This window comes from Microbacterium sp. NPDC058342 (genome assembly GCF_042723935.1).
Taxonomy (GTDB): Bacteria; Actinomycetota; Actinomycetes; order Actinomycetales; family Microbacteriaceae; genus Microbacterium.
The window spans coordinates 988,785-1,099,360 of record NZ_JBHXID010000001.1 but is presented as its reverse complement, the minus strand read 5'-3'; the positions used below and the strand labels follow the sequence as shown (position 1 = coordinate 1,099,360).

General features: G+C 69.5%; 117 protein-coding genes, 1 tRNA gene and 1 riboswitch (2 of these 119 cut by a window edge). Of the genes, 59 read left to right on the top strand and 59 right to left on the bottom strand.

The window, feature by feature from the left end; translation table 11 throughout:
* The 4 genes from ACFWHT_RS05000 to ACFWHT_RS04985 form a co-directional block, all read left to right on the top strand.
* A protein-coding gene (locus tag ACFWHT_RS05000) for an aminopeptidase P family protein (RefSeq protein ID WP_378826024.1) crosses the window boundary here: on the top strand, window positions 1-35 show its end. The gene continues 1,384 nt to the left of window position 1, outside the view; only the last 35 of its 1,419 coding nucleotides appear in the window; the start codon falls outside the window, past its left edge; its stop codon occupies window positions 33-35.
* The gene (locus ACFWHT_RS04995) at window positions 35-193 is read left to right on the top strand and encodes a hypothetical protein (protein WP_378826021.1); all 159 of its coding nucleotides are present in this window, start codon (window positions 35-37) and stop codon (window positions 191-193) included. The genes ACFWHT_RS05000 and ACFWHT_RS04995 overlap by 1 nt, the downstream gene beginning before the upstream one ends.
* Before the next feature lie 105 nt (window positions 194-298).
* Window positions 299-466 (top strand): hypothetical protein, encoded by a 168-nt coding sequence (locus ACFWHT_RS04990; RefSeq protein WP_378826019.1) that lies wholly within the window; start codon window positions 299-301, stop codon window positions 464-466.
* A gap of 9 nt (window positions 467-475) precedes the next feature.
* Window positions 476-1,363, top strand: coding sequence for an alpha/beta fold hydrolase (locus ACFWHT_RS04985; protein ID WP_378826018.1), 888 nt, complete (start codon window positions 476-478; stop codon window positions 1,361-1,363).
* Here the strand turns inward: ACFWHT_RS04985 and ACFWHT_RS04980 are convergent.
* From ACFWHT_RS04980 to ACFWHT_RS04960, 5 genes are read right to left on the bottom strand one after another with little or no spacing between them, the layout of a single operon-like run.
* A complete protein-coding gene (locus ACFWHT_RS04980) occupies window positions 1,347-1,964 on the bottom strand; it encodes an HAD-IA family hydrolase (RefSeq protein ID WP_378826015.1) in 618 nt (205 codons plus the stop codon). The genes ACFWHT_RS04985 and ACFWHT_RS04980 overlap by 17 nt on opposite strands.
* 51 nt (window positions 1,965-2,015) lie before the next feature.
* On the bottom strand, window positions 2,016-2,408 hold the full coding sequence (locus tag ACFWHT_RS04975) for a glyoxalase (RefSeq protein WP_378826013.1): 393 nt from the start codon (window positions 2,406-2,408) through the stop codon (window positions 2,016-2,018).
* 2 nt (window positions 2,409-2,410) lie between these two features.
* Window positions 2,411-3,076: an alpha/beta family hydrolase gene (locus tag ACFWHT_RS04970; protein ID WP_378826012.1), complete on the bottom strand. Its 666-nt coding sequence runs from the start codon at window positions 3,074-3,076 to the stop codon at window positions 2,411-2,413.
* On the bottom strand, window positions 3,073-3,480 hold the full coding sequence (locus tag ACFWHT_RS04965) for a hypothetical protein (protein WP_378826010.1): 408 nt from the start codon (window positions 3,478-3,480) through the stop codon (window positions 3,073-3,075). Before ACFWHT_RS04965 ends, ACFWHT_RS04970 begins: the two co-directional genes overlap by 4 nt.
* Window positions 3,477-4,205, bottom strand: coding sequence for a general stress protein (locus ACFWHT_RS04960; protein ID WP_378826008.1), 729 nt, complete (start codon window positions 4,203-4,205; stop codon window positions 3,477-3,479). Before ACFWHT_RS04960 ends, ACFWHT_RS04965 begins: the two co-directional genes overlap by 4 nt.
* A gap of 78 nt (window positions 4,206-4,283) precedes the next feature.
* On the opposite strand from ACFWHT_RS04960, the gene ACFWHT_RS04955 reads away from it, so the two are divergent.
* From ACFWHT_RS04955 to ACFWHT_RS04945, 3 genes are read left to right on the top strand one after another with little or no spacing between them, the layout of a single operon-like run.
* The gene (locus ACFWHT_RS04955; RefSeq protein ID WP_378826006.1) at window positions 4,284-5,546 is read left to right on the top strand and encodes a magnesium transporter; all 1,263 of its coding nucleotides are present in this window, start codon (window positions 4,284-4,286) and stop codon (window positions 5,544-5,546) included.
* Window positions 5,546-6,061 (top strand): DUF1003 domain-containing protein, encoded by a 516-nt coding sequence (locus ACFWHT_RS04950; RefSeq protein WP_378827905.1) that lies wholly within the window; start codon window positions 5,546-5,548, stop codon window positions 6,059-6,061. The genes ACFWHT_RS04955 and ACFWHT_RS04950 overlap by 1 nt, the downstream gene beginning before the upstream one ends.
* The gene (locus tag ACFWHT_RS04945) at window positions 6,058-7,200 is read left to right on the top strand and encodes an Mrp/NBP35 family ATP-binding protein (RefSeq protein WP_378826004.1); all 1,143 of its coding nucleotides are present in this window, start codon (window positions 6,058-6,060) and stop codon (window positions 7,198-7,200) included. Before ACFWHT_RS04950 ends, ACFWHT_RS04945 begins: the two co-directional genes overlap by 4 nt.
* A gap of 29 nt (window positions 7,201-7,229) precedes the next feature.
* Here ACFWHT_RS04945 and ACFWHT_RS04940 read toward each other — a convergent pair whose 3' ends face one another.
* Window positions 7,230-7,619: a twin-arginine translocase TatA/TatE family subunit gene (locus ACFWHT_RS04940; RefSeq protein ID WP_378826001.1), complete on the bottom strand. Its 390-nt coding sequence runs from the start codon at window positions 7,617-7,619 to the stop codon at window positions 7,230-7,232.
* 87 nt (window positions 7,620-7,706) lie between these two features.
* On the opposite strand from ACFWHT_RS04940, the gene ACFWHT_RS04935 reads away from it, so the two are divergent.
* Window positions 7,707-8,339, top strand: a complete 633-nt coding sequence (locus ACFWHT_RS04935) for an O-methyltransferase (protein WP_378825999.1) — start codon at window positions 7,707-7,709, stop codon at window positions 8,337-8,339.
* Window positions 8,340-8,413: 74 nt separating this feature from the next.
* On the opposite strand, the gene ACFWHT_RS04930 is transcribed toward ACFWHT_RS04935, so the two are convergent.
* From ACFWHT_RS04930 to dapE, 3 genes are all read right to left on the bottom strand, one after another.
* A complete protein-coding gene (locus ACFWHT_RS04930) occupies window positions 8,414-8,587 on the bottom strand; it encodes a DUF3117 domain-containing protein (protein WP_243224785.1) in 174 nt (57 codons plus the stop codon).
* Between the two features lie 108 nt (window positions 8,588-8,695).
* Window positions 8,696-9,910, bottom strand: a complete 1,215-nt coding sequence (locus ACFWHT_RS04925) for a hypothetical protein (protein ID WP_378825997.1) — start codon at window positions 9,908-9,910, stop codon at window positions 8,696-8,698.
* Complete coding sequence (gene dapE / locus ACFWHT_RS04920; protein WP_378825995.1) at window positions 9,892-10,965, bottom strand: succinyl-diaminopimelate desuccinylase; 1,074 nt, start codon at window positions 10,963-10,965, stop codon at window positions 9,892-9,894. Before dapE ends, ACFWHT_RS04925 begins: the two co-directional genes overlap by 19 nt.
* Window positions 10,966-11,031: 66 nt before the next feature.
* Between dapE and dapD the strand changes: the two genes are divergently transcribed.
* A complete protein-coding gene (gene dapD / locus ACFWHT_RS04915; protein WP_378825993.1) occupies window positions 11,032-11,985 on the top strand; it encodes a 2,3,4,5-tetrahydropyridine-2,6-dicarboxylate N-succinyltransferase in 954 nt (317 codons plus the stop codon).
* Window positions 11,986-12,183: 198 nt separating this feature from the next.
* On the top strand, window positions 12,184-13,662 hold the full coding sequence (locus ACFWHT_RS04910; RefSeq protein WP_378825991.1) for a DEAD/DEAH box helicase: 1,479 nt from the start codon (window positions 12,184-12,186) through the stop codon (window positions 13,660-13,662).
* A gap of 96 nt (window positions 13,663-13,758) precedes the next feature.
* On the opposite strand, the gene ACFWHT_RS04905 is transcribed toward ACFWHT_RS04910, so the two are convergent.
* The 6 genes from ACFWHT_RS04905 to ACFWHT_RS04880 all read right to left on the bottom strand — a co-directional run bounded on the left by ACFWHT_RS04905 (window position 13,759) and on the right by ACFWHT_RS04880 (window position 18,205).
* Window positions 13,759-15,048 carry a citrate synthase gene (locus ACFWHT_RS04905; protein ID WP_378825989.1) on the bottom strand — a complete coding sequence of 430 codons (1,290 nt, stop codon included), beginning with the start codon at window positions 15,046-15,048 and terminating at the stop codon, window positions 13,759-13,761.
* 184 nt (window positions 15,049-15,232) lie between these two features.
* Window positions 15,233-16,345, bottom strand: coding sequence for a succinyldiaminopimelate transaminase (dapC, locus tag ACFWHT_RS04900; RefSeq protein ID WP_378825987.1), 1,113 nt, complete (start codon window positions 16,343-16,345; stop codon window positions 15,233-15,235).
* A complete protein-coding gene (gene fdxA, locus ACFWHT_RS04895; RefSeq protein ID WP_378825985.1) occupies window positions 16,346-16,666 on the bottom strand; it encodes a ferredoxin in 321 nt (106 codons plus the stop codon).
* A 9-nt stretch (window positions 16,667-16,675) separates the two neighbouring features.
* Window positions 16,676-17,083: a histidinol dehydrogenase gene (locus ACFWHT_RS04890; RefSeq protein ID WP_378825983.1), complete on the bottom strand. Its 408-nt coding sequence runs from the start codon at window positions 17,081-17,083 to the stop codon at window positions 16,676-16,678.
* 43 nt (window positions 17,084-17,126) lie between these two features.
* Window positions 17,127-17,441, bottom strand: a complete 315-nt coding sequence (locus ACFWHT_RS04885; RefSeq protein ID WP_378825981.1) for an AzlD domain-containing protein — start codon at window positions 17,439-17,441, stop codon at window positions 17,127-17,129.
* Complete coding sequence (locus tag ACFWHT_RS04880) at window positions 17,438-18,205, bottom strand: AzlC family ABC transporter permease (protein WP_378825979.1); 768 nt, start codon at window positions 18,203-18,205, stop codon at window positions 17,438-17,440. Before ACFWHT_RS04880 ends, ACFWHT_RS04885 begins: the two co-directional genes overlap by 4 nt.
* Window positions 18,206-18,271: 66 nt before the next feature.
* Here ACFWHT_RS04880 and ACFWHT_RS04875 point away from each other — a divergent pair, with 66 nt between their 5' ends.
* The gene (locus tag ACFWHT_RS04875; RefSeq protein WP_378825977.1) at window positions 18,272-18,817 is read left to right on the top strand and encodes a helix-turn-helix domain-containing protein; all 546 of its coding nucleotides are present in this window, start codon (window positions 18,272-18,274) and stop codon (window positions 18,815-18,817) included.
* Between the two features lie 6 nt (window positions 18,818-18,823).
* Here the strand turns inward: ACFWHT_RS04875 and ACFWHT_RS04870 are convergent, their stop codons facing one another.
* Window positions 18,824-19,672: a phospholipase gene (locus tag ACFWHT_RS04870; protein WP_378825975.1), complete on the bottom strand. Its 849-nt coding sequence runs from the start codon at window positions 19,670-19,672 to the stop codon at window positions 18,824-18,826.
* A gap of 259 nt (window positions 19,673-19,931) precedes the next feature.
* Window positions 19,932-21,845, bottom strand: a complete 1,914-nt coding sequence (gene typA / locus ACFWHT_RS04865; protein ID WP_378825973.1) for a translational GTPase TypA — start codon at window positions 21,843-21,845, stop codon at window positions 19,932-19,934.
* Window positions 21,846-21,979: 134 nt separating this feature from the next.
* Between typA and ACFWHT_RS04860 the strand changes: the two genes are divergently transcribed.
* Complete coding sequence (locus tag ACFWHT_RS04860; RefSeq protein WP_378825971.1) at window positions 21,980-22,768, top strand: CPBP family intramembrane glutamic endopeptidase; 789 nt, start codon at window positions 21,980-21,982, stop codon at window positions 22,766-22,768.
* A gap of 50 nt (window positions 22,769-22,818) precedes the next feature.
* Here ACFWHT_RS04860 and ACFWHT_RS04855 read toward each other — a convergent pair whose 3' ends face one another.
* From ACFWHT_RS04855 to gcvT, 8 genes are all read right to left on the bottom strand, one after another.
* Entirely contained in the window at window positions 22,819-23,340 is a 522-nt protein-coding gene (locus ACFWHT_RS04855) for a PH domain-containing protein (protein WP_378825969.1), read from the bottom strand.
* Window positions 23,337-24,995, bottom strand: coding sequence for a dipeptide ABC transporter ATP-binding protein (locus ACFWHT_RS04850; RefSeq protein WP_378825967.1), 1,659 nt, complete (start codon window positions 24,993-24,995; stop codon window positions 23,337-23,339). The genes ACFWHT_RS04855 and ACFWHT_RS04850 overlap by 4 nt, the downstream gene beginning before the upstream one ends.
* 20 nt (window positions 24,996-25,015) lie before the next feature.
* Window positions 25,016-25,948: an ABC transporter permease gene (locus ACFWHT_RS04845; protein ID WP_378825965.1), complete on the bottom strand. Its 933-nt coding sequence runs from the start codon at window positions 25,946-25,948 to the stop codon at window positions 25,016-25,018.
* Window positions 25,938-26,867 (bottom strand): ABC transporter permease, encoded by a 930-nt coding sequence (locus tag ACFWHT_RS04840; RefSeq protein WP_378825963.1) that lies wholly within the window; start codon window positions 26,865-26,867, stop codon window positions 25,938-25,940. Before ACFWHT_RS04840 ends, ACFWHT_RS04845 begins: the two co-directional genes overlap by 11 nt.
* An 87-nt stretch (window positions 26,868-26,954) precedes the next feature.
* Complete coding sequence (locus tag ACFWHT_RS04835) at window positions 26,955-28,583, bottom strand: ABC transporter substrate-binding protein (RefSeq protein ID WP_378825960.1); 1,629 nt, start codon at window positions 28,581-28,583, stop codon at window positions 26,955-26,957.
* A 179-nt stretch (window positions 28,584-28,762) separates the two neighbouring features.
* Window positions 28,763-31,585, bottom strand: coding sequence for an aminomethyl-transferring glycine dehydrogenase (gene gcvP / locus ACFWHT_RS04830; protein WP_378827903.1), 2,823 nt, complete (start codon window positions 31,583-31,585; stop codon window positions 28,763-28,765).
* 56 nt (window positions 31,586-31,641) lie between these two features.
* On the bottom strand, window positions 31,642-32,019 hold the full coding sequence (gcvH, locus tag ACFWHT_RS04825; protein WP_378825958.1) for a glycine cleavage system protein GcvH: 378 nt from the start codon (window positions 32,017-32,019) through the stop codon (window positions 31,642-31,644).
* A complete protein-coding gene (gcvT, locus tag ACFWHT_RS04820; protein WP_378825956.1) occupies window positions 32,016-33,122 on the bottom strand; it encodes a glycine cleavage system aminomethyltransferase GcvT in 1,107 nt (368 codons plus the stop codon). The genes gcvH and gcvT overlap by 4 nt, the downstream gene beginning before the upstream one ends.
* A gap of 150 nt (window positions 33,123-33,272) precedes the next feature.
* Window positions 33,273-33,366: riboswitch (glycine riboswitch) on the bottom strand.
* A 64-nt stretch (window positions 33,367-33,430) separates the two neighbouring features.
* On the opposite strand from gcvT, the gene ACFWHT_RS04815 reads away from it, so the two are divergent.
* The 7 genes from ACFWHT_RS04815 (at window position 33,431) to ACFWHT_RS04785 (ending at window position 40,969) form a co-directional block, all read left to right on the top strand.
* Window positions 33,431-34,096, top strand: a complete 666-nt coding sequence (locus ACFWHT_RS04815) for an NUDIX domain-containing protein (protein ID WP_378825954.1) — start codon at window positions 33,431-33,433, stop codon at window positions 34,094-34,096.
* Between the two features lie 268 nt (window positions 34,097-34,364).
* Window positions 34,365-35,666, top strand: coding sequence for a quinolinate synthase NadA (nadA, locus tag ACFWHT_RS04810; protein ID WP_378825952.1), 1,302 nt, complete (start codon window positions 34,365-34,367; stop codon window positions 35,664-35,666).
* Entirely contained in the window at window positions 35,663-37,198 is a 1,536-nt protein-coding gene (gene nadB, locus ACFWHT_RS04805) for an L-aspartate oxidase (RefSeq protein WP_378825950.1), read from the top strand. Before nadA ends, nadB begins: the two co-directional genes overlap by 4 nt.
* The gene (gene nadC / locus ACFWHT_RS04800) at window positions 37,195-38,046 is read left to right on the top strand and encodes a carboxylating nicotinate-nucleotide diphosphorylase (RefSeq protein ID WP_378825948.1); all 852 of its coding nucleotides are present in this window, start codon (window positions 37,195-37,197) and stop codon (window positions 38,044-38,046) included. Before nadB ends, nadC begins: the two co-directional genes overlap by 4 nt.
* Before the next feature lie 5 nt (window positions 38,047-38,051).
* On the top strand, window positions 38,052-39,191 hold the full coding sequence (locus ACFWHT_RS04795) for a cysteine desulfurase family protein (protein ID WP_378825946.1): 1,140 nt from the start codon (window positions 38,052-38,054) through the stop codon (window positions 39,189-39,191).
* Between the two features lie 60 nt (window positions 39,192-39,251).
* A complete protein-coding gene (locus ACFWHT_RS04790; protein WP_378825944.1) occupies window positions 39,252-40,190 on the top strand; it encodes a glycosyltransferase family 2 protein in 939 nt (312 codons plus the stop codon).
* A gap of 5 nt (window positions 40,191-40,195) precedes the next feature.
* Entirely contained in the window at window positions 40,196-40,969 is a 774-nt protein-coding gene (locus ACFWHT_RS04785; protein WP_378827901.1) for an SDR family NAD(P)-dependent oxidoreductase, read from the top strand.
* On the opposite strand, the gene ACFWHT_RS04780 is transcribed toward ACFWHT_RS04785, so the two are convergent.
* Window positions 40,966-42,846: an ABC transporter ATP-binding protein gene (locus tag ACFWHT_RS04780; RefSeq protein ID WP_378825942.1), complete on the bottom strand. Its 1,881-nt coding sequence runs from the start codon at window positions 42,844-42,846 to the stop codon at window positions 40,966-40,968. The genes ACFWHT_RS04785 and ACFWHT_RS04780 overlap by 4 nt on opposite strands.
* 130 nt (window positions 42,847-42,976) lie before the next feature.
* Between ACFWHT_RS04780 and ACFWHT_RS04775 the strand changes: the two genes are divergently transcribed.
* Both ACFWHT_RS04775 and ACFWHT_RS04770 read left to right on the top strand, forming a co-directional pair.
* Window positions 42,977-44,449 carry an MDR family MFS transporter gene (locus ACFWHT_RS04775; protein ID WP_378825939.1) on the top strand — a complete coding sequence of 491 codons (1,473 nt, stop codon included), beginning with the start codon at window positions 42,977-42,979 and terminating at the stop codon, window positions 44,447-44,449.
* Between the two features lie 222 nt (window positions 44,450-44,671).
* Window positions 44,672-45,769, top strand: a complete 1,098-nt coding sequence (locus ACFWHT_RS04770; RefSeq protein WP_378825937.1) for a 3-deoxy-7-phosphoheptulonate synthase — start codon at window positions 44,672-44,674, stop codon at window positions 45,767-45,769.
* Window positions 45,770-45,811: 42 nt separating this feature from the next.
* On the opposite strand, the gene ACFWHT_RS04765 is transcribed toward ACFWHT_RS04770, so the two are convergent.
* Window positions 45,812-45,964, bottom strand: a complete 153-nt coding sequence (locus ACFWHT_RS04765; protein ID WP_378825935.1) for a hypothetical protein — start codon at window positions 45,962-45,964, stop codon at window positions 45,812-45,814.
* 86 nt (window positions 45,965-46,050) lie between these two features.
* On the opposite strand from ACFWHT_RS04765, the gene ACFWHT_RS04760 reads away from it, so the two are divergent.
* The 3 genes from ACFWHT_RS04760 to ACFWHT_RS04750 all read left to right on the top strand — a co-directional run bounded on the left by ACFWHT_RS04760 (window position 46,051) and on the right by ACFWHT_RS04750 (window position 47,603).
* On the top strand, window positions 46,051-46,524 hold the full coding sequence (locus ACFWHT_RS04760; protein ID WP_378825934.1) for a DUF6328 family protein: 474 nt from the start codon (window positions 46,051-46,053) through the stop codon (window positions 46,522-46,524).
* A gap of 122 nt (window positions 46,525-46,646) precedes the next feature.
* Window positions 46,647-46,937 carry a Fe-S cluster assembly protein HesB gene (locus ACFWHT_RS04755; protein WP_378825932.1) on the top strand — a complete coding sequence of 97 codons (291 nt, stop codon included), beginning with the start codon at window positions 46,647-46,649 and terminating at the stop codon, window positions 46,935-46,937.
* 90 nt (window positions 46,938-47,027) lie between these two features.
* A complete protein-coding gene (locus tag ACFWHT_RS04750) occupies window positions 47,028-47,603 on the top strand; it encodes a 1-acyl-sn-glycerol-3-phosphate acyltransferase (RefSeq protein ID WP_378825929.1) in 576 nt (191 codons plus the stop codon).
* Between the two features lie 43 nt (window positions 47,604-47,646).
* Here ACFWHT_RS04750 and ACFWHT_RS04745 read toward each other — a convergent pair whose 3' ends face one another.
* Together ACFWHT_RS04745 and ACFWHT_RS04740 are read right to left on the bottom strand one after the other, a co-directional pair.
* Entirely contained in the window at window positions 47,647-48,186 is a 540-nt protein-coding gene (locus tag ACFWHT_RS04745) for an alpha/beta fold hydrolase (RefSeq protein ID WP_378825927.1), read from the bottom strand.
* A 131-nt stretch (window positions 48,187-48,317) separates the two neighbouring features.
* The gene (locus ACFWHT_RS04740) at window positions 48,318-48,869 is read right to left on the bottom strand and encodes a Dps family protein (protein ID WP_378825925.1); all 552 of its coding nucleotides are present in this window, start codon (window positions 48,867-48,869) and stop codon (window positions 48,318-48,320) included.
* 122 nt (window positions 48,870-48,991) lie between these two features.
* Between ACFWHT_RS04740 and ACFWHT_RS04735 the strand changes: the two genes are divergently transcribed.
* Window positions 48,992-49,735, top strand: a complete 744-nt coding sequence (locus tag ACFWHT_RS04735) for a 3-keto-5-aminohexanoate cleavage protein (RefSeq protein WP_378825923.1) — start codon at window positions 48,992-48,994, stop codon at window positions 49,733-49,735.
* 30 nt (window positions 49,736-49,765) lie between these two features.
* Here ACFWHT_RS04735 and ACFWHT_RS04730 read toward each other — a convergent pair whose 3' ends face one another.
* Window positions 49,766-50,257 (bottom strand): peptide-methionine (S)-S-oxide reductase, encoded by a 492-nt coding sequence (locus tag ACFWHT_RS04730; protein ID WP_378825921.1) that lies wholly within the window; start codon window positions 50,255-50,257, stop codon window positions 49,766-49,768.
* A 33-nt stretch (window positions 50,258-50,290) separates the two neighbouring features.
* Window positions 50,291-50,992, bottom strand: coding sequence for a TetR/AcrR family transcriptional regulator (locus ACFWHT_RS04725; protein ID WP_378825919.1), 702 nt, complete (start codon window positions 50,990-50,992; stop codon window positions 50,291-50,293).
* A gap of 57 nt (window positions 50,993-51,049) precedes the next feature.
* On the opposite strand from ACFWHT_RS04725, the gene ACFWHT_RS04720 reads away from it, so the two are divergent.
* Window positions 51,050-51,910: an NAD(P)H-binding protein gene (locus ACFWHT_RS04720; protein WP_378825917.1), complete on the top strand. Its 861-nt coding sequence runs from the start codon at window positions 51,050-51,052 to the stop codon at window positions 51,908-51,910.
* Window positions 51,911-51,938: 28 nt separating this feature from the next.
* Here the strand turns inward: ACFWHT_RS04720 and ACFWHT_RS04715 are convergent, their stop codons facing one another.
* Window positions 51,939-52,511, bottom strand: a complete 573-nt coding sequence (locus ACFWHT_RS04715; protein ID WP_378825915.1) for a TetR/AcrR family transcriptional regulator — start codon at window positions 52,509-52,511, stop codon at window positions 51,939-51,941.
* An 86-nt stretch (window positions 52,512-52,597) separates the two neighbouring features.
* Between ACFWHT_RS04715 and ACFWHT_RS04710 the strand changes: the two genes are divergently transcribed.
* Window positions 52,598-53,665 (top strand): hypothetical protein, encoded by a 1,068-nt coding sequence (locus ACFWHT_RS04710; protein WP_378825914.1) that lies wholly within the window; start codon window positions 52,598-52,600, stop codon window positions 53,663-53,665.
* A 90-nt stretch (window positions 53,666-53,755) separates the two neighbouring features.
* Here the strand turns inward: ACFWHT_RS04710 and ACFWHT_RS04705 are convergent, their stop codons facing one another.
* Together ACFWHT_RS04705 and ACFWHT_RS04700 are read right to left on the bottom strand one after the other, a co-directional pair.
* The gene (locus tag ACFWHT_RS04705) at window positions 53,756-54,274 is read right to left on the bottom strand and encodes a hypothetical protein (RefSeq protein WP_378825912.1); all 519 of its coding nucleotides are present in this window, start codon (window positions 54,272-54,274) and stop codon (window positions 53,756-53,758) included.
* Between the two features lie 164 nt (window positions 54,275-54,438).
* Window positions 54,439-55,239 (bottom strand): ABC transporter ATP-binding protein, encoded by an 801-nt coding sequence (locus ACFWHT_RS04700; RefSeq protein WP_378825910.1) that lies wholly within the window; start codon window positions 55,237-55,239, stop codon window positions 54,439-54,441.
* A gap of 98 nt (window positions 55,240-55,337) precedes the next feature.
* Between ACFWHT_RS04700 and ACFWHT_RS04695 the strand changes: the two genes are divergently transcribed.
* From ACFWHT_RS04695 to ACFWHT_RS04675, 5 genes are all read left to right on the top strand, one after another.
* Window positions 55,338-56,105, top strand: coding sequence for a FadR/GntR family transcriptional regulator (locus tag ACFWHT_RS04695; RefSeq protein ID WP_378827899.1), 768 nt, complete (start codon window positions 55,338-55,340; stop codon window positions 56,103-56,105).
* A 374-nt stretch (window positions 56,106-56,479) separates the two neighbouring features.
* Complete coding sequence (locus ACFWHT_RS04690; protein WP_378825908.1) at window positions 56,480-56,977, top strand: TetR/AcrR family transcriptional regulator; 498 nt, start codon at window positions 56,480-56,482, stop codon at window positions 56,975-56,977.
* The gene (locus tag ACFWHT_RS04685) at window positions 56,974-57,957 is read left to right on the top strand and encodes a DMT family transporter (RefSeq protein ID WP_378825907.1); all 984 of its coding nucleotides are present in this window, start codon (window positions 56,974-56,976) and stop codon (window positions 57,955-57,957) included. The genes ACFWHT_RS04690 and ACFWHT_RS04685 overlap by 4 nt, the downstream gene beginning before the upstream one ends.
* A 125-nt stretch (window positions 57,958-58,082) precedes the next feature.
* Window positions 58,083-59,030 (top strand): proline racemase family protein, encoded by a 948-nt coding sequence (locus tag ACFWHT_RS04680; protein ID WP_378825904.1) that lies wholly within the window; start codon window positions 58,083-58,085, stop codon window positions 59,028-59,030.
* Window positions 59,027-59,962 (top strand): ornithine cyclodeaminase family protein, encoded by a 936-nt coding sequence (locus ACFWHT_RS04675; protein ID WP_378825903.1) that lies wholly within the window; start codon window positions 59,027-59,029, stop codon window positions 59,960-59,962. The genes ACFWHT_RS04680 and ACFWHT_RS04675 overlap by 4 nt, the downstream gene beginning before the upstream one ends.
* Before the next feature lie 151 nt (window positions 59,963-60,113).
* Here the strand turns inward: ACFWHT_RS04675 and ychF are convergent, their stop codons facing one another.
* Window positions 60,114-61,187 carry a redox-regulated ATPase YchF gene (ychF, locus tag ACFWHT_RS04670; RefSeq protein ID WP_378825902.1) on the bottom strand — a complete coding sequence of 358 codons (1,074 nt, stop codon included), beginning with the start codon at window positions 61,185-61,187 and terminating at the stop codon, window positions 60,114-60,116.
* A 144-nt stretch (window positions 61,188-61,331) separates the two neighbouring features.
* Between ychF and ACFWHT_RS04665 the strand changes: the two genes are divergently transcribed.
* From ACFWHT_RS04665 to ACFWHT_RS04645, 5 genes are all read left to right on the top strand, one after another.
* Window positions 61,332-61,865: a hypothetical protein gene (locus ACFWHT_RS04665; RefSeq protein WP_378825900.1), complete on the top strand. Its 534-nt coding sequence runs from the start codon at window positions 61,332-61,334 to the stop codon at window positions 61,863-61,865.
* Window positions 61,862-62,164 carry a hypothetical protein gene (locus ACFWHT_RS04660; RefSeq protein WP_378825898.1) on the top strand — a complete coding sequence of 101 codons (303 nt, stop codon included), beginning with the start codon at window positions 61,862-61,864 and terminating at the stop codon, window positions 62,162-62,164. The genes ACFWHT_RS04665 and ACFWHT_RS04660 overlap by 4 nt, the downstream gene beginning before the upstream one ends.
* Window positions 62,161-63,945 (top strand): alpha/beta hydrolase, encoded by a 1,785-nt coding sequence (locus ACFWHT_RS04655; protein ID WP_378825896.1) that lies wholly within the window; start codon window positions 62,161-62,163, stop codon window positions 63,943-63,945. Before ACFWHT_RS04660 ends, ACFWHT_RS04655 begins: the two co-directional genes overlap by 4 nt.
* Window positions 63,946-64,010: 65 nt before the next feature.
* Window positions 64,011-64,496: a hypothetical protein gene (locus ACFWHT_RS04650; RefSeq protein WP_378825894.1), complete on the top strand. Its 486-nt coding sequence runs from the start codon at window positions 64,011-64,013 to the stop codon at window positions 64,494-64,496.
* A gap of 70 nt (window positions 64,497-64,566) precedes the next feature.
* Complete coding sequence (locus ACFWHT_RS04645) at window positions 64,567-65,160, top strand: 3'-5' exonuclease (RefSeq protein ID WP_378825891.1); 594 nt, start codon at window positions 64,567-64,569, stop codon at window positions 65,158-65,160.
* Between the two features lie 24 nt (window positions 65,161-65,184).
* On the opposite strand, the gene ACFWHT_RS04640 is transcribed toward ACFWHT_RS04645, so the two are convergent.
* A complete protein-coding gene (locus tag ACFWHT_RS04640) occupies window positions 65,185-65,460 on the bottom strand; it encodes a hypothetical protein (protein ID WP_378825890.1) in 276 nt (91 codons plus the stop codon).
* Window positions 65,461-65,583: 123 nt separating this feature from the next.
* Entirely contained in the window at window positions 65,584-66,570 is a 987-nt protein-coding gene (gene glpX / locus ACFWHT_RS04635) for a class II fructose-bisphosphatase (RefSeq protein ID WP_378825889.1), read from the bottom strand.
* A 183-nt stretch (window positions 66,571-66,753) separates the two neighbouring features.
* Here glpX and fbaA point away from each other — a divergent pair, with 183 nt between their 5' ends.
* Entirely contained in the window at window positions 66,754-67,782 is a 1,029-nt protein-coding gene (fbaA, locus tag ACFWHT_RS04630; RefSeq protein WP_378825887.1) for a class II fructose-bisphosphate aldolase, read from the top strand.
* Between the two features lie 96 nt (window positions 67,783-67,878).
* Here the strand turns inward: fbaA and ACFWHT_RS04625 are convergent, their stop codons facing one another.
* The 3 genes from ACFWHT_RS04625 to ACFWHT_RS04615 are packed head-to-tail and all read right to left on the bottom strand — an operon-like array spanning window position 67,879 to window position 70,733.
* Window positions 67,879-69,138: a hypothetical protein gene (locus ACFWHT_RS04625; RefSeq protein ID WP_378825886.1), complete on the bottom strand. Its 1,260-nt coding sequence runs from the start codon at window positions 69,136-69,138 to the stop codon at window positions 67,879-67,881.
* Window positions 69,139-69,147: 9 nt separating this feature from the next.
* Complete coding sequence (locus ACFWHT_RS04620; RefSeq protein ID WP_378825883.1) at window positions 69,148-69,669, bottom strand: DUF6264 family protein; 522 nt, start codon at window positions 69,667-69,669, stop codon at window positions 69,148-69,150.
* Window positions 69,670-69,716: 47 nt separating this feature from the next.
* Window positions 69,717-70,733 carry a 4-hydroxy-3-methylbut-2-enyl diphosphate reductase gene (locus ACFWHT_RS04615; protein ID WP_378827897.1) on the bottom strand — a complete coding sequence of 339 codons (1,017 nt, stop codon included), beginning with the start codon at window positions 70,731-70,733 and terminating at the stop codon, window positions 69,717-69,719.
* A 147-nt stretch (window positions 70,734-70,880) separates the two neighbouring features.
* On the opposite strand from ACFWHT_RS04615, the gene xseA reads away from it, so the two are divergent.
* From xseA to ACFWHT_RS04585, 6 genes are all read left to right on the top strand, one after another.
* Window positions 70,881-72,158: an exodeoxyribonuclease VII large subunit gene (xseA, locus tag ACFWHT_RS04610; RefSeq protein WP_378825882.1), complete on the top strand. Its 1,278-nt coding sequence runs from the start codon at window positions 70,881-70,883 to the stop codon at window positions 72,156-72,158.
* 49 nt (window positions 72,159-72,207) lie between these two features.
* Window positions 72,208-72,438 (top strand): exodeoxyribonuclease VII small subunit, encoded by a 231-nt coding sequence (locus tag ACFWHT_RS04605; protein ID WP_378825880.1) that lies wholly within the window; start codon window positions 72,208-72,210, stop codon window positions 72,436-72,438.
* Complete coding sequence (locus ACFWHT_RS04600) at window positions 72,435-73,076, top strand: DUF4245 family protein (RefSeq protein WP_378825877.1); 642 nt, start codon at window positions 72,435-72,437, stop codon at window positions 73,074-73,076. The genes ACFWHT_RS04605 and ACFWHT_RS04600 overlap by 4 nt, the downstream gene beginning before the upstream one ends.
* Window positions 73,073-73,744, top strand: a complete 672-nt coding sequence (locus ACFWHT_RS04595; protein WP_378825875.1) for a carbonic anhydrase — start codon at window positions 73,073-73,075, stop codon at window positions 73,742-73,744. The genes ACFWHT_RS04600 and ACFWHT_RS04595 overlap by 4 nt, the downstream gene beginning before the upstream one ends.
* Window positions 73,741-75,156, top strand: a complete 1,416-nt coding sequence (locus ACFWHT_RS04590; RefSeq protein WP_378825873.1) for a class II fumarate hydratase — start codon at window positions 73,741-73,743, stop codon at window positions 75,154-75,156. The genes ACFWHT_RS04595 and ACFWHT_RS04590 overlap by 4 nt, the downstream gene beginning before the upstream one ends.
* A gap of 227 nt (window positions 75,157-75,383) precedes the next feature.
* Window positions 75,384-77,687: a PhoX family protein gene (locus tag ACFWHT_RS04585; RefSeq protein WP_378827895.1), complete on the top strand. Its 2,304-nt coding sequence runs from the start codon at window positions 75,384-75,386 to the stop codon at window positions 77,685-77,687.
* Between the two features lie 58 nt (window positions 77,688-77,745).
* Here ACFWHT_RS04585 and ACFWHT_RS04580 read toward each other — a convergent pair whose 3' ends face one another.
* Complete coding sequence (locus ACFWHT_RS04580) at window positions 77,746-79,110, bottom strand: PhoH family protein (protein ID WP_378825871.1); 1,365 nt, start codon at window positions 79,108-79,110, stop codon at window positions 77,746-77,748.
* 204 nt (window positions 79,111-79,314) lie between these two features.
* Window positions 79,315-80,097, bottom strand: a complete 783-nt coding sequence (locus ACFWHT_RS04575; RefSeq protein ID WP_378825869.1) for an isoprenyl transferase — start codon at window positions 80,095-80,097, stop codon at window positions 79,315-79,317.
* 91 nt (window positions 80,098-80,188) lie between these two features.
* Here ACFWHT_RS04575 and ACFWHT_RS04570 point away from each other — a divergent pair, with 91 nt between their 5' ends.
* The gene (locus ACFWHT_RS04570) at window positions 80,189-80,923 is read left to right on the top strand and encodes a hemolysin III family protein (RefSeq protein WP_378825867.1); all 735 of its coding nucleotides are present in this window, start codon (window positions 80,189-80,191) and stop codon (window positions 80,921-80,923) included.
* A 73-nt stretch (window positions 80,924-80,996) separates the two neighbouring features.
* Complete coding sequence (locus ACFWHT_RS04565) at window positions 80,997-81,470, top strand: S-ribosylhomocysteine lyase (protein ID WP_378825865.1); 474 nt, start codon at window positions 80,997-80,999, stop codon at window positions 81,468-81,470.
* Between the two features lie 24 nt (window positions 81,471-81,494).
* On the opposite strand, the gene ACFWHT_RS04560 is transcribed toward ACFWHT_RS04565, so the two are convergent.
* Window positions 81,495-81,728 carry a hypothetical protein gene (locus ACFWHT_RS04560; protein WP_378825862.1) on the bottom strand — a complete coding sequence of 78 codons (234 nt, stop codon included), beginning with the start codon at window positions 81,726-81,728 and terminating at the stop codon, window positions 81,495-81,497.
* Window positions 81,729-81,802: 74 nt separating this feature from the next.
* Here ACFWHT_RS04560 and ACFWHT_RS04555 point away from each other — a divergent pair, with 74 nt between their 5' ends.
* Both ACFWHT_RS04555 and greA read left to right on the top strand, forming a co-directional pair.
* Window positions 81,803-82,189 carry a DUF4307 domain-containing protein gene (locus ACFWHT_RS04555; RefSeq protein ID WP_378825861.1) on the top strand — a complete coding sequence of 129 codons (387 nt, stop codon included), beginning with the start codon at window positions 81,803-81,805 and terminating at the stop codon, window positions 82,187-82,189.
* Window positions 82,190-82,309: 120 nt separating this feature from the next.
* Entirely contained in the window at window positions 82,310-82,798 is a 489-nt protein-coding gene (gene greA, locus ACFWHT_RS04550) for a transcription elongation factor GreA (RefSeq protein ID WP_378825859.1), read from the top strand.
* 85 nt (window positions 82,799-82,883) lie between these two features.
* Here greA and ilvA read toward each other — a convergent pair whose 3' ends face one another.
* The gene (gene ilvA / locus ACFWHT_RS04545) at window positions 82,884-84,113 is read right to left on the bottom strand and encodes a threonine ammonia-lyase (RefSeq protein WP_378825857.1); all 1,230 of its coding nucleotides are present in this window, start codon (window positions 84,111-84,113) and stop codon (window positions 82,884-82,886) included.
* Complete coding sequence (locus ACFWHT_RS04540) at window positions 84,110-85,306, bottom strand: AI-2E family transporter (RefSeq protein WP_378825855.1); 1,197 nt, start codon at window positions 85,304-85,306, stop codon at window positions 84,110-84,112. The genes ilvA and ACFWHT_RS04540 overlap by 4 nt, the downstream gene beginning before the upstream one ends.
* A 70-nt stretch (window positions 85,307-85,376) precedes the next feature.
* Here ACFWHT_RS04540 and ACFWHT_RS04535 point away from each other — a divergent pair, with 70 nt between their 5' ends.
* Window positions 85,377-86,633 (top strand): winged helix-turn-helix domain-containing protein, encoded by a 1,257-nt coding sequence (locus ACFWHT_RS04535; protein ID WP_378825852.1) that lies wholly within the window; start codon window positions 85,377-85,379, stop codon window positions 86,631-86,633.
* Window positions 86,634-86,691: 58 nt separating this feature from the next.
* Here ACFWHT_RS04535 and ACFWHT_RS04530 read toward each other — a convergent pair whose 3' ends face one another.
* From ACFWHT_RS04530 to ACFWHT_RS04520, 3 genes are all read right to left on the bottom strand, one after another.
* Window positions 86,692-87,258 (bottom strand): LemA family protein, encoded by a 567-nt coding sequence (locus ACFWHT_RS04530; RefSeq protein WP_378825850.1) that lies wholly within the window; start codon window positions 87,256-87,258, stop codon window positions 86,692-86,694.
* Window positions 87,259-87,330: 72 nt separating this feature from the next.
* Complete coding sequence (locus ACFWHT_RS04525; protein WP_378825848.1) at window positions 87,331-88,644, bottom strand: D-arabinono-1,4-lactone oxidase; 1,314 nt, start codon at window positions 88,642-88,644, stop codon at window positions 87,331-87,333.
* Entirely contained in the window at window positions 88,641-89,900 is a 1,260-nt protein-coding gene (locus ACFWHT_RS04520; RefSeq protein WP_378825846.1) for an alanine racemase, read from the bottom strand. Before ACFWHT_RS04520 ends, ACFWHT_RS04525 begins: the two co-directional genes overlap by 4 nt.
* An 87-nt stretch (window positions 89,901-89,987) precedes the next feature.
* Here ACFWHT_RS04520 and ACFWHT_RS04515 point away from each other — a divergent pair.
* The 4 genes from ACFWHT_RS04515 to ACFWHT_RS04500 all read left to right on the top strand — a co-directional run bounded on the left by ACFWHT_RS04515 (window position 89,988) and on the right by ACFWHT_RS04500 (window position 94,119).
* Window positions 89,988-90,060, top strand: a tRNA-Leu gene (locus ACFWHT_RS04515).
* 144 nt (window positions 90,061-90,204) lie between these two features.
* Window positions 90,205-91,095, top strand: coding sequence for an alpha/beta fold hydrolase (locus ACFWHT_RS04510; protein ID WP_378825844.1), 891 nt, complete (start codon window positions 90,205-90,207; stop codon window positions 91,093-91,095).
* Complete coding sequence (locus tag ACFWHT_RS04505) at window positions 91,092-92,225, top strand: M20 family metallopeptidase (protein ID WP_378825842.1); 1,134 nt, start codon at window positions 91,092-91,094, stop codon at window positions 92,223-92,225. Before ACFWHT_RS04510 ends, ACFWHT_RS04505 begins: the two co-directional genes overlap by 4 nt.
* Window positions 92,226-92,241: 16 nt before the next feature.
* Window positions 92,242-94,119, top strand: coding sequence for a prolyl oligopeptidase family serine peptidase (locus tag ACFWHT_RS04500; protein WP_378825841.1), 1,878 nt, complete (start codon window positions 92,242-92,244; stop codon window positions 94,117-94,119).
* 11 nt (window positions 94,120-94,130) lie between these two features.
* On the opposite strand, the gene ACFWHT_RS04495 is transcribed toward ACFWHT_RS04500, so the two are convergent.
* A complete protein-coding gene (locus ACFWHT_RS04495; protein WP_378825838.1) occupies window positions 94,131-94,874 on the bottom strand; it encodes a TetR/AcrR family transcriptional regulator in 744 nt (247 codons plus the stop codon).
* A 199-nt stretch (window positions 94,875-95,073) separates the two neighbouring features.
* Between ACFWHT_RS04495 and ACFWHT_RS04490 the strand changes: the two genes are divergently transcribed.
* Genes ACFWHT_RS04490 through ACFWHT_RS04465 form a run of 6 tightly spaced genes read left to right on the top strand, consistent with a single transcriptional unit; the run spans window position 95,074 to window position 101,810 of the window.
* Complete coding sequence (locus tag ACFWHT_RS04490; RefSeq protein WP_378825836.1) at window positions 95,074-96,768, top strand: ABC transporter substrate-binding protein; 1,695 nt, start codon at window positions 95,074-95,076, stop codon at window positions 96,766-96,768.
* A 34-nt stretch (window positions 96,769-96,802) separates the two neighbouring features.
* Window positions 96,803-97,771, top strand: a complete 969-nt coding sequence (locus ACFWHT_RS04485; RefSeq protein WP_378825835.1) for an ABC transporter permease — start codon at window positions 96,803-96,805, stop codon at window positions 97,769-97,771.
* Window positions 97,768-98,658 carry an ABC transporter permease gene (locus tag ACFWHT_RS04480; protein WP_378825833.1) on the top strand — a complete coding sequence of 297 codons (891 nt, stop codon included), beginning with the start codon at window positions 97,768-97,770 and terminating at the stop codon, window positions 98,656-98,658. The genes ACFWHT_RS04485 and ACFWHT_RS04480 overlap by 4 nt, the downstream gene beginning before the upstream one ends.
* Before the next feature lie 13 nt (window positions 98,659-98,671).
* A complete protein-coding gene (locus ACFWHT_RS04475) occupies window positions 98,672-99,688 on the top strand; it encodes an ABC transporter ATP-binding protein (protein ID WP_378825831.1) in 1,017 nt (338 codons plus the stop codon).
* On the top strand, window positions 99,685-100,704 hold the full coding sequence (locus tag ACFWHT_RS04470) for an ABC transporter ATP-binding protein (protein ID WP_378825829.1): 1,020 nt from the start codon (window positions 99,685-99,687) through the stop codon (window positions 100,702-100,704). The genes ACFWHT_RS04475 and ACFWHT_RS04470 overlap by 4 nt, the downstream gene beginning before the upstream one ends.
* Window positions 100,704-101,810, top strand: a complete 1,107-nt coding sequence (locus ACFWHT_RS04465; RefSeq protein WP_378825828.1) for a tartrate dehydrogenase — start codon at window positions 100,704-100,706, stop codon at window positions 101,808-101,810. The genes ACFWHT_RS04470 and ACFWHT_RS04465 overlap by 1 nt, the downstream gene beginning before the upstream one ends.
* 58 nt (window positions 101,811-101,868) lie before the next feature.
* On the opposite strand, the gene ACFWHT_RS04460 is transcribed toward ACFWHT_RS04465, so the two are convergent.
* From ACFWHT_RS04460 to ACFWHT_RS04415, 10 genes are all read right to left on the bottom strand, one after another.
* On the bottom strand, window positions 101,869-103,464 hold the full coding sequence (locus tag ACFWHT_RS04460; protein WP_378825826.1) for an NAD(P)/FAD-dependent oxidoreductase: 1,596 nt from the start codon (window positions 103,462-103,464) through the stop codon (window positions 101,869-101,871).
* A gap of 20 nt (window positions 103,465-103,484) precedes the next feature.
* Window positions 103,485-104,831, bottom strand: a complete 1,347-nt coding sequence (locus tag ACFWHT_RS04455) for a S8 family serine peptidase (RefSeq protein ID WP_378825824.1) — start codon at window positions 104,829-104,831, stop codon at window positions 103,485-103,487.
* Window positions 104,828-105,364: a DUF501 domain-containing protein gene (locus ACFWHT_RS04450; RefSeq protein ID WP_378825822.1), complete on the bottom strand. Its 537-nt coding sequence runs from the start codon at window positions 105,362-105,364 to the stop codon at window positions 104,828-104,830. Before ACFWHT_RS04450 ends, ACFWHT_RS04455 begins: the two co-directional genes overlap by 4 nt.
* A gap of 58 nt (window positions 105,365-105,422) precedes the next feature.
* On the bottom strand, window positions 105,423-105,851 hold the full coding sequence (locus tag ACFWHT_RS04445) for a septum formation initiator family protein (protein ID WP_378825820.1): 429 nt from the start codon (window positions 105,849-105,851) through the stop codon (window positions 105,423-105,425).
* 163 nt (window positions 105,852-106,014) lie between these two features.
* Window positions 106,015-107,295 carry a phosphopyruvate hydratase gene (eno, locus tag ACFWHT_RS04440; protein WP_378825818.1) on the bottom strand — a complete coding sequence of 427 codons (1,281 nt, stop codon included), beginning with the start codon at window positions 107,293-107,295 and terminating at the stop codon, window positions 106,015-106,017.
* 130 nt (window positions 107,296-107,425) lie between these two features.
* Window positions 107,426-108,085: an O-methyltransferase gene (locus ACFWHT_RS04435; RefSeq protein WP_378825816.1), complete on the bottom strand. Its 660-nt coding sequence runs from the start codon at window positions 108,083-108,085 to the stop codon at window positions 107,426-107,428.
* Window positions 108,086-108,202: 117 nt separating this feature from the next.
* Window positions 108,203-109,147 carry a CPBP family intramembrane glutamic endopeptidase gene (locus tag ACFWHT_RS04430; RefSeq protein WP_378825814.1) on the bottom strand — a complete coding sequence of 315 codons (945 nt, stop codon included), beginning with the start codon at window positions 109,145-109,147 and terminating at the stop codon, window positions 108,203-108,205.
* A gap of 30 nt (window positions 109,148-109,177) precedes the next feature.
* Window positions 109,178-110,203: a DUF1648 domain-containing protein gene (locus ACFWHT_RS04425; protein WP_378825813.1), complete on the bottom strand. Its 1,026-nt coding sequence runs from the start codon at window positions 110,201-110,203 to the stop codon at window positions 109,178-109,180.
* Window positions 110,200-110,550 (bottom strand): GntR family transcriptional regulator, encoded by a 351-nt coding sequence (locus ACFWHT_RS04420; protein ID WP_378825811.1) that lies wholly within the window; start codon window positions 110,548-110,550, stop codon window positions 110,200-110,202. The genes ACFWHT_RS04425 and ACFWHT_RS04420 overlap by 4 nt, the downstream gene beginning before the upstream one ends.
* Before the next feature lie 25 nt (window positions 110,551-110,575).
* A protein-coding gene (locus ACFWHT_RS04415) for a helix-turn-helix domain-containing protein (protein ID WP_378825808.1) crosses the window boundary here: on the bottom strand, window position 110,576 shows a 1-nt sliver of it. Its footprint extends 827 nt past the window's final position; only 1 of the gene's 828 nt is visible here; its start codon lies off the right edge, out of view; the stop codon is cut by the window's right edge — 1 of its three bases falls inside, at window position 110,576.

Below are 110,576 nucleotides of genomic sequence, written 5' to 3'. Positions count from 1 at the left end.
ACGTCGAGGCGTGGATCGCACGGGTGAAGGGCTGATGATGAATCTGTTCATGGGCGGGCACCTACTGATCCTGCTGCTCGTGTACCTGGTCGTCATCGCCGTCGTGGGTGCCGCCGTGTACTTCGTGGTGCGGCTGGCCGTCCTGCACGCGCTGAAGTCGCACACCCGGTGGGTCGATCAGGGCAAGCCGTAGGTGTGACGTCGCGGACGCGCGTCCTCCGGCCCCGCCGACCCGTCGCTGGATCTCGTCTGCGCATGGCATCTGCTCGGCGAGAGCCCGCGTCGGCACCTGCGCGCGATGCTCGACGCGTCGGAGGAGGAGTGGCTCCGCGGAGCCGCCTGGGCATTGCAGCAGGCCATGGGACTCGTCTGGTATTACGAGGTCTCGAATCCCGCGATGGCGCAGCTCGGTCGCAGCACGGTGCGTCGTGTGCTGAGCGATCGGGATGTCACCGCGTCCGCATAGGATGCCGGGATGGATTCCCTTCTCGATGTCAACGGCACTCGGCTGTTCGTGGATCAGCGCGGGCCGGACGACGGGCATCCGCTGCTGTTCATCCACGGCGGGCCGGGCAACCCGAGCTGGGACTTCATGGCGTCCGTCGGCGATCGGTTCGCCGAGCGCGGCATCCGGATCATCGGCGTCGACCAGCGCGGGGTGCTGCGCTCCGACCCCGTGCCCTCCGAGGCACCGCTGACGATCCGGCTGCTGATCGATGACGTCGAGGAGATCCGGCGTCAGCTGGGCATCGACCGCTGGACGGTCATCGGACACTCGGCCGGAGGTGCCTACGCGTTGGACTATGCGCTCGCCCATCCCGAGCGCATCGACGCCCTGATCCTGGACTGCCCCGCTCTTGACACGGACGCGACCGACCGCCACCGTCTTCCGCGCGCGGCCGCGATGCTCGATGAGGCCGGTGAGACGGAGGCCGCGGCAGCCTGTCGGCGCTTCGCGACGCTGGGGCGCCGGATCACGGCGGATGACCGCACCTGGGAGTCCATGCAGCCCCTCGGTGCGCGCTACCTCGATCTGTTCCTCTACGACGGGCAGACGCGCGCACGGTACGAGCAGGTGGTCGGTTCCGCTCCCGCGGGCCTCGACTGGTCGCGGGGCGTCTCGCATCTGCGCCTGCTGGGTGAGCTGTATTGCGATCGCCGACCCGAGCTCTCCGCACTGACGGTGCCGTCGATGATCGTCCGCGGCGAAGCGGACATGGTCGCGCCGCCGGTCGTGCTGGAGGACTATCGCGCCGCGACGGGCGGGGAGGTCGTCAGCATTCCGCAGGCCGGGCACTTCGCCTTCGTCGAGCAGCCGGATGCCTACGTCGACCAGGTGCTGCGATTCATGAGCGCACGCTGACCGGTTCCTCCCCCATCGTGACGCCCCGTTCCCCCAGCGCCGCCCTCAGGCCTGAGGCGCTGCGGAAGTGGTGAGCGTGCATCCCCAACGCCGCAGCTGCGGCGACGTTGGTCGCCGAGTCATCGGTGAAAAACGCGTCGCCGGGTTCGCATCGGAGCGCGTCCAGCACGTGAAAGAACGCGCGCGCGTCCGGTTTGGCGAAGCCGATCTCCGCCGTGTTGATGATCGGTTCGAACAGCGCGGTGAGTCCGAGCCGGGTCGTCTCCGCCGAGATCGTGTCAGTGCCGTTGGTGAGGATCGCCGGCCGGATGCCCGCGCCCGAGAGCTGCCTCGCGAGTGCGAGTACCTCGGCATCGAGCCTGACCGGTTGCATACCCCATTCGACCGCCGCGGCAGGGTCGCCGAGCGCTTCGCCGATGCTGGCGATCCAGTCAGCCCGGCTGAGGCGGCCCGTCGTGAGTGGTTCGATCCGCGTTTTCGCGAAGGCGACGCTGGCGATCGTTCCCGACGCAACGCCGCGTCGCCTTTCGATGTCCGCCGTCGTCTCGGGGTCGAAGTGACGGATCACTCCGTCGAGGTCGAAGATGACAGCACGGATCATCCGCTCATCTGTCAGAGCATCGCGGCAGGCCAGAACAGCGGACAGCCGGCATCAGTGCTCGTCGGCGACGACCTCGACCTTGAACCCGCGGGCGTCCTCGAGCCATCCGGCACAGTGATCGGGTCCACCCGCATACGGGTACCGCTCCGAGTACAGCGGCGACCAGCCCTGTTCGGCGGCCCCGTGCATCAGCGAATCGAGCGCCGCCCGGTCACCGACGCGAAAGGCGATGTGATTCACTCCCGGTCGACGCCTGTCGTGAGCCGGCGCCGACAGATTCGGCGACGTCGTCAAGGTCAGATAGGTCCCGCCGGCAGCCCACGACGCGCCGCCCGGCCACGACTGCACCTGCTCGAAGCCGACCTCCGTCAGCAGCCACCGCCACGACGTTCCGAGCAGTCGCGCATCGGCGAGCCAGATCTCCACATGGTGCAGCCCGGGCATCGTCACCGGCCTCCGGTCCGCTCGAGAAAATCGATGACGACGGGCACGAGCGACGCTCCCACCTCATCCGCGGGCAGGCGGCGCCCCTTCACCTCGAAGGAGTGCCCGCCGCCCTCGAACCATGCGATGCGTGCATCGCGGCACGACGCCACCGCCTCCTCCAGCTGCGACACCGGTTGAACGAAGGGATCGTTCGATCCCTCCACGAACAGCTGCGGCGGGCGCACCGAAGGCAGGTGCTCCACTCGCGGTCTGTCCGGGCGGCCCGGCGGATGCAACGGATAGCCCAGGTACACGAGACCGTGCACCTCGAGCCCCTCGGCGACCGCCATCGACGCCATCCGCCCGCCGTACGACTTGCCGCACGCCCACACCGGCTCCCCCGGCGCCTCCGCGCGAACCCGCTCCACGACCGCCTCCCAGGTCAGGATCGCCTGACCCGCCGGTCCCGGCATCCGCCTGCCCGCCTCGGCATAGGGAAAATTGAACCGCACGGTCGTGAATCCGGCATCCGTCAGCGCATCCGCGAAGCCGACCAGGAACGGATGGTCCATCCCGGCGCCCGCACCGTGCGCGATCGCGACCGCACCGCGGGATTCACCGGCCGGTCGCTGCCACGCGGCCGTCACCGTCACGACACCCGAGGGCAGGTGCACCTCCACACTCATGACGTCCTGCCCAGGAAGCCAAATCGCACCGCCTCGCCGCGACGGGCGCGCAGGGTGCCGAGGATCACCACGACCAGGTGCACCACGCAGACGAGCACGTACAGCGTGATCGGAATGCCCTGCGGGAAGAAGCCCGTGGCCTCGACCGGCGGCGCGGCGAGCCGCAGCAGCCCCCAGACGAGCTGGATCAGGAGCAGACTCGTCGACGTGATCAGGAAGATCAGACCCCAGCGGCGCGCAGCCGCAGCGTTGGTCTTCGCCAGCGGCCCCTGACGCGACAGCGTGCCGTAGGCCGCCACCATCGCACCGCCCGCGGCGAGAGGCCCCAGCAGCGGGACGGGGAGCAGGATCAGCAGCCCCAGCGCCCAGGCGGAGACGCCCGTGGCCGGGCGGGGTCGCGTCATCGCGCGGGCTGTCCGCCGTCGGCAGTCCCGTCGGCGCCGCCTGCGACATCGCTCGCGTCGGCGGGACCGATCGGCGCCGCCGGCTCAGCAGTGCCGTCGGGAGCACCGTCGGGAACCGCCGCGTCCGGGCCCTCCGGCGTCGCACCCGTGACCGGCTTCGCCTGCGGCGCCGCGTCGCCACCCTCCGCCCCCGGTGCGGGGATCCGCTCCCCGTACCGCGGCGGCTCGCTCAGATCGACGGTCGGACGAGGCGCCTCCTGTCGCTCCGAGCCCAGAACCTGGCGCGCCTTCGGCAGTGATCCCGCCTGCACGCGCACCTCATAGTGGTCGGCCAGCATCTGCGTCATGCTCGCGAAGTCGCGGCGACGGCGCACGATCGAGTAGGTCACCAGGCTCATGATCATGCCCAGCGCGACACCGATCAGGATGAAGCCGAGAAAGAGCGAGATGGGCGCATCCGGGCTGCCGAAGAGCATGACCGCCGACAGGACGAGCCCGATCAGGACGCCGTTGATCGCACCCGAACGCGCGGCGGCGGCGTATCCGAGCCGCCCGGTGACCCGTTCGACGGTTCGCACTCCCTGACCGACGATGGCGATGTCGCGCGCGGGCACCTCCCCCGCGATCAATGTCGACACGGTCTTCTGCGCGATCTCGTAGTCGCGCGTCGACGCGACCATCTCGCCGAGGTCTGCGCCGGTCACCGGACGATTCAGCATGCTCATCGTCCTATTCTTCCATCCGGGCGCTGTGCAGGTCATCCGATCGGGGATCAGCACCGATGCGCGACTACGCTGGAGGGCGTGAGCACACAACGGGTATTCGCCGCGCGCCTGGCCGGGTGCGCCGTCTTCGACCCCGTGGGCGACCGGCTCGGCAAGGTCCGGGACGTCGTCATCGTGTACCGAAAAACGGCCCCGCCGCGGGTGATCGGCCTCGTCGTCGAGATCCCCGGTCGCCGCCACGTGTTCCTCTCCATCGGCCGCGTCACCTCCATCCGTTCCGGGCAGGTGATCAGCACCGGCCTCATCAACGTGCGGCGCTTCCAGCCGCGCCCCGGCGAGGTGCGCGTGCTGGCGGAGTACCTCGGTCGGCGCGTGCGCCTGACCGACGGCAGCGGCACCGCCGTCGTCGAGGATGTCGCGATCGAGCAGGACCGCCACGGCGAGTGGGCGATCGCCCAGCTCTTCCTGCGCAAGGCCAAGACCAGTGCGTCGCCCTTCGCGAAGGGTCCCACCACGTTCGCCGCCTGGAACGAGGTCACCGAGCAGCAGCAGCCCGGCGAGGCGCAGTCGGCCGAGCAGCTGGTGGCCACCTATTCCGAGCTGCACGCCGCCGACCTCGCCACCACCCTGCTCGACCTGCCCGAGCAGCGCATGATCGAGGTGGCCGAGGAACTGCCCGACGAGCGGCTCGCCGACGCCCTCGAGGAGATGCCCGAGGAGGAGCAGGTCGGCATCCTCGACCGGCTGGGCGATGAGCGCGCCGCCGACGTGCTCGACGAGATGGAGCCCGACGACGCCGCCGACCTGCTCGCCCAGCTCCCTCCGGAGCGGCTCGAGCAGCTCCTCGCGCTCATGGAGCCCGAGGAGGCAGAGGACGTGCGCACGCTGCTGCGGTACGGACCCGACACGGCCGGCGGGCTGATGACCACCGAGCCGATCATCCTCTCGGCCGACGCGACGGTCGCAGAGGCCCTCGCCCTGATCCGCCGCCACGAGCTGCACCCCGCACTGGCGGCGGCGGTGTTCGTCACGCTGCCTCCGTTCGAGACCCCGACCGGACGGCTGCTCGGAGTGGTCCACTTCCAGCGGATGCTGCGCTACCCGCCGCACGAGAGGCTCGGCGCGATCCTCGACGACAACCTGGAGCCGGTGGCGGTCACGGCATCCGCGGCCGAGGTCGCCCGCATGCTCGCCAGCTACGACCTGGTCTCCCTTCCGGTGATCGATGCGGCGCACCGCCTGGTGGGGGCGATCAGCGTCGACGACGTGCTCGACTACCTCCTTCCCGGCGACTGGCGCACCCACGACGCCGATGACGCCGCGACGAGCGGAGCGCGATGATGGCACGCTCGTCCCGCCTCGACACCCCCCTGAGCCGCGCCGCAGCCGCGCGCTCCTCGGCGCCGTCGCGCGACCGCTTCGGTCGCTTCACGGAGTGGGTCGCCCGCGCCATGGGCACCCCGGCGTTCCTCGTCATCCTCACGCTGTTCTGCGCGGCGTGGATCGTCTGGAACACGGCCATGCCCGAAGGCCTGCGATTCGACGACGCCACGCTCGGGTTCACGGCGCTCACGCTGATGCTCTCTCTGCAGGCCTCCTATGCCGCTCCCCTGATCCTGCTCGCGCAGAACCGGCAGGACGACCGCGACCGGGTGCAGATCGAGCAGGACCGGCAGCGCAGCGAGCGCAATCTCGCCGACACCGAGTATCTGGCGCGGGAGATCGTGGCATTGCGGCTCGCGCTCGAGGAGCGCGGCTCGCAGACCGTCACGCGAGACGTGCTGCGTCAGGAGCTGCGCACGCTCCTCGCCGAGCTCGAGAAGGAGTCAGCCGCGCCCGACGAGACCGCACCGTGAGCGGCGTCGCCGATCAGGTGCGAGCGGCCGTCGCAGCCGTGACCGACCCCGAGCTGCGCCGGCCCATCGGCGACCTGGACATGGTGCGCGACATCACCGTCGACGGCAGCACGGCGCGGGTGTCGATCGTGCTGACGATCGTCGGATGCCCGGCCGCGCAGCGCATCGAGCAGGACGTCAGGGACGCCGCCGCATCCGTGCCCGGAATCTCGCAGGTCGCGGTCGAGGTGGGCGTGATGACCCCGGATGAACGGCGCGCGCTCACCGAGAGGCTGCGCGAGGGGCGCCCCGCCCGGCAGATGCCCTTCGGGGCGGATTCGCTCACCCGCGTCGTCCTGGTCTCCAGCGGCAAGGGCGGCGTCGGCAAGTCCACGGTCACCGCGAACCTCGCCGTCGCCCTGGCCGGGCAGGGACTGAGGGTGGGGCTGGTGGATGCCGACGTGCACGGCTTCTCGATCCCCGGCCTGCTCGGCATCCCCGCGGGCACGCAGCCGACCCGCATCGACGATCTGATGCTGCCTCCCGTCGCGCATGACGTGAAGACCGTCTCGATCGGCATGTTCCTGCAGGAGGGCGAGTCGGTCGTCGCCTGGCGCGGGCCGATGCTGCACCGCACGGTTCAGCAGTTCCTCACCGACGTCTTCTTCGGCGACCTCGACGTGCTGCTCATCGACATGCCGCCCGGCACCGGCGACATCGCGATCTCCATCGGGCAGATCCTGCCGCATGCGGAGGTGCTCGTGGTCACGACGCCGCAGCACGCCGCATCAGAGGTCGCGATTCGCAGCGGCCTGGTCGCCCGACGCACCGGGCAGACGGTGATCGGCGTGGTGGAGAACATGGCGCCGTACACCCTGCCCGACGGCACCGTGATCGACCTGTTCGGCTCGGGCGGCGGTGCCGAGGTCGCCCGCGCGCTCAGCGCCCCGGGCCCGCACGGCTCGGACGTGTCCGAGGTGCCGCTGCTGGCGTCCATTCCGCTCAGCCCGGCGCTGCGCCAGGGTGGCGACGCGGGTCGGCCCATCGTCATCGATCGGCCCGACGACGCCGCCGCGGAGGCCATCATCGAGCTCGCGGGCGCGCTCGCTCATCGCGGGCGGCGCCTGGCCGGGCGGGCCTTGCCGATGCGGCTCGCCTGAGCCGCATCCGCTCCGTGCCGGGTGCCGCCTCAGGTCGCGTCGGCGTCGAACGGCGGTGGAGTGGCACGCGAGAACGCCGTACGCGTGAACGGCGTGCGCGCGGGCGCGACGGGATCCGTGACGACCGCGCTCGGGGAGACGGCGGCCGGCGCCTCGAAGGCCGGTTCTTCGAACAGCGCATCGCGGATGATCCGGCGCGGGTCGTACTGCCGGGGATCCAGCTTGCGCCAGTCCACCTCGTCGATCTCCGGCCCGAGCTCGTCCTTCATCTTGCTCTTCGTGTCGCGCAGGTACTCCCCGGCGCGACGCACGAACCTCGCGAACGACTCGGCCGCCTTCGGCAGCCGCTCCGGACCGATGATGAGCACAGCGACAAGACCGATCAGCAGCAGCTTGTCGAAGGTCAGCCCCAGTTCCATCCCCCCAGGCTACCCGCCGCGCCTCCCCTTGTGATCCACCGACCGCGCTTACGCTGTCAGTGACCGAAGTTTTCAGGAGAGGCAGCCATGAGCGAGCACGACGCGAACGCCCGATTCGCCCGCGAGACCATCGCGGAGCCCGCCGCCATCGCCCGCGCACGCACCCACGCTCACGAGCTCGGCGCCACGCCGATCAGTCCCGGCGTCGGGGCGCAGTGCGCCGTGCTCGCGGCCACCTCCGCCGCGCGGTCGATCGTCGAGATCGGCACCGGAGCGGGAGTCTCCGGGCTGTGGCTGCTTCGCGGAGCACCTCAGGCGGTGCTGACCACGATCGACAACGAGCCGGAGCACCTCGCCGCCGCACGCCAGGCGTTCGCGGATGCCAAGGTTCCCCCGGCGAAGGCGCGCTTCATCACGGGACGCGCAGCGGATGTCCTTCCCCGTATGAACGAGGGCGCCTACGACATCGTCCTCATCGACGCCGATCCCGAGAACGTGATCGAGTACGTCGAGCACGGCCTGCGCCTGGTGCGCCCGGGCGGGCTGGTGCTCGTTCCGCGCGTCCTCGCGGGCGGAAAGGTCGCCGATCCCGTCCAGCGCGACGCCGTGACCTCCGCCTTCCGCTCGCTCGTGCAGGAGACCCAGGAGTCGGCCGCCGTGCTCGCGGCCCTCTCGACCACCGGCGAGGGACTGCTCCAGCTCTCCCGGCTCACGACCTGATCACGTCGGTCCCCGAGCCGTGCACGAAAGAAGGGCGATGGATCACTCCATCGCCCTTCTGCGGTTCTCGTGGATCAGGCGGCGTCCACGACGGCGGCGAGCACGTCGTGAAGCTCCTTCGCCTCGGCGTCGTTCACGGAGACGACCAGACGTCCGCCTCCCTCGAGCGGAACCCGCACGATGATGAGTCGCCCCTCCTTCACGGCCTCCATCGGTCCGTCGCCGGTCCTCGGCTTCATCGCTGCCATCGTGGCACCCTTTCCCTCGGTGGTATGCGTCGAGTTTATCGGGTGCACCCGCTCGTAGCCCATCACACGTCATGAACGACTTCCGTCGGGTCCGGCGGTGGGGGCACGCTACGGCACCTGCCAGAACGTCTGCGCCAGCCCGTACATGCACAGGATCCAGATCCATTGCGCGAGCAGGCACAGCCCCAGCATCCCCCAGCGGTACAGGCGCGAGCGCGGAACCGCGAGCGCGCCCCACAGCGGTGTCAGCGGCAGCAGCAGCCGCAGCGTGCTCGACTGCGGGAAGAACACCGCGAGCAGGTAGAGGAGGTAGCTTGCGCTCCACAGCCGGATCTCGGGCCCCAGCCTGCGCACGTGGGGCGAGCGCAGCAGCAGTGCCGCCGCACCCGCGACGAGCACGATCAGCAGCAGCCAGCCCGACCAGGAGGGAAGTCCGGCCTGGCCCATCCAGAACTCCGCGCCCCGCACGAACCCTTCGAACGGGACGAACTGCGCACTGGGGTCGGTGAGCCAGTTCCTCCGCCAGGCGAGCTCGGTGCTCAGGTATGCCGACGGGTTCCCGGTGACGACGGCGGCGATCGCCTGCCAGGCGAATCCGATCACGGTGGCGAACGCGCCGAGTGCGACGATGTGCACGATGTGGCGCGCCGGCAGCGGTTCCGCACGGCGCCGCATCCACCGCAGAATGCCGTGCAGACCCAGGAAGAGCGCGAAGGCCAGGATGCCGGGGCGCGTGAACCCCATCACGGGCAGCACGAGGTACAGCGGCGCGTAGCGGCGTCTGAGCACCAGATCCAGCGCGATCAGCAGCAGCAGCACGAACAGCGCCTCGGCGTAACCGACCTGGAACAGTGCGGCGAGCGGCCCGCAGGCGAAGAACGTCACCGCCCACATCGCCGCCGATGAGCCGATCCGGTCCCTCAGCAGCCGGTGCAGCACCAGGCAGCCGAAGAAGCCGGCGACGAGCGACACCAGCAGCGCTCCCGCCCCCCACTCGCCCAGGCCCGCCCCTTTCGCCAGGAACGCGTAGACGGGCATGAACGCCCAGGAGTTCTCGGCGACCTCGCCGGATTCGGTGAGCGGCAGCTGCGACGGGTAGCCGTTCTCTGCGACCCACCAGTACCACTGGGCGTCCCAGCCGAGCACGAGCTGACCCATGCTCGGCGACAGCCCGAAACGGGACTGCGGCGTCGATGCGTGCGCTGCCAGCAGCAGGAGACCCGTCGTGATCAGCCGGGCGAGCAGGTAGACGATCGCGATGCGTCCGGCGACGGGCAGCCGCGCCCAGCGACGGATGCCCGAGATCAGGATGTCGTGAGCCACGCCCGCAGCCCGCGCTCGACCGCCTCGATCTGCGCCAGCGGGACTCGCTCCTCGTCGTGGTGCGCGAGATGCGGGTCCCCCGGACCGTAGTTGACGGCGGGCACGCCCAGGGCGGAGAAGCGCGCGACATCGGTCCAGCCGTACTTCGCGTGCGCCTCGCCTCCCACCGCTGCGAGGAAGCGCTGCGCGATCGGTGCGTCGAGGCCGGGGCGGGCGCCGGCCGCGGCATCGACGATCTCGATCTCGAATCCGTCGAACGCGGCGCGCACATGCGCCACCGCGTCGTCGATGCTCTTGCTGGGAGCGAAACGGTAGTTGACGTCCACCTCGCACAGGTCGGGGATGACGTTCCCCGCCACGCCGCCGCGGATGGCGACGGCGTTGAGGCCCTCGCGGTAGCCCAGTCCCTCGACCGTCACCTCGCGGGCGCGGTACTCGGCGAGACGGGAAAGGATGGGGGCTGCGCCGTGGATGGCGTTCTCGCCGACCCAGGAGCGTGCGCTGTGCGCCCGCACGCCACGTGTGCGCACGACGGCGCGCAGCGTTCCGTTGCAGCCGCCCTCGATGCGCCCGTCAGAGGGCTCTCCGAGGATGGCGAAGTCCGCCGCGAACAGGTCAGGACGTTCGTCCGCGAGCAGCTTCAGGCCGTTCTTCTCGGCCTGCACCTCTTCGTTGTCGTACCACATCCACGTGATGTCGGCCTCGGGCGCGGTGAGCTCGGCGGCGAGCTTGAGCTGCACGGCCACGCCGGCCTTCATGTCGACCGTTCCGCGACCCCACAGGTGCGGCGTTCCGTCGATCTCCACGTCGCGGGTGGGCACGTTGCCGTTGATCGGCACCGTGTCGATGTGCCCGGCGATCACGACGCGCTGCGGGCGGCCGAGGCTCGTGCGCGCCACGACCGTGTTCCCGTGCCGGATGATCTCGAGGTGGCCGTACGCGGCGAGGGCGCTCTCGATCTCGTCGGCGAGAACTCGCTCATCGCCCGAGACGCTCGGGATGTCGCAGATCGCGCGGGTGAGTTCGACGGAGGATGCGGTGAGGTCGAGCGCCATGGCTCCAGCGTATCGGGGGCGTCATACGGTCGGCATCCGCATGTCCGCGGGCGCTAGCGTTGAGGCATGAGCACTTCGCGCACGGTATGGGGCATCGGTCTGAGCACGATCGCATCGGACGGCACCGTCCTGGATGCCTGGTTCCCCGAGCTCGGCTTCGGCGAGCAGGAGCCCGACGACGCCGCGGCCGCCGTGTCCACCTGGGGCGCGTTCGCCGACGAGGACGAGCGCCGAGGCGTCTCGGTGGAGCTCGTCCAGCTCTCGATCGACATCGATGCACCGGTGTCGTCCACCCCCGACGCCTACCTTCGCCTGCACGCGCTCTCGCGCCTGCTGGTGCGCCCGAACGGGCTCAGCCTGGACGGCATCTTCGGTCACCTGCCCACCGTCGCGTGGACCAGCGCCGGCCCGATGCTCCCGGCCGACGCCGCGCGACTGCGTCCGGTGCTGCAGCGGCACGGCATCCAGGTGCAGGGACTCGACAAGTTCCCCCGCCTCACCGACTACGTCCAGCCCGAGGGCGTCCGCATCGCCGACGCATCCCGCGTGCGCCTGGGCGCGCACCTCTCCCCCGGCACGACCGTCATGCACGAGGGATTCGTGAACTTCAACGCGGGCACACTGGGCGCATCGATGGTGGAGGGCCGCATCTCCCAGGGCGTGGTCGTGGGCGACGGGAGCGACATCGGCGGCGGAGCGTCCATCATGGGCACCCTCTCCGGCGGCGGCCAGCATCGCGTCTCGATCGGTGCGCGCACCCTGCTGGGCGCGAACGCCGGCATCGGCATCTCACTGGGTGACGACTGCATCGTGGAGGCCGGCCTCTACGTCACGGCGGGCACCAAGGTCGCGGTGGCGGATGCGGAGCCGCGCCCCGAGGGGGGCCTGCCGACGGTGAAGGCCGCCGAGCTCTCCGGGCGCAGCGGGCTGCTGTTCCGTCGCAACTCGCTCACCGGCGCCGTGGAAGTCGTGCAGCGCTCGGGCCACGGGGTGACCCTGAACGAGGCGCTGCACGCCTGACGCCCGCCTGCTGGGAGCTGCGCGCAGGACGGACTGCTAGGGTTGACCCGACGCCCCTCGCGAAGCGAGACGTCTGCGTCGTCGAAACACTTCCGCACAGCCACCTGGCCGCGGTCTTATCGAGCGGCGAAACGATGCGCGATCCCGCGCCGTCGCCCACTTCCGCAGGTTTCCTGCGCCTTTCACGGAGATACTCCTATGCCTTCCTTCCTCGATCTCGGCGTGCCCGCCGTGCTCGCCGACGTGCTCGCAGCCGACGGCAAGACCGACGCGTTCGCCATCCAGCGCGACACGCTGCCCGACTCCCTCGCCGGACGCGACCTGCTCGGCCGCGGCCGCACCGGCAGCGGCAAGACGATCGCGTTCGCACTCCCCCTCGTCGCACGCCTCTCGGCCTCGTCGTCGCAGCGCCGCCCGGGCCGCCCGCGCGGCCTGGTGCTCGCCCCCACGCGCGAGCTCGCCACCCAGATCGCGGCGACCATCTCACCGCTGGCGACGGCCGTCGGCATGCGCGTAACCACCGTGTTCGGCGGTGTCAGTCAGCGTCCGCAGGAGCAGGCGCTGCGCGCTGGCGTGGACATCGTCATCGCCTGCCCCGGGCGGCTCGAAGACCTCATGAAGCAGGGCGTCGCCTCGCTGGATGCGGTGGAGATCGCGGTGCTGGACGAGGCCGACCACATGGCCGACCTGGGCTTCCTCCCGGGTGTGACCCGCATTCTCACCGCCACTCCGAAGAACGGGCAGCGCCTGCTGTTCAGCGCCACGCTCGATCGCGGTATCGACGCACTCGCCAAGCGCTTCCTGCACGACCCCGTCAGCCACGAGGTCGATGAGGCCAGCGTGCCGGTCGGTGAGATGACGCACCGCGTGCTCATCGCGGCGGATGCGGATGCCAAGAAGCGCCTCGTCGAGGATCTGGCATCCGGTCTCGGCCGCCGCATCCTCTTCACCCGCACCAAGCACCAGGCGAAGAAGCTCGCGAAGCAGCTGACCTCCGCCGGCATCCCCTCCGTCGACCTGCACGGCAACCTGGGCCAGAACGCCCGCGAGCGCAATCTCGCGGCCTTCAGCGCCGACCCCGCCGACGGGGGCGTGCGCGTGCTCGTCGCGACCGATGTGGCCGCCCGCGGCGTGCACGTCGACGACGTGGAGCTGGTCGTGCACGTCGACCCGCCCGTCGAGCACAAGGCATACCTGCACCGTTCGGGCCGCACTGCGCGGGCGGGCGCAGCGGGCACCGTCGTGACACTGGTGCTGCCCGAGCAGCGTCGCGACGTCAAGGACATCCTCCGCAAGGCGCAGATCGCCGTCGGTCTCGAGGACGTCACCCCGGCGATCGTCGACGAGCTCGTCAGCGAACGCGCCGCGAAGGTGAAGTACGTGCCTGCCGCTCCGAGCCAGCCGCAGGGCAAGCCGAAGGCGAAGTCCGGTCAGGGCCGCGGCACCGCGCAGCCCGCAGGATCCGGTCGTGGCCGTTCCGGTCGCGGCGGTCGCGGTGCGGGCGCTCAGAGCCAGTCCGGGGGCGCGCAGCGCGACCAGGCGCAGCCCCGTCAGCGCGGCGCCGGCCAGGGCCGCCGGACCGCGCAGGTGTACAGCACGTCGTCGAGTGCTCCCACCGCCTCGCAGGGCCGCTCCCGCACCGGCTCGCGTCGCGCCAGCCGCCCCCAGGGCAGCTGAGCGTCGGGGGCCGAAGCCCCCGGCACGCAGACGAGCGGCCCGCCAGGAACCCGAGGTTCCTGGCGGGCCGCTCTCGTCAGATCGTGGCCGCAGTCGTCAGCCGCGCGGGAACGAGCGCTCCGGCGAGCCGACGTACAGCTGCTGCGGGCGACCGATCTTGGTCTGCGGGTCGAGGTTCAGCTCCCGCCACTGGGCGAGCCAGCCGGGTAGGCGGCCGATCGCGAACAGGACGGTGAACATGCGCGTGGGAAAGCCCATCGCCTTGTAGATGACGCCGGTGTAGAAGTCGACGTTCGGGTACAGGCGGCGCTCCTTGAAGTAGTCGTCCGCCAGCGCGATCTCCTCGAGCTCCTTCGCGAGATCGAGCAGGGGGTCGCTCACGCCCAGCGAGGCGAGCACCTCGTCGGCCGCCTCCTTGACGAGCTTGGCGCGCGGGTCGTAGTTCTTGTAGACCCGGTGGCCGAAGCCCATCAGCTTGACGCCCTCCTCCTTGTTCTTCACGCGCTCGACGAAGCGCTGAACGCTCTGGCCGGAGTCGCGGATCTGCCCGAGCATGGTGAGCACGGCCTCGTTGGCACCGCCATGCAGCGGCCCGGAGAGGGCCTGGATGCCGGCGGAGATGGAGGCGAACTGGTTGGCGCCGGTGGAGCCCACCAGGCGCACCGTCGAGGTGGAGGCGTTCTGCTCGTGGTCCTCGTGCAGGATCAGCAGGAGTTCGAGCGCCTTCGACATCACCGGGTTGACCTCGTACGGCTCGCTGTGCACGCCGAAGTTGAGCTTGAGGAAGTTGTCGACGAAGCTCAGCGAGTTGTCCGGATACAGGAAGGCCTGCCCGACGCTCTTCTTGTGCGCGTAAGCGGCGATGACCGGAAGCTTGGCGAGCATGCGGACCATGTTGAGCTCGACGTGCTCGGGGTTGTGCGGATCGGTCTGGCCCTCGTAGTACGTCGAGAGCGCGGCGACCGCCGACGACAGCACCGACATGGGGTGCGCGGTGTGCGGCAGCGCCGAGAAGAAGTGCTTGAGATCCTCGTGCAGCAGCGTGTGCCGGCGGATGCGCTCGTCGAAGTCGGCGAGCTCGGCGGGCGTGGGCAGCTCGCCGTAGATGAGCAGCCACGCGACCTCGAGGTAGCTGCAGTTCTTCGCGATCTGCTCGATGGGATAGCCGCGGTAGCGCAGGATGCCCTGGTCGCCGTCGATGAAGGTGACGGCCGACTTCGTGGAGGCGGTGTTGACGAACCCGTAGTCCAGCCCCGTGTATCCGGTCTGGCGGGTCAGCGTGGAGAAGTCGATGCTGCTGACGCCGCTGGTGGACTGCAGCAGAGGGAACTCCGCCGTCTTGTCTCCGATCGAGAGAGTCGCCCTGTCAGGCCGAGCTTCGCTCACGCCAACCTCCTGCTGCGTCTGTGTCGTCTCGGGACGATGTGCGGCGCGGGGCGCCTGCCGGGGGATCGGCTGCATCGCTTTTACAGCCTAGCGGCGCCTCAAGCCTACTGTGACATCCGCCAAGAACTCGCGCTGATCCGTCGCGGATCCCCACAAGCGGCTGGCGGCCGCTGTCGCACGCGGATCAGGCCGAGCCGGCGGTCAGGCGGGTCGCCGCCTGTGCCACCCGTTCCAGGGGAGCGGTCAGGGCGAGGCGCACGTGCTGCGCCGAGTGCGCCCCGTAGAAGTGGCCGGGTCCCGCCAGGATGCCGAGTTCGGCCAGCCGTCCCATCGACTCCCAGGCGTCCCGCTCCTCGGTGGCCCAGAGATACAGACCTGCCTCCGAGCCGTCGATGCGGAATCCGGCGGCGAGGAGGGCGGGCTTGAGCAGTGCGCGCCGACGGCGATACAGCTCCTTCTGCTGCGCGACGTGCTCGTCGTCGCGCAGCGCGACCGCCATCGCGTGCTGGACCGGCGCCGGCGGCATGAGACCGAGGTGCTTGCGAGCGGTGAGCAGGTCGCCGACGATGCGGGCGCATCCGGCCACGAGTGCGGCCCGGTAGCCGGCCAGGTTCGACTGCTTGCTGAGCGAGTAGACGCTGAGCAGCCCGGACCTGGTTCCGCCGGTGACGCGCGGGTCGAGGATGGACGGGATCCGCTCGGTGGCCCACTCCCCCTCCCAGCCGAGCTCGGCGTAGCACTCATCGCTCGCGAGCACGGCGCCGAGCTCGCGAGCCCGGCGCACGGCCACGGCGAGCTCGCCGACCGTCCAGGTGCGCCCGTCGGGATTGCCCGGGCTGTTGATCCAGATCAGCTTGGCACCGTCGGGCCATGCGGCCGGGTCGTCGATGGCCACGGGCGTCGCGCCGACGGCGGTGGCACCGACCGCGTAGCTGGGATACGCGATGCGCGGATGCACGACGATGTCGCCCTCGCCGAGACCCAGCAGCAGCGGCAGCAGAGCCACGAGCTCTTTGGAGCCGATGGTGGGCAGCACGTTCGCCGTGGTGAGATCGTCCACTCCGCGCCGGCGCGCGTACCAGTCGACGATGGCCTCGCGCAGCTCGGGAGTGCCGACCGTCTGCGGATAGGCGTGCGCATCGGTCGCCTCGGTCAGCGCGGCGCGGATGATCTCCGGGGTCGGATCGACCGGCGAGCCGATCGAGAGGTCGACGATGCCGTCAGGATGCGCCGCGGCCCGCTCCCGATAGGGCTCGACCGCGTCCCACGGGTAGTTGGCGAGGTCGCGGACGCCCACTCACTCCCCCTGCGGGGGAAGGACCGACACGACCTGATGGTCGAAGGGCAGCACGCCGGTCTTGGCCGCACCACCGGGTGAGCCGATCTCGTCGAAGAACTCGACGTTGGCCTTGTAGTAATCGGCCCATTCCTCGGGCAGGTCGTCCTCGTAGTAGATCGCCTCGACGGGGCACACCGGTTCACAGGCACCGCAGTCCACGCACTCGTCGGGGTGGATGTACAGCATCCGCTCACCCTCGTAGATGCAGTCCACGGGACATTCGTCGACGCAGGCGCGGTCCTTGACGTCGACGCAGGGAAGGGCGATCACATACGTCACCGCTCCAGTCTACGACGCGTGCGGAGTGCGATCCTCCGGCACCGCCGGGGAGGAGAGCGCGCGCAGCCTCGACAGGTCGGGCCAGGCGACCACGAGCACGACGATGCCTGCGGCCGCGTACATCCAGATGTTGCCCAGGGGTGTGTCCGGCACGACGATCGAGCCACCGGGCCCACGCTGCGAGATCATCAGGATGACCGCCATCATCCCGAATCCGGCGGCGAGCGCCGCCCAGCGATCTCCGGTGAGCGCGCGCAACGCGATGAGAAGCGCCGCGCAGGCGATCGCGCCGAGGATCATGCCCACAGGCACGGGCCCCAGGGTGAAGCTGTGCGCGATGGTCGCCGCGGCGCCGTACACACCGCCGATGATGAGCGCGGCGAGCCAGGACAGGCCACGGATGATCAGATGTCGCACCGGCTCAGCCTAGTGCGCCTTGCTGTCGACGCCGCGGGCGCGCTCACGTCGCCCAGCCCACCACGCGAAGCAGCGCGGCGACTGCGGCCGCCCCGACGACGACGACGAGGAAGGACTGCCGCATCCAGAGCAGGCCCGCGGCGACGAGTACGGCGGGAACACGGGCATCGACGACCACGGCCTGCCCAGCGCCCACGGTCTGCACCGCCAGCAGTGCCCCGAGGAGCGCGACGGTCAGAAGGTCCGAGATGCGTGCGGGGCGAGGCGCTTCGAGCAGGCGCGCCGGGATCAGGTACCCGAAGGCCTTCAGGCCGACGCAGATGCACGCGGCCAGCAGCACCGCACTCCAGACACTCACTTCGACTCACTCCGTTCGCTCAGCACACCGCACTTCGACTCCCCCGCGTCGGCATCTTTCCGGCCGAGCCAGTTGAACCAGCCCACGAGGATCGCGACCACCGCCGCGACCAGCACGGGAAGACCGGGCATCAGCACCGGCGTCAGCGCGGCGGCGACCACGGCTGCCGCGACACCCACGGCGATCGCCTGACGCTGCTGCAGGCGCGGCCACAGCAGTGCGAGGAACGCCGCCGCGGCAGCGGCATCCAGACCCCACGTCCGCGGATCGCCCAGCACGTCGCCGAGCAGCGCTCCGGCGAGCGTGGTGAGGTTCCAGCCGATGAAGACCCCGATGCCCGTGACCCAGAACCCGAGCGTGCGCAGCGGAGGCTGCTCCTGGGAGATAGCGACGGCGGTCGACTCGTCGATCGTCACCTGTGCGGCCGCCGCGCGGCGCAGGAATCCTCGGCCGATGATCGGCGACATCCGCATGCCGTAGGCCACGTTGCGCACACCCAGGAGGGCCGCGGAGGCGACCGCCGAGGGCAGCGCCGCCATTCCGCCGGCACTGAACACGCCGATGAACGCGAACTGCGATCCGCCCGTGAACATGACGAGACTCAGCACGCAGGTCTGCCACACGTCGAGGCCGGATGCCACGGCCAGCGCCCCGAAGGAGACGCCGTAGGCGCTCGTCGCGATCGCGACCCCGAGCCCCTCCCGCCAGACCTCGCGGGACGCCGACGGAACGCCGGCCGCCCGTGTTCGATCTGCTGAACGCATGACTGACATTCTGAACGGCCGCGCCATGTCAGTCAAGTCGAACGATCGTTTGCGATACTGAACGGCATGGAACTGCGCGAACGCATCGCCCACTCCCTCCGCCGCGAGCGTGAGAGCGCCGGCCTCTCCGTGTCGGAGCTCGCGCGCCGAGCGGGCGTCTCCAAGGCCACCGTGTCACAGCTCGAGAGCGGTGCGGGCAATCCCAGCGTGGAGACGCTGTGGGCGATCGGCGACGCCCTGGGCGTGCCGTTCGCGACGCTCGTGGACCAGAGCACCACGGCGCCGCGGCTCATCCGCGTCGGCGACCACGCCGGAGTGCCGTCGGCGGCAGCGCCGTACCTGGCGACCCTGCTGTCGGCCGCGGCTCCGGGAACCCGGCGCGACATCTACCTGATCCAGGCCGAGCCCGGCGAGCCCCGCCGGTCGCTGCCGCACAGACACGGCACCACCGAGCACGTCGTGCTGTTCTCCGGCGAGGCGCTGATCGGCCCTTCAGAGAGCCCCGAGCTGCTGCATCCCGGTGACTACCTGTCGTACGCCGGCGATGCCCCGCACATCTTCGAGGCCCGCACGGCCGGGACCAGCGCCGTGCTGGTCAGCGAACTGCGCTGAGCGGAGTCAGTACCAGTTCACCGCCTGCGAGTGCCCCCAGGCCGCGCAGGGCGTGCCGTAGGCGCGCTTGATGTAGTCGAGGCCCCACGAGATCTGCGTGGTCGCGTTCGTGCGCCAGTCCGCCCCCGCCGTCGCCATCTTGCTGCCCGGCAGCGCCTGCGGGATGCCCGTCGCACCGCTCGGGTTGTACGCGCGGTAGTTCCAGCTGGACTCCTTGTTCCACAGCGATGCGAGGCAGGAGAACTGCCCTTCGCCCCAGCCGTAGCGCTCGGCCGCGAGCCTGCGCGCGGTCGCCTGCGCGCCCTCGACCGTGTTCGCCGCCGCCAGAGCGGCGGCGCGGCGCTTCTCCTCCGCGGCCTTCTCGGCTGCGATGCGCGCCTTCTCCGCGGCGATGCGCTCGGCTTCGGCTTCGCGGGCGTCCGTCAGCGCGTTCTGCAGGGCGGCGGTCTCACGCTGCACGACGACGGTGCCCCGCACCACGTCGTCGGCGAGATCCATCAGGTCCTCGCCCGTCCGATCCCCGGGCTCGGCGAGCGCCTTCACATCGGTCTTCAGGTCAGAGAAGTCGACGGCGGTCATTGCCGGCACCGGCGGGATCTCGGATGCCGCCACGACGTCGTTGAGCGCGTGCGCGTTGGTGAGTGCGATCTTCCCGTCTTCGACGATCTCGGATGCACGGTGGAGATCCGCCTCTGAGGGCGCGGCGAGCGCGGGCGCTGCGACGACGCCGACGGCCGCACCGGCGGCGAGCACCACGCCCGCCGCGAGACCGGCGAGCGGACGGCTCAGACGTGTGCGGGCGGACACGATGGATGTCACCCGGCGGGACGCACGGGTGCTGAGGGGATGAAGCATGGGTTCGACTTTCGGGTCGTCGTCGGCCCGGACCCGGATCGGGTCGCCCATCGGGAGCGGCATCCCGGGCACGAGGTTCGAGTCTGCACCCCCCGACTGGGCGGAACCCGCCACGGACCTGGGCATCCCGTGGCCGCTTCGTGGGAATCGCGACCTCATGCTCCCATGAAGGTGTGTTATGAGATCGTGATGTTCATCCTGCCGCAGAGACGAGGAAGACCCCGGTGATCACCGGGGTCTTCCTGTGGTACTGCTGCGCTCAGGCGTTGGCGTCCTGGCGCTTCAGGCGCGACGCCTCGCGCCCGCGGATGGTCTGATCGAGGATCACCTTGCGGATGCGGACGGCTTCGGGGGTGACCTCGACGCACTCGTCCTCGCGCGCGAACTCGAGCGACTCCTCCAGCGACAGGATGCGCGGCGGCGTCATGGACTCGAAGGAATCCGCGGTGGCCGAGCGCATGTTGGTGAGCTTCTTCTCCTTGGTGATGTTCACGTCCATGTCGTCGGCGCGCGAGTTCTCGCCCACGACCATGCCTTCGTAGACCTCTTCGGTGGGCTTCACGAAGAACGACATGCGCTCCTGCAGGGCGATCATGGCGAACGGCGTCACCACACCGGCGCGGTCGGCGACGATCGAGCCGTTCTGGCGCGCGACGATCGAACCGGCCCAGGCGTCGTACCCGTGCGAGATCGCGTTGGCGATGCCGGTGCCGCGCGTGATCGAGAGGAACTCGGTGCGGAAGCCGATCAGGCCACGCGACGGCACGATGAACTCCATGCGGATCCAGCCGGTGCCGTGGTTGATCATGTTGTCCATGCGCCCGCGGCGGTTCGCCATGAGCTGCGTCACGGCGCCGAGGTGCTCCTCCGGCACATCGATCGTGAGGTGCTCGTACGGTTCGTGGACCTTGCCGTCGTCGCCCTTGCGGGTGACGACCTGCGGCTTGCCGACCGTGAGCTCGAAGCCCTCGCGGCGCATGTTCTCGACGAGGATGGCGAGCTGCAGCTCGCCGCGACCCTGCACCTCCCACGCGTCGGGACGACCGATGTCGTTCACGCGGATCGACACGTTTCCGATCAGCTCGCGGTCCAGGCGGTCCTTCACCATGCGGGCGGTGAGCTTGTGCCCCTTGACCTTGCCGACCAGCGGAGACGTGTTCGTGCCGATGGTCATCGAGATCGACGGCTCGTCGACGGTGATCTGCGGCAGCGGCCGCACGTCGTCGGGGTCGGCGATCGTCTCGCCGATCATGATGTCGGCGAAGCCGGCGATGACGGCGATGTCGCCAGGGCCGGCCGATTCGGCCGGGTAGCGCTCGAGCGCCTTGGTCATGAGCAGTTCGGTGATGCGGGCGTTCTGCGTGGTGCCGTCCTGGCGCACCCAGGCGACGGTCTGACCCTTCTTCAGCGTGCCGTTGAAGACGCGCAGCAGCGCGAGACGGCCGAGGAAGGACGAGGAGTCGAGGTTGGTGACCCAGGCCTGCAGCGGCGCCTCGTCGTCGTAGGAGGGCGCGGGCACATGCTCGAGGATCGCCGCGAACAGCGGCTCGAGGTCGTCGTTGTCGGGCAGCTCGCCGTTGGCCGGCCGGTTGGCGGATGCCGCGCCGGCACGGCCGGAGGCGTAGACCACCGGCACGTCGAGCAGGGCGTCGACGTCGAGGTCGGGCACATCGTCGACCAGGTCGGAGGCGAGGCCGAGCAGCAGGTCGTGCGCCTCCTCCTCGACCTCGGCGATGCGCGCGTCGGGTCGGTCGGTCTTGTTGACCAGGAGGATCACCGGCAGCTTGGACTCGAGCGCCTTGCGCAGCACGAAGCGAGTCTGGGGCAGCGGGCCCTCGGAGGAGTCCACCAGCAGCACGACACCGTCGACCATCGACAGCGCACGCTCGACCTCACCGCCGAAGTCGGCGTGGCCCGGGGTGTCGACGACGTTGATCGTCACCGGGGTGTCGGTGTGCTCGCCGTTGTAGGTGATGGCGGTGTTCTTCGCCAGGATCGTGATGCCCTTCTCACGTTCCAGGTCGTTGGAGTCCATCGCGCGCTCCTCGACGTGCGCGTGCTCGCCGAAGGAGCCGGTCTGACGGAGCATGGCGTCGACGAGAGTGGTCTTGCCGTGGTCGACGTGTGCGACGATCGCGACGTTTCGGAGGTCAGAGCGGAGGGCGTGCGCCATTCAGGAGTCCTAAGCGGATTGGGATGCGATGGAGGTGCCGCTTGCACTGAGCGAACGTCAGCGAGACGAAGTGACGTTCCAGGATAGCGCACGCGATCAGCCCGTTCCTGAACACGGGATCTAGCATCGAAGGCATGACGGATGCCGAGGCGCTCGGGCGCGCGCCCTCTCGCACCCGGCTCTGGTGGGAGATCGCGATCGTTCTCGCACTGGGCCTGGGCCAGTCGGCGGTGTACGCCGCGGTGCAGCTCGCCTATCGTCTCACCGACGTCACGCCCCTCGTCGACCAGACGACCACGCTGAACCCGTCGCGCAGCGATCGCGAGGTCTTCGACCTGATCTACCAGATTCTCTCGATCGGCTTCGCCCTGGTCCCGGTGCTGCTGGTCTGCTTCCTCCTCTGGCAGCCCAGACGACCGCATCTCGAAGCGCTGGGGCTGAGCGGTCGCGGTCAGGTCCGCGACGCGGGGCGGGGTGTGGTCCTGGTGCTGGCGATCGGCATCCCGGGCATCGGCCTGTACCTGCTGGGGCGCGCGCTGGGGTGGTTCGTGGCGGTGAACCCCGCCGGGCTCGACGCGCACTGGTGGACGGTGCCGATCCTGCTGCTCTCGGCCGCCCGCGCCTCGATCCAGGAGGAGTTCGTCGTGCTCGGCTACCTCTTCGCGCGCCTGCGCCGGCTGGGCTGGGGGCCGTGGCCGATCATCGTGATGACAAGCCTGCTGCGAGCGACCTACCACCTGTACCAGGGTCCGGGCGCCTTCATCGGCAACCTCGCGATGGGCATGCTGTTCGGCTGGCTCTTCGCGCGCACGGGCCGACTGATGCCGTTCCTCGTCGCGCACTTCCTCATCGACGCCGCGGCGTTCGTCGGCTACCCGTGGGCGGCCGCGACCTGGCCGGCGCTTTTCGGGATGCCCGGCTGACCCGCGGCGGGTGCCGGGATCGGCCTTGCCCGCGGCGCTCCGGGAGCGCGTCAGAAGGATGTGACGACGCCGCAGATCAGCAGCAGCAGGAACCCGGCGATGGGCAGGACGTTCCAGCGCACGCTGAGCTGCTGCCCGACTGCCGCGGCGGCTTGCTCACGGAGCTCCTGCAGGATCTCCACTTCGCGGTCGGCGGGCTGCGAGACCCGGGCTCGAGACGACCGGGACACCGGCACAGCCCAAGCCGCGATGATCCGCTCACCCGTGAGCCGGAAGGCGATCTGCCAGCGTAGCGACAGCTCGGCGACCTCGCCCCATCCGAACCGATAGGTGCGAAGCGGGTTGATCACCTCCACGCCCTCACGGTCGGCGATGACGCGCGGATGCACCGCCAGCGCCCACACCGTCCACACGATGAGCAGCAGCCAGGGCGCGATCCGCATCAGCTGGTCGAGCGTTCCCCGCAGGATCAGGTCGCCGAGAAGGAACGCGACGATCGCCGCGACGACGACGAGCCAGACGATCCCCGAGTTGCTGCGAATCGTCCGGCTCGCCGGCACTGACTTCGTCATCGTCCGCCGAAGCTGACGCTGCGTCCGGGAATCGCATCCAGCAGCCGTTGCGTGTACTCCTGCTGCGGCGACGCGAAGATCTGGTCCACGGCGCCCTGCTCGACGATCCTGCCGTGCTCCATCACGCAGACGAGGTCCGCCGCGACGCGGACCACCGCCAGATCGTGCGTGATGAACAGGTAGGTCAGTCCCAGATCGCCCTGCAGCTGCGCGAGCAGCTGCAGGATCTGGTCCTGCACCAGCACATCCAGCGCGGAGACCGCCTCGTCGAGCACCACGATGTCGGGCTTGAGGGCCAGCGCGCGTGCGATCGCCACCCGCTGCCGCTGACCGCCGGACAGTTCGTTCGGATAGCGGGACTCCAGCTCACGCGGCAGCGCCACCTGCTCGAGAAGCTCGCGCACTCGGGCACGGCGGGACGACGTGTCGCCGACGCGGTGCACCTCGAGCGGCTCAGCGATCAAAGAACCGATCGAGCGCAGCGGATCCAGTGACCCGTACGGATCCTGGAACACGGGCTGCAGACCGCGGCGCAGGCGGAAGACCTCGCCGCGGGACATCGAGGTCACGTCCTTGCCATCGATGAGGATCTCACCACTCGTCGCCGGCTCGAGCTGGAGAACCATCTTGGCGACCGTCGACTTGCCCGACCCGGACTCACCGACGAGCGCGAGCGTCTTGCCACGCGGGATCTGGAACGACACGTCGTCGACGGCGCGGAAATCCTCGCTGCGGAAACCCCCGCGGCGGATCCGGTAATCCTTGACCAGATTACGCACCTCGACGGCCGGCGCCGCCGTGCGCATCACCGAGGTGGTGGTCTCGACGCCGCGCTCGGTGACCTCGGCCTGGATTCGCTGCGACGCCAGGCTCGGCGCAGCGGCGACGAGGCGCTGTGTGTAGGGGTGCTGGGGATTCTCGAGGATGTCCCGGCTCGGCCCTGCCTCGACGATCGAGCCTTGACTCATCACGATGATCCGGTCAGCGCGGTCGGCGGCAAGTCCCAGATCGTGCGTGATGAGGAGCACGGCGGTGTCTCTGTCGCGCGTGAGTGATGCCAGATGATCGAGGATCACCCGCTGCACTGTCACGTCGAGCGCGCTGGTCGGCTCGTCGGCGATGAGCAGCGCAGGATGAGCGGCGAGACCGATGCCGATGAGCGCGCGCTGGCGCATCCCACCGGAGAACTGGTGAGGGAACTGGTGCAGACGCCGCTCGGCATCCGCCAGACCGGCTTGCTGCAGCACCTCGACGGTACGACGGCGCACCTCGGCGCGCCCGTGCGCCAGGCCGTTGGCGCGCACGGCCTCACCGACTTGGAATCCGATCGACCAGACCGGGTTCAAGTTCGACATCGGGTCCTGCGGCACATAGCCGATGCGGCGCCCGCGGATCGCCTCCATCGCCCTGCGATCGATTCCGGAGATCCGCTCGCCCTCCAGGGTGATCGTGCCCTCGGTCACGCGCCCGGTGCCGGGAAGCAGGTCGATGATCGCTGAAGCGGTCGTCGACTTGCCCGACCCGGACTCGCCCACGATGGCGACGGTCTCACCGCGGTGGATGTCGAGATCGACGCCGTGTACGACCTCGCGCTCCTTTCTCCCCTTTCCGAAGGAGATCCGGAGGTCGCGAATGCTGAGCAGCGGTGCGCTCATGTCTGCCTTTCTCGAATTCCTCATCGCTGTGCCCTCGACTTCGGGTCGAGGGCATCGCGCAGCAGCTCACCCAGGGTGATGAACGCCAGCACAGCGAGGGTCAACGCGAGCGACGGCCAGATCAGCGCGGCGGGAGCCGTGCGGATATTCGTCTGAGCCTGGCTGATGTCCGCACCCCACGAGACGCCTCCGAGACCGACGCCCAGGAACGACAGCGTCGCCTCGGCGACGATCGCGGTGCCCAATCCCAGCGTGGCGACGACGATCACGGGCGCGAGCGCGTTGGGCAGAACGTGCGTGACCAGCGTCTTGAAGCGCGACAGTCCGAGCGCGATGGACGCCATCACGTAGTCGGACTGCTTGACCCGCAGTACCTCGGCACGCACGACGCGCGCGGTGGACGCCCAGGAGAAGCCGCCGATCGCCAGAGCGAGCGTGAACACGTTGCGGGCATCGGAGAACACCGACATGACGACGATCGCGGCCACGATGTACGGAAGTGTGAAGAAGATGTCGCCGATGCGCGACAGCAGTGAATCGAGCCATCCGCCGTAGAACGCGGCCAGGGATCCCATGACCACGCCGATCAGCGTGCTGATGAGCGTCGCGAGCACGCCGACCGAGAGCGACACGCCCGTGCCGTGCACGATCCGGGACCACGTGTCGCAGCCCTGGCGGGTGAACCCGAGCGGGTGTCCGGCGGCGGGTCCGTCATTGCTGACCGCGAGCTTGCAGGCGCCACCGGACGGTGCGACCTGGGTGAAGAGCGTCGGCCACACCGCCATCAGCACGAACAGCAGCGCGACGACGAGCGAAAGCCAGAACAGGGGGCGCTTCCGCAGGTCTCGCCAGGCATCGAGCCACAGGTTGCTCCTCTTCTCGTCGATGCGGACGGCGTCCACGACGACCTGCGCCTTGGTGACGGGCGCGACGAAGTGCGAATCACTTGACATAGCGGATCCTCGGGTCGAGCACACCGTAGAGCAGATCGATGAGCAGATTGATGAGCACGTAGAGGACGACGAAGATCGTCACGAATGACACGATCGTCGGGGTCTCGCCGGCGAGTATCGCGCGATACAGCGTGTTGCCCACGCCCGGCACGTTGAAGATGCCCTCGGTGACGGTCGCACCGACCATGAGCACGCCGAACTGCGTCGCCGTGTCGGTGACCATCGGGATGAGTGAGTTTCGCAGGACGTGCACGGGGATGACCCGACGTCGGGGCAGACCCTTGCTGTACGCGGTGCGCACCCAGTCCTGCCCGAGCGTCTCGATCGTCGACGATCGGGTGAGACGCATGCTGACCGCGTAGATGCTGACACCGAGGACCATCGCCGGAAGCCAGAGGTCCCCCCAGTCGTTCTGGCCGCCGACTGTGGGTTTGAACCACGCGAGCTGCACGCCGAGGAAGTACTGCGCCAGGAAGCTGAGAACGAAGATCGGCACTGCGACGAAGATCAGTGCGACGACGAGCATCGCGTGATCGTAGACCGTGTCCTTGAGCAGAGCCGAGGTGGTGCCGATGATGATCGCGAGCCCGAACGCGATGAGCGTGGACATGACCGCCAGGCGCAGCGTGACGGGGAACGTGCGGGCCAGCACGTCGGTGACCTGCTGCCCCGAGAAGGTCACGCCGAAGTCGAGACGGAATATGCCGCCGAGGTAGTGCAGGTACTGCACGATGAACGGCTGATCGAGGTTGTACTGCGCGCGAAGGCGGTCGATCACCGCCTGCGGCGGCTGCTTGTCGCCGAAGAGCGCCGCGATCGGGTCACCGGGCACGAGGAACACCAGCGCATAGATGAGCAGCGTGGCGCCGAGGAACACAGGTATCACCTGCAGGATACGCCGGAGGATGTAGGTGGCCATCCCCTCGCCTCCTTTCGAAGATCAACGGGCATCGTCATGGAGCGAGGCGGTGACGCGTACGCCACCGCCTCGCTACGTCGGCCGAGCTCACTCGGCCTTGGTGATCTCCTGGTAGAGCGGCACCGAGTTCCAACCGAACTCGACGTTGTCGACCTGGGTGCCCCATCCGCCGACGACGTTCGAGTACCACAGCGGGATGGCGGGCAGGTCCTCGAGGAGGACGCTCTGCGCCGCGAGGAACTTCGCGTTGGCCTCTTCACTGTCGGTCGCCGAGATGCCTTCCTTGAGCAGCGTGTCGAACTCAGGGTTCGAGTAGTCGCCGTCGTTGGAGCTCGCGTCCGTCGCGTACAGCGGTCCCAGGAAGTTGTACAGGCCCGGGTAGTCCGCCTGCCAGCCTGTGCGGAAGCCGGTCTTGATGGTGCGGTTGGTCACCTCGTCACGCAGTCCCTTGAAGTCGGGGTAAGGAGCTCCGGACGCCTCGATGTCGAGGGTGCCTGCGATCGAGTTGGTGACCGCGTCGACCCACGCCTGGTGTCCGCCATCGGTGTTGTACGCGATCTGGAAGCTTCCGCTCCACGGGCTGATCGCATCGGCCTCCGCCCACAGCTCCTTCGCCTTCTCAGGGTTGAAGTCGAGGACCTCGGCCCCCTCGAGCGAGTCGCTCCAGCCGTCGATGACCGGCGAGGTGTAGTCGCTGGCCGGGGTGCGGGTGCCCTGGAAGATCACATCGGTGATCTCATCGCGGTTGATGGCCATGGACAGCGCTGCACGACGCAGCTTGCCCTCTTCACCGGCGAAGTGCTCGAGCTCCTGGTGGATCGTGAACGACTGGAAGATCGCGGCGGGCTGGTTGACCGACCGGCCCTCCAGCTCGTCCTCGAAGGTCGCGAAAGCCGAGTCCGGGATCGCGTCGAGCACGTCGAGGTTGTCCGCCAGCAGGTCCTGGTAGGCGGCGTCCTGCGTGGCGTAGAAGACGATGTCGAGACCGCCGTTCTTCGCTTCGCGCGGACCGTCGTAGTCGGCGTTCTTCACGAGCGACGCCTTGACGTCGTGCTGCCACGCGCCCTCTCCGTCGAGCATGTACGGGCCGTTGCCGATCGGGTTCTCGCCGAAGGCGTCCATGTCCTCGAAGGCCACGTCCGGAAGCGGGTAGTAGGCCGAGTAGCCGAGGCGCAGGGCGAAGTCGGACGCCGGCTTGTTGAGCGTGATGGTGAAGGTGTGCTCATCGACCTCCTTCAGACCCGTCAGCTCGGAATCCTCTTCGTAGCTGAAGCCCTCGATGTCCTCGAAGAAGTAGCTGGACTTCTGCTCGTTCGACAGCAGTGCTCCGTAGTTCCACGCCTTGATGAAGTTGTCGGAGGTGACCTCTTCGCCGTCGGTGAAGGTCAGGCCTTCACGGATCTTGACCGTGAGTTCGGTCGGCGAGTCGACGGTGATCTCCTCGGCCACGTCATTGGTCACAGCACCATCGGCTTCGTAGGTGATGAGCCCGGCGAAGATGCTGTCGATGATCTTCCCGCCGCCGACCTCGTTCGTGTTCGTCGGGATCAGCGGGTTCTGCGGCTCCGAGCCGTTGGTGCTGATGATCGCGCTCGAATCGCCGGCGGGCTCGTCATCCGCCGCGCCGTTCCCTGTATCGCTCGCGCAGCCCGCGAGAGCCAGGGCCCCAGTCGCGAGCAGCGCGACCCCAGCCAGTGTGATCTTGTTTCGCTTCATTGCGTGTCCTCCTGTGGACGTGAGGCGCGCCCCTTGAGGAGCGCGTCGATGTACCGAGGCTAGACCGCCGACCTCGCAGAACGGTAGGTCCGTTAATCAACCGTTACTGAGGCTCGACGGCAGGGTGAAGGCGCCCTCCGGCTCGGTGGACCGGAGGGCGCCGGAAGTGTCCCGACGGGTCAGGCGAACGCCTCGATGGGCGGGCACGCGCACACCAGATTGCGGTCGCCGTACGCCTGGTCGATCCGGCGCACCGGCGGCCAGTACTTCGTCGCGATCAGGGCGCGCACGGGATACGCGGCCTCCTCACGGGTGTAGGCGTGAGTCCACTCCCCCGCGATCAGCGACGACGCGGTGTGCGGCGCGTTGACGAGAGGGTTGTCGTCCGCCGGCCAGCGGCCGGCGGCGACGGCATCCGCCTCGGCCCTGATCAGGATCATCGCCTCGATGAAGCGGTCGATCTCGGCCAGGTCCTCCGACTCCGTCGGCTCGACCATGAGCGTTCCCGCCACCGGGAACGACATGGTGGGCGCGTGGAAGCCGAAGTCGATGAGCCGCTTGGCGACGTCGTCGACCGAGACGCCGGTGGCCTCCTTGAGCGGTCGCAGATCCAGGATGCACTCGTGGGCGACCCGGCCCTGCTCCCCCGTGTACAGCACCGGATAGTGATCCGCGAGCCGCGCGGCGATGTAGTTCGCCGAGAGCACGGCGGCGGCCGTCGCATGGCGAAGCCCCGCCGCACCCATCATCCGCACGTACGCCCAGGAGATGGGCAGCACGCCGGCAGAGCCGTACGGGGCGCCCGAGACCGGGCCGCCCTCGAACACGTGGCCACCCGCATGCACGTCCTTCTGCGCCTGCGGATGCCCGGGCAGATGCGGCGCGAGGTGCGCCTTGGCCGCCACGGGACCGATCCCCGGCCCGCCGCCGCCGTGCGGGATGGCGAACGTCTTGTGCAGGTTCAGGTGCGAGACGTCCCCGCCGAGGTCGCCGAAGCGGGCATAGCCGAGCAGCGCGTTGAGATTCGCGCCGTCCACGTACACCTGGCCGCCCGCGTCGTGCACGGCGGCGGTGATGTCCACCACCTGCCCCTCGTACACGCCGTGCGTGGACGGGTAGGTGATCATGAGCGCGGCGAGGTTCTCGGCGTGCTGCGCGATCTTCGCGCGCAGGTCGTCGAGGTCGACGTTGCCCAGCTCGTCGGTGGCGACCACGACGACCTTCATGCCCGCGAGCACCGCGGATGCCGCGTTCGTGCCGTGCGCCGACGACGGGATCAGGCACACGTCGCGGTGCGTGTCGCCGTTCGCGTGGTGATAGCCGCGGATCGCGAGCAGCCCGGCGAGCTCGCCCTGCGAACCCGCATTGGGCTGGAGCGACACCGCGTCGTAGCCGGTGACCTCGGCCAGCCACGCCTCGAGCTGGTCGATCATCGCGAGGGAGCCCTCGACATCCGCCGCCGGTGCGAACGGGTGAAGCTGCGCGAACTCCGGCCAGGTGATCGCGGCCATCTCGGTGGCGGCGTTGAGCTTCATGGTGCACGAGCCCAGCGGGATCATGCCGCGGTCCAGCGCGTAGTCGCGATCGGCCAGCTGCTTGAGGTAGCGCATCATGGCGGTCTCGGAGCGGTGCACGTGGAAGACCGGGTGCGTGAGGTACTCGTCCTCGCGCAGCAGGGCCGCGGGCACTGCGCCGGTGGAGCCGCCGCTGAAGCCGAAGACGCGCTCCTCCTTTCCGCCGAACAGCACGGCGACGCGGTGCAGATCGGTGAAGGTGGTGGTCTCGTCCACGGCGATGCCGACGGTGTCGGCGTCGACGAGCCGCAGCAGGATGCCGGCGTCATGTGCCGCGGCGGCCAGGCCGACGGCGTCGCCCGCGACGCGCACGTTGAGGGTGTCGAAGAACGCCTCGTGCACGACCTCGGCTCCCGCCTCGACGAGCCAGCCTCGCAGGATGTCGGCCTTCGAGGCCACATCCGAGGCGATCGCCCGCAACCCGTCCGGCCCGTGGTAGACCGCGTACATCGAGGCCATGACCGCCAGCAGCACCTGGGCGGTGCAGATGTTCGAGGTGGCCTTCTCGCGGCGGATGTGCTGCTCGCGGGTCTGCAGCGACAGCCGGTACGCGGGGTATCCGCTCGCATCGACCGAGACGCCCACCAGACGGCCGGGCAGCTGACGCTCCAGGCCGTTGCGCACGGCCATGTAGCCGGCGTGCGGACCGCCGAAGCCCATCGGCACGCCGAAGCGCTGCGTGGTGCCCACGGCGACGTCGGCGCCGAGCGAGCCCGGCGAGCGCAGCAGCGTGAGCGCGAGCAGGTCGGCCGCGACGACGACGATGCCGTTCGCGACATGCGCGGCGTCGATCACGGCGCTCGGGTCCCACACCCGGCCCGACGCACCCGGGTACTGCACGAACACGCCGAACAGCTCTTCGGGAAGCTCCTCCCCTCCGGCGAGGTCGCGCTCGACGAGCTGGATGCCCACCGCGACCGCGCGGGTCTGCAGCAGAGCTTTCGTCTGCGGCAGCGCGTCGGCGTCGACGACGAAGACCGGCGACTTCGCCTTCGAGGCGCGGCGCGCGAGCAGCATCCCCTCCGCGACCGCGGTCGACTCGTCGAGCATCGACGCGTTGGCGGTCGAGAGCCCGGTCAGGTCGCAGACCATGGTCTGGAAGTTGATCAGCGCCTCCAGTCGCCCCTGCGAGATCTCGGGCTGGTACGGCGTGTACGCCGTGTACCACGACGGGTTCTCCAGCACGTTGCGCTGGATGACCGACGGGGTGAACGTGCCGTAGTAGCCGAGCCCGATCATCGACCGGTTGACCGTGTTGCGGGCGGCGAGTGCGCGCAGCTCGTCGAGCGCCTCGGCCTCGCTCGCGGCATCCGGGATGCCCGTCTCCCCGGCATCCGTGTAGATGGAGGAGGGGACGGCCTGGCGCATCAGCGCCTCGACCGGACTCCAGTCCTCCAGGCTCGACTCCACGCCGAGTGCGTCGAGCATGCGGCGCTGCGCCTGGGCGGGGGTCCCGATGTGACGGTCGGCGAACGAGACCACTCTCAGCCTTCCGTGAGCGCGACGTAGCCGTCGCGGTCGAGCAGGCCGTCCAGGGCACCCTCGGCGACCGACACCTTGACCAGCCAGGCATCCTCGAAGGGCGAGGAGTTCAGCAGCGCGGGGTCGTCGACGACCGCCTGGTTGATCTCCGTGACGGTGCCGGTGACCGGGGTGTACAGCTCCGAGACCGACTTCGTCGACTCGGCCTCGCCGAACACGTCTCCACGGCTGAACTCGGTGCCGACGGCGGGCAGCTCGACGAAGACGATGTCGCCGAGCGCGTCAGCGGCGAAGTCGGTGATGCCGACGGTCGCGGTGGTGCCGTCGAGGGCGACCCACTCGTGCTCTTCGCTGTACTTGAGGGTGCTGAGATCGGTCATTTCTTCCTCCGGTAGAAAGGCAGGGCGGTCACGGTCGCGGGGATCCTCGTCCCGCGCACATCAAGGAATACTGCGGTTCCCTCGTCAGCGGAAGAGGGGTCGACGAACGCCATGGCGATGGGGTGGCCCAGCGTCGGACTCAGCGCACCGCTGGTGATCTCGCCGAGCACGGCGCCCTCGGCATCCACCACGGCGTAGCCGGCGCGCCCGGCACGACGGCCTTCGGCGGTCAGGCCGACGAGCACTCGGGCATCGGATGCCGGGTTCACCGCGTCCTTGCCGACGAAGCGCTCCTTGTCGCTCACGACCACGCGGCCGAGGCCGGCCTGAGCGGGCTTGGTCTCACGGGAGAGCTCGTGCCCGTAGAGCGGCATCCCGGCCTCGAGACGCAGCGTGTCGCGGGCCGCGAGGCCGGCGGGCACCAGCCCGTGCGACGCTCCGGCGGCGAGCACGGCATCCCACAGCGGCTCGGCGTCTGCGGCGGCGACCAGCAGCTCGAAGCCGTCCTCGCCGGTGTAGCCGGTGCGTGCCAGCAGCAGCGGCTTGCCGCCCCAGGTGGCGCCGGCCCACGAGTAGTACTTCTGCTCGGCCCACGGGATCGAGAGATCCTCGATGCCCGCGACCTCCGCGAGGATCCGCTCGGCGACGGGGCCCTGCACGGCGATGAGTGCGTAGTCGTCCGAGACGTCGGCGACCTCCACCTGGAGGGAGACGGTCCGCGCCTCGAGCGCTTCGCGCACGGCATCCCGGTTCCCCGCGTTGGAGATGATGAGGAAGCGCTCCTCGCCCAGACGGTAGACGATCACGTCGTCGATGATGCCGCCGTCCTCGGCCAGCAGCAGCGAGTACTTGGCCTTGCCGACGGCCATCGCCGACAGCCGGCCGGCCAGCGCGTAGTCGAGATACTCGGCCGCGGCAGGACCGTCGACCAGGAACTCGGCCATGTGCGAGATGTCGAAGACGCCCGCGGCCTCGCGCACGGCGTGGTGCTCGGCGAGATCGGAGGTGTATCGCACCGGCATCTGCCAGCCGCCGAAGTCGGTGAAGGATGCCCCGAGCGCCTCATGGCGCGCGCGGAGCGGGGTGTAGCGGGGTTCGGTCACGGAGTTCTCCCGGTCGGTGTCGGGCAGGATGTCGTCGTCGGCATCCTCGGAACTCCCCCTCTGTCATCGGGCCTGAGAGCTTCGCCCTCCTCGAGAAGGAGTGGGGCTTTCACCGTCGGCGGATGCGTGAGCATCTCTTTTCAGAGCGGCCGGACCAGCACGGTAGGGGTACCTGAGAGATTGGCGGGGAGGCTTGCTCCTTCGGTGCCCGGCTGCCATCGCCGGGCTCTCCCGCACAGGTCTTTCGGCCTGTGTTCAGTTAGGGCTCCCAGCATAGCGGCATGGCGGCCTCCTCTAGGCTCGTCGTTGTGACCGGGACGACAGGTGAAGGCGATGCGATCCGCGTCGCCGTGTCGACCGTGATCTTCTCGCTGCGCACCTCCGACGACGGCGACCGGCTCATGCTTCCGCTCGTGCGCCGCACACGGCAGCCGCATCTGGGTTCGTGGGCGCTGCCCGGCGGCTGGCTGGATCCGGCCGAGGACCTGGATGCCGCGGCCTCGCGCACCCTCGCCGAGACCACAGCCCTCAAACCCAGCTACCTGGAGCAGCTGTACACGTTCGGCGACGTGGACCGCGCTCCGACGCGGGCCATCTCGATCGTCTACTGGGCGCTGCTGCGCTCGGATCTCGTCGACGCGCAGCGCTCGGCCCGCGATGCGCCGGAGAACGTCGAGTGGTTCGACGTGGATGCGATGCCCCCGCTCGCCTTCGACCACAACCGCATCGCCGAGTACGCACTCGACCGGCTGCGCAACAAGGTCGGCTACAGCCGCATCGCGGCGGGACTGCTGCCCGACGAGTTCACGCTCACCGAGCTGCGCGAGGTGTACGAGGCGGTGCTCGGCCGCCGGCTGGACCCGTCGAACTTCCGTCGGCTGCTCGAGGGCTCGGACGAGCTCGTGCCCACGGAGTCGTTCCGCACCGGCAAGCACCGCCCCGCGCGCCTGTACCGCTACATCGCCGACGCCTGATCCGGCATCCGGCGGCATCCGCCGCATCCGTTCCCCTCAGATGCCGGCATCCCGCGGCATCCGTTCCCCTCAGATGTCGGCATCCGGCGCATCCTTCCCGTCAGATGTCGGCACGACCTACGGATGCAGGCGCGACGGGGCGCTTCGCGCCGACATCCGTCGGATTCGCCGACATCCGGCCGGCGGCACGCCCTGGATTGCACTTCTGGTCACATCGACATAATCTGAGATCACACTAAGTGTCGACGTGACCAGAAGGCGGCGCCCGATGTCCACCCTCCCCCTCACCATCGATCCGTCGGTGGATCACGCCCTGCAGGCGATCGTGACCGGCGCCTCGACGGATGCCACCTGCACCACCGACCTGGCCGCAGGCCCCTGGGACTTCGACACCCGACCCGGATACGGCCCCGGCTCCTCGATGCGCGACGTCATCCCCACAGGGGCTCCGCGCCAGGGCGAGCTGCCCGCCGAGTACCGCACGGCCGACGAGGACGAGCTCGACGCCCGCATCCGCGCCGCCAAGCACGCGCTCGGCGACCGCGTCGTCGTGCTCGGGCACTTCTACCAGCGTGAGGAGGTCGTCCGTCACGCCGACTACGTGGGCGATTCGTTCCAGCTCGCGAACGCCGCGCTGGAGCATCCGGATGCCGATGCGATCGTCTTCTGCGGCGTGCACTTCATGGCCGAGACGGCGGACCTGCTCTCCGGCCCGGATCAGTCGGTCGTGCTGCCCAACCTGGCCGCCGGATGCTCGATGGCCGACATGGCCGACATCGACCAGGTGGAGGACTGCTGGGAGCAGCTGGCCGAGGTGCTCGGCCCGCTCGACGAGCCGGATGCCGACGGCCTCGTGCCGGTGATCCCTGTCACGTACATGAACTCCTCGGCCGCGATCAAGGGTTTCGTCGGACGGCACGGCGGAATCGTGTGCACGTCGTCCAACGCGCGCACCGTGCTGGAGTGGGCGTTCGCCCGCGGTCGCCGGGTGCTGTTCTTCCCCGACCAGCACCTCGGCCGCAACACCGCCAAGGCCATGGGCGTGCCCCTGGCGCAGATGCCCCTGTGGAATCCCCGCCGACCCCTCGGCGGTTCGACCGCCGCCGATCTGCGCGAGTCTCGCGTGATCCTCTGGCACGGATTCTGCTCCGTGCACCGCCGCTTCACGGTCGACCAGATCGACAAGGCGCGTGCCGAGCACCCGGGAGTGCGGGTGATCGTGCATCCCGAGTGCCCGATGGAGGTCGTCGACGCCGCCGACGAGGCAGGGTCGACGGACTACATCCGTAAGGCGATCGCCGGTGCCACCGAGCCCACCGCCTTCGCGATCGGCACCGAGATCAACCTGGTGCGGCGCCTGGCCGCGCAGCATCCGCAACATGAGATCTTCTGCCTCGACCCGGTCGTGTGCCCGTGCTCGACGATGTACCGCATCCACCCCGGCTACCTCGCCTGGGTGCTCGAGGAGCTCGTCGCCGGACGCACCCCCAACCGCATCCGCGTGTCCGACGAGGTCGCGGCGCCGGCTCGGCTGGCGCTGGAGCGGATGCTGGCCGCGAGGCCGCGATGAAGGTGCTCGTCGTCGGCGCCGGCATCGCGGGGCTCACCGCGGCGCTGCGCGCGGACGCCCTCGGCCACGAGGTCGAGGTGATCGTCAAGGGCGTGCTGGGCGGCGGCTGCACCGCGCACGCGCAGGGAGGCATCGCCGGTGAGTACGGACCCGGTGACTCCGCTGCACTTCACGCCCTCGACACCATGCACGCCGGCGACGGACACGGCGACCCGGTCGCGATCGCGGCGCTGGTCGACGGCGCGCACGCCGCCCTTGAGGCGCTCATCGACGCCGGTGTCCCGTTCGACCGGGCGCCCGACGGCGCGCTCGCCCGCGGGCTCGAGGCCGCACACAGCCTGCCGCGCATCGCGCACGCCGGCGGCGACGCGACGGGCCGGGCGATCTCCGATGCGCTGACCGCGCGGCTGCGGATGAGTGGCGTCCGGGTGCGCGAGCACGCCTTCGCCGCCGGCCTGCTCACCCGCGACGGCCGGGCCACGGGCATCCGCCTGCTGGACGGGACTCCCGTCGCCGGCGACGCCGTGGTGCTGGCAACCGGCGGAGCCGGGCAGCTGCACCCGTTCACCACGAACCCCGCAGGTGCCACGGGCGACGGGATCGCCATGGCGCTGCGCGCCGGCGCGGCCGTCGCCGACCTGGAGTTCGTGCAGTTCCACCCGACGGTTCTGGCCGGGTCGGACGCGTTCCTCATCTCCGAGGCGGTGCGCGGTGCGGGTGCCGTGCTGCGTGATGCCGACGGCCGGCGGTTCCTGCTCGACGAGCACCCCGACGGCGAGCTCGCTCCGAGAGATGTCGTCGCCCGGGCCGTGGCACGGCGAGCGCTCGCGCAGGGCTCTCCCGTGCTCCTCGACGCCACGGCGCTCGGTGCCGCACGACTGGCGTCCCGCTTCCCGACGATCGACGCGGAGCTGCGACGCCGCGGCTTCGACTGGTCCCGGGAGCCCGTGCCCGTGTCGCCCGCCGCGCACTATCTGATGGGCGGTGTCGTGACCGACATCGACGGACGCACCACCGTGCCCGGCCTGTGGGCGGTCGGCGAGACGGCGCGCACCGGCGTGCACGGCGCGAACCGCCTCGCGTCGAACTCCCTGCTGGAGGGGGCGGTGTTCGGGGCACGCGTGGCCGAGGCGCTTCAGGCCCCGGCACCGAACGCCGACTCCGGCGCCTTCCCGTCGCAGTTCGTCCCGCTTTCCCATCGCCTTTCCGGGACAGATCGCGACCCGGACGTGGTGTCGGACGTGACCCACGAGACGCATCGCGATCCGGGCCGCTCGGCCGACGGCTTCTCCCGGGAAGCACTTCAGCGCGTGATGTGGGAGAACGTCGGGCTCCTGCGCTATGATGCCGGACTCGCGACGGCGGTCGCGACGCTGAGCGGATGGCAGGAACCGTCGGCGCGCACGGCCGCGGCACAGGAGGATGCCAACCTCCTCGTCGTGGCCAGGGCGGCAGCATCCGCCGCTCTCGCCCGCACGGACTCGCTCGGCGCGCACTTCCGCCAGTCCCCCGCCCTGATCGGAGCCCGATGATCACTCCCGCCACTCTGGACCGCACCGTGCGCGCCGCGCTGGAGGAGGATGCCCCGTGGGGAGACCTCACCAGCGCCGCCCTGCTGCCGGCGGATGCCAGGGCCACCGCCGATCTCGTGGCCCGCGAGCCGGGCGTGCTCAGCGGGGGCGACGTCTTCGCGGCCGCTTTCACCCTCACCGACGCCACGGTCGAGGTCGACCTGCACGTCGCGGACGGCGACCGGTTCGGCGCAGGCGACGTGCTCGCCTCGGTGCAGGGGCCGGCGCGCAGCATCCTGACGGCCGAACGGGTCGCACTGAACTTCACGCAGCGGATGAGCGGGATCGCCACGTTGACCACGACCTACGTGGATGCTGTCGACGGCACCGGCGTGCGCATCGCCGACACCCGCAAGACCACGCCCGGGCTGCGCGAGTTCGAAAGGCACGCGGTCGTCTCGGGTGGGGGCAGCAATCACCGCCGGTCGCTGTCGGATGCGGTGATGGCCAAGGACAACCACCTCGCCGTACTGCGTCAGGGCGGTCACGACCTCGCCGGGGCGCTGCGCGATGCGCTCGCGCGCCTGCCGCACACCACCCACGTGGTCGTCGAGGTCGACCGGCTCGATCAGATCCCCGCAGTGCTCGACGGCGGCGCCGACACCGTGCTGCTGGACAACTTCTCGCTCGACGACCTGCGGTCGGCAGTCGCGCTCATCGCCGGTCGCGCGACCGCGGAGGCATCGGGCGGCGTCAGCCTCGACACGGTGCGGGCCATCGCCGAGACGGGCGTGCAGGTGATCTCAGTCGGCGCGCTGACGCATTCGGCCCGTGCGCTCGACCTGGGGCTTGACGTGCGGATCGGCTGACGCCGGTGCTCTATCTGGATCATGCCGCGACCTCGCCCGTACGCCCCGAGGTGCTCGAGGCGATGCGGCCGTACCTCACCGATGTGTTCGGCAACCCGTCCAGCCACCACACCGCCGGCGAGGCGGCCGCGGATGCGCTGGAAGACGCGCGCGCCCGCGTGGCCGCGGCTCTCGGGATGCGAGCCGGCGATGTAATCTTCACATCGGGCGGTACCGAGGCCGACAACCTGGCCGTCAAGGGCATCGTGCTCGCAAGCGGTCGCCACCATCTCATCACCACCCCGATCGAGCACGAGGCGCTCCTGGAGTCCGCCGGCTATCTGCAGCGGTTCCACGGCGTCGAGACGACGCTGCTGGACGTCGACGGGCAGGGCCTGGTCGATCCCGGCGATCTCGCCGCCGCACTGCGCGACGACACGGCTCTCGTCAGCGTCGCCCACGCGAACAACGAGGTCGGCACGGTGCAGGACATCGCGACGCTGGCGGCGATCGCCCGCGAGCGGCGCGTTCCCGTGCACGTGGACGCCGTGCAGTCCGCGGGCTGGCTCGATCTGCGCGAGCTGGGCGGGGGTGCGGGTGTCGACGCGATCTCGGTCGCCGGTCACAAGCTGGGGGCGCCGAAGGGCATCGGCGCGCTGGCCGTGCGCTCGCGGCTTCCCCTGGAACCGCTGCTGCACGGCGGCGGTCAGGAGCGCGGCCGGCGCAGCGGCACCGAGAACGTGGCCGGAGCGGTCGCGCTGGCCACGGCGATCGATCTCGCCGACGCGGAACGCACAGGCGCGGCGGCCGCGGTGGCCTCGGCGACCGCGGAGTTCATCGCCGGGGTCCTGGCCGCCGTGCCCTCCGCCGCGCTCACCGGTTCCCCCGATCACCGTCTGCCGAACCTGGCGAGCTTCACCTTCGCGGGCACGAGCGGTGAGGCCGTGCTGCTCGAGCTGGAGCGCCGCGGGGTCATCTCGTCCAGTGGGTCTGCGTGCGCCGCGGGCAGCGACGAGCCGTCCCCCGTACTGCTCGCACTCGGCATCCGGCCCGACATCGCCCGGACCTCCGTACGCTTCACGTTCGGGCGCAGCCCGCTTCCTTCCGGCGCGGGGGCGCACCTCGCCGCCCTCGTCGCCGCGGCCGTCTCCGCCGTCGCCGCCTGACACGCAGCGGGTCGCCGTCTCCCGAGCGCCGGGTCGCGCCCCGGTGCCTAGACTTGGAGCGTGCATCCGCTCGTGACGATGATCGTGCCCGGCCGCGACGTCGCCGCCTACGCTCCGGCCGCTCTCGAGTCGCTGCGCGCGCAGACCGAGACGCGCTGGCGCGCCCTGCTCGTCGACGACGGGTCGCTCGATGACACCGGCGCCGTTTTCGCGTCAGCGGCGGCATCCGACCCCCGCTTCGAGGTGCTGCACCACCACGAGGCTCGCGGGCTGGGCGCCGCCCGCAACATCGGCCTGGATCGGATCGACACCCCGTTCGTCGGCTTCCTGGACGCGGATGACGAGCTCACCCCCGCAGCCCTGCGGCGCTGGCTGGCGACGCTCGACGAATCCGGCAGCGACTTCGTCGCCGGGGCGTACGTGCGCAGCCGAGAGGTCGACGGCGTCTACCATCCGGGGCGCGTGCAGCCGTGGGTGGTGCAGGCGACCTCGCCCGCCCGGCTCGGCGTGACCCTCGCCGAGCATCCCGACGCGACCGCGAACATCGTGGCCTGGTCGAAGCTCAGCCGAGCGCACGTGTGGGACGACCTGCGCTTCCCCGAGAACGTCGCCTACGAGGACCAGGTGGTCGCGCAGCGGATGTACACGCAGGCGCGGGCTTTCGATGTGATCCCCGAGGTGGTCGTGCACTGGCGGATCCGCGCCGAAGGCACGTCGATCACACAGGGAAAGAACCGGTTGCCCGTGCTGCACGACTACCTCACCGCGCTGCGCGGCGGCATCCGGGTGCTGCGCGAGGCGGGCGCCGCCTCGGCCGTCGTCGCACGGCTGGATCTGATCCTGGCGATGGACCTGCCGCCTCTGCAGCGCATCGCGGCTCAGCATCCGGACCCCGGCTATGCCGCGGCGCTGCGCGCCTTCGAAGACGAACTGCGCGCTCTGCCGGAGTACGCCGACGCCTCCCCGGACCCGTCTCTCTCCACTGCACTGACCTGGTGAGGCTCATGAACCGCCACCTCGACTCCCTCTTCTCCCTGCAGGGACGCACCGCCGTCGTCACGGGAGGGTCCTCGGGAATCGGCCGGGCCATCGCCGCCTCGCTCGCCAGGGCGGGCGCCGCGACGGTCATCGTGGCCCGAGGCGCTGACCGGATCGAGACGACCGTGCGGGAGCTGGAGGATGCGGGATGCCGAGCGGCCGGCGTCGTGGGCGATCTCAGCACGCGCGCGGGCATCCGCGCGGTCGCGGATGCGGTGACCGAGCCGTTCGGTGAGCCGGACATCCTCGTCCACTCGGCCGGGATCAACATCCGGCCGCCCCTGACCGAGATCACGGAGGCCGACTGGGACGTCACGCTCACGGTCAACACGATGGCGCCGTTCCTGCTCGGCCAGCGCTTCGCGCCGGGCATGGCAGAGCGCGGCTTCGGACGACTGATCCACGTCAGTTCGCAGCAGGCTCACCGTGCTTTCGTGTCCAGTGGCGTGTACGGCGTCTCGAAGGGCGCGGTCGAGTCGCTCATGCGCTCTGAGGCCGAGGCCTGGGGTGGCACCGGTGTCACGAGCAACACGCTTGTGCCCGGTTTCGTGCTGACCCCGCTGAACGCCCGCCTTCAGGACGACGCGGCGAAGGTCGCCGAGCTCGCGGCGCGCACGATGATCGACCGCAACGGACTCCCCGAGGACTTCGCCGCAGCGGCCGTGTTCCTCGCCGGACCGGGGTCGGGGTACGTCACCGGCCACTCGCTGTTCGTCGACGGTGGGCTCTCAGCCCACTAGATCTCCGTGTGCGGCTCGATGCGCGAGGCGGCCACCTGCTGCGCGGCGAGGTCTGCGTACAGGCCCCCGGCCGCGAGAAGATCCGCATGCGTGCCGGACTCGACGATCCGGCCTGCTTCGAGCACGTGGATGGCATCGGCGCCCATCACCGTCGACAGCCGATGCGCGATGGAGATCACCGTCCGTCCCTTCGCGGCCTCGTCGAGCGCCTCCTGGACGACACGCTCCGAGACCGTGTCGAGTGCGGAAGTGGCCTCGTCGAGCAGCAGCACCGGCGGGTCCTTGAGCAGCACGCGCGCGATGGCGATGCGCTGCTTCTCACCACCCGAGAGCCGGTAGCCGCGCTCTCCCACGACCGTGTCGTAGCCCTTCTCGAACCCGGCGATGACGTGGTGGATGTTGGCGGCCCGGCACGCCTGCTCGAGCTCCGCGTCGGTGGCATCCGGCTTGGCGTACCGCAGGTTCTCGCGGATCGTCGAGTGGAAGAGATAGGTCTCCTGCGAGACGATCCCGATGTCGTCGATGATCGAATCCTGTCGCAGCCCGCGCACGTCGGCGCCGGCGAAGCGCACCGATCCGCCGCTCGCCTCGTACAGCCGGGGCGCGAGGTACAGGATCGTCGTCTTGCCCGCGCCGGACGGCCCCACGAAGGCGACGTGACTGCCCGGCTCCGCGACGAAGGAGACGCCGTCCAGGGTCGGAGGTGCGTCGGCCGCGGCATCCGGATAACGGAACACGACGTCGTCGAACTGGACCCGGCCGCGGGGACCCGGTGCCGCGAGCACGTCGACCGCGCCCGGCGCGTCGCCGATCTGCGGCACGAGATCGAGATACTCGAAGATGCGGGCGAACAGCGCGCGCGAGGTCTGCAGGTCGAGCGCCACGCGCATTAGACCCATCAGCGGCATGAGCAGCCGCGCCTGAACCGTGGTGAACGCGACGATCGCGCCCGCTGTGATGTCACCCGTGCCGCCGGTGATGAAGAGCCCGGCGACCAGGTAGATGACGGCCGGCACGCTGGCCATCAGCACCTGCACGACGGCGAAGAAGCCCTGACCGCTCATCGCCCTGCGCACCTGCAGGCGCACCTGATTGCGGTTCTCGTCCTGGTAGCGCACCGACTCGGTGCGCTGCCTGTTGAACGACTTCGACAGGAGGATGCCCGAGACGCTCAGCGTCTCCTGGGTGATGCTGGTGAGCTCCGAGAGCGACTCCTGGGTCTCGGCCGCGATGCGCGCCCGGACCTGCCCGACCCGGCGCTGGATGAGCACCAGGATCGGCATCATCACGACGGCGATCAGCGTGAGACGCACATCGATGAGGATCATCGCGACCAGTGACGCGATGACGGTGACCGTGTTGCCCAGGATGCTGGTGACCGTGTTGGTGAGCACTCCGGAGACTCCGCCGACGTCGTTCTGCAGCCGCGACTGGATGACTCCGGTCTTGGTGCGGGTGAAGAATCCCAGTTCCATGGCCTGCAGATGCTCGAACAGCTTCACCCGCAGGTCGCCGGTGACCTCGTTGCCGACGGTCGAGGTGAGCCAGGTCTGCACGACGCCGAGTGCCGCCGACAGCAGGAACAGCGCGATCATCACGCCGACCAGCAGCGAGAGCAGATTGAGATGCGGTCCGCCTCCCTCCAGCGGGAAGAGCGCATCGTCGAAGATCCGCTGCACGAGCAGCGGCGGAACCACCGCGAGGCCCGCTCCCACCACGACCAGCAGGGCAGTGAGAGCCAGACGTCCGCGGTACCGGGAGAAGAGCGCCACGACACGACGCCCGAGTCCGCGCACCCTCGGGGCTTCGGCGTTCAGGCGCCGCTGCGCGGCCTCATCCACTCCGCGGAACCCTGCTCCCCGCCCGCCCATGCTCATTCCCTCAGGCTACTGCGCGAGTGCGACATCGATCCGCGCGGAATGAATCGTCCGGGGCAGCGGTTACGCTGTAACGCTGACCTGTCGCATTCGCGACGATTCCATCCGCGCTGACTCTCCGAGGAGCACCATGTCCGCCGTTCACACCGGCCCCTCCCCCGTGCAGCCCGCGTCCTCGGGATTCATCCCCGCGAAGGACATGGCCGTGATCTGGGTGCTGCTCGCGGCCGCCTTCGTGGCCATTCTCAACGAGACCACGATGGGCATGGCCATCCCGCATCTCATCTCCGATCTGGGCATCACCCCGATCGCGGCGCAGTGGGTGACGAGCGCGTTCATGCTCACCATGGCGGTCGTGATCCCCATCACCGGGTTCCTGCTGCGCCGCTTCACCACCAGGCAGATGTTCCTCGGGGCCATCACGCTGTTCTCGGTCGGCACGCTGATCGCCGCGCTGGCGACCGGCTTCCCGATGCTGCTCGGCGCGCGCATCGTGCAGGCCTCGGGCACCGCGGTCATGATGCCGTTGCTGATGACCACGATCATGAACCTCGTCCCCGCCGCCTCGCGCGGTCGGATGATGGGTCGCGTCAGCATCGTCATGTCGCTCGCGCCGGCGATCGGGCCGACGATGTCGGGCTTCCTGCTCGACCACTTCGGCTGGCGGGCGATCTTCGTCGTCGTGCTGCCCATCGCACTCGTCGCGATGTTCATCGGCTGGCGCTGGCTGACGAACGTCGGAGAGACCACTCACGCACCCATCGACGTGCTCTCGATCATCCTGTCGGCGTTCGGATTCGGCGGCCTCGTCTTCGGCCTCAGCCAGATCGGCAGCATGGGCAGCGGCGCGAGCTCGGTCCCGATGGCGATCGCGATCGCCGTCGGCGTGCTCGGCCTGCTGCTGTTCCTGTGGCGTCAGGTGGCGCTGCAGAAGAAGGACGACGCGCTGCTCGATCTGCGCGTGTTCACCTCGCGGGACTTCTCGCTGTCGATGGTGCAGATGTTCCTGCTGTCGCTGGCCTTCTTCGGCAGCATCACCGTCATCCCGCTGTTCCTGCAGGACGCGCTCGAGCTGACCGCGCTCGACGCCGGGCTCGTGGTGCTTCCCGGAGCGCTCGCCATGGGCCTGCTCGGTCCGGTGATCGGTCGCATCTACGACAGCCACGGCACGCGCATCCTGCTCATCCCCGGCGCGATCCTCGCCGCCTCGATGCTGTGGCTGTTCACGACGCTGACCGTCGACAGCTCCATCTGGCTCGTGCTGGCCGCCCAGACGCTGCTCTCGGTGGGACTCGCCCTCTCGTTCACGCCGCTGTTCACCGCCTCGCTCGCGTCGCTCAAGCCCAAGTTCTACTCGTACGGGAGCGCCGTGATCGGCACCGTGCAGCAGGTCGCGGGTGCCGCCGGCATCGCCGTGATGATGGCGGTCTTCACGGCGGTCGCGAACGCCGGTGGAGGCACCGAGGTGCCGGCCGCCGTCGCCGCGGGCACACGCGCCTCGGTCACTCTCGGCGCGATCATCGCCACGGTCACGATCGTCGGCGCATTCCTCATCCGCAAGCCGGAGGACGACGGCGAGCACGTCCCCCACGGCGGTCACTGATCCGCGTGCCGGGGCGGTGCGGCCACCGCGCCGTCCCGGCGTGCGGTAATGTGTGCGCATGATCACCCGTCGGTATGCGTATTTCGAGTCGGCTCTGGAGGAGCCGGCGCGAATGTAGCGCGCACCGACACCTTCAGAGCCGACAGGGCAGAGCATCCGCTCTGCCCTTCGCCGTTTCGGCGGGCTCTGCGCAGGGTCCGCCTCCACAGGACAGGACCCTTCATGCACATCGACACCGCCGACGTTCACATCACCGGCTTCGCCGCTCTGCCCTCACCGGCCGACATCGTCGGCGAGCTGCCGGTCTCGGATGCGCTCGCATCCCGCGTCTCCGATGCCCGCCGCGACGTCCGCGCCGTCATGCGCGGCGACGACGACCGTCTGCTGGTCATCGCAGGCCCCTGCTCCATCCACGATCCGGATGCGGGCCTCGAATACGCGAGCAGGCTGGCTGCCGAGGCCGAACGGCATCGGGGGGAGCTGGTCGTGCTCATGCGCACCTACTTCGAGAAGCCGCGCACCACGGTCGGCTGGAAGGGCCTCATCAACGACCCGCATCTGGACGGCAGCCACGACATCGCAGCAGGTCTGCGCATCGCCCGGGGCTTCCTGCGCGACGTGACCGCACTCGGCCTGCCCTGCGCGACCGAGTTCCTCGAGCCGATCAGCCCGCAGTACACGGCCGACCTCATCGCCTGGGGCGCCATCGGAGCGCGCACGACCGAAAGCCAGATCCATCGGCAGCTGGCGTCTGGGCTGTCGATGCCGATCGGGTTCAAGAACGGCACCGACGGAGGTCTGCAGGTGGCTCTGGACGCGGCCGCCGCGGCATCCTCCCCTCAGGCCTTCCTCGGCATCGGCTCGGACGGGCGCGCCAGTCTCGTGACCACCACCGGCAACCCCGACACGTCGGTGATCCTGCGCGGCGGCGCCGATGGCCCCAACTACGCGGCGGAGCACGTCCGCCGCGCCGCGGAGCGCCTGGGAGCGGCAGGGCTCGTCGACCGGCTGATCGTCGATGCCAGTCACGGCAACAGCGGCAAGGATCACGTCCGGCAGTCCGAGGTCGCCGAGGAGCTCTCCCGGCAGATCGCCGCCGAAGGCGGAGCGATCGCGGGCGTCATGCTGGAGAGCAACCTCGTGGCGGGCGCGCAGAGGCATCACGTCTCGCAGGGTGCGGCAGGCCTGGTGCGCGGTCAGAGCATCACCGACGCATGCATGGGGTGGGATGCCACGGTCGCGGCGCTCGAGAACCTGGCCGCGGCTTCCCGGGCGCGGAGTGCGGCCGGGACGCCCGTCGCCCCTGACCTGGTCTCGTGACCCGCTGCGTCAGCGCACCCTCCGGGTGGCGTCCCCGTGCGTTCAGCGCGCCGCGCCACCCGGGCCGGCGGGCGGCAGCGTGCAGCGGCCGTCGACGCACATGCCCGCGGGAGAGTCCTGACCGATGACCTGCAGACGCGGCGGCGCGGTGAGCACCGGCGTCTCGGTCGTCTCGGGAGCCTGCTTGTCAGCCATCCCACGATGGTACGCCTCTCTCGACACGACGGCGCCGGAGCGCGCCATCCCGCACGGTTCGCAGCCGTGCGTGTACCGTGCCGGACATGGATGCAGCGCAGCAGCGCCCGGGTGAGACGCCGTCGGAACGGGCCGACCGCAACTGGAACGAGCTCATGCAGGAACTGCGCGTGATGCAGACCGGCACCCAGATCCTCACCGGATTCCTGCTGGCCGTGGCGTTCCAGCCGCGCTTCGCCGACCTCGACGCCGTCCAGCGCACCCTCTACGTGGTGCTGGTGCTGCTGGCGGCGTCGGCGACGGTGCTCGCGCTCGCGCCGGTGGGGATGCACCGGCTGCTGTTCCAGCAGAACCGCAAGATCGAGCTGGTGAGGATGGCGAACCGGCTCGTCAAGGCGAATCTCGTGGTGATCGGCGCGGTCACCGTGGGCGTCGTCGCTCTGATCCTGGATGTCACGCTCAGTCGGCCCGCCGCGGTCGGAGCCGCTGCGACGGGCGTCGTCGTGATCCTGCTCCTCTGGGTCGGGGTGCCTGTTCTGCTTCGGCGCGGGACGGAATGATCCCGCAGGTGTGAATGCCCTCAGAGTCCGCGGTCTCGGGTTGAACGCATGTCTCGAGTCGGGAATCGTGGCCCGGACACCGCGCTGGATGGTGCGGTGTCCGTGACCGAAAGGAAAGCGACATGCTCACCCTGACCGAGAACGCGAACACGATCGCGGCGACCATCGTCGCCCAGCAGGGCTCGACGCCCGATGCGGGACTGCGCATCCATTCGTCGGGAACGGAGGCGGAGCCGCGATTCGCGGTGACGATCGCGCCGACGCCGGAACCCGGCGACGAGGTCATCGGTGACGAGGAGCTTCGCGTCTTCCTGGAGCGAGCCGTCGCCGAAGCACTCGACGACAAGGTCCTGGATGCCAGCGTCGACGAGCAGGGAGCAGTGTCGTTCACCCTCCTGCCGCAGCCGGCCTGATCGGATGCCCGCGAGGGGCCGTCGCCCGTGAATCGGGCGGCGGCTCTTCGTATGCCGTCCCGCGCATGGCCGGTCGCCTACGGTGAAGTGATGCTTCGACGACTTCTCGCGCGGGTGTTCTGGACGTTCAGCCGCTGGACGCTGAAGGTCGAATCCGTGCCCTCACGGCCCACTGTGCTCGTCGGTGCGCCGCACACCTCCAACTGGGACTTCGTCCTCATGCTGGCCATCGCCTGGCGGCTGCGCATCGACATCCGGTGGCTGGGCAAGAAGAGCCTTTTCTCCGGCTGGCGCGGGCCGATCATGCGGGCGATGGGTGGCATCCCGGTCGACCGCAGCGACCCCAGCCGCGTCGTCGAGGAGATCGTGACCCGGGTGCGCGACGGGGAATCGTTCTGCCTGGTGGTCACCCCCGACGGCACCCGGCAGGGACACGCGCATTGGAAGTCGGGCTTCTACCGCATCGCCCGCGAGACCGGGCTGCCCGTCACGCTCGGCTACGTCGACCGCACGAGCATGACGACGGGACTCGGGCCCTCCTGGGAAGTCACCGGCGATGTCTCGGCCGACATGGATCGCATCCGCGCCTTCTATGCCGACAAGGCGGGCCTGCGCCCGGAGCACCGCGTCGAGCCCCGTCTGCGCGAGGAGACCGCCGGGGAGTGAACCCTGGCGGACGTCCGCCTCACGGCGCCGCGAGCGCCGTGGCTCAGTCCCAGTCCAGGTACTCCTCGATGATGACCGCGGTCTCGATCGGGTGGGACACCGGGAAGTGGTGGTCGGCGTCGGGGAGCGTCTTCACGCTCGCGCGCTCCGGAGCCGTCGCCTGCAGACGGTCGCCGTTCACAGGCGGCGTGACGTCGTCGGTCGCGCCCTGGATGATCAGCACGGGCAGGGCCGGCGCCAGCGCGATGTCCTCGTCCTCGACGCCGAGCAGCAACAGGCCGTTCGAGCGCTCGTGGTGCTCGGCCACGACGTGGCGGGCGAGCGTGCCCCCGCCGCCGTGGCCTCCGATCCACGCATCCTCCAGACCGACGTGATCCATCACCGCGACGACCTCCTCGACGCTGTCCGCGCCGATCTGCACCACGCGGAAGCCCGCCTCCTCGGCGAGATAGTGCGCGATCACGGCGAGCGCCTCGCCGGTGCGGCCGATGCCGGGGATGAGCACCAGTCCGACCGGGCCCTCGCCCTCGTCGACGAACGGCACGGTACGGCCTTCGAGGTCGAAGGTGCTGATCTGCGTCACGGTCGCCTGCTCTCTGTGGTTCGTGGTGGTCGTCCGCCGATCGCGAACCACCCCATTCACCGTATTCAGGCCATCGCCCGCAGACAAGTTCGGGAGGGGCGACGCGATCGTCACCCCTCCCGAAGCCGTGCTCAGCGCGCGGCGGGCGTGCGGGACTCGGCGCTGACCATCCAGGCGAACTGCTCGAGCTTCTCGATGATCTGATGCAGGATGTCGGCCGAGGTGGGGTCTTCCTCATCGACCTCGTCGTGCACGCCGCGCATGGTCGCGACGACCGCCTCGAGCCGTACCGTGATCAGACCGACCGTGTCCTCCGTGGAGACCTCGCCGGCGGGGAAGGGCGGCAGCGCGGTCGCCTGAGCGACCGTGGCGCTGCGCCCGTCGGGGACGGCGTGCAGCGCGCGCATCCGCTCGGCGACGGTGTCGCTGAACGCCCGGGCGGCGACGATGATCTCGTCGAGCTGGCGGTGCATGTCGCGGAAGTTCCGACCGACGACGTTCCAGTGCGCCTGCTTGCCCTGCAGCGACAGTTCGAGCAGGTCGACGAGCACCGCCTGCAGGTCTGCTGACAGCGTGGGCGATGCGGTGAAGCCTTTCTCGGTGTTCTGCCTGCGGGTCGTCTTCGCAGCCGATCCCGAGGCCGTGTCCTTCTTCGTCGTGGTCTTCTTCTTCGTCTCAGCCATGCGCTGCCTCCTCTGAATCTCGCCGCCGGACGGCGATCGAACACGGTGGCGACGCTACCGTCGCGCTCGGCCGGGCTGCAGGGGGTTGACATCCGCAGGTGCGGGACCGGCATGATCGACGGATGCTCCTCCAGGCCTGCCTCAACGGCGCGCGGCGCCGCGACGAGCATCCTGCGCTGCCGACGACCGCCCTCGAGCTTGCCTCCGACGCGGCGCTCGCCGCGGCCGCGGGGCTCAGTGCTGTTCACCTTCACGTCAAGGACGACTCCGGCGCCGACACCCTGGCCGCCGATCCGCTGACCGAGGTTCTGCACAGCGTGCGCCGGGCCGCGGAAGCACTCGCGATCGGCGTGACGACCGGTGCGTGGACGCTTCCCGATCCGCAGGAACGCGTAGAAGCGATCCGCGGCTGGACCGCCCTGCCCGACTTCGCGTCGGTCAACTGGCATGAGGACGGAGCGGATCAGGTGGCGATCGCGCTCCTCGAACGGGGAGTGGATGTGGAGGCCGGACTCTGGACGCACGAAGCCGTCGAGAGGTGGGCGCGTTCCGCCGTTCGCGATCGATGCGTGCGGATCCTCATCGAGCTGCCCGACGCGCCGGATGCCGACACGACCTCTCTCAGAGCGCGTCGCATGATCGACGCCGTCGAGGCCGTCGATCCTCGGCATGCGCCGGTGCTGCTCCACGGGGAGGGCCGCAGCACGTGGGACGCACTGGCGTCAGCCGCCTCGCGCGGTCTCGACGCCCGCATCGGTCTCGAGGACACTCTCGAGCTGCCGGACGGAAGCCCCGCCCCCGACAACGCGTCACTCATCGACGCCGCCAGGCAGCTGATCCAGCGGAGCGCCCGCCGACACCGGTGAGAGCTTCCGCGCCTTCTCCGCGCAGCGAGATCAGCGGCGGTATCGCGTGAGCAGTTCTTCGGGCAGGTGACACGAGTCCTCGCGCGAACGCGCGAGCCGATGATGATGCTCCTCGGCGCTTCGCACGTAGTTGGCGAGCGGAAGCACTTCGACCGCGATGAGCGCCGCGTCGTCTCTCGCCGTGATGAACGCCCGCGCGGCAGCGAGGTGGGCCGGATCCCGCGAGTACAGGCCGGTGCGGTACTTCTCGCCGACATCCGGTCCCTGCTTGTTCCGGCTGTACGGGTCGATGATCTCGAACAGGTGCGCCATCAGCTGCGTGACGCCGATGACAGCCGGGTCGAAGCGCGTCCGCACGCACTCCGCGTAGCCGTCGTACTCGCCGTCGAGATGCCGGCTCGTGCCGTTGGCCCGTCCCGCCTCGGTGAACGTCACTCCGTGCAGTGTCGAGACGAAGGCCTGCACGCCCCACAGGCATCCGCCCGCGAGGTGCAGCTCCTGCGTCGCCCGCTCAGCATCCACACGACGATCGTACGGGTGAATGGCGTGGCGAGGTCATCCCTCCGCACCGGTCGGCCTGCAGATGCCAGCGATGACGAACTCGGTTCGGCGATCGTAGTCCGCACGCGGAGGCAGCTCACCGTGTTTGAGAGCCAGCGCGTTGTTGTGGGTCAGCGCCTGGAAATCGCCCGATGTGAACCCGTCGACCAGGACGCCAACGGCGTGGCCCTGTTCCACCAGGGTGTCGTGAAACTCTCCCCCGACACGGCACAGCGCCACGAGCGGCTTCGAGTCGGGATACTCCTGAAGCAGGACGTCGTTGACCGCCGGGACCCGGTACTGAAGGTCGCGGATCGCACGGACGTACCAGCGGATCCGCTCTCGGACTCCGGTCACGGACCGCGCCTCGTCGATCACCGCACTCATCTCCGCCGCGACGACGTCGTCGAGCACGGCATCGATCAGGCCGACTCTTCCCCCGAGCCGGTTGAAGATCGTCGCCTTGCTCACGTTGGCGACCGCGGCGATCTCCTCGAGCGGCGCAGAGAGCCCGCGTTCCCGGAACACCGTCGTCGCCGCGACGCGGATCCGGTCGACGTTACGGCGGGCGTCCGAGCGAAGAGCGGACGGTGGTGAAGCATCGGACACGATGAGCCCTCCCTCCGAGGCGATGAACTTGATCATACTGGTCAACTTCCGCCCGGATGGGTTACCCTGGCTAAGTTGACCTACGTGGTCAAGTTTTTGCGTCGCCACTTCGAATCCGTCTCAAGACCGGATGTCGGGACGGCGCCACCTTCGAAAGGACTTCGGATGATCATCGTCACCGGTGCGACCGGCGCACTCAATGGGGCCACCGTCGAGCATCTGCTCAAGCGGATTCCGCCGCACCGGATCGGCGTCAGCGTCCGCGACGCGGCGCGTGCCGCGCATCTGGCCGACCGAGGCGTTCGCGTGCGAGAAGGGAGCTACGACGACTTCGCTGCTCTGCGCCACTCGTTCGCCGATGCCGAGCAGGTGCTCCTGGTCTCGTCCAGCGACCTCGCCGCTGACGTCGTCACACAGCATCGGACGGCGATCGATGCCGCGGTCGATGCCGGGGCGCAGCGGATCCTGTACACCAGCGCCCATGGGTCAGGCTTCACGACGCCCTATCCGCCGCTCGCGATTCACGCCGCGACCGAACAGCACCTCGCAGCCTCCGGTGTCGGCTGGACCGCACTGCGCAACGGCTTCTACGGCGACCCCCACCAGCTCCTCGGCGCGTGGCGGCAGACGGGGACGATCGCCATGCCTGCCGATGGCCCCTTCTCCTGGATAGACCGGCGAGATGCAGCGCAAGCCGCTGCAGCCATCCTCACCTCCGACGCTCCTCTTGACGGGCCCATCGATCTCACCCTGCCCCAGCCCGTCACCCTCGCCGACTTCGCGGCGGCCGCATCCGAACTCACCGGTCGCCGCATCGATCGCGTCGTCGTCGACGACGACACGTGGGTCGCCGATCAGATCGCCTCCGGCGTCGCAGAAGCGGTCGCGCGATTCACCCTGTCGATGTTCGAGGCGACGCGGACCGGGCACTTCGCCGGTTCGGACCCCACTCTCTCGCGCCTGCTCGGACGCGAACCTCGCGGCATCGTCGATCAGCTCAGGACCCGGCCTACGGAGATGCCGTGAACTGGTGAGGCGGCCGGGCAGGCGCGCGTCATCGGTCAGGCTTCGTCACTGCAGCATGAACGTCCATGATCTCGTCGACGAAGGTCGAGAGCTCGGTTCCTGGCGCGGGTGATTCCAGCCAGCGGTCGACCGCGAGGTACATGACCGTGACAGCGAGGTCCGCCAGAAGGCGCGACGAGATGTCATCGATCCCCCGCGCGATCAGTCCGTCCTCGACGGATCGCGAGAGATCGTGCCGCTTTGCGAACTCGCGCTCACGAAGCATCTGATCCGTCGCGATGATGGCGCGCACACGACGAACGCGCTCCTTCCTTTCCCGGAACTGGTCCTTGACCGACTGCTGCAGCAGGTGACGCACGATCTCGATCGGAGCGAGATCAGAAGGCGCTGCCTCGATGACCTGTCGCGCGTATGCGGTCATCGCACCGTCTGCGAACAGCACCTCCCGCTTGTCGGCGAAATGACGGAAGAAGGTTCTCGTGGTGAGGCCGGCCAGCTCTGCGATCTCCGGCACGGTCGTCGAAGCGAACCCCTTCGCCTCGAACAGTTCCAGCGCCGCGCTCTCCAGCCGGCCGCGGGAATCGGGAGCCCATCTCGCCATACGGCAACCCTAGCTGATGACACGTCGTGTCATCAACATGCTAGTGTGATGACACTGCATGTCATCACACTAGGAGGCAGCGAATCATGGAACAACTCGACGAGGTGTGGGTGCTGGGCGGAACCGGAAGGATCGCGAAGCGGGCGGCAGCGATGCTCGCCAAGAACGGCGCCCGGACCGTGCTCGTGGGGAGGAACGCCGTTCGGCTCGACGAGGCGGCCGCCGAGACCGGAGCAGCCGAGACGCTGAGCGTCGACGATCCGACCGCGATGGCTGACGCGATCCGGCGCCAGCGGCCTGCGGTGGTGGTGAACACGGTGGGGCCGTTCGCAACGACGTCCCAGACGCTGGCCGAGGCCTGCCTCCCCACCACGTCCTATGTCGACATCGCCAACGACATGACGTCGGCTGCGGCGATCATCGAGCTCGACGAGACCGCGCGTCGACACGGCCGCACCCTGGTGACCGGCGCCGGCTTCGGTGTGGTCGGAACCGAGGCTCCGCTCACGCTCCTGTGTGACGGCCGTCCGGCGCCGGCCAGAGTCCGCGTGGACTCCGCAGCATCGCTCGCGATCCCGGCCGGAACGCTCGGCCAGGCCATGTCCGACACGCTCATCGACATGTTCTCGACGAGTGGCCGGCACGTCGTGGACGGCCGATTCGCCTCTGCTCCGATCGGCTCCTCGTCGCGGTCGCTCACACTTCCCGACGGGAGCACGGTCATGACGGGGGCCTGGCCGTCCGCAGACCTGATCGCCGCGCACCGCGTCAGCGGAGCACCCGAGATCGTCGCGGCGACGACGGAGGTTCCGACCGGACGGGTGGCCCGCGCCGCGCTTCCGATGGCGCGAGCAGCCCTGCGTGTGCGAGGGCTGCGCCGGCTCGCCACCCGCGGCTTGGCCACCATGCGACTGCGCGAGCGCCCCATGACCCGGGCCGACTCCTGGGGCCACGCGTCTGCCGAGTGGCCCGACGGGCAGACACAGGATGCCTGGCTTCGCGCGGGTGATGCCAACGACTTCACCGCGCGCGTTCTGGCCGAGGCCGCTCTCCGCATCCTGCACGGGCACGCGTCGCCGGGCGCGGGCACCCCCATCCGGCTGCTGGGCGCCGACCTTGTCGAGACGGCAGGAGGCGAGGTCTACCTCTCCTGAACTGCACTGACCGACGGTCTTCCCACACGAGCGCACGCGACCGCCGCACGTCGACCTCGCCGTCCGGCAGGGAGCGCCTTGGTGCTCGCGTCACGCAGTCTGTGCAGTCGCGTCGCTTCGGCGGTCGACCCGGCGGTGGTAGCCACGCATGGCCAGCCGGGCGAGGGGCTGTGCAAGGAGCGCCTCGACCACGAACGCGATCATGAAGTTTCGCGGCCAGCTCTCGAAGAAGTGCACCAGGGGCCCTGAGGTCAGGCTCCAGGTTCCGATCCAGGTCCCGACGACGGTGAGGATCACGGAGATCAGCAGCACGCTGCACAGTGTGTCCGCGAAGATGTGCGCGCGGAAGCTGTCTCCCTTGCGCACGACGAGACCGGTGAGCCACATCGCGGGCTTGCGCGTCAGCAAGACGACCGCCACGACGACGACCCACAGCAGCGGGAGCACTCGCAGCACCCCGAGCCACATGTCGAGAGTGAAGCCGATGCTCAGGCCGGAGATGATCACGGGAATGATGTTCACCGAGATCAACGAGATGACGAGCACGAACAGCAGTGACTCCCCCGCTGATCGCGGAAGGTGGGTACCGAATTTGTGGTGGTCGCTCATGAAGGTCTCTCTCTTGACACGAAAAAGCGCCCCTCCCGAGGAATCGGGACGGACGCTGGATCTGACGGTTATACGCGCTGGGTTGGTTCTAATTCTAACGCATGCGCCAGGCCACCTGATCCGCTCGGAGTACAGGTGGTCGACGGCGACTGTCGTCGATGGGCCTACCCGTAGGCCCTCGGGCGTGCCCGAGCCTGCCAACGCCCAGCGCGGTGCTCGATCTCGATCGGATGGTCGAAGCACTCGCTCACCCGCTCGGTCGTCAGCACCTCTCGCACTGGACCAGAAGCGTGAAGTCGTCCGTGCTTGACCAGCATCGCGTGCGTGGTGGTCGTGGGCAGCTCCTCGAGGTGGTGCGTCACCAGGATGGTCGCGAGATCTCGGCGCGCCCGGTGAAGCTCGTCAATGGTCGCGAGGAGCTCTTCGCGCGCGGCGACATCGAGACCCGTGGAAGGTTCGTCCAGGAGCAGGAGCGGAGGGTCGGGTAGCAATGCACGCCCGATCAGGGTCCGTCCCCGTTCGCCTTGCGACATCGTCGGCCAGGTAGCCGCTTCAAGGCCGGTGAGGCCGAGCATCTCGATCAGCTCCTCGACGCGAGCTCGGATGACGCCGTCCGGGGACCAGCGCGGCATCGGCTCTGTCGTTCCCGTTGCGCCCGTGAGGATGACCTGCCGGACAGTGAGCGGCGAGTTGAGCGGGTGACGCGGATTGACGTGCCCGATGGACTCGCGAAGTTCTCGGATGTCGACGCGACCGAGCTTGCGCCCGAGGACATGGACGCTCCCATGGGTGGGATGCTCGACTGCTCCACACATGCTCAGGATGGTGCTCTTGCCGGCTCCGTTCGGACCGATCAGCGCCCACCGCTCCCCTGCGCGAACGGTCAGATCGATGTCAGCGAGAATCTGCCGAGATTCCCGCACGAAGTCCACCGCTTCCAGACGAAGAACCTCCCGGTCAACCATGTGCGCTCCCCCGTTCCGGACGCTCGCCTGATCGGCAATGGATCCCAACGTGATCCGCACAGCGAAGCCGGTTGCGAGTGTGAGGTGAGTGCGTGCTCATGCGCTTCCTTCGGTCTGAGTCGCGCAGCTTTGGCGCAGGGAGTGGACGGACCGGGATAGACTCTATCCCAACTTGTCAGACAAGTAGTGAAGTGGAGGACCTGATGGCACAGGTGACACGCACTCCGCTCGCAGAGCAGGCGGCCGATCTCCTGCTGGAGCGCATCCGCGCCGGCGAGTGGACGCTCGGCTCAAAGCTGCCTGGCGAGAACACGCTCGCGCCCCAGCTCGGAGTCGGTCGATCGACTGTGCGCGAAGCGATCCGACGCCTTGCAGGGCAGGGGGTTCTCGCGACACGTCAGGGTGCCGGCGTCTTCGTAGCCGCGCTCGATGTCGTCGAGGACTGGGGTACGACGCTGCGAAAAGTCGACATCAACGCCGTGATCGAGGCGCGCATCGCGATCGAAGTCGAAGCGGCCGCCCTGGCGGCCGATCGGCACTCCCCGGCTGAGCTGAACGCGATCAGAAACGCCGCAGATGAGCGCGATGCCCAGCGAGACGACCTCGTCATGCATGTCGACGCGGACATCGCCTTCCACCGCACGATCGTCACAGCGGCGCACAACCCGATCCTCGTCGACCTGTTCGACAGCTTCACTCCGCGCAGCCGCCAAGCCATGATCGATCTGCTGCGTCTGCGAGGGGAATTCGGGAGCGATGCCGATCAGCACGCACATACGAGGATCCTCGTTGCGATCGCTGAGCGCGACGGTCATGCAGCGTCGGCACTGGCGCGACAGCACCTGCTGACACTGAGAATGGACTGAGGATGCCGACCGCCGGTTCCCCTCCATGGGGGCTTCGACGAACGTCAAGTCGGACTCCCCCAGTTGCGTCTATACGTCCGTGGAGTACAACCAACCCGAGAACGGTCCATCGAACATATGCAGGCCTATCTGGAAGATAAACCTGAACTCCACCGCATTCCGTCACGGAGAACCATCACGCCGCACGTGGACTCCGCCTGCGCGCTCGGCTCCAAGAACCTGTCGTGACCCGGTCGACGCCATAAGGCAGTCTAGGTAGACTGGTCTACCTAGAGAGTCGGCGAGACAGGTGCCACGAGATGTCAGGTCAACGAGTAGTGCCAGCGCGAGAGCGTCTGCTCGACGCAGCATCGCGACTGTTCTACGCCCATGGGATGGCCGCGACGGGGATTGACGCGGTCACCGCTGAGGCCGGGGTGGCGAAGATGAGCCTGTACAACAATTTCGCCTCGAAAGACGAGCTGATCTCGGCGTACATCGAGGCGCGCCACGAGGAGTGGCTGGCTCTGCATCGGGGCCGCGCCGAGGCGGCGCGTACACCGTCGGAGCGCGTGCTGGCGGTCTTCGACGCCTACGTTGATCACGCGTCCCAGGCGTACGAGCATGGCTTTCGTGGATGCGGGCTGCTTAATGCGGCTGCGGAGCTTCCGGTCGGCGCGGCCGGTCGCGACGCTGTGCGTCGCCACAAGGAGCAGGTCGAACAGATCCTCATCGATGGCCTGGCCGAAGCGGGTGCGACCGATCCTGCAGGAACGGCGGAGCACTTCTCGTTCCTCCTTGAGGGAGCGATGAGCCGCGCGGGGCTGGAGGGGAGGCCGGACAGGCTGCTGGCGGCTCGGCGGCTCGCGGCATCGATACTGGAGCGCGGATGAGCCGCGACCGGCTGTGTGGCATCGCGGCGATCACTGTCACGTCACTACTCTGGGGCACAACGGGCACCGCGGCGACGTTCGCACCGGGCGTCGGTCCGCTCGCGATCGGCGCAGCCGCACTCGGCATCGGCGGGCTCCTGCAGGCCGCGGTCGCCATCCCCGCGCTGCGCCGGGCAGGAGCCTCGCTCCGCGCGCGGTTCGGCGTCGTAGTGCTGGGCGCGATGGCTGTGGCTGTGTACCCGCTGTCGTTCTACAGTTCGATGCACTACGCGGGTGTGGCCGTCGGCTCGGTGATCTCACTGGCGTCGGCACCGCTTGCGTCCGGGTTGCTCGAGCGACTCGTGGACGCGTCGCCGCTGAGCCGCTGGTGGGTGCTGGCCGCGGGGCTGGGCATCGTCGGCAGCATCGCGCTATGCGCGTCGAAGCTGGACGGACCCGCCGCGGATGCGACATCGACCCTCATCGGGATCGGGCTCGGGCTTGTCGCCGGGGCGACCTACGCGATGTACTCGTGGGTCGTGCACGGGCTGATGCGCTCGGGCATCGACCGTTCCGCGGCGATGGGCTCCGTGTTCGGCGCGGGAGGCGCTCTGCTGCTCCCTGTGCTGCTGCTGACCGGCGCGCCGCTGGTCGCGTCCGCGCAGAACCTCGCGGTGGCGGGATACATGGCCCTGGTGCCGATGTTCCTCGGATACCTGGCCTTCGGCTATGGGCTCATGAAGGTCTCCGCGAGCACAGCGACCACGGTGACCCTGACCGAGCCGGCGATCGCCACCGTCCTGGCCGTCGTGGTCGTCGGCGAGCGCCTCGGCCCGCTCGGCTGGGTGGGCCTGTGCGTGATCGGCTTCGTGCTACTCATCCTCGCCTTCGCCCCGACCAACGCGGCGTCGCCGCCCCGCACCCTTTCGGGCGGAAATGCGCCTGAAGAACCGGATCGAGCAGGCACGGCGACCGCACCGCCCGGACAGAGCGTGGCATGACCACAACGACGAAGGACAACGCTATGAACAGCCCAGCACGACAAGACGAGTCCGCTTATCCTACGGTCGAGACCGTTGATTACCACACGGCCGGCGAGCCGTTCCGGATCGTTCCTCGGCCACCAGTGCAATTCCCCGGCGCAACCGTCGCCGAGAAGCGCGCGCTCGCGATCACGGACCCGACGGTCGACAGGTTGCGGAAGGTGCTGTGCTTCGAACCGCGCGGACACGCCGACATGTACGGCGGCTTCATCACACCCGCCGACGACGACGGCGCGCATTTCGGCGTGCTGTTCTGGCACAAAGACGGCTTCTCCACCGCCTGCGGGCACGGCACCATCGCACTCGGCGCATGGGCCCTCGACACAGGCCTCGTCGAAGCCGATCCCTCCGGAACCACCGACGTGATCATCGACGTCCCCTCAGGCCGGGTGACGGCCCGCGTCCGCACCGATGACCACGGGCGCTCGACGTCGGCGGAGTTCGTCAACGTAGCGAGCCGGCTCGTCGCCGAAGACGTCTCCGTCACGACGACACGCGGCGAATGCCAGGTCGCGCTGGGATGGGGTGGGGCGCTCTACGCCTGCCTCGACGTGGCCTCGGCGGGCCTGCGCGTCGCGCCGGAGGACTTGAACGCGCTGATCGAGCTCGGGCGAGAGGTCAAGGCGGCTCTCGCCGACGACCCGCGGATCGAGCACCCGAACGACCCGCGTCTGAGCGGCGTCTACGGAACTATCTTCTTCGAGGATCTGGGCACCCTGCCCACCGGTGAGCTGCACCAGCGCAACGTGACGGTGTTCGCCGACGGGCAGGTCGACCGCTCCCCCTGCGGCTCCGGCACCGCCGCCCGAGTGGCCGTGCTGCATGCAACGGGTGCGCTCCGCGACGGCCAGGACCTCGTACACGACTCTATCGTCGGGACGCGTTTCCACGCCCGCGTCGAGGAGACGACCGCCGCGCACGGTGCACCCGCCGTCGTGCCGGTCGTCACCGGCAACGCCTACAAGGTGGCCCAGTCGACGTTCGTGATCGATCCACGCGACGAGCTCACACCGGGCTTCGTGCTGCGATGAGCACTCTGACCTACCTCGACGCCGATGCGATCCGCGCAGCGCTCTCGCCCGCCGACGCCGTGGACGCGATCGCCCGCACCCTGGTGGGCGGATTCGACCCCGCAGACGACGTTCCGCGCACCAGCGCGCACCTGAGCCACGGGCACTTCTTGCTCATGCCCACCGAGGCCGGGCCCGTCGCGGGCATCAAAGTGGCCACCGTCGCCCCCGACAACCCCTCGCGCGGACTCCCCCGGATCCAGGCCAGCTACCTGCTCTACGACGCCGAGACCCTTGCGTTGAAGGCCGTCCTCGACGGCACCGCCCTGACCACGCTCCGTACCCCGGCAGTCTCCGTCGCCGCGGTGCGCTCCCTGCTCGAGAGGTTTACTGAGCCTCTTCGCATCGTCGTCTTCGGTGCCGGCCCGCAGGCGTTCGGACACTTCGACACCCTCGCGGCCATCAGCCCGGACTCGATCGGCTCGGCCACCTTCGTCCTGCGCCACCCCGAGAACGCCGGCCAGGAGATCCGCGCTCGTGGGGCGATCGTCGCCACGGGTACCGAGGCCGCCTCCTCGGCTCTCGCGGCTGCCGACGTCGTCGTGTGCGCCACGAGCGCGCGGACGCCTCTGTTCCCGTGTGGGGCCGTCACGAACAGAGCGGTCGTGATCGCGGTAGGCTCGCACGAGCCCAACGCGCGCGAGCTCGACTGCGACCTCCTGGCGCGGTCGACTGTGATCGTCGAGGACCCCACCGCCGCACTCCGTGAAGCCGGGGACGTCATCATCGCCGTCGACGAGATGGCGCTGGCCTCCGAGGCCCTGGTTCCCATGAAGGATGTGGTCACGGGCGCGTTCCAGCCTCCGTCAGACCGACCAGTCGTGTTCAAGAGCGTGGGGATGTCTTGGCAGGACCTCAGCATCGCTCATGCCGTATTCGCCCGCCAGACCTGATCCCCGCTCAGATCGAATCTCCGTGGACAACTGTGGCCAGCGCCCGGCGGCACAATTCACGTCGCCAGCGCTCGACAGACGTTAGACCGGAACTTGCACCGCGGATTTCCCACTCCGCCCAGGTGACATCATCCCAGGTCAGAAGATGTTTTTATACATTAAATCTGAATTCCACCACGTCGCCGTCCTGCATGACGTAGTCCTTGCCTTCCAGGCGCGCCTTGCCCTTCGAGCGGGCTTCGGCGACGGAACCCGTCTCGACCAGGTCGTCGAATGAGATGACCTCGGCCTTGATGAAGCCCTTCTCGAAGTCGGTGTGGATCACGCCGGCCGCCTGCGGGGCCTTCCATCCCTTGCCGATGGTCCAGGCGCGAGCCTCCTTGGGACCTGCCGTCAGGTAGGTCTGCAGCCCGAGCGTGTCGAAGCCGACGCGGGCGAGCTGGTCGAGACCCGACTCCTCCTGGCCGGTCGATGCCAGAAGCTCCGCGGCGTCCTCCGGGTCCAGGTCGATGAGCTCCGACTCGATCTTCGCGTCGAGGAAGATGGCCTTCGCGGGCGCGACGATAGCCTCCAGTTCTGCCTTGCGGCCGGCATCGGTCAGCACGCTCTCGTCGACGTTGAAGACGAAGATGACCGGCTTCGCGGTGAGCAGGCCGAGTTCCTTGATCGGCGCGAGATCCAGGCCGCTCACCGACAGCAGAACACCGCGCTCCAGGGCATCCTGAGCGGCCTTCGCCGTCTCGAGGACCACCGGCTCGGCCTTCTTGCCGCGCACCTCCTTCTCGAGGCGCACGATGGCCTTCTCGAGGGTCTGAAGGTCGGCGAGCATGAGCTCCGCGTTGATCGTCTCGAGGTCGTTCTGCGGGTTGATGGCTCCCTCGACGTGCACGACGTCGTCGTCGGCGAAGCCGCGCACCACCTGGGCGATGGCATCCGCCTCGCGGATGTTGGCGAGGAACTGGTTACCCAGACCCTCTCCCTCGCTCGCGCCGCGCACGATGCCGGCGATGTCGACGAACGACACCGCAGCGGGCAGAATGCGTTCGCTGTGGAAGATGCCGGCCAGCACGTCGAGCCGCGAGTCGGGCAGATTGACGACGCCGACGTTCGGCTCGATCGTCGCGAACGGGTAGTTCGCCGCGAGCACGTCGTTCTTGGTCAGCGCGTTGAAGAGGGTGGACTTGCCGACGTTGGGCAGACCGACGATTCCGATAGTGAGAGCCACGGGATACGAGTCTACCGGCGGCGGCCGCTCCGGCCGCTTCCCATGCGCTCGGAAGCGACCGCCCCGCGGGCGATGGGCAGTTGTGCCCCTCCTCCGCGTGGATGGCGGCCCCTAGCATGAGGATGTCCGAGCAGAGGAGGCACTGTGGCCGATGACGATGACGCGCGGATCCGCGATCCGTTCTGGTCGGCGGTCCACCGGCGCCACCCGGACCTCGACATCGTGCTGCTGCCGCCGGAGCCGCCGAGCGATGCGGAATCCGGGCAGCCGCACCGCGCGCCGGAGCCTTTCGCGCGGATGCAGCTGGAGGACATGGAGCATCTGTGGGCGGCTCTCGTCGGCCACGGGATGCCCCGGCGCGACACCCGATGGATTCCCGGGCCCACGCCGGATTCGATCCGCCACACGGTCACCCTCACCCTCGACGGTGTCGGGAGCACCGCCGGCATCGGTCACCTGCGTGAAGCGATCACGGCACTGAAGGGCGACGACTGGAAGGTGTTCACGCCGCCGACCGGGATGCCTCGGGTCCTGGCGGACCGCCCGGGCGAGCTGGGAGACGAGAGCCTGCTGTTCGGTTATGTGCCCGAGCAGAATCGCCTGTTCGCGCGCCTCACCTCCACCGGCATCCCCGTGGACGACCGGACGGCGACCGACCTGATCGGAGGTGCGGCGTGACCGGCGGCGTCTCCTACAACCCGGTGATGCCGTACGAGCTGGATCGGCGGTGGAGTTCCCAGGCGGCGCAGATGAGTGCGCTGAGGAACGAGCTCGCCTCCGCCACGACGAGGGGCCTCCCCTCTTCGGCGCGGGGTGCCGCGCAGACCTTCCTCGACTCGTGGGAGAACATCGCACTGAAGGCGAGGGTCTGCTCCGAGGTCTACGCGGACGAGCTCAAGGCGACCGGCACGTCGTACGAGAACCTCGACGCAGAGGTCTCACGGCGCATGGGCCAGTTCGGCGGCCAGGCGAGATGACGACGACGATCGCCGTCCCCGCTCGGATCGAGCCGGTCGATCGGCCCGAGGGTGATCCGGAGGGGGCCGAGTCCCTGGCCACCTCGCTGCTCAACGGCGCCGTGCGTCTCACCGACTTCTCGGACGAGGCGGAGATGCTCGCCCGCTCGAAGTGGTACTGGGAGGGTAAGGCCGCGGATGCATACGGCAGCCACGCGCTGCGCTTCGCGAGGACGCACCGTCCCATGGGCGACACGCTGAAGCGGGTGGCCCGCGGCGTCGACGTGTTCGCCGACCGGCTGCGCACGCTGCAGAGCGAGCACACCGACATCACCGGCGACATCACGGTGTACTCCAGGGACCGTGCCGATCTCATCGCGGACGTGGATGCTGCTCGCGACGTCACCGAGGCGGAGATCGCCGCGCTGCAGGAGCGCGCCAGCGCGCTGTCCACACGTCGCGCCGCCATCACCGACGACGTCGCCGACCTCGTCGCGCGCGCAGCGGAGAACGAGGAGTTCCTGGTTCAGCTCTTCACCGGTGCCGACACGGCCTCCGAGGCGGAATCCCCCACCGGCGGGGTGAGTGCTTTGGCGCTCGGCGCCATGGCGGGCAGGCCGACGGCCTCGGCCGGCCCCGAGGCCATGAACGCCTGGTGGAACAGTCTCTCCGAGGGCGAGCGGAACGCGGTGATCGCCGCCTATCCCGAGAAGATCGGCAGCGCCGACGGCCTTCCGGCATCGGCACGCGACGACGCCAACCGGCTGCTGCTCGACGCCGACCTCGCCGACCTGGAGGCCAAGGAGCGCGACGGCACGCTCACCCCCGAAGAGAAGCAGCGCCTGACCAACGCCCGCGCGACGCGGAAGGCCCTGACATACGCGGACGGTTACACCATGCCCGGCACCGGCGATCAGCCCGGCGGACAGCTCTGGCTCTACGATCCAGACGCGTTCGGCGGCGAGGGGCGCGTCGCCGTCGCCATCGGCGATCTCGACACAGCCGATGACGTGTCGATCCAGATCCCCGGAATCCGGACCGACATGACGAGCGTCGGCGATTACACCACGGAGGCCTCGCACCTCTACGAGAGCGCGAGGTACAACGGCGACGGGTCCAGCGTGGCGACCATGTTCTGGCTGGGCTACGACACCCCCGCCGGCGATCTCCTCGAATGGGGTCAGGTGCCCTCCGAGGCTCGCGCCGCCGACGGCGGCGAGCGTCTCGCCGCCGCCGTCGACGGCCTGCGCGCCTCTCGCGCAGATGACCCCGCGCATATGACCGCGATCGGACACAGTTACGGCTCCACGGCGACGTCGTACGCCGCCACGAACCACGACCTCGCGGTCGACGATGTCGCCCTCATCGGAAGCCCCGGAACGGGACCGGCGGATCATGCATCCGATTTCAGTGTCGGTGCCGATCACGTGTACGACGGTCGCAACAGCCGCGATCTCGTCGCCGCTCTCGGCGAGCAGGGTTGGCTGCGGAAGGGCCAGATCTTCGGGCTCGGTCTGGGAGTGGACCCGTCGTCGGAGGACTTCGGTGCGCACCGCTTCGAAGCCGAATCGGTTGATCGTCACTCGATCCTCCGCAACTTCGGCGACCATGTTCGCTACTACGATCGCGACAGCGAGTCGCTGTACAACCTCGGCCTGATCGTCGACGGCCACGGTGATGACGTCATCGCCGCTGACCGGAGCTACGATCCGTGGTGGGACGCGCCGATCGATCCGGAGGCGTCTCGCGAGCCGACGACGGGCGTGCCAGGACGATCCCTCACCGGCATGGAAGAAGGATGATGAAGAGATCCGCGATCATGGTCTGTGTGGGAATTCTCGCCTTCTTGATGAGCGGATGCTCACCCGTGCCGATCGATCCTCGGGGCGCACTCGAGCAGAAGGCCGCGACGATCGACGCCGCCGTGCAGGACGTGTACGGCGCGCTGGACGTCGCCGGGCTGGCGGAGGCGACCGCCAGTGGACGGGTCGACGTGTGCGGGAGCCAGCCGGTACCCGGCGTGCGATACGTTGCAGGGATGTCCGTGAAGGTCGGTGACGACCTCGCCGGTGGCTTTCGCGCACTCGTGGAGCAGCTGACGGCGACCGGTTGGCAGCCCACCGACGCCTACGACGATGTGAAGATCGATCCGGCGAAGCCGATGGCGCGGTTCTCGCGAGACGACATCACACTGGATGTGAAAACCGGGGGAGCATCCATCGGAGGCGAGCAGTACGGCGGCGATGAGATGCAGCTGGGGTTCACGCTCGAAGACCCGTGCGTGCGGATCCCGGATGGCTCGTCCTCCCTCGATTTCCAGGACCTGGACAGGAAGATCCTCCCCCGCGGGTGATGCGCGCTCATCTGGCCCGTCTCCGGCGAGCCTGCGCGCCACCGGCGGGCGCCGGGGCGAAGGTGGACTCGTGCCACTGGATTTCACCGCGATCGACTTCGAGACGGCGAACTCCAGCCCCGCCTCGGCCTGCTCCGTCGGACTCGTCCGCGTGCGCGGCGGCGAGGTCGTCGCGCAGACCGGCTGGCTGATCCGTCCGCCCGCAGGACACGACGAGTTCAACGAGTGGAACACCCGCATCCACGGCATCCGCGCTCACGACGTCGTCGCGGCAGCCACCTGGGTGCAGCAGCTCGGCCGGCTGTGCGCCTTCGCCGGTGCCGACGTCCTGGTCGCCCATAACGCCGGTTTCGACCTGAACGTGCTGCGCCGCGCCTGCGAGGCCACCGGCATCGACGCTCCGCCGTATCGCTCCCTGTGCTCGCTCGCCGTCGCCCGCAAGACCTACGAACTGGACTCCTACCGGCTGCCGAAGGCCGCCGAGGCGGCCGGGTTCGGCGAGTTCCCCCACCACGACGCGCTCGCGGACGCCCGCGCCTGCGCGCACATCGTCATCGACTCGGCGCGCCGTGCCGGCGCCGCCGATGTCGACGCTCTGGGCGCGGCACTCAGCATCCCCCTCACCGCACCGCTGGCATCCGCTCCTCAGCGCGCCGTCGCCTGAGGCAGACGCACCCGACGCTGCGGGTCAGGCGCCGCCGGGAACCCACGACAGCAGGGCGATGACGATGCCCGACGTCAGCACGAAGGCGCCGACCATCCACCACGAGCTGATCTCGTGGCCCTCGTCGCGCCGCACGCGGAAGAGCACGTCCTTGCGACGGGCGGGATCGGGATGCACGCTGGCGGCCGCCTTTGCCGATGCGGCCGCGGCGAGCTGCTCGTCGGTGACGCGGAGGATGCGGCCCGTCTTCGTGGTGATGTGCTGAGCCCGGTTCGGCTGCTCCGACTGCTCGTGCGACATCCCGGGCTCTCCTGTCCTGCCATGTCGGCGCAGGGCGCGCCGGATCACTCACATTCTGCCAGGGCGGGCTGGGAATCGTCGTAGCGCGGCGGGAGCGGCCTCAGGCTGCGCCGGATGCGCCGGTCAGAGCCACTTCGAGACGAGGTGGTCCGACACGATGCGACGCATGGTGCCCGAGGCGCTGCGCAGCACCACGCTCTCGGTGTAGAGATAGTTGCCCTCACGCCGCACGCCGCGCACCAGCTGTCCGTCGGTGACGCCGGTGGCGACGAAGATCGTGTTGTTGCCGCTGACCAGATCGTCCGCTTCGTACACCTTGTCGATGTCGAGTCCGGCGTCGATGCCGCGCTGGCGCTCCTCGTCGTCCCGCGGCCACAGGGTGCCCTGGATGTGCCCGCCGAGCGCCTTGATCGCGCAGGCGGTGACGATGCCCTCCGGGCTGCCCCCGATGCCGACGCACATGTCGGTGCGTGCATCGTGGCGGGCCGCGTTGATGCCGCCGGCGACATCGCCGTCGCTCATCAGGCGGGTGCCCGCGCCGGCGTCCCGGATGTCCTGGATGAGCTTCTCGTGGCGCGGGCGGTTGAGGACCGAGACGACCATCTCGTCGACCGGCTTGCCGAGCGCGCCCGCCAGCCGGCGGATGTTCTCGCCGATGGGGAGGCGGATGTCGACGACGCCGACACCGGCCGGTCCGGTGACGAGCTTGTCCATGTAGAACACGCTGGAGGCGTCCAGCATCGATCCGCGGTCCGAGACCGCGAGCACCGACAGGGCGTTCTGGCGCCCGGCCGCCGTCAGCGAGGTGCCGTCGATGGGATCGACCGCGATGTCGCACTCGGGCCCACGGCCGGTGCCGACCAGCTCACCGTTGAAGAGCATCGGCGCGTTGTCCTTCTCCCCCTCGCCGATGACCACTCGCCCCTGGAAGTCGACGGTGCCGAGGAACGCGCGCATCGCGTCGACCGCTGCGCCGTCCGCGGCCTCCTTGGCGCCTCGTCCGACGAACGGCGTCGCCCGGATCGCAGCCGCCTCCGTGGCGCGCACGAGCTCGAGTGCGAGGTTGCGGTCGGGACGAAGAGGGCTGAGATCAGCAGTCAGGCTCACCATTCGGCCAGCCTAACGATCGCGCTCGACGAAACCGGCGACTTTTCCTCGATTTCAGATGAAGGAATCTCGGTTCTTATCGGCGCACCAAGAACCTCGGCGCGGCCGAGCGCAACAGCCGAGAAGAACCGGCATCCCCACGGCTAAAGTGAGCATGACCCCCGTACATCAGAAGCAGGAGATTCCATGCCCGTCGCCACTCCGGATCAGTACGCAGAGATGCTCGACCGCGCGAAGGCCGGTGGCTTCGCGTACCCCGCTTTCAATGTCTCGAGCTCGCAGACGATCAACGCCGTGCTCCAGGGCCTGACCGAGGCCGGCTCCGACGGCATCATCCAGGTGACCACGGGCGGCGCCGACTACTTCGCCGGGCACACCGTCAAGGCCCGCGCCACCGGTGCGCTGGCGTTCGCCCGCTACGCCACCGAGGTCGCCAAGAACTATCCGGTCACCGTGGCCCTGCACACCGATCACTGCCCGAAGGACGCCCTCGCCGGCTTCGTCGAGCCGCTCATCGCGGCATCCGAGGAAGAGGTGAAGGCGGGGCGCAACCCGATCTTCCAGTCGCACATGTGGGACGGCTCGGCCGTGCCGCTCGATGAGAACATCGAGATCGCCAAGCAGCTGCTGCCGCGCATGAAGAACATCAACGCCATCCTGGAGGTCGAGATCGGCGTCGTGGGCGGCGAGGAGGACGGTGTGCAGCACGAAGGCTCCAACGAGGCGCTCTACACCACCTTCGCGGACGTCGACCTGGCTGTGCAGGCTCTCGGCCTCGGCGAGCAGGGCCGCTACATCGCCGCCCTCACCTTCGGCAACGTGCACGGCGTCTACAAGCCCGGTGGGGTCAAGCTGCGCCCCGAGCTGCTCGGCGAGATCCAGGCCGAGGTCGCCGCCAAGTACGGCACGGGCGCGAAGCCGCTCGACCTCGTCTTCCACGGCGGCTCCGGCTCGACCGATGCGGAGATCGCGACCGCGGTCGCCAACGGTGTGATCAAGATGAACATCGACACCGACACGCAGTACGCGTACACGCGCGCGATCGCGGACTACATGTTCCGCAACTACGACGGCGTGCTCAAGGTCGACGGCGAGGTCGGCAACAAGAAGCAGTACGACCCGCGCGCCTGGGGCAAGATCGCCGAGTCGGCGATGGCCGCTCGCGTGGTCGAGTCGACCCGCCAGCTCGGCTCACACGGCCAGTCCAAGAGCTGACGCTCGCACGAAAGCACGGATGCCCGGATCGATGCGATCCGGGCATCCGACGTCTCGGGCGATGCGCGCGGGCCGCCCGAGCCGAAAGCAGCGACCTCAGCGTCGGCGCATGCGGATCGCGAGGATGAGCAGGTCGGCGACTGCGTCGATGATCAGCAGGACGCCCAGGCCCCGCCCGAATCTGGACCGACGGCGGAGGACGACGCCCGCCGCCAGCTCGGCGATGCTGATCGCTGCACCAAGAAGCGGCCGTTCGCGAAGCAGCCGTGCGAATCGCGCCACCGGACGGTCCCGGTGCGTCAGCGGCGTCGTCTCGAGAACGCCTCCGATCACAAGATCGCCGACGGTGCGGCCCCATCCGCGCGGCACGAAGCGCCGTGCTCCCGTTGCCTCCTCGAAACCGGCATCGACCAGGGAGCCGGTCACCCCGAAGGCTGCGACGAAGGCCCGCAGGCGCGCCTTCTCCCCGACGATGCCGCCGAGCGCCTCGGGCAGGCAGGCTCGCAGCACCGCCTCCGCGTCGACCGCCTCGCCGAGCTCCAGCTCGGCGAGTTCCTCGCGAACGCCGTCCGCCTCGGAGAGCATCCGGCGATACACCTCGGCGCTCTCCGGCACGGCGATCGAGTCGAAGTCGAGCACCGGACGCGTGAGTCGCTCGCCGTTCGGCCAGAACAGCGCGGAGCGCCCGTGCGGCGCGGTGACCTCGATCCACGCGTCCCCGCCTGCGGGGATGTTGACCTCGATCACCGGCAGGTCAGCCCGGCCTCCCGAGAGCGCACCATGGGCGCGATCGGTGCGGTAACGGCAGAGCGACCAGGATCCGGCCTCCAGATGGTCGACCTCGGTGTCGAGCAGCTGGGCGGTCAACCGTGCCGCCCACGGGCCGCGACGGGAGAACTCGGCCACCTGTACCGGCTCGACCCGGAAGAGGTCGTCGGTGAACTCGTCGGCGTCGTCGGGCATCCCGAAGCCGCCGAGCTCCTCCTGCGCCAGCCCGGACGGGTCGTCGAGCTGTTCGAACGCCTCGCCATACTCCTGCTCCAGCTCCGCGTCGACCTCTTCGAGAGCGTCATCCGTCCCGCCGAGGTGAAGGGTGAGCCCTTCCTCGGCGAAGAGAGCCTCCAAGCGTGTCGTGCTCAGGTCGAACCGCAGGTGCCCGGCGTCGTCGACCGAAACGACACCGCCGCTCTCCGTCACCGGTATCAGCACGATCGAGGACTCACCGTCGAAGCCCCGCGTCGCGGCGAGCACCCGCTGTTCGCGCAGGATGCGCTCCACAGCGATGGTCGGATCGGCGCCGTCACCGGAATCGACGGAGGCGTACGTGATCTGGAAGGCGATCTGCTCTGCTGGCACCCCTTGAGGCTACCCGGCGGGTGGCGTCGCCAGCCCCTGCATGAACGCCGGGTCGCCGACCATCGGCACCGAGACGCAGATCGACACCACGAGCATCGTCACGACGAAGCCCACCAGCGGGACCCACCAGGACGAGCGGCCCCCCCTGATCCTGCGCACCGAGAGCCACAGCGTCGCGGCGTAACCGCCCAGCAGAGCGACGAGTGCGACCACGCCCCAGGCCTTCGCCGCGGCGAAGTTGGAGAACTCCCCTTCCAGGCCCATCAGGCGCAGCGTCTCCTGAAGAGTCGAGGAAAGATCCAGCAGGCCGGGGATGGAGGAGAGCACGTTGACCAGCCCGAAGCCCAGCAGCACCGCCGTCATCAGGCGATCCGCAGGGTGCGCAGCGGACCGCGTGGCGGGCGGCAGCGGCGCGACAGGGCCGAGGGCATCGGTCGACGGGACCTCCTGGCCCAGCGGCGGAAGGCCCGCTCGGATTCGCTGCTCCTCGGGCGACGCGTACTCGCCGTACTGCGGCCGGTCGACACTCATGCCGTCCAGGCTAGCGGTCGCACCTCGGCCTCAGCCGTGAGCGCGCCTCACCGGGAGGTGCGGCCGCCCAGCGCGCGCTCGTCGCGCTTGCCGGCGGAATCCTGACGCAGTTCCTTCGGGAGCGAGAACATGAGGTCCTCCTCGGCGGTGCGCACCTCTTCGACATCGTCGTAACCGGCTTCGCCGAGAGCCTCGAGCACCTCCTGCACGAGCACCTCGGGCACCGACGCGCCACTGGTGACGCCCACCGTGCGCACCCCGTCGAGCCACGACTGCTGAACCTCGTCGGCGTAGTCCACGCGATACGCCGCCTTGGCACCGTATTCGAGAGCGACCTCGACCAGTCGAACGCTGTTGGACGAGTTCGCCGAGCCGACGACGATCACCAGGTCGGCGTCCTTCGCGACCTTCTTGATCGCCACCTGACGGTTCTGCGTCGCGTAGCAGATGTCGTCCGACGGCGGATTGTGCAACTCCGGGAAGCGCGTGCGCAGCCGGTTCACGGTCTCCATCGTCTCGTCGACCGAGAGCGTGGTCTGGGACAGCCAGACGACCTTGGACGGATCCTTCACCTGCACGGTGTCGGCCTCCTCGGGCGAGTTCACGATCGTCACGTGGTCGGGCGCCTCGCCCGCCGTGCCCTCGACCTCCTCGTGGCCGTCATGGCCGATGAGCAGGATCTCGTAGTCGTCCCGCGCGAAGCGCACTGCCTCTCGGTGCACCTTGGTCACCAGCGGACAGGTCGCGTCGATCGCATGCAGACCACGGTCGGATGCCGCGTTCACCACCGCCGGCGAGACGCCGTGCGCGCTGAAGACGACGTGCGCTCCCTCCGGAACCTCGTCGACCTCGTCGACGAAGATCGCCCCCTTCGCCTCGAGCTCGGTGACCACGTGGATGTTGTGCACGATCTGCTTGCGCACGTACACGGGGGCACCGTAGCGCTCCAGCGCCTTCTCGACGGCGACGACGGCACGGTCGACACCGGCGCAGTATCCGCGCGGCGCCGCCAGAAGCACCCTCTTGAGACCGTCCACCGGCCGGTTCTCGAGACGCGTGCGCACAGCGGCGCGACGCCGGCTGGGAACCTGCGGGACGGGAAGGGAGACGGGTGCGGAGCTCACCCCTGAAGTCTACCGGCGCCACCTGTCCGAGGGCCGGGAGCGGGCATCCCGGACGCACCCGTCGGAGGCATCCCCGACAATGGAGGCATGACCGTCTTCGAAGCAGCCGCGATACCCGGCCAGCCGCCGCCGGCGGACTCGGTCGCGCCGCGCGACTCGACGCCGGATGCCCCCACCTCCGTCGCCAGGCTCAACGGCACGATCCGCGATTTCGTCGCGCGCTGGAACACGGTCTGGGTGGAGGGCGAGATCACCGCGTGGAACGTCCGCGCCGGCAACGTGTTCGCGCGGCTCAAGGACAGCCGCTCCGAAGCGCAGATCTCGATCAGGATCTGGTCGAGCGTGCGCGCGCGCGTCCCGCGCGACCTCGCCGTCGGAGACCACGTCGTCGCCGCGGTGAAGGCCGACTACTTCGTCAAGGGCGGCGACTTCAGCTTCATCGTCTCGGCCATGAAGCACGTCGGCTTCGGCGACCAGCTCGAACGGCTGGAGAGGCTGCGTGCGCAGCTGCGCCAAGAGGGGCTGTTCGACCAGAGCCGCAAGAAGCCGGTGCCCTTCCTGCCCCACTGCATCGGCCTGATCACCGGAGAGCGCTCGGACGCCGAGAAGGATGTGCACCGCAACGCCGAGCTGCGCTGGCCCCAGGTGCACTTCCGCACCGAGCACGTCGCCGTGCAGGGCGACCGCAGCGTCTCGGAAGTGCTCGCGGCGCTGAAGCGGCTGGATGCCGACCCCGACGTGGACGTGATCATCATCGCCCGCGGCGGCGGCGATCCGCAGACACTGCTCGGCTTCAGCGACGAACGGCTCGTGCGTGCCGTGGCCGCGGCATCCACCCCCATCGTCAGCGCGATCGGTCACGAGAACGACCACCCTCTGCTCGACGACGTCGCCGACCTGCGCGCGTCGACGCCGACGGACGCGGCCAAACGCGTCGTCCCCGACGTCGGAGAGCAGCGCGCGCTCATCGCACAGCTGCGCGCCCGCGCGACCGGACGGCTCACGCAGCGACTCTCCCACGACATCGCCCAGCTCGAGCAGCTGCGCTCGCGGCCCGTGCTGCGCTCCCCCGAGCCGATCATCGCCGAACGCGCACAGGACGTGTGGCTGCTGGCATCCCGCGGCCGCGACACCCTCACCCGTCGCCTGGATGCCGCCCAGCGGACCACCGCCGAGCTGCGGGCGTCGTTGCGCGCACTGTCACCCGCGGCCACATTGGCCCGCGGCTATGCGATCGTGCACCGCGACGGGGGGCGCATCCTGCGAGACGCCGCCGAGGCGCCGGCCGGCACGGCCCTCACCGTCACGGTCGACCGCGGGTCGGTGCGCGCACTCTCGGAGGGCGAGATCCCCGAGCAGGCGTGAGCGCGGCTGCCCGGACGGAAGCGCCGCGCCCCGCCGGTAGGATGGTGGGGTGACCGCGTCCAACGACACCCCCGTCGAATCGCTGTCGTTCGAGGCCGCCCGCGACGAGCTCGTGCGCGTGGTCGCCGAGCTCGAACAGGGTTCCCCCACGCTGGAGCACTCCCTCGCCCTCTGGGAGCGAGGCGAAGCGCTCGCGGCACGCTGCGAGGAGTGGCTGCTGGGCGCCAAGCGCCGCCTGGACGCGGCCCGCGACGCGGTATCGGCCGAGGACGGCGAATGAGCAGGCAGCCCCGCGTCGTGGCTGGTCTCGGACGGCCCGAGACCGCGCAGGAGACCGCCGCGCGCAAGGCGGAGTCCAGCCGCGTCTATCGCTCGAGCCAGACGTTCCGCAACCTCATCGCGGCGCTCATCGTGACGGTCGCCGTGGTCGCGGTGATCGTCTTCGCGGTTCCGCGCGGCGAGCCGACGGCGCGCCCCGAGATCGACGTCGCGAGGATCGCCGCCGACGTGGAGTCCACCTCCGGCCGCCCCGTGCTCGTTCCCGACCTCGGGGACTTCTGGCGGGTCAACGCCGCGCACCTCGAGGGCGGCGCAGTCTCGGTGTGGACCATCACGCTGGCACCGGCGGGCGAGCGCGAGCGCGGCTTCATCACCGTGTCGCAGGCATTCGACGCCGACGTCGACTGGGCCCCCCAGGAGACGGGCGGCATGGCTCCGACCGGGACCACGCAGGTCGGCGGCATGACCTGGGACGAGTTCGACATGGGCGAGCGCGGCTCCGCGAACGTCACCTACGCGCTGGGCACTCAGGCGGGACCCGACTACGTGCTGCTCTACGGGTCGCGCTCCGAGGAGTCCGCGAAGGAGCTCGCCGCATCCCTGACCGACCAGATCAGCGACCTGAAGGAGGCCGAATGACCACGACGCTCACCCCTGCCGAGGCGTGGCAGCAGATGATCGAGGGCAACCGCCGCTTCATCGCCGGCACCCCCGCGCACCCGCATCAGGACACCGAGCGACGCGCCGAGCTCGCCAACGGGCAGCATCCGATCGCAACCTTCCTGGGATGCTCCGACTCGCGCGTCGCGGCCGAGACCCTCTTCGACGTCGGTCTCGGCGACCTGTTCACCGTCCGCAACGCCGGGCACATGGTCACCGACTCATCGGTGGCCAGCATCGAGTACGCCGTCGGCCTGCTCGACGTCCCGCTTCTCATCGTGCTCGCGCACGACTCCTGCGGCGCGGTCGCCGCCGCGGTGCAGGGCACGGCGATCGACGCGGCCCCGCTGCCGCCGAACATCTGGAAGCTCATCGCCCCGATCGTGCCGGCCGCCCGGCGCGTGCTGCAGGAGAGCGGTGGCGCGTCCGTCGCCGACATCGACCCCGAGCAGGTCGGCCGCGAGCACCTGCGCAACACCATCTCCGGGCTGCTGCAGTCGTCCGAGATCATCAGCACCGCCGTCGAGGAGGGCCGCCTGGCCATCGTCGGCGCGAAGTACCGCCTGACCGACGGCACCGCCGTCCCGGTCGCCCAGGTCGGCCTCGCCGACACCGACATCCCCTCTCTCGCGAAGGAGCAGAAGTGACCGACACCCAGCACGTCGAAAACGAGCCGGCGTTCCGCATCGAGCACGACACCATGGGCGAGGTGCGCGTGCCCGTCAACGCGCTCTACAGCGCCCAGACTCAGCGCGCCGTGGAGAACTTCCCCATCTCGGGCAAGGGGCTCGAGTCGACCCAGATCGCCGCGCTGGCGCGAATCAAGAAGGCCGCAGCCCTGGCCAACAAGGACCTCGGCACCCTCGACGGCGCCATCGCCGACGCGATCGCGCGGGCGGCAGACGAGGTGGCCTCCGGCAAGCACGACGGCGAGTTCCCGGTGGACACCTACCAGACCGGCTCGGGCACCTCCTCGAACATGAACATGAACGAGGTGCTCGCCACTCTCGCCACCGGCATCCTGGGCTCCGCGGTGCACCCGAACGACCACGTCAACGCCTCGCAGTCGTCGAACGACGTTTTCCCCACCTCGGTGCACATCGCGGTCACGCAGGCGCTCATCGACACCCTCATCCCCTCGCTCGACCACCTCGCCGTCGCCCTCGAGACGAAGGCCGAGCTGTGGAAGGACGTGGTCAAATCGGGCCGCACCCACCTGATGGACGCCACCCCGGTGACCCTCGGGCAGGAGTTCGGCGGGTACGCCCGCCAGCTGCGCCTGGGCATCGAGCGCGTGCAGTCCGCGCTCCCCCGCGTCGCGGAGGTGCCGCTCGGCGGCACCGCCGTGGGCACCGGCATCAACACCCCCCTCGGCTTCCCGCAGAAGGTCATCGAGCTGCTCGCCGCCGAGACCGAGCTGCCGATCACCGAGGCGAAGGACCACTTCGAGGCCCAGGCCAACCGCGACGGTCTCGTCGAGGCATCCGGAGCACTGCGCACCATCGCGGTATCGCTGACGAAGATCAACAACGACCTGCGCTGGATGGGCTCGGGGCCGAACACGGGACTGGGCGAGCTGCACATCCCCGACCTGCAGCCCGGCTCGTCGATCATGCCCGGCAAGGTGAACCCGGTCGTCCCCGAGGCGGTGCTGATGGTGTGCGCCCGCGTGATCGGCAATGACGCCACCGTCGCCTGGGCGGGAGCATCCGGCTCCTTCGAGCTGAACGTCGCCATCCCGGTGATGGGCACGGCGCTGCTCGAGTCGATCCGCCTGCTGTCCAACGCCGTGCGCGTGCTGGCCGACAAGACCATCGATGGCCTCGAGGCGAACGTCGAGCGCGCCGCCGCCTTTGCGGGCATGAGCCCGTCGATCGTGACCCCGCTGAACAAGGTGATCGGCTACGAGGCTGCCGCCAAGATCGCCAAGCACGCGGTCGCCCAGGGCATCACCGTGCGCGACGCAGTGATCGATCTCGGGTACGTCGAGCGCGGCGAGATCACCGAAGAGGTGCTCGACGCCAAGCTCGACCTGCTGTCGATGACGCACCCGGGCTGAGCCCGGCCGCACTCGTCCCGGTCCGTCGACCACCCCGCGGGGGTCCGGCGGGCCGGGATTTTCCGTCTCCGCACGAGGACCGCTGCCTCGATCGGCGCACGGGGAGTTCGCTTCTGGTTCACCTCGCCGACACGGTGACTTGATCTGCTGGGCGACGAGCGCTCTGCTCTCCAACACCCCGTCGAGGAGTCCCCGTGGTCCTGAACATCGGTCGAACGCAACTGCCCATGGCGAGCCACGTGCGCGGCAAGCGCAGCGCCGTCACCTGCCACCTGAAGTGCGCGAACGCGTGCGCGGACGGCGTCTGCAACACCTCGACGAACGGCTACCTGCGCGACATCATCGACGCCCAGCTGTCGCGCCGGTCGATGCTCGGGTTCAGCGCGGCCGCGATCGCGGGCGTCGTTCTCGCGCCGGCCCTGTCGGGCGGGCAGCCCGCGGCAGCCGCTTCCGGCGTTCCGATGGCCCCTGTGGGCGCCACGGGCGCCTTCGGCTTCACGCCCATCGACCCCGTCGCCCACACGGTCGACAGCATGGTCGTCCCGCAGGGTTTCGACTGGGCGCCGATGATCCGGTGGGGCGACCCCCTGTTCGCCGACTCTCCCGCCTTCGACGCCACGAACCAGACCGCCGAGGCGCAGTCACGCCAGTTCGGCTACAACGTCGACTACACCGACGTGATCCGCACCTCCCCCACCACGGCGATCCTGTTCGTCAACCACGAGTACACGAACGAGGGCATCATGTTCCCCGCCGAGCAGCTCGCCGGCGACGTCGACCGGGTGCGGCGGGTGGGCCTCAAGGCGCACGGCCTGAGCGTGGTCGACCTCGTCCGCACCGACGAGACGGCGCCCTGGGTTCCCGTCGTCGGCGGCGCCCACAACCGCCGCTTCCTGGACGACACCCCCTACGTCTTCACCGGGCCGGCAGCGGGCATGCCACTGCTGCAGACCTCGGCAGACCCCGCCGGCGGCACGGCGCTCGGCACGTTCGGCAACTGCGCCGGGGGGACGACACCATGGGGAACGATCCTCAGCGGCGAGGAGAACTTCAACGGGTACTTCCGCGCATCCGGCGTCTCGGCCGCCGATCGGCGGTACGGCCTTAAGGACGCCGAGACAGCACGCGGCTGGGAGCACGTCGACCCGCGGTTCGACGCACGCTCGGCGGGCTTCGAGAACGAAGTCAACCGGTTCGGCTGGGTCGTGGAGATCGACCCCTCCGACCCGACGTCCGTCCCCCGCAAGCACACCTCGCTCGGCCGGCTCAAGCACGAGGGCGCCAACGTCATCATCGCGGCGAACGGCAAGGCCGTGGCCTACATGGGAGACGACGAGCGCTTCGACTACCTCTACAAGTTCGTGTCGCGGGAATCGCACATCGAAGGCGACCGCGCGCACAACATGACGCTGCTCGAGAACGGCGACCTGTACGTCGCCCGGTTCACCGGCGATTCTCCCGCCGGTGAGATCGACGGCACCGGATCGGTGCCGGCCGACGGCGGCTTCGGCGGCAGCGGCGAATGGCTGCCCCTGGTCGTCGACGGCGCCTCCGCGGTGGAAGAGATGTCGGTCGCCGAGGTCCTCGTGTACACCCGTCTCGCGGCCGACAGGGTCGGTGCCACGAAGATGGACCGACCCGAGGACGTCGAGCCGAATCCGGTCACCGGTCGGGTCTACGTCGCCTGCACCAACAACACCGATCGCGGCACCGCCGACAGCGCCGGGCCCGACGAGGTCAATCCCCGCACGGAGAACCGCGATGGCCACGTGATCGAGATCACCGAGACCGGAGGGGATCAGACGGCGACGACGTTCGCCTGGACCCTGCTGCTCGTTGCCGGCGACCCGTCGAAGAACTCCTCGGCCTATTTCTCCGGGTTCCCGGCCGACCAGGTGTCGCCGATCTCCTGCCCGGACAACCTCGCCTTCGACAGCGCCGGGAATCTCTGGGTCTCGACCGACGGCGCCCCCAGCGTCATCGGTTACAACGACGGCCTCTTCCGCGTGACGCTCGAGGGCGCCGAGCGGGGGAAGGTCGAGCAGTTCCTCTCCGTGCCGCGTGAAGCCGAGACCTGCGGTCCGGTCATCCACGACGACGAGCGGCGTGTGTTCGTCTCGGTGCAGCACCCGGGCGAGGACGGCAGTTTCGAGCAGCCGACCTCGCTCTTCCCGGACGCCATGCGTCCTGCTCCGCTGGCGAGCGCCGGCGGAGGGACTCTCGGCATCCCGCGCCCGTCCGTCATCCAGGCGTTCCCGGTGACCACACCCACCCCCACACCCACTCCCACTCCCACTCCGGTGCCGACGCCCGACCCGACCGGTGGCCCGACGCCTCCTGTCGAGTCGGCGCCTCCCACCCCGGGCACCGGCGGCTCTCAGGGCGGGAACGGATCGTCGGGAGGGCTCGCCACGACCGGCGGCGGCGCGGTCGGCGGGCTGGTCGCAGCGGCCGGACTGCTCGCCGCGGCCGGTGCCGCACTCCTGCGCCGCCGCATGCGCGACGAGGGCGCTCCCGACATCGAGAGCTGAGTCTCAGGCGGATGCCGCGCGGAACGGGTCCGCGCGGCATCCGCCTCGCCTCACCGTGTCAGCTGAGCTCGGAACCCTCGAGCAGCTCCGTGACCAGCGCGGCGATCGCCGAGCGCTCGGAACGCGTGAGGGTGACGTGACCGAAGAGGTCGTGACCCTTGAGCGTCTCGATCACGCTGGCGATGCCGTCGTGGCGGCCCACGCGGAGGTTGTCACGCTGACCGACGTCGTGGGTGAGCACGACGCGGGAGTTCTGTCCCATCCTGCTCAGCACGGTCAGCAGCACGTTGCGCTCCAGCGACTGGGCCTCGTCGACGATCACGAAGGCGTCGTGCAGTGAGCGGCCCCGGATGTGAGTGAGGGGCAGCACCTCGAGCATCCCGCGCTCGACCACCTCTTCGAGCACGTTGCCGGAGACGACCGATCCGAGAGTGTCGAACACCGCCTGGCCCCACGGGTTCATCTTCTCGCCCTGGTCGCCGGGAAGGTAGCCGAGCTCCTGCCCGCCGACGGCGAACAGCGGACGGAAGACGATGATCTTCTTCTGCTGCTGCCTCTCCAGCACCGCCTCGAGTCCCGCGCACAGCGCCAGAGCCGACTTTCCCGTTCCCGCGCGACCGCCGAGCGAGACGATGCCCACCTCCGGGTCCAGCAGCAGGTCGATGGCGATGCGCTGCTCCGCCGAGCGACCGTGCAGGCCGAACACCTCCCGATCACCGCGCACGAGCCGGTACTCGCCGTCGCCGACGACCCGCCCGAGGGCGGATCCGCGCTCGGAGTGGATGATCAGTCCGGTGTTGACGGGAACGCCGCGCACTTCCTCGCTGAGCCCGACCTCGCTCTCGTACAGGTCGCTCATCTCGTCGCCCGACAGGTCCAGGGACGAGATCCCGGTCCAGCCGGAATCGATGGCCTGCTCCGCGAGGTACTCCTCGGCGACCAGACCGAGCGAGGCGGCCTTGACGCGCATCGGCAGATCCTTGGACACGATCGTGACGGCCTGGCCGTCCTGGGCGAGCTGGGCCGCGGTCGCGAGGATGCGGCTGTCGTTGTCGCTGAGCCGGATGCCCGCGGGCAGGATCGACAGGTCGGCGCTGCCGAGCTCGACGCGCAGCGTGCCTCCCTCTCCGACCTCGACCGGGAAGTCGAGACGTCCGTGCTCCACGCGCAGCTCATCGAGATGGCGCAGTGCACGGCGGGCGAAGTAGCCGAGCTCGGGATCGTGACGCTTGGCCTCGAGTTCGGAGATCACCACGACCGGCAGGACGATGGAGTGCTCTGCGAAGCGGAAGAGGGCCTGCGGGTCGCTGAGCAGGACGGACGTGTCGAGCACATATGTGCGAAGAGCCGTGTCATCGTGTGACACGGCTCCGGTTCCGACGGCCCTGCGGGTGGACTGCTGCTGCGCTGAACGTGTGGTCACGATCCACTCCTACCCGGGATGATCCCGGCTCTGCAGCGAGTCGACCAGGGGTCACGAGTCGCGATCCTGAAGGCCGACCCGATCGGACACGGTGCCCGATGCCTAGAAGGTAAGCCAGCGGCGCCGGGCGCGCGGGATGGACACGCGGGCGTGTCGTCTTAATGGCTCGTGAACCTCCGGTGGCGGATGCCACGAGCGCGGCGCTCAACGTCCGAACCGGCGGTCCCGATCGGCGAAATCGCGGATGGCGCGCAGGAAGTCGATCTCGCGCAGGTCGGGGCCGAGCGCCTCGACGAAGTAGAACTCGCTGTGCGCGCTCTGCCACAGCAGGAAGTCGCTCAGCCGCTGCTCGCCGCTCGTGCGGATGACGAGGTCGGGATCGGGCTGGCCGCCGGTGTACAGGTGCTCCCCGATCATCTCCGGCGTCAGCTGCGCGGCGAGGTCCTCGAGCGTGCCGCCGGAGGCGTTGTGCTGGCCGATGATGCTGCGCACCGCGTCGACGATCTCGTTGCGTCCGCCGTACCCGACCGCGAGGTTCACGTGCAGTCCCGTGTGGCCCCTCGTGCGCTCTTGGGCGTCATCGAGCACACGGGACAGCTCGGGCGGAAGGAGGTCGGAGCGGCCCACCTGCTGCACCCGCCAGCTGCCGTGCCGGGAGAGGCTCTCGGCGAGCTCGGCGATGATCTCGATGAGATCGCCGATCTCCTTCGAGTCGCGCTTGGTCAGGTTGTCGGCGGACAGCAGGTAGAGGGAGACGACCCCGACGCCCAGCTCATCGCACCAGCCGAGGAACTCTCGCATCTTCGCCGCTCCCGCACGATGACCGTCGGCGGCGGACTCATAGCCGAGCTGACGCGCCCAGCGCCGGTTGCCGTCGATCATCATCGCGACGTGGTGGGGGACCTTCGCCGGATCGATGCGTCGGCGGAGCCGGTTCCCGTAGAGCCAGTAGAGGGGGCCTCGCCCCGAGCTCTCGCGTGCAGTCACGTGCCTACGCTACCGCCCGGCGCCTGGGCGCCCGCGGAGTGCCCGGGCACATGTACTTCAGTCGGCATGCGCAGGAGCCTAGAGTGGGCACGTGAGCACCCCAGCCGCCGGCAGTCCCGACGTTCCTCAGCTCCCCCTGCTCGACGCCGCGGCGAGGGATGCGACCGTCGAGATCAAACCGAGCTGGCGAGGCTGGATACACGCGGGCACGTTCCCCGTCGCCGTCGCGGCCGGCATCGTGCTGATCGCGCTCGCGCAGGGCGCACCGGCGAAGTGGGCGGCGGCCGTGTTCATGGCGACCTCGCTGCTGCTGTTCGGCAACTCGGCGGTGTACCACCGGTTCAACTGGCGTCCCACCGTCAAGGCTGTGCTCAAACGCATCGATCACGCCAACATCCTGCTGCTGATCGCGGGCACCTACACACCCCTCGCGGTGCTCGCCCTGGCCCCGGAGAAGGGCACGCTGCTGCTCTTCCTGGTGTGGGGCGGCGCGCTGCTGGGCATCCTGTTCCGCGTCTTCTGGATCAACGCACCGCGGTGGCTGTACGTGGCGCTGTACCTCGTGCTGGGCTGGGCCGCCGTCATGTACATGGTCGACCTCGTGCAGGCCAACGTCGCGATGATGGTCCTCGTATGCGTGGGAGGCGTACTCTACACCATCGGCGCCGTCATCTATGCGATGAAGCGCCCCAATCCGTGGCCCGGTCATTTCGGCTTCCATGAGATCTTCCACGTCTGCACGGTGCTGGCCTTCCTGTGCCACTGGACCGCCTGCCTGCTGGTCTCGCTCGCCCCGCACGCGCCGTCCCTGGGCCTCCCGGGCTGAACCCGGTCGCGCTCGACGGCGCGGCGCCTGCCGCGCGTGAGATCCTGGAGTCCGGACGATCTGGAGGTTCCCCATGGCCGATGTCGAAAGCTTCACCCTCGACCACACCGCGGTGCGCGCACCGTACGTGCGCCTGATCGGCGTGGAGCGCGGGCCGAGAGGAGACGCGATCTCCAACTTCGATGTGCGCTTCGTGCAGCCGAACGAAGGCGAGATCCCCACCGCTGGTCTGCACACGATCGAGCACACGCTCGCCAGTGTGCTGCGCGATCACATCGACGGCGTCATCGACATCTCCCCGTTCGGCTGCCGCACCGGCTTCCACCTGATCATGTGGGGCGAGCCGCATGTGGCTGACGTGGTCGCGGCCGTGCGCGCCGGCCTGGAGTTCATCGCCGGCCCCGCCGAGTGGAGCGACGTACCCGGGGTCTCCGCGGTCGAGTGCGGCAATTACCGCGATCACAGCCTGCACAGCGCCAAGGAGTGGTCGAGGCGGATCCTCGACCAGGGGCTCAGCCTCGACGCCTTCGAGCGCGTCGGGGTGTGAGGGACCCAGCCCGCTGAGAGGCGATCAGTCGCGCGGACCGTCCTCGTCGGCCGCCGCCTGCTCGGCGTCGAGCTCGGCGCGTACCTCCTCGCGATAGCGCACACGGCGGATACGACGGTTCATGTCCCAGATCAGCAGCACCACGACGGCGACGATGAAGACGATCACGGCGAAGCCCCAGGGACCCGGCGTCACCAGGTTGGGATCGACCGTCATCGTCGGCGTCGGCATCGGGGTCTTCTCGCCGAACGGGAGCATGGGTCCGCCTTTCCTCCTCAGGTCGAATAACCTGGGAACACCAGCCTATCCGCCGCCCGAGGAACGGAAGCCCAGTGACCACCGCACGTGAGCTCGACGAGCGCTACGGCCGCACCGGCCGCCGCCGGCTGCCCTGGGTGATCGGGATCGCGGTCGCCGCGGCGGTCGTCATCGCCTTCGGGTGGATGACGGTGGTCGGGCAGATGAACGCGGTGGACGCCGATGACATCGGCTTCACGGTGACCGATGCGCACAGCGTCGACCTGCGGTTCCAGTACACCGCCCCGCAAGGGGCCGACGTGGCCTGCGTGGTGCAGGCGCTGGACAAGGAGTTCGGTGTGGTGGGCTGGAAGGTGGTGGAGATCCCCGGAACCGAGTCGCACGAGAGGGCGATCGACGTGCGCATCCCGACCGTGGCGGAGGCCACGACGAGTTTGGTGAAGACCTGCTGGGTCGCCTAGACTCGTCCGCAAGACGACCGACGCCCCGGCCCACGCCGGGGCGTCTTGGCATACCCCCGGGTCTCGCATGACGGCCCGGCATCCCACAGCCCCGAAGGGGCCCGCACGAAGGAGCACGCTGTGTCCACAGACGCTCAGGTACCGTTCCTCACCCAGGAGGCCTACGATCGGCTCGTCGACGAGCTCGAGCACCTCTCCACCGTCGGTCGCGACGAGATCGCGGCGCGCATCGAGGCCGCACGCGAAGAGGGCGATCTCAAGGAGAACGGCGGCTACCACGCCGCCAAGGACGAGCAGGGAAAGCAGGAGGCCCGCATCCGCACCCTGCAGCAGCTTCTGAAGACCGCGCGGGTCGGCGAGGCACCCACCAGCCGCGGCATCGTCGAGCCGGGCACCGTGGTCACCGCGATCGTCGCCGGCGACGAGGAGGTCTTCCTGCTCGGCAGCCGTGAGATCGCGGCCGGCGGCGACCTGGACGTGTACAGCGAGGCCAGCCCGCTGGGCAAGGCCATCCTGGGTCTCAAGGTCGGCGAGAAGTCGAGCTACGAGGCGCCCAACGGCCGCTCGATCGCCGTGGAGATCACCGGGGTCGAGACCTACACTGGCTGATCCGCGTCCAGCACGCGAAGACGGCGGGATGCCCTTTCGAGGGGCATCCCGCCGTCGCGTTCCTGAAGAGAACCGCCGGCTCGGGTCAGTCGGGGAGGATCTGCGGCGCGAAACCGGCCGCGCGCAGCGTGTCGAGCGCGAGCTGAGTGTGCTCCGGGCCGCGCGTCTCGATGGAGAGCTGCAGGATCATCTCACTGATCTGCAGGCCGTGTCCGTGCCGCGTGTGCAGCACCTCCATGACGTTCGCGCCGACCTGCGCGAGCACTTCCGACACCTTCGCCAGCTGTCCGGGTCGGTCGGGCAGCGGGATGCGCACCGAGGCGTATCGACCGGATGCCGCCAGGCCGTGCGACACCACCCGCTGCAGGAGCATGGGATCGATGTTGCCGCCCGACAGGATCGGCACCGTGGTGCCCGTGCCGCTCACCTTGCCCGCGAGGATCGCCGCGACGCCGACGGCGCCGGCCGGCTCGACGACCACCTTCGCGTGCTCGAGCAGCACGAGCAGGGCGCGGGCGATGTCGTCCTCGGTGACGGTGACGACCTCGTCGACGTACTCGCGGATGATCTCGAACGGCACCTGTCCGGGGCGGGCGACGAGGATGCCGTCGGCGATCGTCGGATGCGTGGTGATCTCCACCGGATGACCGGCATCCAGGGAGGGCGGCATCGCGGCGGCGTTCTCGGCCTGCACTCCGATCACCCGCACGCTGCGGCCGGCCGCCGCGGCGGCCTGCCTGATCGCCGCGGCGACCCCGGCGATGAGCCCTCCCCCGCCGATGCCCATGATGACGGTGTCGACGTCGGGGACGTCCTGGATGATCTCCAGTCCGAGCGTGCCCTGGCCGATGACGACGTCGCGGTGGTCGAAGGGCGGGATCAGCACGGCTCCGGTGCGTTCCGCGAACTCGGCGGCCAGCCGCAGCGAGGTGGCGACCGTCTCGCCCTCGAGCACCACCTCGGCGCCGTAGCCGCGGGTGGCGAGCAGCTTGGGCACCGGCACGCCGAGAGGCATGAAGATGGTCGCCGGTATCCCCATCGACTGGGCCGCGAGCGCCACGCCCTGGGCATGGTTGCCGGCGGACGCCGCGACGACGCCGCGGGTGCGCTCCTGCTCGCTCAGCTGCGCGAGGCGATACGTCGCTCCGCGGATCTTGAACGATCCGGTGCGCTGCAGGTTCTCCATCTTCAGCAGCACCGGCGAGCCGAGCACGTCACTGAGCGCGCGCGAAAGCTCGGTGGGCGTGTGCGAGATCACGTCCGACAGGCTCTTCGCTGCGGCGGTGAACTCCGCCAGGCTGGGTACTGCGGTCATCGATTCCTCCTCGCCCGCTCACGCGGGACCATGCTCCAGATGAGATCAGCTGCGGGTTCCTCACCCGTGCGCCAGGCGCCGGTGCTGATGGTCACCGCCGCCACGTTGATGAAGGCTGCCAGCGGCACGGCGAACAGTGCTCCGGGGATGCCCGCGATCATCGCGCCGCCCGCGACGACCAGCACGACGGCGAGCGGGTGGACCTTGACCGCGGAACCCATCAGGATCGGCTGCAGGATGTGGCCCTCGAGCTGCTGCACGAAAAGCACGACCGCGAGCATGGCCAGCGCGATCCAGGGCCCGTTGTAGACGAGCGCGAGGAACACCGCGATCGCCCCTGTGACCACGGCTCCCACGATGGGGACGAAGGATCCGAGGAAGACCAGCACGGCCACGGGTATCGCCATCGGCACGCCGAGCAGGGCGGCGCCGGCGCCGATGCCGACCGCGTCGATGGCGGCGACGAGCATCTGCGTCCTGGCGTAGTTGATCACCGTGTCCCAGCCGTTGCGAGCGGCGGCGTCCGCGGCGGGCCGGGCCGCACGGGGGACCAGACGGAGGGTCCATTTCCAGATGCCGTTGCCGTCGGCCAGCAGGCAGATCAGGATGAACAGGGCGAGCAGGGCGCCGGTGAGCACTTCCGCCGCCGTGCCGGTGACGGCGCGCGCCGTGCTGAGCAGCCACTCCTGCTGCTCAGCGAGCAACGTCTGCGCCTGAGCGAGGTACTGATCGATGTCACCTTCGGTCAAGTGCAGCGGGCTTTCGAGCAGGAAGTCCTTCAGGTCCTCGATGGCGACGGCTGTGCGCTGACGCACGTCGTCAAGCTGCGCACGCACCTGCCAGACGACCAGCCAGAGCAGTCCCGTGACGATGCCGATCGTGCCGACGAGGGTCGTGGCAATGGCCAGCCAGCGCGGGAATCGCGCGCGCAGCATGAGCTGGAGGGCCGGCCACACCAGGGCGGTCACCAGGATGCCGACCATGAGCGGGATGACGAGTGCCTTGAGCAGCATGACGAGCCAGATGAACAGTGCGATCGCGCCGGCGATGACCAGCAGGCGCCACGCGTAGGCGGCGGTCACTCGCAGCGGCGGGGGAACTGCCTCATCGGCCTGCGTCGTCACGGTGCGGTCGGTGACGGGCGGATAGTGGCGGAACGGATTGCGGAACCTCGGTCTGAAGTCGTCGCTCATTGTGCAATTCTACGTATGCTCGGGCGGGCGCTCCGTCACGCGTGTCGGAGCCGGCGGATACTCTGACGGGATGACACGTTCGAGCGCTCCCACGCTGAGCGCGGGCGAGGCCCGTCGAATCGCCCTGGCGGCGCAGGGCTTCTCCCGGAGTCGCCCGGTCAGCGTCGGTACCGGCCATCTGCACCGCACGATGGAGCGCCTCGGCGTCTTGCAGATCGATTCGGTCAACGTGTTCGCACGCTCGCACTACATGCCGATGTTCTCGCGGCTGGGCTCGTACGATCCGGCGCTGCTGGATCGCACCTTCGTCTCGCGGACGCGGCACTACGTGGAGTACCTGGCGCACGAGGCGACGTTCATGCCGGTCGCCGACTGGGCGCTCTGGGACTTCCGCATGCGGGCGTGGCGCGAGCGCTCCGCCGCGCCGGGCGGCTGGATGCACGCGCACGCCCGCACCCTGGACTGGGTACGGGCCGAGCTGCGGGAACGCGGTCCACTGCGCCCCGTCGACCTGCGCGAGGACGCACCGCGCGATCGGGGGCCGTGGTGGGACTGGGACGAGGCGAAGTCAGCGCTCGAGCACCTGTGGCGCTGCGGCGAGGTCGCCATCGCGGGGCGGATCGGCTTCGAACGGCAGTACGGCCTGGCCGAGCAGGTCATCCCGGCCGAGGTGCTCTCCTCTCCCGTTCCCGAAGACGACGCCATCCGGGAGCTCGTACGGCGCGCCGCCCGCTCCTACGGTGTCGCCACGATCGCGGACCTCAACGACTACTACCGGCTGCGAGACCAGTCGGCCGTGCGCTCAGCGGTCGCCGACCTGGTGGATGCCGGCGAACTCGAGCCGGTCGCCGTCCGCGGCTGGGAGCGCAGCGGCCGTCCTGTGCCGGCGTGGCGGCATCGGGATGCGGTGCTTCCCCGCCGGATCGGCCGTGCGGCTCTGCTGACCCCGTTCGACCCGGTGGTGTGGTTCCGCGATCGGGCCCTGCGGGTGTTCGACTTCGACTACCGCATCGAGATCTACGTGCCGGCGGACAAGCGCCGCTACGGGTACTACTCCCTGCCGGTGCTCGTGGACGATCGCATCGTCGGCCGCGTCGACCTGAAGGCCGACCGCGCCGCCTCCGCACTGAGGGTGCAGTCGGCATGGTGGGAGCGGCACGCCCTGCCCGAGGACGACGCGGTTCGGGTCGCCGAAGAGCTCGTGCGGGCGGCACGATGGCAAGGTCTTGAGCGCATCAGCGTGTCCGGTTGGGGGGATGCGGCCGACGCTCTCGCGGACGCGCTCGGAGACGCGACCGTGGAACGGCACGTGCACCCGCGGGAATGAGAAGACGAGGCAGGGGTGCCGACTCGCTGCGCTCGCTCAAGCGTGAGACGCGAACGACTCAGAACTGCACGCGCGGGGGTTCGGAGATCGCGCTGTCGTCGGCGACCTCGAAGAACTCGCGCTCGGTGAAGCCGAGACCACGGGCGAACATGTTGTTCGGGAAGACCTTGATCTTCGTGTTCAGCTCGCGCACGCCCCCGTTGTAGAAGCGCCGGGCGGCCTGGATCTTGTCCTCGGTGTCCACGAGCGAGTGCTGCAGCTGCAGATAGTTCTGGCTGGCCTGCAACTGCGGGTAGGCCTCGGCGACCGCGAACAGGCTCCGCAGCGCCTGCTGGAGGTGGCCTTCGGCGATGCCTGCCTCACCGGGCCCCGTCGCCGACAGCGTCTCGGCGCGCGCGCGGGTCACGCCCTCGAACACGGCCTTCTCGTGCGCTGCGTAGCCGCGCACGGTCTCGATGAGGTTGGGGATGAGGTCGGCTCGCCTCTTCAGCTGCACCGTGATGCCGCTCCAGGCCTCGTCCACGCGCACGTTCAGCTGCACGAGCGAGTTGTAGGTCGACCACAGGTAGATCCCGACGAGCACGAGCACGCCGACGATGATCAGTACGGGCCAGAGCCATTCCATGCGTTCCCCCTCTTGGATCTGCCCCCATCCTATGCGCCGAACACTGCGCGTCGGCTGGATGGCGGGCGTCGATCAGGCGCCCAGCACGCGCTCGAGGTGCCGGTTGCCGAACAGGCGGCCGGGATCGAGCCGATCGCGCAGCGCGACGAAGTCGTCGAAGCGAGGGTAGCGCTCTCGCAGCTGGTCCGCGGTCAGGCTGTGCAGCTTGCCCCAGTGCGGGCGCCCGCCGTGGCGCAGCATGATCTGCTCGACCGCGTCGAAGTACTCGCGCGGATCCGCCCGCCAGTAGCGGTGCACCGCGATGTAGGCACTGTCGCGTCCGAACGCAGTGGAGAGCCAGAGGTCGTCGGAGGCCGCGAAGCGCACCTCGACGGGGAACTCGATCCGCCAGCGCCGCTCGGAGATCAGCTGCTGGAGCTCGCGGAACGCCGGGACGAGGTTCTCGGCCGGCACCGCGTACTCCATCTCGCGGAAGCGCACGTTGCGGCGGTGGACGAGCACCCGGTGCGAGACGTCCGAGTACTCCCCATCGCCGGTGAGCCGCACGGCCAGCCTGTTGAACGGCGGGATGATCCCGGGCACGATCCTGCTGACCGCGCAGAACGCGCCGAAGACGCCGTTGGCGAGGACCGTCTCGTCGACCCAGTGGCGCAGCGCGGGGATCGGATGCCGTTTCGCCGACTCGGGCAGCCGGGTCTGCGTCTTCTTCAGCGCGACGTCGGTGTGCGGGTGCCAGTAGAACTCGAGGTGATCGGCGGAGGCCGCCTGCTCGTGCAGCGTGTCGAGGGTCTCGTCGAGCGGCGCAGGTGCGTCGACCGCCTGCAGGACGAATGCGGGCACGCACTGCAGGGTCACCTCCACGACGACCCCGAGCGCGCCGAGGCCGATGATGGCACCGGGGAGCATCTCGCTGTTGTGCGTCTCGTCGATGCGCAGGAACTCACCGTCCGCCGTCACGAGCGTGAGACCCCGCACCTGGGTGGCGATGCCGCCGAAGGTCCGCCCGGTGCCGTGCGTTCCCGTGGAGACGGCGCCGGAGATGGACTGCCTGTCGATGTCGCCGAGGTTCTGCATGGCGAGCCCGTGCGGACGCAGCAGCGCGGGAATGCGGTGCAGCCGCGTGCCGGCGAGCAGCGTGACCAGCCCCGTGGCGGCATCCGCGCTGACCAGGCCCTGCATGTCGTCGAGCTCGAGGAGCACGCCGGGTGCGACCGCGATGCCGGTGAAGCTGTGGCCCGCGCCGATCGCCTTGACGGTCAGCCCCTGTGCGGCCGCCGCCTTGATCGCGCGCTGCACGCCCTCGGGCGAGCGGGGGCGCTCGACCCGCACGGGTCGCACGGAAGCGGAACGGCCCCAGTTCCGCCAGACGTCGCCCGGACGCGTCACAGGAAGGCCTTCCCCTCACCGCGGTAGGTGGGCAGCTCGGCGACCACCGCGCCGTCCGCCACGAGGTGGTAGCGGTCGATGCGCTCCGCGGGCTCGCCGCTCTTCGCGTGGCGGAACCAGACGCGGTCGCCGATCTTCAGGTCACGCGCCGCCTCACCCTGCAGGGGAGTCTGCACCTCGCCCGCCGCTTCGCGTGACAGCGTGCGCAGTCGGGGCGGCCAGACGGGTTCGGGCTGGCGGGATGCCACTGCCGGGCCGGACGCGATCCAGCCGCCGCCGAGCACGGTCGCGATGTCGGCGGCCGGACGCCGGACGACGTCGAACGCGAAGGCCGCGGCCGGGGCGGGCTGGAAGGACCGGTAGCCGTCGAACAGGTGACCGGCGAGCAGGCCGCTGCCGGCTGTCGCCTCGGTCAGCGACTCGTCGGTGCCGGTGAACTCGAGAGATCCGGTGCCGCCTCCGTTGAGGAACTCGAGCGGGGCGACGTCGAGCATGGCATCCGCGATCTCGGCGCGACGTCGGCGCAGCTCTTCACGCGAGCGCGACTGCATCAGGCGGATGATCGGCGCATCCGCACCGGCCGCATCGCCCTGACCGGCGATCTGCGCCTCGTACATCTGCAGTCCGACCAGCCGGAACCCGGGGCGGCGCACGACCTGCCGCGCGAATCCCGCGACGTCGGCCGCGGAGAACAGCGGCGAGCGCCGCACTCCGATGTGACCGAGTCCGGGAGCGCGCAGCGACGCGTCGACGTCGATCGCGACGCGCACCTCGGGACGCTGGCCGGGGGCGGCGATGGAGTCGATCAGGTCGAGGTGCGCAGGATCGTCGATCATCAGGGTGATGCGCTGCGCGAGCGCGTCGTCGGCGAGCAGTGTCGACAGCGCGGCGCGGTCCACGCTCGGGTAGCCGAGCACGATGTCGTCGTGGTCCTGCGCGAGCCACAGCGCCTCGGCGAGCGTGAAGGCCAGGATTCCGCGGAACCCCGGGATCGCGAGCACGGCGTCGAGCACGGCGCGCACGCGCACCGACTTCGTCGCGACGCGGATCGGGATGCCGCCCGCGCGCACCAGCAGGTCCATGGCGTTGTGCCGCAGCGCGTCCCGTTCGATGACGGCGACCGGCGCGGGCAGGTGGGCCGTGGCCTCGGCGAGCGCGCGCCAGTATCGGCCCGGGTTGCGCCACGCGACGTCGCGGACGGCGGATGCCGGGTCGCGTTCGGCGAGCGGGCTCTTTTCAGCGGTGAGGTCGAGCACTCCCCCACCCTACGACGCCGAGGTACTCGGATTCACCTGCCGCGGCACCTCGTTTCGTCGCCGGCCGCCTGGGTAGGCTGGCCGCGGGCCCCCATAGCCCAACGGCAGAGGCAGGCGTCTTAAACACGCTTCAGTGTCGGTTCGAATCCGACTGGGGGCACCGCATCCGCGAATCCGCGGCCGACCTGACGCCGTGCCGAGCGACCATGCTGCGCCGGTGTGTCCGATTCCTTCTTGCGAAATCAAGCAAGCTCGTTAGTCTAAGTAATTGACTACGAGTTGCCGACGCACGAGGAGGTTCGCGGTGATCGAGGGCTTCGCGCCGGTGGCGCATACCCATGAGGGCGTGACGATCTCCGGAGTGGTCGGGGGCAGCGGCCCGCCGGTGCTCCTGCTGCACGGCTACCCGCAGACGCGGCGCATGTGGCACGCCGTCGCTCCGACGCTGGCCCGCACTCACACGGTGGTCGCCTGCGATCTTCGCGGTTACGGCGACTCCGACAAGCCCGCGCCCGCCGCGGATCAGAGCACCTACTCCAAGCGGACCATGGCCGCGGATCAGCACGCGGTCATGCGCTCGCTCGGATTCGATCGCTACGCCGTCGTCGGCCACGATCGGGGCGCCCGCGTGGCACACCGCCTGGCGCTCGACGAGCCCACCGCAGTGGAGCGGATCGCCGTGCTCGACATCGTGCCGACGCTCCACATGTTCGAGCACGTCGATCGCGCCATGGCATCCACCTACTTCCACTGGTTCTTCCTCGCGCTCGGGAACGGGCTCCCCGAGCGCCTCATCTCCGGTGACCCGGGAGCCTGGCTGCGGAGCCGCTTCGATGGTCGCAGCCACAGCCCGTGGTCGCTGGAGCCCGCGTCGTACGCGGAGTACGAGCGCTGCTTCACCAGCCCCGGCGCGATCGAGGCGAGCGTCGCCGACTATCGCGCGGCCGCGACGATCGATCTGGAGCACGACCGTGCGGATCACGCTGCCGGCACCCGGATCGCCGCACCCCTGCTCGCCCTCTGGGGGGCGCACAGCTACGTCGGCCGCAACTTCGACGTCGCAGGCATCTGGCGAGATTACGCCGGCGAGGTCAGCGCGGCTGCGATCGAATCCGATCACTACCTGGCGGAGGAGTCCCCGCAGCAGGTGCTCGGCGCCCTCACGGCGTTCCTCGACGACGGGTTCGGGGCATGAGCGCGGTCGTGACGTCCGCCGCCCTGAACGTGGCGGAGCAGCGGTTGCGCCTTCTCGTGGAGACGGAGTCACCGACCGGCCACGCCGAGGGGATCGCCGCCTGCCAGGATCACCTCACGCAGTGGGCCGCTCCGCTCTTCGGGCGCCCCGGCGAGGTGCGTACGATCGAAGGCGTCGATCACCTCTACTGGCCGGCGCCGCGCAGCGGAGGCGTGCTGCTGCTCGGCCATGCGGACACGGTCTGGCCGCTCGGCACGCTGGAGCACCTGCCGTACACGGTGGACGGCCGCCGGGCGAGCGGTCCCGGCACGTTCGACATGAAGGCCGGGCTCGTCGCGACCATCGGCGCCCTCGAGCAACTCGGCCGCGTCGACGACGTCTCGCTGCTGATCACCAGCGACGAAGAGGTCGGCTCCCCGACGTCGCGGGCACTCATCGAGCACGCGGCCGCCCGCTCCGGTGCGGTGCTGATCGCGGAGCCGAGCCTGGACGGAGCCGTGAAGGTGGCCCGCCGCGGGGCGGGCATCTATCGTCTCGCGGCGATCGGCAGGGCGGCACATGCGGGCCTGGACCCCGAGCGCGGCGCGAACGCCCTGGTCGAGATCGCGCATCAGGTGCTGCGACTCGCGGAGGCGGGCGACCTGAATGAGGGGACGACCGTCACTCCCACGGTGTCGAGCTCCGGCTCGACGGTGAACACCGTGCCGGAGCACGCGGAGGTCCACGTCGATGTGCGGGCGTGGTCGGCTGCCGAGCTGACGCGGGTCGATCGGCTCTTCCGGGAGCTCGCTCCGGTCGACCCGCGCGTCACGCTGCAGCTCTCGGGTGGCATCAACCGGCCGCCGCTGCAGCGCCACTGCGCGCAGGACCTCTACGAACTGGCCCGCGCCGTCGCGACGTCGTGCGGTCATCCGCCGCTCGAAGGCGCCGAGGTCGGCGGAGCCTCGGACGGAAACTTCACGGCCGCGCTCGGCGTGCCCACGCTCGACGGCCTGGGCCCGCTCGGCGACGGCGCGCACGCCGCACACGAGTGGGTCGATCTTCCCTCGATCCTCGAGCGGAGCCAGCTCATCGCCGGCCTCATCGAACGGCTGCGCGAAGCACCACCGCGCAGGATCACCGCATCATGACAGAAAGGAACAGCGCATGACCTCGACCACCCTCGGCTCGGCGACAGTCCCGTCGAACTGGACGGCGCGCTTCCGCACTCCCCACCTGATGACCGTGCGCCCCACCATGGGTGCACCGGACACGGCGCTGGTGATCGAGAACAGGGCCCACGGTCCGGTCGGGCGGATCTGGCGCTCCCGGCCCGCGCCAGGAGAGGACGAGTGGTCGGCCGACCTGACTGCGCCGGTGGGATTCGACGCGCTCCTGAGCGAGGATGCCCAGTGGGTGGCCACACTGGAGGACGACGGCGGCTCCGAGGTCGGAGCTCTCGTCGCGCACGCCGTCGCCGGCGACGAGCGCAGGAACCTCACCCCACCTGGCCGCTCGTACGTCGTCCGCGGTATGGAGTTCTCGGCCGACGGGCGCACGTTCCTCACCACCGCCGTCGACGACGACGGCTTTCACCTCGTCATCGCCCCCCTGGACCGCTCCGGCGAGCCGCGTATCATCTGGTCGTCTGCGAACGAGTCCTGGTACGGGCACATCTCGGCGGACGGACGCTACGCCTCGGTGGACACGACCGATCACAACCCCGCGGTGCGCCGCCCCGCGGTGAGCGTGGTCGACGTCGCCGGAGGGGATGTCGTCGACGTGGCGAACGACCTGCCCGCCGGACCGATCAGAGGAGTGCGCTGGTCCTCGATCCCCGGTGACCAGCGTCTGCTGATCAGCACGGAGCGCAGCGGATTCGCGCGCCCGGCGATCTGGTCCCCCCTCTCCGGCGAGCGCGTCGATTTCGACCTGCCCGAATACACGGGTGATCTCCTCCCCCTCGATTGGTCAACGGCGACGGCACGCATACTGCTCGCGCATGTCGAGGACGGCATCCATCGGCTCGTCGTGCTCGACGCCGACACGGGCACGACGGAGGTCGTGCGCGAGGGCACAGGCAGCTACGCGGACCCCGATGTCGCGGCCGAGCTCGCCTACTACTCGCAGTCCTACCTGGGCGGGGACGGTCGCGTGCTCGCTTTCGAGCAGAGCTGGGACCGCCCGCCATCCCTCGTCGAGATCGGCCTCGAGGGCACCGTGCGCACCGCGATCGCAGCGCCGGAGGTCCCTGCGGGAGTTCCCTTCCGCTCCGAGATGATCCCTGGCGCAGAAGGCAGATCGGTGCAGCTGTGGTGGGCGCTGCCGCGCGGAGACGTGCGCGGCACGGTGCTCCTGCTGCACGGGGGACCGAATCTCGTGACGACCGACCACTACTCACCCGGCGCACAGGCGTGGCTCGCCGAGGGATACGCGTGCGCCGCGCTGAACTATCACGGCTCCGTCACCTTCGGACGCGAGTTCCGGGAAGGCTTCTGGCAGGGCTACGGCGACCGCGAAGTCGCCGATGTCCGCGCGGCGGTGCTGCGACTGCGAGAGCTCGGCGTCGCGGACCCCGCCTCGACGTTCGTCACCGGCCCGTCGTACGGCGGGCACCTGACTCTGCTCGCCATGGGCCGCCTTCCCGACATGTTCGCCGGAGGCTTCGCGGTCGTCGCGATGGCGGACTGGGCGTCCGCCTTCGCGGACATGAATCCAGCTCTGCGGATCGTCTGGGAGAAGGTGCTGGCCAACGGCGATCTGAGCTTCGAAGCGGCGTGCGAGAAGCTGTCCGGGATCACTTACGTCGACTCCGTCAGCGGGTCCGTGTGGCTGTGCCAGGGCGCTCGCGACACGAGGACTCCGCCGGCTCAGGCGCAGAACTACGCCGATCGGCTGCGCGAGCGCGGCGGCGATGTGCTGATCGAATGGTTCGACGCAGGCCACTCACCGGATGATCTTGCGGCAGAGGAGGCCTGGCAGCGACGGATGCTCGAACTCGCCGAGCTCACACGATCCGGCATCCGCTGGTCCGACGGCACCTGATCGTCGCGCGTTCAGGTGCCGGAGCCGCCGGCGCGCCCCGCGGCGGCGGCTCTGGCCTGCAGCCCGTCGAGCAGGAGCTCCAGGCCGAAGTCGAACGTGTCCGGGTCTCCGATCGCGAGCGGAGGCCGTCCGACGCCGAGCATCGCGGGGAACTCGTCGGGGTCGAGCTTCTCGTACTGGAGCCGCCACGCGAGCTCGTCCTCGCGCTGCGTGTCATCCGGCAATGCCCTCGCCGCAGCCTCGATGCTCGCGAAGCTCCGCACATAGTTGCCGAAGACGCGCTGGTAGTGCAGCGCATCCGCCCGCTCGAAACCTGCGTCGAGCAGCGCCCTGAGCGTGTATTCCATGTTCGCGAACTCGCGCGGGAGCCGCGTCGTCCGCGCCGCCATCTGCTGTGCGAACTGCGGATAGCGCAGATAGTGCTCGTGCACGACCTTCGCCGCGAGGCGCAGATCGTCTCGCCAGTCACCTGTCGGGACCAGTGCGCCGTGATACGACCGGTCACGCAGCGAGTCGATCAGAGCGAGCACCAGCTCGTCCTTGTCCCGGAAATGCCGGTACATCGACGTGGGATGCGCATTCAGCTGGTCTCCGAGCGATTGGAAGGTGAGCCCTTCGAGCCCGTCGCGCACCGCGATCCGCTCGGCTGCTTCGAGGATGTTCTCGCGGTTCAGGGAGTCGCGCTTACGCCGGGTTCGCCCGGCGGCGCGTCCCCCGCCCTCGGCGGCGGCTTTCGGACGGTTCTGATCAGGCACGCAGCTCCTTCTTCCAGACGATGTCTGTCCAGGGTAGCGCCGTCGGCGCACCTGAGGAATCCTTTAGTCGAGTTGATAGTCAGGATGATTGACCATGGCCCTTGCTATCTGTCCCGACTGCGGTTAGCGTATGTCGCACGGGAGACCCGCCCGTCTCAGGTTTTACCTGCATTTCGACTTCAACGTGGAAGGAACGGAAATGAACGACCACATCCCCGCCCGAAGCTTCGCGGGCCGACGCCAGCTCCGCCTCGCCATGCCGATCATCGCCGCCGTCGCCATCGTCCTCTCCGGATGCTCGGGAGCGAGCGGCGACGGCGGCGACGCGGCCGTCGGCACGGGCGGCCAGATCGTCATCGGCGCAGAGCAGGAGCCCGAATGCGCGGACTGGATCGCCACCTGCGCGGCGAACATCTGGGGCAGCTACACCATGCGCACGCCGACGATGCCGACCGCGTTCGACACCCGCCGGGTCGGCGAGGACTGGAAGCTCGTGCCCTCCGACCTGCTCGACGGCGAGCCGACGGTGGATGTCACCGCGGACGGCAAGCAGGTCATCACCTACCGGATCAACCCGGACGCGGTGTGGTCGGACGGGGAACCCATCTCCGGTGCGGACTTCGTCTACACGGGCCTCGAGATCCGCGACGGCGACGACATCTTCGACAAGACGGGATACTCGCTCATCGAGTCCATCGACGCCCCGGATGAGAAGACGGCCGTCGTCACCATGAGCTCGACCTACGGACAGTGGCGCGGGCTCTTCAGCGGGGACTTCCAGGTGCTGCCGTCGCACCTGCTCGAGGGCAAGGACAGGGCCGCGATCATGAAGGACGGCTACGCGTTCTCCGGCGGACCCTGGATGATCGAGTCGTGGAAGAAGGGCACCTCCGTCACGCTCGTGCCCAACGAGGCGTACTGGGGCGACAAGCCGAAACTCGATCGCGTGACGTTCCAGTTCATCACGGACACATCCGCGGCGTTCCAGGCGCTCAAGAGCGGCCAGGTGCAGGCGCTGTACCCGACCCCTCAGCTCGACGCGATCAGCCAGATCGAGGCGGGCGTCCCGAACACCACCGTCGATGTCGAGACCGAGTCGGGAAATCTCGAAGCGCTGTGGATCAACAACGAGGCGTTCCCCTTCGACGACGTGAAGGTGCGGCAGGCCGTCGCCTACGCCATCGATCGTCCCGCCATCGTCGAGAAGCTCTACGGGGGCCTCGGTGTGGACGAGGCCCAGCAGAGCTTCCTCTCCCCGTTGAACAGCGCGTTCGCCTCGGATGACTTCTCGCAGTACACGCATGATCTCGATCGCGTGGATGACCTCATGTCCGACGCGGGATGGTCGAAAGGCTCCTCCGGCATCTGGGAGAAGGCGGGCAGGCAGGCCGAGTTCCGCATCACCACTCACGCGGGCAACAAGCGTCGCGAGCTCGCCGAGCAGATCCTGCAGTCCCAGCTCGGTGATGCAGGATTCGTGCTGAAAGTGGCGAACAAGAGCGGCTCGGAGATCTTCTCCAAGACGGCGCCGGAGGGCGATTTCGAGATCGGCCTGTGGACCCTCATCGACACCGTCCCCGAGCCCACTCTCTCCGCCTCGTTCGTCTCGACCGCGATCCCGTCCGCCGAGAACGGATACTCGGGCATCAACTTCGTCAGGACCAGGATCGACGGCCTCGACCCGCTCCTGGAGACCGTGGCGCGGAGCGTGGACGACGAGGAGCGCCTGGATGCTTCGCTGCAGGCCGAGCGGCTGATCGCCGACAACCTGCCCGGGCTCCCGTTGGCGGCCGTCCCGAACATCCTGATGACCAGCCAGCGCATCTCCGGCCCACTGGAGATCAACCCCTCGGAGGGCCCGTTCTGGAACCTCCACGAGTGGACCGTCGGTTGATCACCGCTCCGAGCGGAACGACGAGGAGGCGCCGATGATCGCGTACGCCGCGCGGCGCCTCCTCATCTCACTGCCGGTCGTGCTTCTCGCGTCGCTGCTGACCTTCTGGGCAGTGCGTGTGGCGTTCGACCCGCTGAGCAAGCTCCGTCAATCGCAGGACCCCGGCGTCGTCGAGCGCGAGACCGAGCGGCTGGGCCTGGACCGCTCGATCCCCGAGCAGTACCTGCTGTGGCTGAAGGGGCTCGTCACCGGCGACTGGGGCGTCAGCACCCGCACCGGCGGTGACGTGATGACGATGATCGGCGCCGCGGCCTGGCCCACCCTGCAGCTGCTGCTGTGGGGTGTGCTGATCGGCGCGTTCATCGCCCTCGTCGTCGGCACCTATTCCGCCGTGAGGCAGTACAGCGTCGCCGACTACACCCTGACCGGCGCGTCGTACCTGGGCATCGCGCTGCCCTCGTTCTGGTTCGGGCTTCTGCTGATCCAGATCTTCGGGGTCTGGCCGGTGCAGGCCTTCGGACTGTCGGAGCCGCCGCTGTTCTTCGTCGGACTGCATTCCATCGGCTCCTCCGGTCTGAACCTGGACTATGTCCGGCACCTCGTACTGCCCATCGCGACGCTGACCATCACCCTCGTGGCCAGCTGGAGCCGCTTCGGCCGCGCATCGATGCTCGACACGCTCTCCAGCGACTACGTCCGCACCGCTCGCGCGAAGGGCGTCCCCCGGCGCCAGATCGTGCTCCGCCACGCACTGCGCAATTCGCTGGCGCCGTTCGTCACCGTCGTGCTGCTGGACGCCGGACTGCTGTTCGGCGGGCTCGTCGTGACCGAGCAGATCTTCTCGGTTCCGGGCATGGGAAAGCTCCTGCTGGACTCACTGCTCGCCGGCGACGTGTACGTGCTGCTGCCCTGGATGATGCTCGTCGCCCTCGCCGTCGTCGTCTTCAACCTTCTCGCCGACCTGAGCTACGCGTTCCTCGACCCGAGAGTGAGACTGGCATGATCCGCCCCCGCACGACGCTGATCCCGGTGCCGCAGGAGACGTCGCGCTCGCAGTGGGCCATCATGCGCCGGCGTTTCCTCCGGCACCGGCTCGCGATGGCGGGGCTCATCGTGCTCGGCGTGCTCGCGCTGGCCTGCTACGGGGCACCCTGGTTCTCACCCTTCGGTCAGAACCAGCAGGACCTTCTGCTGGGCGCGACCGGTCCGAGCGCCGCCCACTGGCTGGGCACGGACCAGCTGGGCCGCGACTTCCTGACCGAGCTGCTCTTCGCCGGGCGCATCTCCCTGTCGATCGGACTCGGCGTCGGGGTGCTGTCGACGTCGCTCGGGGTGGCGCTCGGCTCTGTGGCCGGCTACGCCGGCGGTTGGGTCGACGAGGTCATCATGCGACTCGTCGACCTGTTCCTGATCGTTCCGGCGATCGCGGTGCTCGCACTCGTACTGCACGGCTTCGGGTCGTCGCCCGTGACGATCGTGCTCGTCCTCAGCGCCATCGCATGGACGCTGATCGCGCGGGTGGCCCGTTCACAGGTGCTGTCGCTGCGCGAGAAGGAGTTCGTCGACGCGGCGATCGTGGTGGGCGCGTCACCGGCGCGCATCCTGCTGCGGCACATGCTGCCGAACCTCGCCGGCGTCATCTCCGTGAACGTGTCCCTTGCCGTGGCAGCCGCCATCATCACCGAGTCCACTCTCAGCTTCCTCGGGTTCGGCGTGCAGCCCCCGGATTCGAGCTGGGGCAACATGCTCAGCCAGGCCGCCGGCCTGCTCGGCACCGAGCAGGTGTACCTGCTGATCTTCCCCGGAGCGTTCATCCTGGTCACCGTCCTCGCCGTCAACTTCATCGGCGACGGACTTCGCGACACCTTCGATCCCCAGGCGAAGCACTGAGAGCGAGCAGCACATGACTGAGCACAGCACCCCCGCACTCGACGTGACCGATCTCACGGTCGTCTTCCCCACCGACGACGGCCCGGCCGTGTCCGTCGACGCCCTGAGCTTCTCCCTCCGGCCGGGAGAGACCCTCGGGATCGTCGGCGAATCCGGATCCGGCAAGAGCGTCACCTCACTGGCCATCATGGGTCTGCTGCCGAAGGCGGCGAAGGTCGCGGGCTCGATCCGACTCGCCGGGGACGAGCTGATCGGCCTCAAGGAGGACGCGCTGCGCGAGGTGCGCGGCAATCGGATCGCGATGATCTTCCAGGACGCCCTCGCTGCGTTGAATCCCGTCCTCACCGTCGGCGAGCAGCTCGCCGAGGCCGTGCGCGTGCATCGCCGCGGTTGCTCGGCCGTGGAGCTGCGCACCCGATCCGTGGAGCTGCTCGACCTGGTCGGCATCCCGTCCCCGCAGCAGCGAGTGGACCAGTATCCGCACGAGTTCTCCGGCGGCATGCGGCAGCGCATCATGATCGCGATGAGCATCGCCAACGATCCCGACGTGCTCATCGCCGACGAGCCGACCACCGCACTCGATGTCACCGTCCAGGCTCAGGTGCTCGACGTGCTCCGACGGGTGCAGGAGCGCACCGGCAGCGCGATGCTGCTGATCACCCACGACCTCGGGGTGGTCGCCGGCCTCGCGGACCGCGTATTGGTGATGTACGGCGGCCGGCTCGTGGAGCAGGCCGCCGTGGAGCCGATCTTCTACGACACCGCGCACCCGTACACGCTCGGCCTTCTCGACTCGATGCCCCGACTGGACCGCTCCTCTGACGGCTCGGCGCTGTACTCGATTCCCGGCACCGCACCTGCGGCCACCACGGTCACGCCCGGCTGCCGCTTCGCCCCGCGATGCGCATACGCGATCGAGGGGATCTGCGACGCGGCCCCCGTTCCGATCAGCCAGGTCGCGCACGATCACGCGGCACGGTGCCTGCGGATCGACGAGGTCCGAATGATGAGACGAGGAGGGGCCGCATGAACGTCGCGCTCGAGGTGACGGACCTCGTCAAGCGGTATCCGATCCGCTCCGGGCTGCTGCGCCGTCGCACCGGCACGGTGCACGCGCTCTCCGGTGTCAGCTTCACCGTGCCCCGCGGAACCACGCTCGGCATCGTCGGCGAATCCGGATGCGGGAAGAGCACACTGGGCCGCTCCATCGTGCGCCTGCACGCCGTGGACAGCGGAACGATCCGTCTCGACGGCGAGGCGATCGAGGCCGCGACCGGGGCGCGCCTGCGAGACGCCCGCCGACGCGTGCAGATGGTGTTCCAGGATCCGTTCGCATCCCTCAACCCGCGCATGACCGTGCGGTCGGTCCTCACGGAGCCCCTGGAGATCCACGGGCTGCACGCCGCCGATCGGAATGCGCGGGTGGGCGAGCTCCTCGAGATGGTCGGGCTCGATCCGTCGCACGCCAATCGTTATCCGCATGAGTTCTCGGGCGGGCAGCGACAGCGCATCGGCATCGCGCGTGCGCTGGCGGTCGAGCCCGACGTGATCGTGCTCGATGAGCCGGTCAGCGCTCTGGACGTCAGCGTGCAGGCGGGCGTACTCAACAAGCTGAAGGATCTGCAGCGGCAGCTCGGCCTGACCTACGTCTTCATCGCGCACGACCTCTCAGTCGTGCGCCATCTGAGCGACCACGTCGCCGTGATGTATCTGGGCAAGATCGTCGAGTCCGGCCCGGCCGACGAGCTGTTCAGCCGCCCTCAGCATCCGTACACGCAGGCTCTTCTCTCCGCCGTGCCCATCCCGGACCCTCGGCTGGAGCGCAGCCGGGAGCGGATCGTTCTGCACGGAGACGTGCCGAGCCCCGTCGATCCTCCCAGCGGCTGCCGCTTCCGAACGCGCTGCTGGAAGGCCACGGACCTGTGCGCACGCGAGGAGCCGCTCCTGTCCCGGGTCGGCGGCACCTCGGCGGCCTGCCATTACCCCGAGACCAGAGAGGCGGTCCCTCAGACGGGATCGCCGGACGAGACTCCTGAGAGGATCTGATGAGCAACCCCAGACGGATCGCGGTCATCCCCGGCGACGGCATCGGGCAGGAGGTGATGCCGGAGGGCCTTCGCGCGCTGGACGCCGCCGCGGAGCGGTTCGGCATCGCCCTGGAGTTCACCCGCTTCGATTTCGCATCGGCGGAGTACTATCAGCGCACCGGCACCATGCTGCCGGATGACTGGTTCGATCAGCTGCGCGACTTCGACGCGATCTTCTTCGGGGCTGTCGGCTGGCCCGACCTCGTGCCGGATCACGTCTCGCTCTGGGGAAGCCTGCTGCAGTTCCGGCGGGAGTTCGACCAGTACATCAACCTGCGGCCCTGCCGCCTGATGCCCGGCGTGCGGACGCCGTTGGCGGGACGCACGCCGGGAGACATCGACTTCTACGTGGTGCGCGAGAACACCGAGGGCGAGTACTCCGCGATCGGTGGACGGATGTTCCACGGCACCGAGCGGGAGCTGGTGCTGCAGGAGACGGTGATGACCCGCGTCGGAGTGGATCGCGTGCTGAAGTACGCCTTCGAACTCGCGGCGCGCAGGCCGGCGAAGCATCTCACGTCGGCGACGAAGAGCAACGGCATCTCCATTTCGATGCCCTATTGGGACGAGCGCGTGAGCGCTGTGGCCGAGCGATTCCCCGAGGTGACCCACGACGCCTTCCACATCGACATCCTGGCGGCGAACTTCGTCCTGCATCCGGACTGGTTCGACGTCGTCGTGGCGAGCAACCTGTTCGGCGACATCCTGTCCGACCTCGGACCGGCGTGCACGGGGACCATCGGCATCGCGCCCAGCGCCAACATCAACCCCGAGGGCCGCTTTCCCAGCCTGTTCGAGCCCGTTCACGGCTCGGCCCCCGACATCGCAGGCCGCGGGATCGCGAATCCGATCGGTCAGATCTGGTCGGGATCCATGATGCTCGAGCATCTCGGCGAGACCGAGGCGGCCGCGGCGGTCCTGAGCGCGATCGAGCAGGTGCTCGCGACCGGCGAGAGGACGGGCGTGCTCACACCCGACCTGGGCGGCGACGCCACAACGGTCGCGCTCGGCACCGCGATCGCCGATCGCATCCGCGCGCACGAACGAAGCGGCGAGGCGCTCTGACACGGAGACGCCCGCCCGAGAACAGGTCTCGTGCGGGCGTCCCGGTCATGCAGGGGTCTCAGGCCTTGGCCTCCGCTGTCTCCTTGGCGGGAGCGCTCTTCGCAGCGGATGCCTCGTTCGAGGCCGGCTTCTTCGCGGCGGCGGGCTTCTTCGCAGCAGCCGGCTTCTTCACGGCCGGAGCCTTCTTCGCGGCGGGCTTCGCCGCATCCGCCGCCTGGGCAGGAGCAGCCTTCTCCGCATCCGCCGCGGCCGGCTCCGCCTTCGGTGCGGGAGCCGCGGGCGCCGCAGGTGCCGCCGGCGCGGCGGGTGCCGCCGCCGGGCGCGGGCGCGCCGCGAACTCCTCGAAGGCCTCGCGAGGCTGCTGCACGGCCTTGAGGTTCACGATGTCGCGGCCCAGCCAGAGGTTGTTCCACCAGCCCCACAGCACACGCCACTTGCGCTCCCAGGTCGGCATGGCCAGGCCGTGGTAGCCGCGGTGGGCGACCCAGGCGACGAAGCCCTTGAGCGCGAGCTTGCCCGACTGGAAGACGCCGTTGTAGAGGCCCAGGCCGGCGACGGCGCCGAGGTTCTTGTGGAAGTAGTCCTTGGTGCCCTCACCGCGCAGCACGGCAACGAGGTTCTTCGCGAGCAGCTTGGCCTGGCGCACGGCGTGCTGGGCGTTCGGCACGCAGTATCCGCCGACGCCACCGCCCGAGAGATCGGGGACGGCCGAGACGTCACCGGCGGCCCACGCTCCCTCGACGGGCTGCTCGGCGGTGCCCACGCGCAGGTCGGCTCGAGTCTGGATGCGACCGCGCTCCTCGACGGGCAGGTCGCCGCCGCGCACCACGGTGGGGTTGGCCATGACGCCCGCGGTCCACACGATCAGGTCGGTCGGGATGACCTCACCGGTCGAGAGCTCGACATCGCCGCCGACCGCGCCGGTGACCTGGGTGTCGAGGTGCACGCTGGCACCGCGCTTGGCGAGGTCCTTGAGCACCCACTCGCTGGTCTTCAGCGACACCTCGGGCATGATCCGGCCCATCGCCTCGATCAGGTGGAAGTGGGTGTCCTCGAACGAGATCTGCGGGTACTTCGACACCAGCGACGAAGCCAGCGAACGCAGCTCGGCGAAGGCCTCGATGCCGGCGAAGCCACCGCCGACCACCACGACGGTGAGCAGGCGGTCGCGCTCGGGACCGGCGGGGATGGCGGCGGCCTTGTCGAAGTTCGACAGGAGCTTGTCGCGCACCGCGACCGCCTCTTCGATGGTCTTCAGCCCGATCGCGTTGTCGGCGATGCCGGGGATCGGGAAGGTGCGCGAGACCGCGCCGGCCGTGACGACGATCTGGTCGTACTCGAACTGGTAGGGCTCCCCGACGGGCGGCGCGATGGTCGCGACCTTGTTCGCGTGGTCGATGCCCGTGATCTTCGCCGTGATGACGTTGGTGCGCTTGAGGTGGCGACGGTGCGCGACTACCGCGTGGCGCGGCTCGATCGAGCCGGCGGCGACCTCGGGCAGGAACGGCTGGTACGTCATGTACGGCAGCGGATCCACCATCGTCACATCCGCCTCACCCTTGCGGAGGTGCTTCTCGAGCTTCCACGCGGTGTAGAAACCCGCGTATCCTCCGCCGACAATCAGAATGCGGGGTGCAGTGCTGTTCTGAGGCACAGGGGGACAACTCCTCGTCGTCATGGTGTGGGAGTGCGTCGACCGCGCTCCGTTCGGATGCGCCGGGCAGCTGCGGTGACGCCAAGCGCTATCAGGATACCAGGCACGGTGAGTGCGAGAAGCGGCAGGGTACCGTACAGCAGGGTCTGCTCGGACGGGAGCAGCGGCGAACCCGCTTCGGCAGGCGGCTGCGGTGCCGGCAGCGGCGGAACGGCGACGGGTGTCGCGGTTCCCTCGGGCGTCGGTTCGTCCGGAGATTCCGCCCTGCGGTACAGGCGGACCCACTCCTTCAGGTCGCCCATCGGGTTCTTTGTCACCTTCGGCACGGATGCGGTGACCGCAGCCTCCGCGTCGAGCAGGCCGTACCCGTACAGGACGTCGGGGGTGGCCCGCATGTCGTCCACCGGGATCGCCGTGCGGATGAGCCGGTTGATGACGTTCGCCGCATCGAGCTCCGGGTGCGCCGCGCGCACCAGCGCGGCGGCGCCCGCGACGATCGGCGCCGCGCCGCTGGTGCCGTCCCAGTTCACGACCTCGCCGTCTGCCGACATCCCGATGAGCGACTCGCTCGGTGCCATGATGCCGATCGTGATGCCCTGCGTCGACGCATCGCGGCTGGCGGTGCCCGTCTGATCCACGCCGCCGACGGTGAGCACACCGGGGATCGTGGCGGGGGCCCCGACGATCGACGTGCCGCTGCCGCGGTTGCCTGCTGCGACGACCACCACCACATCGTGTTCGAAGGCGTAGAGGAACGCGTCGTCCCAGCTCTCGTCCCAGTCCAGCGTGTTCGTCGTCAGCGACAGGTTGATGATGTCGGCGCCGTGGTCGACGGCCCAGCGCATGCCCTCGGCGATCTGTTCGCTGAAGGGCACCGTCGCAGAGGCGCCGAAGCCGATGGAGACCGACAGGAGATCGACCTCGGGCGCGACCCCGATGATGCCCGTCCCGTCGGGCCGGCCGCGGCCCGCCGCCAGAGACGCCACCCAGGTGCCGTGGTTGGGGTCGCGCACGCCGACCGGTGTCCTGCCGTCGGGACTTCCGCTGCCCGACACGTCGGTGCCGTCGGCGACGGCGCCGTCGAACGTGACCGGGGGCTTGCCGATGCCCGTGTCGATCACCGCGATCGTCACGCCCTCGCCTCTGGTCACCTGCCAGGCATCGCGGATGCGCGCACCGTCGAGCCAGTACTCCTTGGCGCGCACCGGATCGGACGGGTCGTCGGCGACGGGTGAGGTGGGAGTCGGGGAGGGGGTGGTCTGCGTCGCCCGGGGCGGGGCGGCGACCGCCGGCGACGCCGCGAGGAACAGGGATGCCACCATCGCCGTGGACACGACGATGCCTGCCAGCATCCGCTTTCGGGTCATCCCGCCTCGCTCGTCCTCAGTGCCGCGCCGGGGTCGGCGCAGGCGCAGCGGTCGGGCGACCAGCCGGCCCGCTCGAGGGCCGCATCGCCGATGGGGTTGACCCCGGGACCGGCCGCGAGCGCGTGACCGGCGAGTGCGTGCAGGCACTTCACTCGCGTGGGCATGCCTCCGGAGGAGATGCCGTCGATCTCGGGCACCTCGCCGTACTGGGCGCGGTCCGCGAGGAACGCGCGATGGGCGGCGAGGTACGCCGCCGCGATCTCGGGGTCCTCTTCGATCCGAAGTGCCAGCTCGGGCATGACCTGCTCGGCTTCGAGCGTGGACATGGCCGCCGTGGCGGCGGGGTGGGTCAGGTAGTAGAACGTCGGGAACGGCGTGCCGTCGGCCAGACGAGGTGCGGTGGCGACGACGGTCGGGTTCCCGCAGACGCAGCGCGCGGCGATGCCTACCACGCCCCGCGCGGTGCGCCCCAGCTGATCCGAGACCACCTGGAGCTCGGCAGCGGTCGGGGGCTGATAGGGCGGTCTCGTCACACGTCCAGCGTACGGGTCCGGACCTGTGTGATGTCTCAGCGCCTCGCGCGCGGACGCCTCATCCCGCCGGCTCCTGGACGGCGTTCTTCGCCAGTCCTGCGGAGGTCAGCGAACGCAGCAACTGCGGCATCCAGTCGGACGGCCGCTCCTCGATCTGATCGCTCACCTCATGCTGAGCGGGCGGGATCTCAGCGGGGTCGAGATCGTTGTCGACGAGGTAGACGACCTCGCCCGGTTTGACGTAGTACAGCCGCTCGCGCGCCTGCGTGGTGATGTAGGCCGGATCGGACCAGCGGGTGCGCTCCTGCTCGAGTGCCGCGATCTGGTCCTTCGTGAGCTGCACCGACTGCTCGAGCGCCGCGATCCTCTGGCGCTGGTCGAGGTACGTGCCGATGGTGGGCACGAGCACCCAGGTCCCCAGGACCACCAGCGACAGCATGATCGCGGCGAAGCCCGACAGCCGGATGCCTCCGGCCCACTCCCGCACGTCCACACTCCGGCCCGGGCGCCCCGAGCCGCCCGCTCTGCGCGTTGCCGACGCACGGCCCCTTCCCGTTCCCGATGCCGTCGCGGGCTCCGGGGACGGCGAAGGGGGAGCCGGTCGTCGTGCCATGCTCCCCCTCCTCCGTGTTGTCGCCTGGTGCGCCCGTTCAGCCCTGGAAGCGCGAGAACGCCGAGGTGCCTGCGAACACCGCCGCGTCGCCCAGCTCCTCCTCGATGCGCAGAAGCTGATTGTACTTCGCGACGCGCTCGCTGCGAGCGGGCGCTCCGGTCTTGATCTGACCGGAGTTCGTCGCGACGACGAGGTCGGCGATGGTGGTGTCCTCGGTCTCGCCGGAGCGGTGCGAGAGCATCGCGGTGTAACCGGAGCGGTGTGCCAGGCTGACGGCGTCGAACGTCTCGGTGAGCGTGCCGATCTGGTTCACCTTGACCAGCAGCGAGTTGCCGACGCCGCGGGAGATGCCGTCGGCGAGACGCGACGGGTTGGTGACGAACAGGTCGTCGCCGACCAGCTGCACCTTCGACCCGAGGGCGTCGGTGAGCGCCTTCCAGCTGTCCCAGTCATCTTCGGCCAGTGCGTCCTCGATCGTGACGATCGGGAAGTCGCGGACGAGGCCCTCGTAGTACTCGATCAGCTGGTCGGCCGACCAGTCCTTGTTCTCGAGACGGTAGACGCCGTCCGAGAAGAACTCGGTCGCCGCGACGTCGAGGCCCACGGCGATGTCCTTGCCCGGGGTGAACCCGGCCTTCTCGATGGCCTTGAGCAGGAAGTCCAGCCCCTCGCGGTTGCTGGGCAGGTCGGGGGCGAAGCCGCCCTCGTCGCCGAGGCCGGTGTTGAAGCCGGCGGACTTCAGCTCGGACTTGAGCACGTGGTAGGTCTCCACGCCCCAGCGCAGCGACTCCGAGTAGGTGTCGGCGCCGATCGGGGCGAGGAAGTACTCCTGGAAGTCGATGCCGTTGTCGGCGTGCTCGCCGCCGTTGATGACGTTGAACAGCGGGACCGGCAGAAGGTGCGCGTTGGGACCGCCGAGGTACCGGAACAGGGGCAGGTCGGCGGAGTCGGCCGCGGCCTTGGCGACCGCGAGGCTGACGCCGAGAATGGCGTTGGCACCCACGCGCTTCTTGTTGTCGGTGCCGTCGACCTCGATCAGGATCTCGTCGATGATGCGCTGCTCGCTGGCCTCGACGCCCTCGATGGCGGGGCCCAGCTCGTCGATGACGGCCTCGACCGCCTTCAGCACGCCCTTGCCGCCGTAGCGGCTCTTGTCGCCGTCGCGCAGCTCGTACGCCTCGAAGGCGCCGGTCGAAGCGCCGGAGGGGACGGCGGCCCGCTGCACGATGCCGTCGTCGAGGAGCACCTCCACCTCGACGGTCGGGTTTCCGCGCGAGTCCAGAATCTCGCGTGCGCCTACAGCCTCGATCAGTGCCACAGAAGTGCTCCTTCGAAAGGGAGGGAAGGGGTGGTGGAGCGACGTCGATCCGCTCGCCAGTCTAGCGCGGGGGGACTCGCGCGCCCGCGGACACGTGTCGCGGAGCGGTCGCAGCCTCCGTCGGCCCGGTTCACACGACCAGGGCGAGAGCGAAGCCGTCCCAGCCCTTCACGCCGACGGTCTGCAGAGCCGTCGCGTCGAACCGCGGGTCGTCGCCGAGCATCCGCAGCCCCTCGCGCGTGCCGATCACCTTGGAGTCCGAGGTATCCGCATCCACGATCTCGCCGTCGCGCCCGATGTTGTCGACGACCACCACCGTCCCGGGTCGCCCGAGCTTCGCCGCCCAGTCGAGGTAGACGGTGTTCGACTCCTTGTCGGCGTCGATGAAGATCAGGTCGAATCCCCCCGCCAGCGTGGGAAGCACATCAGCGCCGCGGCCGACCCGGATGTCGACCCGCTCCCCCACTCCGGCCGCGTCGATGCTCCTCCGGGCGACCTCGGCGTGGGCGGCCTCGGCCTCGATGGTGACGACTCGTCCCTCGGCACCCACGCCGCGGGCCATCCAGATCGTCGAATAGCCGCCGAGGGTGCCGATCTCGAGCACGCGCCGGGCTCCGCACATGCGCACGAGCAGATTCAGCAGCTTGCCGGCGACGGGAGCGACCTCGATCTCCGGCATCCCCGCCTCGCGCTGGGCTGCGAGGGCCGCCTCCAGCGCCGGATCGCGCCCGACCAGGATCTCGGTGAGGAAGTCGTCGGCGGCGCGCCATGCGCCCGGAGTGGAGTCCATGTGCTCACTCAACCCCGGCGCACTCCCCGGGTCAAGAGCCAGCATCGAGAACCCCAAGATCGCCAACGCCCCCTGATTTTCGTAACTGCGAGGGGGACGAGGGGCTTCGGCGGAGGTTCAGGGTGCGGGCGTGGACGGATGCTTCGGTGCGCGCGACCCGGCGAGCTCAGGCTGACGACGGAACTGGCCGGTCAGCAGCAGGACGACGATCACGACGACGCCGACGATCCAGCCGGAGACGCCGAGTGCGAAGGCCAGAGCAGGATCGAACGTCGTCCCGGCCGCGATGAACACCACCGGCAGACCCATGGCCGCGTTCATCGCGCCGTGCGCGAAGACGGCCGGCCACACCGATGCGCTGCGCAGACGCAGCCAGCCCAGCAGGATGCCCCACACGACGCATCCGCCGGTCATGAGCAGCACACCGGTGATGTCAGTGCGGGCGAAGTCGTAGCCGAGAAGGATGACGGGCGCGTGCCAGAGTCCCCAGACTGCGCCGCTGATCAGCAGCGCGGGCCACGTGCCGTACCGGCGAAGCGCCGGCACGAGAAAGCCGCGCCAGCCGAGTTCCTCACCGAACGCGGCAAGCGCGTTGATGGTCACCGCGGCGAACGGGATAGCGATCAGCTGCGCCGCCACCAGCAGCGCCGCCGGCGGCAGCGGCGTGCTGGCGGGCGCCGTCGCCTCGATGGCCTGCCGGAAACCGGAAAGCCCGGCGAAATCAGCCTGGAACCAGCCGAGCCCGGCGGAGAGCAGCATCGCGAGGACGATGAGGACGATCGGACCGAAGATCCCGAGCACGCTCAGCCAGATCACCCGCTTGGCGGGCCGCAGCGGCCACAGGCCGAGGAACCGCAGCCGCTGTCCCTTCGGGATCGGTCGCATCACGAACAACACGATCAGCACGGCCGCGGCCGGCGTGTACATCATCACCGGCAGCAGCAGCGCGGCGGCCGGCGTCGCGAGGCCGTCCCCCAGCCAGAGCGGCAGAGCGACCACCCAGGCCAGGCCGAACGCGAGTACGAGGTAGGCGATGGTGGCGAGTGGCGGGATGCGGATCATGATCGGCTCCTTCTGAGTAGCAGTTGATGCTCAGTCGCGCGTCGTGCGGGCACGCAGCGTCTCGAGGGTGGCGGCAGCGGCCGACGCGCCGTCGAGCGTGACGACGAAGACCCGCCCATTGCTCTGCGTCACCTGAAGCGCCTCCCCGGTGCGCAGCACGACGCCTCGGCGTCCGTCCAGGCCCAGGCGCCAGCCCCAGCCTCCGAACTCGCGGAAGGGATCGAGCTGCACGGTCTCGACCTTCTCGATGCGGTCCAGTGGGATGTGGTTGTCCGGCCATCCCAGCAGAGAGCGCACACGAAGACCGTCGGCGTTCACCCGCACCCGGAAAACGACCATCGTCCCGATCGTGAGCGCCATCACGATCGTCACGATGACGAGGACCCACGAGCCGTCCTCCCCCAGCGCGAGGAAGAACACGGACATGACCGCCAGCATCGACAACAGGGCAAGGAGCACGATCACGCCGCCGCGCGCCATCGTCGCCGTGCCGAACCACGCTGCGCGCTCCGTGGCGGCCAGGGGGATGCTGCCTGCCGGAGCAGGTCGTCCCGATTCGAGCTCAGGGCTTCGCGGTTGCAGGAACCAGCCGAGCACGGCCAGTGCGGCCAGCAGAGCGAATCCGATGAGGGTCGGGATGCCGATGTCCGGCGTATCGACCGCATCCGACAATCCGCGCTGCATCCAGGCGCCGGACCCCGCGAGGAAAGCGATCATCGCGCCCAGGCCCAGGTTTAGCGCGCCGATGAATCGGGCCGTCGACGACCACTGTCCGATCGCCGGTTTCGCGCTGCTCTGCGGCAGGCGATGCGCGACCATCGCGAGCACGGCAGTCAAGACCACCGCGGCGACGCCGATGCCGAGCACGAGAGGGATGTACGCCCACTTCGCCGCGTATCCGTTGACACCGTCCTCGCCCCAGTGGATCGCCATCGGATCGGGCAGCTCCGGCATCCACGCGATGATCATGACGGCAGCCGCGACGAGTAGCCCCAACGGCGCGATCAGCCCCGCCCACATGAATGCGGTGCGGGAGCGGCGAGCGTCGTGGTTCATACGGTGGTCTCCTTCACCAGCGAGGCGAGAGTGGCGGGTGCGATACCGAGAGAGGCGGCGCGGGCGACGAGCGCGCGGATGTCGTGGGCGAGCTCGACCAGCGGGCCGGCGGATGCGGAGATCACCGCTCCCCTGCCGCGGCGCAGGTCGACGAGTCCCTCATCGCGCAGCTGCTGATAGGCGCGCAGCACGGTGTGGACGTTGATGTCGAGGGCGGCGGCCACGTCGCGGGCGGAAGGCAGCCGGTCGCCGGGAACGAGGTGGCCGGTGAGGATGTCCGAACGCACCGAGGCCGCGACCTGATCGAAGATCGTCGCTGAACTGTCGGCATCGATCCTGATGAGCATGTCACCTCCAATAGTTATAGATAAAC

Excerpts from the sequence above, each read along its gene's own strand:
- ACFWHT_RS04995 (WP_378826021.1), top strand. The coding sequence starts at position 35 with ATGATGAATCTGTTCATGGGCGGGCACCTACTGATCCTGCTGCTCGTG.
- ACFWHT_RS04990 (WP_378826019.1), top strand. The coding sequence starts at position 299 with ATGCTCGACGCGTCGGAGGAGGAGTGGCTCCGCGGAGCCGCCTGGGCA.
- ACFWHT_RS04985 (WP_378826018.1), top strand. The coding sequence starts at position 476 with ATGGATTCCCTTCTCGATGTCAACGGCACTCGGCTGTTCGTGGATCAG.
- ACFWHT_RS04980 (WP_378826015.1), bottom strand. The coding sequence starts at position 1,964 with ATGATCCGTGCTGTCATCTTCGACCTCGACGGAGTGATCCGTCACTTC.
- ACFWHT_RS04975 (WP_378826013.1), bottom strand. The coding sequence starts at position 2,408 with ATGCCCGGGCTGCACCATGTGGAGATCTGGCTCGCCGATGCGCGACTG.
- ACFWHT_RS04970 (WP_378826012.1), bottom strand. The coding sequence starts at position 3,076 with ATGAGTGTGGAGGTGCACCTGCCCTCGGGTGTCGTGACGGTGACGGCC.
- ACFWHT_RS04965 (WP_378826010.1), bottom strand. The coding sequence starts at position 3,480 with ATGACGCGACCCCGCCCGGCCACGGGCGTCTCCGCCTGGGCGCTGGGG.
- ACFWHT_RS04960 (WP_378826008.1), bottom strand. The coding sequence starts at position 4,205 with ATGAGCATGCTGAATCGTCCGGTGACCGGCGCAGACCTCGGCGAGATG.
- ACFWHT_RS04950 (WP_378827905.1), top strand. The coding sequence starts at position 5,546 with ATGGCACGCTCGTCCCGCCTCGACACCCCCCTGAGCCGCGCCGCAGCC.
- ACFWHT_RS04940 (WP_378826001.1), bottom strand. The coding sequence starts at position 7,619 with ATGGAACTGGGGCTGACCTTCGACAAGCTGCTGCTGATCGGTCTTGTC.
- ACFWHT_RS04935 (WP_378825999.1), top strand. The coding sequence starts at position 7,707 with ATGAGCGAGCACGACGCGAACGCCCGATTCGCCCGCGAGACCATCGCG.
- ACFWHT_RS04930 (WP_243224785.1), bottom strand. The coding sequence starts at position 8,587 with ATGGCAGCGATGAAGCCGAGGACCGGCGACGGACCGATGGAGGCCGTG.
- dapE (WP_378825995.1), bottom strand. The coding sequence starts at position 10,965 with ATGGCGCTCGACCTCACCGCATCCTCCGTCGAACTCACCCGCGCGATC.
- dapD (WP_378825993.1), top strand. The coding sequence starts at position 11,032 with ATGAGCACTTCGCGCACGGTATGGGGCATCGGTCTGAGCACGATCGCA.
- ACFWHT_RS04910 (WP_378825991.1), top strand. The coding sequence starts at position 12,184 with ATGCCTTCCTTCCTCGATCTCGGCGTGCCCGCCGTGCTCGCCGACGTG.
- ACFWHT_RS04880 (WP_378825979.1), bottom strand. The coding sequence starts at position 18,205 with ATGCGTTCAGCAGATCGAACACGGGCGGCCGGCGTTCCGTCGGCGTCC.
- ACFWHT_RS04875 (WP_378825977.1), top strand. The coding sequence starts at position 18,272 with ATGGAACTGCGCGAACGCATCGCCCACTCCCTCCGCCGCGAGCGTGAG.
- ACFWHT_RS04870 (WP_378825975.1), bottom strand. The coding sequence starts at position 19,672 with ATGCTTCATCCCCTCAGCACCCGTGCGTCCCGCCGGGTGACATCCATC.
- typA (WP_378825973.1), bottom strand. The coding sequence starts at position 21,845 with ATGGCGCACGCCCTCCGCTCTGACCTCCGAAACGTCGCGATCGTCGCA.
- ACFWHT_RS04860 (WP_378825971.1), top strand. The coding sequence starts at position 21,980 with ATGACGGATGCCGAGGCGCTCGGGCGCGCGCCCTCTCGCACCCGGCTC.
- ACFWHT_RS04855 (WP_378825969.1), bottom strand. The coding sequence starts at position 23,340 with ATGACGAAGTCAGTGCCGGCGAGCCGGACGATTCGCAGCAACTCGGGG.
- ACFWHT_RS04850 (WP_378825967.1), bottom strand. The coding sequence starts at position 24,995 with ATGAGCGCACCGCTGCTCAGCATTCGCGACCTCCGGATCTCCTTCGGA.
- ACFWHT_RS04845 (WP_378825965.1), bottom strand. The coding sequence starts at position 25,948 with ATGTCAAGTGATTCGCACTTCGTCGCGCCCGTCACCAAGGCGCAGGTC.
- ACFWHT_RS04840 (WP_378825963.1), bottom strand. The coding sequence starts at position 26,867 with ATGGCCACCTACATCCTCCGGCGTATCCTGCAGGTGATACCTGTGTTC.
- ACFWHT_RS04835 (WP_378825960.1), bottom strand. The coding sequence starts at position 28,583 with ATGAAGCGAAACAAGATCACACTGGCTGGGGTCGCGCTGCTCGCGACT.
- gcvP (WP_378827903.1), bottom strand. The coding sequence starts at position 31,585 with ATGCTCGACGCACTCGGCGTGGAGTCGAGCCTGGAGGACTGGAGTCCG.
- gcvH (WP_378825958.1), bottom strand. The coding sequence starts at position 32,019 with ATGACCGATCTCAGCACCCTCAAGTACAGCGAAGAGCACGAGTGGGTC.
- nadA (WP_378825952.1), top strand. The coding sequence starts at position 34,365 with ATGTCCACCCTCCCCCTCACCATCGATCCGTCGGTGGATCACGCCCTG.
- nadB (WP_378825950.1), top strand. The coding sequence starts at position 35,663 with ATGAAGGTGCTCGTCGTCGGCGCCGGCATCGCGGGGCTCACCGCGGCG.
- nadC (WP_378825948.1), top strand. The coding sequence starts at position 37,195 with ATGATCACTCCCGCCACTCTGGACCGCACCGTGCGCGCCGCGCTGGAG.
- ACFWHT_RS04785 (WP_378827901.1), top strand. The coding sequence starts at position 40,196 with ATGAACCGCCACCTCGACTCCCTCTTCTCCCTGCAGGGACGCACCGCC.
- ACFWHT_RS04780 (WP_378825942.1), bottom strand. The coding sequence starts at position 42,846 with ATGAGCATGGGCGGGCGGGGAGCAGGGTTCCGCGGAGTGGATGAGGCC.
- ACFWHT_RS04775 (WP_378825939.1), top strand. The coding sequence starts at position 42,977 with ATGTCCGCCGTTCACACCGGCCCCTCCCCCGTGCAGCCCGCGTCCTCG.
- ACFWHT_RS04770 (WP_378825937.1), top strand. The coding sequence starts at position 44,672 with ATGCACATCGACACCGCCGACGTTCACATCACCGGCTTCGCCGCTCTG.
- ACFWHT_RS04765 (WP_378825935.1), bottom strand. The coding sequence starts at position 45,964 with ATGGCTGACAAGCAGGCTCCCGAGACGACCGAGACGCCGGTGCTCACC.
- ACFWHT_RS04760 (WP_378825934.1), top strand. The coding sequence starts at position 46,051 with ATGGATGCAGCGCAGCAGCGCCCGGGTGAGACGCCGTCGGAACGGGCC.
- ACFWHT_RS04755 (WP_378825932.1), top strand. The coding sequence starts at position 46,647 with ATGCTCACCCTGACCGAGAACGCGAACACGATCGCGGCGACCATCGTC.
- ACFWHT_RS04750 (WP_378825929.1), top strand. The coding sequence starts at position 47,028 with ATGCTTCGACGACTTCTCGCGCGGGTGTTCTGGACGTTCAGCCGCTGG.
- ACFWHT_RS04740 (WP_378825925.1), bottom strand. The coding sequence starts at position 48,869 with ATGGCTGAGACGAAGAAGAAGACCACGACGAAGAAGGACACGGCCTCG.
- ACFWHT_RS04735 (WP_378825923.1), top strand. The coding sequence starts at position 48,992 with ATGCTCCTCCAGGCCTGCCTCAACGGCGCGCGGCGCCGCGACGAGCAT.
- ACFWHT_RS04720 (WP_378825917.1), top strand. The coding sequence starts at position 51,050 with ATGATCATCGTCACCGGTGCGACCGGCGCACTCAATGGGGCCACCGTC.
- ACFWHT_RS04715 (WP_378825915.1), bottom strand. The coding sequence starts at position 52,511 with ATGGCGAGATGGGCTCCCGATTCCCGCGGCCGGCTGGAGAGCGCGGCG.
- ACFWHT_RS04710 (WP_378825914.1), top strand. The coding sequence starts at position 52,598 with ATGGAACAACTCGACGAGGTGTGGGTGCTGGGCGGAACCGGAAGGATC.
- ACFWHT_RS04705 (WP_378825912.1), bottom strand. The coding sequence starts at position 54,274 with ATGAGCGACCACCACAAATTCGGTACCCACCTTCCGCGATCAGCGGGG.
- ACFWHT_RS04700 (WP_378825910.1), bottom strand. The coding sequence starts at position 55,239 with ATGGTTGACCGGGAGGTTCTTCGTCTGGAAGCGGTGGACTTCGTGCGG.
- ACFWHT_RS04695 (WP_378827899.1), top strand. The coding sequence starts at position 55,338 with ATGCGCTTCCTTCGGTCTGAGTCGCGCAGCTTTGGCGCAGGGAGTGGA.
- ACFWHT_RS04690 (WP_378825908.1), top strand. The coding sequence starts at position 56,480 with ATGGCCGCGACGGGGATTGACGCGGTCACCGCTGAGGCCGGGGTGGCG.
- ACFWHT_RS04685 (WP_378825907.1), top strand. The coding sequence starts at position 56,974 with ATGAGCCGCGACCGGCTGTGTGGCATCGCGGCGATCACTGTCACGTCA.
- ACFWHT_RS04675 (WP_378825903.1), top strand. The coding sequence starts at position 59,027 with ATGAGCACTCTGACCTACCTCGACGCCGATGCGATCCGCGCAGCGCTC.
- ACFWHT_RS04655 (WP_378825896.1), top strand. The coding sequence starts at position 62,161 with ATGACGACGACGATCGCCGTCCCCGCTCGGATCGAGCCGGTCGATCGG.
- ACFWHT_RS04640 (WP_378825890.1), bottom strand. The coding sequence starts at position 65,460 with ATGTCGCACGAGCAGTCGGAGCAGCCGAACCGGGCTCAGCACATCACC.
- glpX (WP_378825889.1), bottom strand. The coding sequence starts at position 66,570 with ATGGTGAGCCTGACTGCTGATCTCAGCCCTCTTCGTCCCGACCGCAAC.
- fbaA (WP_378825887.1), top strand. The coding sequence starts at position 66,754 with ATGCCCGTCGCCACTCCGGATCAGTACGCAGAGATGCTCGACCGCGCG.
- ACFWHT_RS04620 (WP_378825883.1), bottom strand. The coding sequence starts at position 69,669 with ATGAGTGTCGACCGGCCGCAGTACGGCGAGTACGCGTCGCCCGAGGAG.
- xseA (WP_378825882.1), top strand. The coding sequence starts at position 70,881 with ATGACCGTCTTCGAAGCAGCCGCGATACCCGGCCAGCCGCCGCCGGCG.
- ACFWHT_RS04600 (WP_378825877.1), top strand. The coding sequence starts at position 72,435 with ATGAGCAGGCAGCCCCGCGTCGTGGCTGGTCTCGGACGGCCCGAGACC.
- ACFWHT_RS04595 (WP_378825875.1), top strand. The coding sequence starts at position 73,073 with ATGACCACGACGCTCACCCCTGCCGAGGCGTGGCAGCAGATGATCGAG.
- ACFWHT_RS04585 (WP_378827895.1), top strand. The coding sequence starts at position 75,384 with ATGGCGAGCCACGTGCGCGGCAAGCGCAGCGCCGTCACCTGCCACCTG.
- ACFWHT_RS04565 (WP_378825865.1), top strand. The coding sequence starts at position 80,997 with ATGGCCGATGTCGAAAGCTTCACCCTCGACCACACCGCGGTGCGCGCA.
- ACFWHT_RS04560 (WP_378825862.1), bottom strand. The coding sequence starts at position 81,728 with ATGCTCCCGTTCGGCGAGAAGACCCCGATGCCGACGCCGACGATGACG.
- ilvA (WP_378825857.1), bottom strand. The coding sequence starts at position 84,113 with ATGACCGCAGTACCCAGCCTGGCGGAGTTCACCGCCGCAGCGAAGAGC.
- ACFWHT_RS04540 (WP_378825855.1), bottom strand. The coding sequence starts at position 85,306 with ATGAGCGACGACTTCAGACCGAGGTTCCGCAATCCGTTCCGCCACTAT.
- ACFWHT_RS04535 (WP_378825852.1), top strand. The coding sequence starts at position 85,377 with ATGACACGTTCGAGCGCTCCCACGCTGAGCGCGGGCGAGGCCCGTCGA.
- ACFWHT_RS04530 (WP_378825850.1), bottom strand. The coding sequence starts at position 87,258 with ATGGAATGGCTCTGGCCCGTACTGATCATCGTCGGCGTGCTCGTGCTC.
- ACFWHT_RS04505 (WP_378825842.1), top strand. The coding sequence starts at position 91,092 with ATGAGCGCGGTCGTGACGTCCGCCGCCCTGAACGTGGCGGAGCAGCGG.
- ACFWHT_RS04500 (WP_378825841.1), top strand. The coding sequence starts at position 92,242 with ATGACCTCGACCACCCTCGGCTCGGCGACAGTCCCGTCGAACTGGACG.
- ACFWHT_RS04490 (WP_378825836.1), top strand. The coding sequence starts at position 95,074 with ATGAACGACCACATCCCCGCCCGAAGCTTCGCGGGCCGACGCCAGCTC.
- ACFWHT_RS04485 (WP_378825835.1), top strand. The coding sequence starts at position 96,803 with ATGATCGCGTACGCCGCGCGGCGCCTCCTCATCTCACTGCCGGTCGTG.
- ACFWHT_RS04480 (WP_378825833.1), top strand. The coding sequence starts at position 97,768 with ATGATCCGCCCCCGCACGACGCTGATCCCGGTGCCGCAGGAGACGTCG.
- ACFWHT_RS04475 (WP_378825831.1), top strand. The coding sequence starts at position 98,672 with ATGACTGAGCACAGCACCCCCGCACTCGACGTGACCGATCTCACGGTC.
- ACFWHT_RS04470 (WP_378825829.1), top strand. The coding sequence starts at position 99,685 with ATGAACGTCGCGCTCGAGGTGACGGACCTCGTCAAGCGGTATCCGATC.
- ACFWHT_RS04465 (WP_378825828.1), top strand. The coding sequence starts at position 100,704 with ATGAGCAACCCCAGACGGATCGCGGTCATCCCCGGCGACGGCATCGGG.
- ACFWHT_RS04455 (WP_378825824.1), bottom strand. The coding sequence starts at position 104,831 with ATGACCCGAAAGCGGATGCTGGCAGGCATCGTCGTGTCCACGGCGATG.
- ACFWHT_RS04435 (WP_378825816.1), bottom strand. The coding sequence starts at position 108,085 with ATGGACTCCACTCCGGGCGCATGGCGCGCCGCCGACGACTTCCTCACC.
- ACFWHT_RS04430 (WP_378825814.1), bottom strand. The coding sequence starts at position 109,147 with ATGATCCGCATCCCGCCACTCGCCACCATCGCCTACCTCGTACTCGCG.
- ACFWHT_RS04425 (WP_378825813.1), bottom strand. The coding sequence starts at position 110,203 with ATGAACCACGACGCTCGCCGCTCCCGCACCGCATTCATGTGGGCGGGG.
- ACFWHT_RS04420 (WP_378825811.1), bottom strand. The coding sequence starts at position 110,550 with ATGCTCATCAGGATCGATGCCGACAGTTCAGCGACGATCTTCGATCAG.